The organism is Micromonospora solifontis (assembly GCF_003725545.1).
In the GTDB taxonomy this organism is placed as follows: Bacteria; Actinomycetota; Actinomycetes; order Mycobacteriales; family Micromonosporaceae; genus Micromonospora; species Micromonospora solifontis.
Window position 1 is genome coordinate 1 of the sequence record NZ_RJLN01000007.1, and the last position, 106628, is coordinate 106628.

The 106628-nt window shown below is 73.3% G+C and carries 102 protein-coding genes and 1 riboswitch; of the genes, 38 read left to right on the top strand and 64 right to left on the bottom strand.

Annotation, left to right across the window (positions count from 1 at the left end; all coding sequences use genetic code 11):
* Together EFE23_RS03985 and EFE23_RS03990 are read left to right on the top strand one after the other, a co-directional pair.
* A partial coding sequence (locus EFE23_RS03985) for an SbcC/MukB-like Walker B domain-containing protein (protein WP_123239510.1) occupies positions 1 to 2718 on the top strand: 2718 nt, incomplete at its 5' end.
* Positions 2719 to 2771: 53 nt separating this feature from the next.
* Positions 2772 to 4001 (top strand): TIGR02679 family protein, encoded by a 1230-nt coding sequence (locus EFE23_RS03990; RefSeq protein WP_233600851.1) that lies wholly within the window; start codon positions 2772 to 2774, stop codon positions 3999 to 4001.
* A 440-nt stretch (positions 4002 to 4441) separates the two neighbouring features.
* On the opposite strand, the gene EFE23_RS03995 is transcribed toward EFE23_RS03990, so the two are convergent.
* The 3 genes from EFE23_RS03995 to EFE23_RS04005 all read right to left on the bottom strand — a co-directional run bounded on the left by EFE23_RS03995 (position 4442) and on the right by EFE23_RS04005 (position 10298).
* On the bottom strand, positions 4442 to 6766 hold the full coding sequence (locus tag EFE23_RS03995; RefSeq protein ID WP_199736913.1) for a glycogen debranching protein: 2325 nt from the start codon (positions 6764 to 6766) through the stop codon (positions 4442 to 4444).
* An 11-nt stretch (positions 6767 to 6777) separates the two neighbouring features.
* Entirely contained in the window at positions 6778 to 8034 is a 1257-nt protein-coding gene (locus EFE23_RS04000) for a carbohydrate-binding module family 20 domain-containing protein (RefSeq protein WP_123239512.1), read from the bottom strand.
* A gap of 869 nt (positions 8035 to 8903) precedes the next feature.
* Positions 8904 to 10298, bottom strand: a complete 1395-nt coding sequence (locus tag EFE23_RS04005) for a glycoside hydrolase family 6 protein (RefSeq protein WP_233600852.1) — start codon at positions 10296 to 10298, stop codon at positions 8904 to 8906.
* A gap of 287 nt (positions 10299 to 10585) precedes the next feature.
* Between EFE23_RS04005 and EFE23_RS28415 the strand changes: the two genes are divergently transcribed.
* Positions 10586 to 11146: a hypothetical protein gene (locus EFE23_RS28415; RefSeq protein WP_199736914.1), complete on the top strand. Its 561-nt coding sequence runs from the start codon at positions 10586 to 10588 to the stop codon at positions 11144 to 11146.
* Between the two features lie 122 nt (positions 11147 to 11268).
* Here the strand turns inward: EFE23_RS28415 and iolD are convergent, their stop codons facing one another.
* The 3 genes from iolD to iolC all read right to left on the bottom strand — a co-directional run bounded on the left by iolD (position 11269) and on the right by iolC (position 15004).
* Positions 11269 to 13125 carry a 3D-(3,5/4)-trihydroxycyclohexane-1,2-dione acylhydrolase (decyclizing) gene (iolD, locus tag EFE23_RS04015; protein ID WP_123239513.1) on the bottom strand — a complete coding sequence of 619 codons (1857 nt, stop codon included), beginning with the start codon at positions 13123 to 13125 and terminating at the stop codon, positions 11269 to 11271.
* Positions 13122 to 13964 carry a 5-deoxy-glucuronate isomerase gene (gene iolB, locus EFE23_RS04020; RefSeq protein WP_123239514.1) on the bottom strand — a complete coding sequence of 281 codons (843 nt, stop codon included), beginning with the start codon at positions 13962 to 13964 and terminating at the stop codon, positions 13122 to 13124. Before iolB ends, iolD begins: the two co-directional genes overlap by 4 nt.
* Before the next feature lie 92 nt (positions 13965 to 14056).
* Positions 14057 to 15004 carry a 5-dehydro-2-deoxygluconokinase gene (gene iolC / locus EFE23_RS04025; RefSeq protein ID WP_123239515.1) on the bottom strand — a complete coding sequence of 316 codons (948 nt, stop codon included), beginning with the start codon at positions 15002 to 15004 and terminating at the stop codon, positions 14057 to 14059.
* Positions 15005 to 15267: 263 nt separating this feature from the next.
* Here iolC and EFE23_RS04030 point away from each other — a divergent pair, with 263 nt between their 5' ends.
* Positions 15268 to 16008, top strand: a complete 741-nt coding sequence (locus EFE23_RS04030) for a GntR family transcriptional regulator (RefSeq protein ID WP_233600853.1) — start codon at positions 15268 to 15270, stop codon at positions 16006 to 16008.
* Between the two features lie 36 nt (positions 16009 to 16044).
* Here the strand turns inward: EFE23_RS04030 and EFE23_RS04035 are convergent, their stop codons facing one another.
* The 8 genes from EFE23_RS04035 to EFE23_RS04070 form a co-directional block, all read right to left on the bottom strand.
* Complete coding sequence (locus EFE23_RS04035; protein ID WP_123239517.1) at positions 16045 to 16725, bottom strand: response regulator; 681 nt, start codon at positions 16723 to 16725, stop codon at positions 16045 to 16047.
* The gene (locus EFE23_RS04040) at positions 16722 to 19268 is read right to left on the bottom strand and encodes a sensor histidine kinase (RefSeq protein ID WP_123239518.1); all 2547 of its coding nucleotides are present in this window, start codon (positions 19266 to 19268) and stop codon (positions 16722 to 16724) included. The genes EFE23_RS04035 and EFE23_RS04040 overlap by 4 nt, the downstream gene beginning before the upstream one ends.
* A gap of 97 nt (positions 19269 to 19365) precedes the next feature.
* Positions 19366 to 20247: a potassium-transporting ATPase subunit C gene (locus EFE23_RS04045; protein WP_123239519.1), complete on the bottom strand. Its 882-nt coding sequence runs from the start codon at positions 20245 to 20247 to the stop codon at positions 19366 to 19368.
* Positions 20247 to 22433 (bottom strand): potassium-transporting ATPase subunit KdpB, encoded by a 2187-nt coding sequence (kdpB, locus tag EFE23_RS04050; RefSeq protein ID WP_123239595.1) that lies wholly within the window; start codon positions 22431 to 22433, stop codon positions 20247 to 20249. Before kdpB ends, EFE23_RS04045 begins: the two co-directional genes overlap by 1 nt.
* 20 nt (positions 22434 to 22453) lie before the next feature.
* Positions 22454 to 24109, bottom strand: a complete 1656-nt coding sequence (gene kdpA / locus EFE23_RS04055; RefSeq protein ID WP_123239520.1) for a potassium-transporting ATPase subunit KdpA — start codon at positions 24107 to 24109, stop codon at positions 22454 to 22456.
* Entirely contained in the window at positions 24109 to 24198 is a 90-nt protein-coding gene (kdpF, locus tag EFE23_RS04060) for a K(+)-transporting ATPase subunit F (protein ID WP_036343797.1), read from the bottom strand. The genes kdpA and kdpF overlap by 1 nt, the downstream gene beginning before the upstream one ends.
* Positions 24199 to 24464: 266 nt before the next feature.
* Complete coding sequence (locus EFE23_RS04065) at positions 24465 to 25583, bottom strand: FUSC family protein (RefSeq protein WP_123239521.1); 1119 nt, start codon at positions 25581 to 25583, stop codon at positions 24465 to 24467.
* 334 nt (positions 25584 to 25917) lie between these two features.
* Positions 25918 to 26952 carry an extracellular catalytic domain type 2 short-chain-length polyhydroxyalkanoate depolymerase gene (locus EFE23_RS04070; RefSeq protein ID WP_123239522.1) on the bottom strand — a complete coding sequence of 345 codons (1035 nt, stop codon included), beginning with the start codon at positions 26950 to 26952 and terminating at the stop codon, positions 25918 to 25920.
* A 295-nt stretch (positions 26953 to 27247) separates the two neighbouring features.
* Between EFE23_RS04070 and EFE23_RS04075 the strand changes: the two genes are divergently transcribed.
* Positions 27248 to 28003, top strand: coding sequence for an SAM-dependent methyltransferase (locus EFE23_RS04075; protein ID WP_199736916.1), 756 nt, complete (start codon positions 27248 to 27250; stop codon positions 28001 to 28003).
* Positions 28004 to 28105: 102 nt separating this feature from the next.
* The gene (locus tag EFE23_RS04080) at positions 28106 to 28546 is read left to right on the top strand and encodes an ATP-binding protein (protein WP_123239523.1); all 441 of its coding nucleotides are present in this window, start codon (positions 28106 to 28108) and stop codon (positions 28544 to 28546) included.
* A 4-nt stretch (positions 28547 to 28550) separates the two neighbouring features.
* On the opposite strand, the gene EFE23_RS04085 is transcribed toward EFE23_RS04080, so the two are convergent.
* From EFE23_RS04085 to EFE23_RS04105, 5 genes are all read right to left on the bottom strand, one after another.
* Positions 28551 to 29528: an aldo/keto reductase gene (locus EFE23_RS04085; RefSeq protein WP_123239597.1), complete on the bottom strand. Its 978-nt coding sequence runs from the start codon at positions 29526 to 29528 to the stop codon at positions 28551 to 28553.
* Positions 29529 to 29608: 80 nt separating this feature from the next.
* Positions 29609 to 30127 carry a DUF2231 domain-containing protein gene (locus tag EFE23_RS04090; RefSeq protein ID WP_199736917.1) on the bottom strand — a complete coding sequence of 173 codons (519 nt, stop codon included), beginning with the start codon at positions 30125 to 30127 and terminating at the stop codon, positions 29609 to 29611.
* A gap of 96 nt (positions 30128 to 30223) precedes the next feature.
* Positions 30224 to 31414, bottom strand: coding sequence for a sensor histidine kinase (locus tag EFE23_RS04095; RefSeq protein ID WP_123239525.1), 1191 nt, complete (start codon positions 31412 to 31414; stop codon positions 30224 to 30226).
* A 10-nt stretch (positions 31415 to 31424) separates the two neighbouring features.
* Positions 31425 to 32090 (bottom strand): response regulator, encoded by a 666-nt coding sequence (locus tag EFE23_RS04100; protein WP_123239526.1) that lies wholly within the window; start codon positions 32088 to 32090, stop codon positions 31425 to 31427.
* A gap of 11 nt (positions 32091 to 32101) precedes the next feature.
* Positions 32102 to 32950 (bottom strand): DUF3152 domain-containing protein, encoded by an 849-nt coding sequence (locus tag EFE23_RS04105; RefSeq protein ID WP_233600854.1) that lies wholly within the window; start codon positions 32948 to 32950, stop codon positions 32102 to 32104.
* Between the two features lie 217 nt (positions 32951 to 33167).
* Here EFE23_RS04105 and EFE23_RS04110 point away from each other — a divergent pair, with 217 nt between their 5' ends.
* The 4 genes from EFE23_RS04110 to EFE23_RS04125 all read left to right on the top strand — a co-directional run bounded on the left by EFE23_RS04110 (position 33168) and on the right by EFE23_RS04125 (position 36791).
* The gene (locus EFE23_RS04110) at positions 33168 to 34373 is read left to right on the top strand and encodes a DUF2786 domain-containing protein (RefSeq protein ID WP_123239527.1); all 1206 of its coding nucleotides are present in this window, start codon (positions 33168 to 33170) and stop codon (positions 34371 to 34373) included.
* Between the two features lie 101 nt (positions 34374 to 34474).
* Positions 34475 to 34837 (top strand): YciI family protein, encoded by a 363-nt coding sequence (locus tag EFE23_RS04115; protein WP_204334897.1) that lies wholly within the window; start codon positions 34475 to 34477, stop codon positions 34835 to 34837.
* Complete coding sequence (locus tag EFE23_RS04120; RefSeq protein ID WP_123239529.1) at positions 34834 to 36078, top strand: RNA polymerase sigma factor; 1245 nt, start codon at positions 34834 to 34836, stop codon at positions 36076 to 36078. Before EFE23_RS04115 ends, EFE23_RS04120 begins: the two co-directional genes overlap by 4 nt.
* A 29-nt stretch (positions 36079 to 36107) precedes the next feature.
* Entirely contained in the window at positions 36108 to 36791 is a 684-nt protein-coding gene (locus tag EFE23_RS04125; RefSeq protein WP_123239530.1) for a dihydrofolate reductase family protein, read from the top strand.
* Here EFE23_RS04125 and EFE23_RS04130 read toward each other — a convergent pair.
* From EFE23_RS04130 to EFE23_RS04150, 5 genes are all read right to left on the bottom strand, one after another.
* The gene (locus EFE23_RS04130; RefSeq protein WP_123239531.1) at positions 36736 to 37227 is read right to left on the bottom strand and encodes a hypothetical protein; all 492 of its coding nucleotides are present in this window, start codon (positions 37225 to 37227) and stop codon (positions 36736 to 36738) included. The two genes, EFE23_RS04125 and EFE23_RS04130, sit on opposite strands and share 56 nt — an antisense overlap.
* Before the next feature lie 205 nt (positions 37228 to 37432).
* A complete protein-coding gene (locus tag EFE23_RS04135) occupies positions 37433 to 37606 on the bottom strand; it encodes a CsbD family protein (RefSeq protein WP_123239599.1) in 174 nt (57 codons plus the stop codon).
* Between the two features lie 132 nt (positions 37607 to 37738).
* Positions 37739 to 39994, bottom strand: coding sequence for a heavy metal translocating P-type ATPase (locus EFE23_RS04140; protein WP_123239532.1), 2256 nt, complete (start codon positions 39992 to 39994; stop codon positions 37739 to 37741).
* Positions 39995 to 40008: 14 nt separating this feature from the next.
* Complete coding sequence (locus tag EFE23_RS04145; protein WP_123239533.1) at positions 40009 to 40983, bottom strand: DUF8832 domain-containing protein; 975 nt, start codon at positions 40981 to 40983, stop codon at positions 40009 to 40011.
* Positions 40984 to 41018: 35 nt separating this feature from the next.
* A complete protein-coding gene (locus EFE23_RS04150) occupies positions 41019 to 41228 on the bottom strand; it encodes a heavy-metal-associated domain-containing protein (protein WP_123239534.1) in 210 nt (69 codons plus the stop codon).
* A gap of 152 nt (positions 41229 to 41380) precedes the next feature.
* Here EFE23_RS04150 and EFE23_RS04155 point away from each other — a divergent pair, with 152 nt between their 5' ends.
* The gene (locus EFE23_RS04155; RefSeq protein ID WP_123239535.1) at positions 41381 to 41680 is read left to right on the top strand and encodes a metal-sensitive transcriptional regulator; all 300 of its coding nucleotides are present in this window, start codon (positions 41381 to 41383) and stop codon (positions 41678 to 41680) included.
* A gap of 20 nt (positions 41681 to 41700) precedes the next feature.
* Entirely contained in the window at positions 41701 to 42039 is a 339-nt protein-coding gene (locus tag EFE23_RS28740; protein ID WP_233600855.1) for an SHOCT domain-containing protein, read from the top strand.
* A 55-nt stretch (positions 42040 to 42094) separates the two neighbouring features.
* Here EFE23_RS28740 and EFE23_RS04165 read toward each other — a convergent pair whose 3' ends face one another.
* Positions 42095 to 42730, bottom strand: a complete 636-nt coding sequence (locus EFE23_RS04165) for a DUF305 domain-containing protein (protein ID WP_123239536.1) — start codon at positions 42728 to 42730, stop codon at positions 42095 to 42097.
* Positions 42731 to 42814: 84 nt separating this feature from the next.
* Positions 42815 to 43270, bottom strand: coding sequence for a DUF6153 family protein (locus EFE23_RS04170; RefSeq protein ID WP_123239537.1), 456 nt, complete (start codon positions 43268 to 43270; stop codon positions 42815 to 42817).
* 276 nt (positions 43271 to 43546) lie between these two features.
* Positions 43547 to 43677: riboswitch (cyclic di-AMP (ydaO/yuaA leader) on the top strand.
* A 4-nt stretch (positions 43678 to 43681) separates the two neighbouring features.
* Here EFE23_RS04170 and EFE23_RS04175 point away from each other — a divergent pair.
* Entirely contained in the window at positions 43682 to 44698 is a 1017-nt protein-coding gene (locus EFE23_RS04175) for a coiled-coil domain-containing protein (protein WP_123239538.1), read from the top strand.
* 68 nt (positions 44699 to 44766) lie between these two features.
* On the opposite strand, the gene EFE23_RS04180 is transcribed toward EFE23_RS04175, so the two are convergent.
* Complete coding sequence (locus tag EFE23_RS04180) at positions 44767 to 45444, bottom strand: carbonic anhydrase (RefSeq protein ID WP_123239539.1); 678 nt, start codon at positions 45442 to 45444, stop codon at positions 44767 to 44769.
* A 217-nt stretch (positions 45445 to 45661) separates the two neighbouring features.
* On the opposite strand from EFE23_RS04180, the gene EFE23_RS04185 reads away from it, so the two are divergent.
* Together EFE23_RS04185 and mycP are read left to right on the top strand one after the other, a co-directional pair.
* Positions 45662 to 45988: a helix-turn-helix transcriptional regulator gene (locus tag EFE23_RS04185; RefSeq protein ID WP_123239540.1), complete on the top strand. Its 327-nt coding sequence runs from the start codon at positions 45662 to 45664 to the stop codon at positions 45986 to 45988.
* A 57-nt stretch (positions 45989 to 46045) separates the two neighbouring features.
* Positions 46046 to 47281 carry a type VII secretion-associated serine protease mycosin gene (mycP, locus tag EFE23_RS04190; RefSeq protein WP_233600856.1) on the top strand — a complete coding sequence of 412 codons (1236 nt, stop codon included), beginning with the start codon at positions 46046 to 46048 and terminating at the stop codon, positions 47279 to 47281.
* 100 nt (positions 47282 to 47381) lie between these two features.
* On the opposite strand, the gene EFE23_RS04195 is transcribed toward mycP, so the two are convergent.
* From EFE23_RS04195 to eccCa, 7 genes are all read right to left on the bottom strand, one after another.
* Positions 47382 to 47663: a WXG100 family type VII secretion target gene (locus EFE23_RS04195; RefSeq protein WP_123239541.1), complete on the bottom strand. Its 282-nt coding sequence runs from the start codon at positions 47661 to 47663 to the stop codon at positions 47382 to 47384.
* A 29-nt stretch (positions 47664 to 47692) separates the two neighbouring features.
* The gene (locus EFE23_RS04200; protein WP_123239542.1) at positions 47693 to 48001 is read right to left on the bottom strand and encodes a WXG100 family type VII secretion target; all 309 of its coding nucleotides are present in this window, start codon (positions 47999 to 48001) and stop codon (positions 47693 to 47695) included.
* Positions 48002 to 48206: 205 nt separating this feature from the next.
* Complete coding sequence (locus EFE23_RS04205; protein WP_123239543.1) at positions 48207 to 48467, bottom strand: hypothetical protein; 261 nt, start codon at positions 48465 to 48467, stop codon at positions 48207 to 48209.
* 16 nt (positions 48468 to 48483) lie between these two features.
* Positions 48484 to 49209 (bottom strand): hypothetical protein, encoded by a 726-nt coding sequence (locus tag EFE23_RS04210; RefSeq protein WP_199736918.1) that lies wholly within the window; start codon positions 49207 to 49209, stop codon positions 48484 to 48486.
* Between the two features lie 28 nt (positions 49210 to 49237).
* Positions 49238 to 49531: a hypothetical protein gene (locus EFE23_RS04215; protein WP_123239545.1), complete on the bottom strand. Its 294-nt coding sequence runs from the start codon at positions 49529 to 49531 to the stop codon at positions 49238 to 49240.
* Between the two features lie 16 nt (positions 49532 to 49547).
* Complete coding sequence (locus EFE23_RS04220) at positions 49548 to 49967, bottom strand: YbaB/EbfC family nucleoid-associated protein (RefSeq protein WP_123239546.1); 420 nt, start codon at positions 49965 to 49967, stop codon at positions 49548 to 49550.
* A 69-nt stretch (positions 49968 to 50036) separates the two neighbouring features.
* A complete protein-coding gene (gene eccCa / locus EFE23_RS04225; RefSeq protein WP_123239547.1) occupies positions 50037 to 54002 on the bottom strand; it encodes a type VII secretion protein EccCa in 3966 nt (1321 codons plus the stop codon).
* A 169-nt stretch (positions 54003 to 54171) separates the two neighbouring features.
* On the opposite strand from eccCa, the gene eccD reads away from it, so the two are divergent.
* Positions 54172 to 55569: a type VII secretion integral membrane protein EccD gene (gene eccD / locus EFE23_RS04230; protein WP_123239548.1), complete on the top strand. Its 1398-nt coding sequence runs from the start codon at positions 54172 to 54174 to the stop codon at positions 55567 to 55569.
* Here eccD and EFE23_RS04235 read toward each other — a convergent pair.
* Entirely contained in the window at positions 55553 to 56725 is a 1173-nt protein-coding gene (locus EFE23_RS04235) for a type VII secretion protein EccE (protein ID WP_123239549.1), read from the bottom strand. The two genes, eccD and EFE23_RS04235, sit on opposite strands and share 17 nt — an antisense overlap.
* A 163-nt stretch (positions 56726 to 56888) precedes the next feature.
* Here EFE23_RS04235 and eccB point away from each other — a divergent pair, with 163 nt between their 5' ends.
* The 10 genes from eccB to EFE23_RS04285 all read left to right on the top strand — a co-directional run bounded on the left by eccB (position 56889) and on the right by EFE23_RS04285 (position 66136).
* Complete coding sequence (gene eccB / locus EFE23_RS04240; RefSeq protein WP_123239550.1) at positions 56889 to 58379, top strand: type VII secretion protein EccB; 1491 nt, start codon at positions 56889 to 56891, stop codon at positions 58377 to 58379.
* 115 nt (positions 58380 to 58494) lie between these two features.
* Positions 58495 to 58869, top strand: a complete 375-nt coding sequence (locus EFE23_RS04245) for a hypothetical protein (RefSeq protein WP_123239551.1) — start codon at positions 58495 to 58497, stop codon at positions 58867 to 58869.
* Positions 58862 to 60097 (top strand): WXG100 family type VII secretion target, encoded by a 1236-nt coding sequence (locus tag EFE23_RS04250; RefSeq protein WP_123239552.1) that lies wholly within the window; start codon positions 58862 to 58864, stop codon positions 60095 to 60097. Before EFE23_RS04245 ends, EFE23_RS04250 begins: the two co-directional genes overlap by 8 nt.
* Before the next feature lie 110 nt (positions 60098 to 60207).
* On the top strand, positions 60208 to 60732 hold the full coding sequence (locus tag EFE23_RS04255; protein WP_123239553.1) for a PadR family transcriptional regulator: 525 nt from the start codon (positions 60208 to 60210) through the stop codon (positions 60730 to 60732).
* A complete protein-coding gene (locus EFE23_RS04260) occupies positions 60729 to 61412 on the top strand; it encodes an ABC transporter ATP-binding protein (RefSeq protein ID WP_123239554.1) in 684 nt (227 codons plus the stop codon). The genes EFE23_RS04255 and EFE23_RS04260 overlap by 4 nt, the downstream gene beginning before the upstream one ends.
* Positions 61409 to 63736, top strand: a complete 2328-nt coding sequence (locus EFE23_RS04265) for an FtsX-like permease family protein (protein ID WP_199736919.1) — start codon at positions 61409 to 61411, stop codon at positions 63734 to 63736. The genes EFE23_RS04260 and EFE23_RS04265 overlap by 4 nt, the downstream gene beginning before the upstream one ends.
* A gap of 130 nt (positions 63737 to 63866) precedes the next feature.
* A complete protein-coding gene (locus EFE23_RS04270; protein ID WP_148058411.1) occupies positions 63867 to 64322 on the top strand; it encodes a hypothetical protein in 456 nt (151 codons plus the stop codon).
* Positions 64323 to 64463: 141 nt separating this feature from the next.
* The gene (locus EFE23_RS04275) at positions 64464 to 65285 is read left to right on the top strand and encodes a hypothetical protein (RefSeq protein WP_123239603.1); all 822 of its coding nucleotides are present in this window, start codon (positions 64464 to 64466) and stop codon (positions 65283 to 65285) included.
* A gap of 40 nt (positions 65286 to 65325) precedes the next feature.
* Positions 65326 to 65667 (top strand): YkvA family protein, encoded by a 342-nt coding sequence (locus EFE23_RS04280; RefSeq protein WP_123239556.1) that lies wholly within the window; start codon positions 65326 to 65328, stop codon positions 65665 to 65667.
* Between the two features lie 49 nt (positions 65668 to 65716).
* Entirely contained in the window at positions 65717 to 66136 is a 420-nt protein-coding gene (locus tag EFE23_RS04285; protein WP_123239557.1) for a pyridoxamine 5'-phosphate oxidase family protein, read from the top strand.
* 79 nt (positions 66137 to 66215) lie between these two features.
* Here EFE23_RS04285 and EFE23_RS04290 read toward each other — a convergent pair whose 3' ends face one another.
* Complete coding sequence (locus EFE23_RS04290; protein ID WP_123239558.1) at positions 66216 to 67046, bottom strand: alpha/beta fold hydrolase; 831 nt, start codon at positions 67044 to 67046, stop codon at positions 66216 to 66218.
* A gap of 50 nt (positions 67047 to 67096) precedes the next feature.
* Positions 67097 to 67522 (bottom strand): MarR family winged helix-turn-helix transcriptional regulator, encoded by a 426-nt coding sequence (locus tag EFE23_RS04295; RefSeq protein ID WP_123239559.1) that lies wholly within the window; start codon positions 67520 to 67522, stop codon positions 67097 to 67099.
* 56 nt (positions 67523 to 67578) lie between these two features.
* On the opposite strand from EFE23_RS04295, the gene EFE23_RS04300 reads away from it, so the two are divergent.
* Together EFE23_RS04300 and EFE23_RS04305 are read left to right on the top strand one after the other, a co-directional pair.
* Positions 67579 to 68106 (top strand): GNAT family N-acetyltransferase, encoded by a 528-nt coding sequence (locus EFE23_RS04300; protein ID WP_199736920.1) that lies wholly within the window; start codon positions 67579 to 67581, stop codon positions 68104 to 68106.
* Positions 68107 to 68313: 207 nt separating this feature from the next.
* Positions 68314 to 68961: a C39 family peptidase gene (locus tag EFE23_RS04305; protein WP_123239561.1), complete on the top strand. Its 648-nt coding sequence runs from the start codon at positions 68314 to 68316 to the stop codon at positions 68959 to 68961.
* Between the two features lie 54 nt (positions 68962 to 69015).
* On the opposite strand, the gene EFE23_RS04310 is transcribed toward EFE23_RS04305, so the two are convergent.
* From EFE23_RS04310 to EFE23_RS04335, 6 genes are all read right to left on the bottom strand, one after another.
* Entirely contained in the window at positions 69016 to 70185 is a 1170-nt protein-coding gene (locus EFE23_RS04310) for a M20/M25/M40 family metallo-hydrolase (RefSeq protein ID WP_123239562.1), read from the bottom strand.
* Positions 70185 to 70946 (bottom strand): amino acid ABC transporter ATP-binding protein, encoded by a 762-nt coding sequence (locus EFE23_RS04315; RefSeq protein WP_305034379.1) that lies wholly within the window; start codon positions 70944 to 70946, stop codon positions 70185 to 70187. Before EFE23_RS04315 ends, EFE23_RS04310 begins: the two co-directional genes overlap by 1 nt.
* Complete coding sequence (locus EFE23_RS04320; RefSeq protein WP_123239563.1) at positions 70943 to 71806, bottom strand: amino acid ABC transporter permease; 864 nt, start codon at positions 71804 to 71806, stop codon at positions 70943 to 70945. Before EFE23_RS04320 ends, EFE23_RS04315 begins: the two co-directional genes overlap by 4 nt.
* A 113-nt stretch (positions 71807 to 71919) precedes the next feature.
* A complete protein-coding gene (locus EFE23_RS04325) occupies positions 71920 to 72864 on the bottom strand; it encodes a transporter substrate-binding domain-containing protein (protein ID WP_123239564.1) in 945 nt (314 codons plus the stop codon).
* 96 nt (positions 72865 to 72960) lie between these two features.
* On the bottom strand, positions 72961 to 73842 hold the full coding sequence (locus EFE23_RS04330) for a MurR/RpiR family transcriptional regulator (RefSeq protein ID WP_199736921.1): 882 nt from the start codon (positions 73840 to 73842) through the stop codon (positions 72961 to 72963).
* A 100-nt stretch (positions 73843 to 73942) separates the two neighbouring features.
* On the bottom strand, positions 73943 to 75367 hold the full coding sequence (locus tag EFE23_RS04335) for a hypothetical protein (protein ID WP_123239565.1): 1425 nt from the start codon (positions 75365 to 75367) through the stop codon (positions 73943 to 73945).
* A 111-nt stretch (positions 75368 to 75478) separates the two neighbouring features.
* Here EFE23_RS04335 and EFE23_RS04340 point away from each other — a divergent pair, with 111 nt between their 5' ends.
* Positions 75479 to 76135: an HAD family hydrolase gene (locus EFE23_RS04340; protein ID WP_123239606.1), complete on the top strand. Its 657-nt coding sequence runs from the start codon at positions 75479 to 75481 to the stop codon at positions 76133 to 76135.
* 40 nt (positions 76136 to 76175) lie between these two features.
* Here the strand turns inward: EFE23_RS04340 and EFE23_RS04345 are convergent, their stop codons facing one another.
* Both EFE23_RS04345 and EFE23_RS04350 read right to left on the bottom strand, forming a co-directional pair.
* Positions 76176 to 77420, bottom strand: a complete 1245-nt coding sequence (locus EFE23_RS04345) for a cyanophycinase (protein ID WP_123239566.1) — start codon at positions 77418 to 77420, stop codon at positions 76176 to 76178.
* Between the two features lie 110 nt (positions 77421 to 77530).
* Positions 77531 to 78037, bottom strand: a complete 507-nt coding sequence (locus tag EFE23_RS04350; protein ID WP_123239567.1) for an Lrp/AsnC family transcriptional regulator — start codon at positions 78035 to 78037, stop codon at positions 77531 to 77533.
* Between the two features lie 45 nt (positions 78038 to 78082).
* On the opposite strand from EFE23_RS04350, the gene EFE23_RS04355 reads away from it, so the two are divergent.
* Positions 78083 to 78985, top strand: a complete 903-nt coding sequence (locus EFE23_RS04355) for an SMP-30/gluconolactonase/LRE family protein (protein ID WP_123239607.1) — start codon at positions 78083 to 78085, stop codon at positions 78983 to 78985.
* On the opposite strand, the gene EFE23_RS04360 is transcribed toward EFE23_RS04355, so the two are convergent.
* Together EFE23_RS04360 and EFE23_RS04365 are read right to left on the bottom strand one after the other, a co-directional pair.
* Positions 78986 to 79171: a ferredoxin gene (locus EFE23_RS04360; RefSeq protein ID WP_123239568.1), complete on the bottom strand. Its 186-nt coding sequence runs from the start codon at positions 79169 to 79171 to the stop codon at positions 78986 to 78988. It abuts the gene before it with no gap.
* 70 nt (positions 79172 to 79241) lie between these two features.
* Positions 79242 to 80444, bottom strand: coding sequence for a cytochrome P450 (locus tag EFE23_RS04365; RefSeq protein ID WP_123239569.1), 1203 nt, complete (start codon positions 80442 to 80444; stop codon positions 79242 to 79244).
* A gap of 236 nt (positions 80445 to 80680) precedes the next feature.
* On the opposite strand from EFE23_RS04365, the gene EFE23_RS04370 reads away from it, so the two are divergent.
* Positions 80681 to 81478 carry an AI-2E family transporter gene (locus EFE23_RS04370; protein WP_255421121.1) on the top strand — a complete coding sequence of 266 codons (798 nt, stop codon included), beginning with the start codon at positions 80681 to 80683 and terminating at the stop codon, positions 81476 to 81478.
* Between the two features lie 28 nt (positions 81479 to 81506).
* On the opposite strand, the gene EFE23_RS04375 is transcribed toward EFE23_RS04370, so the two are convergent.
* A complete protein-coding gene (locus tag EFE23_RS04375) occupies positions 81507 to 82166 on the bottom strand; it encodes a dienelactone hydrolase family protein (protein ID WP_123239570.1) in 660 nt (219 codons plus the stop codon).
* Positions 82167 to 82299: 133 nt separating this feature from the next.
* Between EFE23_RS04375 and EFE23_RS04380 the strand changes: the two genes are divergently transcribed.
* From EFE23_RS04380 to EFE23_RS04390, 3 genes are all read left to right on the top strand, one after another.
* Entirely contained in the window at positions 82300 to 82683 is a 384-nt protein-coding gene (locus EFE23_RS04380) for a MerR family transcriptional regulator (RefSeq protein ID WP_123239571.1), read from the top strand.
* Positions 82653 to 83000, top strand: coding sequence for a thioredoxin family protein (locus EFE23_RS04385; protein WP_123239572.1), 348 nt, complete (start codon positions 82653 to 82655; stop codon positions 82998 to 83000). Before EFE23_RS04380 ends, EFE23_RS04385 begins: the two co-directional genes overlap by 31 nt.
* Positions 83001 to 83061: 61 nt before the next feature.
* Positions 83062 to 83241: a hypothetical protein gene (locus EFE23_RS04390; RefSeq protein ID WP_123239573.1), complete on the top strand. Its 180-nt coding sequence runs from the start codon at positions 83062 to 83064 to the stop codon at positions 83239 to 83241.
* Between the two features lie 48 nt (positions 83242 to 83289).
* On the opposite strand, the gene EFE23_RS04395 is transcribed toward EFE23_RS04390, so the two are convergent.
* From EFE23_RS04395 to EFE23_RS04435, 9 genes are all read right to left on the bottom strand, one after another.
* On the bottom strand, positions 83290 to 85662 hold the full coding sequence (locus tag EFE23_RS04395) for a glycoside hydrolase family 65 protein (RefSeq protein WP_123239574.1): 2373 nt from the start codon (positions 85660 to 85662) through the stop codon (positions 83290 to 83292).
* The gene (locus tag EFE23_RS04400) at positions 85659 to 86408 is read right to left on the bottom strand and encodes an HAD family hydrolase (protein ID WP_123239575.1); all 750 of its coding nucleotides are present in this window, start codon (positions 86406 to 86408) and stop codon (positions 85659 to 85661) included. Before EFE23_RS04400 ends, EFE23_RS04395 begins: the two co-directional genes overlap by 4 nt.
* Before the next feature lie 47 nt (positions 86409 to 86455).
* Positions 86456 to 86923: a DUF4442 domain-containing protein gene (locus tag EFE23_RS04405; RefSeq protein ID WP_123239576.1), complete on the bottom strand. Its 468-nt coding sequence runs from the start codon at positions 86921 to 86923 to the stop codon at positions 86456 to 86458.
* Positions 86924 to 87096: 173 nt separating this feature from the next.
* Positions 87097 to 88455 (bottom strand): ABC transporter ATP-binding protein, encoded by a 1359-nt coding sequence (locus EFE23_RS04410; RefSeq protein ID WP_204334879.1) that lies wholly within the window; start codon positions 88453 to 88455, stop codon positions 87097 to 87099.
* A gap of 104 nt (positions 88456 to 88559) precedes the next feature.
* Positions 88560 to 90749, bottom strand: coding sequence for a bifunctional glycosyltransferase/CDP-glycerol:glycerophosphate glycerophosphotransferase (locus tag EFE23_RS04415; RefSeq protein ID WP_123239577.1), 2190 nt, complete (start codon positions 90747 to 90749; stop codon positions 88560 to 88562).
* A 16-nt stretch (positions 90750 to 90765) separates the two neighbouring features.
* A complete protein-coding gene (locus tag EFE23_RS04420; RefSeq protein WP_123239578.1) occupies positions 90766 to 92757 on the bottom strand; it encodes a DUF5941 domain-containing protein in 1992 nt (663 codons plus the stop codon).
* Positions 92754 to 93497, bottom strand: coding sequence for an ABC transporter ATP-binding protein (locus EFE23_RS04425; RefSeq protein ID WP_123239579.1), 744 nt, complete (start codon positions 93495 to 93497; stop codon positions 92754 to 92756). Before EFE23_RS04425 ends, EFE23_RS04420 begins: the two co-directional genes overlap by 4 nt.
* A 1-nt stretch (position 93498) precedes the next feature.
* Complete coding sequence (locus EFE23_RS04430) at positions 93499 to 94326, bottom strand: ABC transporter permease (RefSeq protein WP_123239580.1); 828 nt, start codon at positions 94324 to 94326, stop codon at positions 93499 to 93501.
* 64 nt (positions 94327 to 94390) lie between these two features.
* Positions 94391 to 95761, bottom strand: a complete 1371-nt coding sequence (locus tag EFE23_RS04435) for an L-serine ammonia-lyase (RefSeq protein ID WP_123239581.1) — start codon at positions 95759 to 95761, stop codon at positions 94391 to 94393.
* Positions 95762 to 96197: 436 nt separating this feature from the next.
* Here EFE23_RS04435 and EFE23_RS04440 point away from each other — a divergent pair, with 436 nt between their 5' ends.
* Positions 96198 to 96395: a PspC domain-containing protein gene (locus tag EFE23_RS04440; protein ID WP_123239582.1), complete on the top strand. Its 198-nt coding sequence runs from the start codon at positions 96198 to 96200 to the stop codon at positions 96393 to 96395.
* Positions 96396 to 96487: 92 nt separating this feature from the next.
* Here the strand turns inward: EFE23_RS04440 and EFE23_RS04445 are convergent, their stop codons facing one another.
* The 7 genes from EFE23_RS04445 to pdxH all read right to left on the bottom strand — a co-directional run bounded on the left by EFE23_RS04445 (position 96488) and on the right by pdxH (position 102493).
* Positions 96488 to 97252, bottom strand: coding sequence for a DUF4230 domain-containing protein (locus EFE23_RS04445; RefSeq protein ID WP_123239583.1), 765 nt, complete (start codon positions 97250 to 97252; stop codon positions 96488 to 96490).
* A gap of 100 nt (positions 97253 to 97352) precedes the next feature.
* Positions 97353 to 98513: an acyl-CoA dehydrogenase family protein gene (locus tag EFE23_RS04450; RefSeq protein WP_123239584.1), complete on the bottom strand. Its 1161-nt coding sequence runs from the start codon at positions 98511 to 98513 to the stop codon at positions 97353 to 97355.
* Positions 98514 to 98544: 31 nt separating this feature from the next.
* Entirely contained in the window at positions 98545 to 98850 is a 306-nt protein-coding gene (locus EFE23_RS04455) for a type II toxin-antitoxin system VapB family antitoxin (RefSeq protein ID WP_091113285.1), read from the bottom strand.
* Positions 98851 to 98980: 130 nt separating this feature from the next.
* Positions 98981 to 99583: a nitroreductase family protein gene (locus tag EFE23_RS04460; RefSeq protein ID WP_123239585.1), complete on the bottom strand. Its 603-nt coding sequence runs from the start codon at positions 99581 to 99583 to the stop codon at positions 98981 to 98983.
* Between the two features lie 2 nt (positions 99584 to 99585).
* Positions 99586 to 100515, bottom strand: coding sequence for an aldose 1-epimerase family protein (locus EFE23_RS04465; protein WP_123239586.1), 930 nt, complete (start codon positions 100513 to 100515; stop codon positions 99586 to 99588).
* A gap of 59 nt (positions 100516 to 100574) precedes the next feature.
* Positions 100575 to 101867 carry an MFS transporter gene (locus tag EFE23_RS04470; RefSeq protein WP_123239587.1) on the bottom strand — a complete coding sequence of 431 codons (1293 nt, stop codon included), beginning with the start codon at positions 101865 to 101867 and terminating at the stop codon, positions 100575 to 100577.
* Positions 101864 to 102493, bottom strand: coding sequence for a pyridoxamine 5'-phosphate oxidase (gene pdxH, locus EFE23_RS04475; RefSeq protein ID WP_123239588.1), 630 nt, complete (start codon positions 102491 to 102493; stop codon positions 101864 to 101866). The genes EFE23_RS04470 and pdxH overlap by 4 nt, the downstream gene beginning before the upstream one ends.
* A gap of 275 nt (positions 102494 to 102768) precedes the next feature.
* Here pdxH and EFE23_RS04480 point away from each other — a divergent pair, with 275 nt between their 5' ends.
* The 3 genes from EFE23_RS04480 to sepH all read left to right on the top strand — a co-directional run bounded on the left by EFE23_RS04480 (position 102769) and on the right by sepH (position 106593).
* Complete coding sequence (locus EFE23_RS04480; RefSeq protein ID WP_123239589.1) at positions 102769 to 103875, top strand: citrate synthase 2; 1107 nt, start codon at positions 102769 to 102771, stop codon at positions 103873 to 103875.
* 320 nt (positions 103876 to 104195) lie between these two features.
* A complete protein-coding gene (serC, locus tag EFE23_RS04485; protein WP_123239590.1) occupies positions 104196 to 105323 on the top strand; it encodes a phosphoserine transaminase in 1128 nt (375 codons plus the stop codon).
* A 190-nt stretch (positions 105324 to 105513) separates the two neighbouring features.
* A complete protein-coding gene (gene sepH / locus EFE23_RS04490; protein ID WP_123239591.1) occupies positions 105514 to 106593 on the top strand; it encodes a septation protein SepH in 1080 nt (359 codons plus the stop codon).
* The last annotated feature ends 35 nt before the right edge of the window (positions 106594 to 106628 follow it).

Below are 106628 nucleotides of genomic sequence, written 5' to 3' on the forward strand. Positions count from 1 at the left end.
ACGCAAGCCCGCGCCCGGCTGCGCGCCCAGCTCGAGCAGTGGGCGCAGGGCAACGCCGGGCTGCTGGCCGACATCGCGCGCCCGGACCTGGCTGCCGGGCTGATTGCCGCCGTGGACGCCACCGGCGAGCCGGGCGCGCGGACCCTGCGCGAGGTGTACGCCGAGGCCACGGCCACCGCGGTGGCCCAGTGGCGGGACCGGCTCGCGGCGCTGGCGGCGCAGCGCGCGGCGCTGGCCGACCGGCGGGCCGAGGTGGCCGCCGAACGGGACCGGATCGCCGCCGAGCACGACGACGCGCCACCCGTCCCGGTGACCCGGCCAGCGCCACGCGCCGGCCGACCCGGCGCACCGCTGTGGCGGCTGGTCCGTTTCGCCGACGGGGTGACCGGCGCGGACGCGGCGGCCGTCGAGGCGGCGCTGCACGCGGCCGGGCTGCTGGACGCCTGGCTGCACCCCGACCCCGGAACGGCGACGACCGCGCTGGCCGGCGACGACCTCGACGGCTACCTGCTGCCGCTGCCGCCGCACCGGCGGCCCACCGGGGCCACCCTCGCCGACGTGCTGGCCCCTGAGGAACAAAACGACGTGCCCGCCGCGCGGATCACCGAGGTGCTCACCTCGGTGGCGCTTGCCGACGTGACCACGCCCGACGCCGCGCCGGTCACCATCGGCGTGGACGGCCGGTACGCCCAGGGCATCGTCGCCGGCCGATTCGCCAAGACCTCCTGCGAGTACATCGGCGCGACCGCCCGGGCCACCCGCCGCGCCGCCCGGGTCACCGAGTGCGAGCGGCTGCTGGCCGTCATCGACGCCGACCTCGGCGCGGTGGACCGCGACCGTGCGTCCGTCGAAGCACTGCTGGCGGCGGTGGACGCGGCCGCCGCGCAACTGCCGGCACCCGCACCGGTCCACACGGCGCTGCGCGAGCTGGACCGGGCCGCCGCGACGCTGCGCGCCCGGCAGGAGGCCAGCACGGCCGCCGCCGCCCGCCTCGACCAGGCCCTGGCCGAGCGGGCCGCCGCCGCGGCCGCGCTGCGCCGGAGCGCGGCAGAGCGGTCGCTTCCGGTCGACCGGCTCGACGACACCGCCGAAGCGGTGAGCCGCTTCGAGAAGGGCGGGGTACGCCTGGAGGGCGCACGGACAGCCGCCGCGCGTGCCGCCGAGCAGGAGGATCAGGCCCGGCAGCGGCACGACGAGGCAGTCGACCGGCTCACCGCCGCGGCGGAGACCGCACGCACGGCCCGTGCACGGCACCAGGAGAAGGCGGAGGCGTACCGGACGTTGCGCGACAGCGTGGGCGCCGACGCGGAACGGGTGCTGGCTGACGTGGCCCGAACCGTCGACGCGATCACCGAGGCGGAGCAGGCCGTCGAGCAGGCTCGCACCTCACTCGGCGCCGCCCGGGAGCGGCGGGTCGCCGCGCTGACCCGGGTAGAGCTGGGTGAGCAGGCCCTGGTTGCCGCCGTCGCCGAGGCGCAGCACGACGCCCAGCGGCTGCGCCCGTACGCCCAGCCGGACCTGCTGGGCCTGCTGCGCTGTCCCACCGACCTGCGCTGGCCGGCGCAGACCCCGGACGACGAACTGCATCCGCAGGTGGCAGCCCTGCACGAGGCGATCCTCACCGCCACCCGGGAGCTGAGCCCCACCGAGACATCGCTGAAGCAGAGCGCCACGCGGCTCACCAGCGCACTGACCGACCTGCAGGCGCAACTTCCCGCCGCCGGCCTCGACCACCGGCCCGAGTGGGACACCGACGACGGGGTGATCGTGGTCCGGGTCGCCGACGAGCAGGGCCTCACCCCCGTCGCCCACTTCGCCGACCGGATCACCCGCGAGCGCCGCGACCAGGAGCAACTGCTGACCGACTCCGAGCAGCGGGTGCTGGAGGACGCCCTGCTCGGGCAACTCGCCCGGCAGATCCACCACCGGACCATCGAGGCCCGCGACCTGGTCACGGCAATGGACAGCCAGATGCGCGCCCGGCGCATGTCTTCGGGGCTCACCGTCGGCGTCGGCTGGCGGCTCGCCGACGACCTCGACGCCGAGCAACGCGACGTGTGCAAGCTCCTCGAACGCGACCCGGCCCGGCTCGGGCCGGCCCAGCTCACCACCATGCGCCGGCACTTCGCCGCCCGGATCAAGGCGGCGCGGGCCGCCGCGCCCGAACGGCCCTACCGGGAACTGCTCGGCGACGTCCTCGACTACCGGCAGTGGCGGACGTTCGCGTTCACCCTGCACCGGCCCGGCGGCGGCACGGAGGCGCTGACCCGGGCCCGACACAGCCAGCTCTCCGGCGGCGAACAGTCGGTCTCCCTGCACCTGCCGCTGTTCGCCGCCGCCAACGCGCTGTTCGGCTCGGCGCGGCCCGACGCACCCCGGCTGCTCGGCCTCGACGAGGCGTTCGCCGGCGTGGACGACACCGGCCGGGGTGAGCTGATGGCGCTGGCGAAACAGTTCGACCTGGACCTGTTCATGACCGGCTACGACCTCTGGGCCACCCACCCGGCGGTCAGCGGCGCCGCCCACTACGACCTGTCCCACTCCGCCGTGGAACACGCCGTGTCCACCGTGCTGCTGGTCTGGGACGGCTCGACCAACATCGCCGACTTCGACGGAACCCTGGCCCGTGCGCTCGGCTCCCCGGAGACCCGCCGCGCCCCCGGTGGTCGTGGCGAACCCGAGCGGGCCGGCGTCCTGCTCGACCTCACAGACGAATGACAGACGGGCGCGGCCAACGGCCGTCGGACCGGTCCGCTGCACATCCGTCGCTCGTGCCGACCGGGCGGGATCGGTCGGGCGGTCCGGCGGATCTCGTCGAGCAGACCGGCTGGCGGCGATTGCTGGCGGCCGCCCGGCGCAGCCTGGAACGCAGCGGTGGCCGGCTCGACACCACCGTGACGCTTTCCACCCCCACGGACGACGAACGTCTCGTGATCATCGGCATCACCGGCACCCACCGCTCCGCCGCAGCGGCACGCCTCAGCATCCGACTCAGCGCGGTGGACGAGCACCTACGCGCCGCGCACGGAGTCGGCCTGATCGAAGTGCTCACCACGACAGCCCCGCTGCGCAACCGACCGTCCGACCTCAAACGCGAGGCGGTGGCCCGCGACGCCGTCCTCGCCGCGGCCCACGAGGGCCGGCACGCCGGCACCGCCTGGTACGCCGAATGGCTCGACGGCCTGCGCCGCGACGGCACCCTGACCCGCGTCGTCCGCACCGGACTGCCGTTCGAGGATGTGGTCCGCGTCCTGGACGCGCTGCCAGCGGCCGACGAGCCGATTCCGGTCTTCGCCGACCGGGTGCTGGACGACACGAAGGCCCTCGCCGAGGGGCCGCTGCGCGCGCTCGTCCTCCGTGCCGTCGCCGCCTGGCAGCAGGCGGCGCTCCCGGTCGACGGCGAGCAGGAACGGGCGTTGTGGGAATCGGTCGGTCTGGTCCCGGACGACCTCGCCAGCCAGGTGCTGGTGCTCAACGTACCGGCCGCCGGCGGCCTGGTCGGACGGTGGCTCACCGACGCCGCGCAGGCCGGCGTGCCGATCCGGGTCACCCTGCACCAACTGCGCCTGGCACCGCTCACACTGAACTGCGGCGAGGTCTATGTCTGCGAGAACCCCGCCGTGCTGCGCGCGGCCACCACCGCGCTAGGGGCCCAGGCCCCACCGCTGATCTGCACCGAAGGGGTGCCGTCGGTCGCCGTTCACACGCTGCTGTGCGCCGCTCAGGGGGCGGTGATCCGGTGGCGCAACGACTTCGACTGGACCGGCGTACGACTGACGGCGGCCGCTCTCCAGCGGTACCCGGGCGCGGTCCCGTGGCGGATGACCGCGGCGGACTACCTGCCGGCGGCGGGCACCGGCACGGCACTGCTCGGTACGCCCACCCGGACGCCGTGGGACGAGTCGCTGAGCGAGTCGATGCGGCGTACCGGCCGAGCGGTGATGGAGGAACGGCTGCTCGACCGGCTCATCGCCGACCTACGCACGGCCGGAGCCGGGTAACGGCTGGCGGGCGTTGACCAACTCGCTGAATGCCGCGGGTCGAACGCCGCAGGCCCTCGTATCGAACACGGGTGTCGCTGCGGCGGTCGGACGGTCGGCGGCGTAGGCGGTCGCGGTGGTGGCGGCCTCGTGGGCACCCCACGTCACAACGATCCGCCGAGCAGGAGCCCGAGTCGCAGCGCGACCCGCGCCCACCGCCCGCCCCGCCGACTCATCCCCGCTCATGTGTTGCTCCTGTCGGTTCGCTCGCTCAGTTGGATGGAGCGGAAGGGCGCACCGATTGCTGACAGGCGCTGCGTGCGACACGGGGCACAGGTGGCAACGGTGGTGACTGATCGCCGACCAGCCCGTGTCCCGTCAGGAGGGGCCCGGATGGTGACAGGCCGGGGTCCTGACGGGACGCGGGGAGTTGGTTGGTGGAGCGTGACCGGCGGACCGGCCTACCTGGCGATGAGCAGTAGCAGGCTGCGCGCGCGGAGGATGTAGGTGGTGGAGGTGCCGCCGATGAGTGCCTCGCTGCCGGGGCTGGCGACCTGGTTGGGTCCTTCGGCCCAGGTGGAGGTGTCGGTCACGCGGTACCACTGTTTGCCTGCTGGAGGTGCGGGCAGGGTGAAGGTGACGTCGCCGGACCAGCCGTTGTAGGCGATGTAGATGCCTGACGCGGGGTCGCCGAACTCGCTGCCGTCGATGCGCCAGGCCAGCGCGTGGTTGTCCGCGCTGCCCCAGTACGCCCCGTCTGGCGCTGCGCCCGCCGGGGTGAACCATTCGACCTGGCCGAGGCCGTTGCCGTTGGTGTCGGCGGCGGTGTAGAAGTTCGCCGGCCGCAGGGCGGGGTGCGCTTTGCGGAAGGCGGCCAGCCGGTTGGTGAAGGTGTAGAAGTCGGTCTGGTTGGTGTCGGGGGCCCAGGCCAGCCAGTTGGCGCTGGAGTCGAGGTTGTACGGGTTGTTGTTGCAGTTGACGCCGCGCAGGTATTCGTCGCCGCCGGTCATCATCGGGGTGCCTGCGGACAGCATGAGGAACGCCTGACCGTTGCGGGCCGCCTTGCGCTGGTCGGCGGCGACACCGCCCTGGTTCCAGGAGATGTTGTCGTCGGAGCCGCCGTCGGACGGTCCGTACGGCCAGGGTTGGTTGTTGTTCTTGCTGTTGCAGGTGTAGAGGTCCTTCAGAGTGAACCCGTCGTGGGCGACCATGAAGTTGACCGAGTTCCATGGGCGCCTGCCGTCGTCGCCGTAGAGGTCGGACGAGCCGGCGAAACGGTTGGCGAGGTCGGCCGGGGTGACCGCGTCGACGCCCATCTTGTTCTGGTCGCGGCGCAGGGTGTCGCGGTAGATGCCGTTCCACTCCGACCAGCCGGCGGGGAAGTTGCCGACCTGATAGCTGTTGCCGCCGATGGCCCAGGGCTCGGCGATCCAATCGACACCGGCACCGCCGCCGGCCGCGCGGGCGGGCATCTCCGCGACGAGGCGGTTAAGCGCGGTGCTGGTGTTGATGCGGTTGTAGTTGAAGCATCCGTGCTGGCAGGTGTTGCCCAGCACGGACGCCAGGTCGAACCGGAACCCGTCAACGCCGAGCGTGTTCTTCCAGTAGGCGACGGAGTCGACGATGAGGTTCTGCCCGACGGGGTTGAAGGTGTTGTAGTTGCCGCCGACCCCGGTGTTGTCCCACGGGCTCTGCCGGTCGCTGGTCAACGAGTAGTAGGTGGGGTTGTCCAGGCCGCGCCAGGAGAAGATGTTGTAGGTGTTCTTGTCGCCCTGTGGCCCGTCCTCGCCGGTGTGGTTGTAGACGACGTCGACGAGCACCTTGATGCCGGCGTCGTGGAACGCCTTGACCATGGCCTTGAACTCGGCCGTCGGGCCGCCGGGAGACTTGTCGTAGGCGTAGCGCCGGTCGGGGGCGAAGTAGTTGAGCGTCAGGTAGCCCCAGTAGTTGTCGCCGGCGGTGCTGGTGGGGTTGACGTCGTTGGTGTCGTTCTGCGTCTCCTGCACGGGCAGGAACTCCACCGCCGTCACGCCGAGCGACGCCAGGTAGGCGGCCTTGAGCCCGGCACCCTTGTACGTGCCCCGGTACGCCGAGGAGACCGCGGTGTCGTTCTTCGTCAACCCGCGCACGTGCACCTCGTACACGATGTCGTCCTTGAACGCGCGGGTGGGCTTCGTGCCGAACCCGCCGGCCGCCGGGGTGAACACGATGCCCTTGGGCGCGAAGGTGCCCGTGTCGACGGCGCGGTTGGCTCCGGAGCGGTAGCCGCTCAGGTCGGTGTGGCTCGGCGTCTGCGGATCGTGGCTGATCTCGCGAGCGTACGGGTCGACGAGCAGCTTGTTGGGGTTGAACCTGTTGCCGGCGGAGTCGACGTCGGCGATGAAGCCGGCGGTGGACCCCTTCGTCCAGCCAGCGTTGTAGGGCCAGTTCGGCCCCCAGGCGCGGTATCCGTAGTAGACGGTGCCGGTGATGCCGTAGCTGCTCAGCTCGGTCACACTGACCGTCTTGGCGAAGATGTCGCTGGTCTCGGTCAGCACGTAGCTGACCTTCTCCTGGGCGCCGGTGGCGGCGCTGTAGAGGTACAACGCGATGCGGGTGGCTCCCGCGGAGTAGACCCGGAACGTGATGTTGGAGGCTGTCCCGTCGTATCGTGCGCCGAGACTCTGCGTATCGATGCCGGCCTGCGCTGGCGTTGCCGTCAACGGGTTCGCGGCGAGGACGCCGGCCAGGGTGACCAGCATGGTGATGGTGAGGGCGACGCGCGCCCAGAATCGGTATGTCTTCACGGCCGGGTTCCTCAGCTTCGCCAGACGTCGTTGAAGGTCACGGTGCAGGAGCCGGTGGTGGAGTGGACCCGATTCGCGCCGGTCTCCCAGATCACGTAGCCCGATTCGTTTTTCTTGATGTACTTGTATTCGAAGGTGACGTCGGGCGGGAGCTGCACGGTGCCCCGCCAGATCGGGTAGGTGGCGGCGGACAACGCCACACCGCTGCTGGTGTTCCAGTTGCCGAGTTCCGGCCGGTTGCCGACGACGAAGATGTTCTCGCCCCAGACGGTCTGCGCGTCGACCGCGAAGCTCACCGCGACCGTGCCGCAGCCGCTGCCACCGCCGGACATCTGCGCGCCGATGTGCAGCGCCAGCATGCCCCCCGCCGGCACGGTTGCGGTGAACTGGCCGGACGAGCTGACGATGTAGGCCGCGCCGGTGCAGGTCGTGCCGTTGACGTCGCCGTTGGCGATGTCGCAGTACGTCCCGGCGGGCAGGCTCGTCTGGAAGGTCCGGGTCAGCGGGCCGCCGTCGCGGTTGAAGACGACGTACCCCTTGGCGTCGCGGCCGAAGGCGATCTGGCTGGAGCCGTTGCTCCACCAGTTGCTCACGCCCGTGCCGGCGACGGCGTTACGGAACCCGACCAGGTTCGCGGTGGTCCGCCAGCGGTGCTCGCAGACCCAGCCGTTGCCGCAGCTGACCTGGGTGGCACCGTCCTTGTAGGTGAGCCGGGCGCGGCCGTTGCGCTGGGTGTCGTGGTTGTCGACGAATGCGACCGCCTGGGCGGAGCTCAGCAGCATCGAGTTGGCCAGGTTGTTGAGGTTGGCGAGGTTGCCGCGCACGGACGCCGACTCGGTCTTCAGGTCGGCCAGGTCCACCAGTTCGCAGTTCTGCACCTCCCACCGGTCGGTCCAGCTGCGGATGTCGTCGTAGCCGTAGGGCACGGTGGGGTAGCTGTAGTGGGTGTAGATCGAGCCGGCGCTGCCCGGGCCGGTGGACGCCCCGCCGGCCGTGTGGTTGACGACCGCGTCGACGTACACCTTCACGCCCGCGCCGTGCCAGGTTTGCACCATGGCGGCGAAGGCCGCCCGGTCGCCACGCCGCGACACCAGCTGGTAGCTGACGGGCTGATAGTCCTGCCACCACGGGTAGTTCTGGCCCGGCAGGACGACGTGTTCCTGCGGTGGGGAGACCTGGACTCCGCCGAAGCCCTTGGGGCCCAGGACGTTGGTGCACTCGCTGGCCACTGACGACCAGGGCAACGTGGAGCGGATCCGATGATGCATTGTGAGGACCTCCTCGCGAGGGACGGGGGAGTGGTGCGAGGGGCGCCGAGCAGGCGGGCCCTGCCCGCTCGGCCGTGTCGATCAATGCAAGTCCTTGCAATGTTTTCAATAAGCTAACACCTCGTTACATCGACGTGAAGACGTTGAACAAACCGCGAACCGATGCGCCGCAGCTGGCCCGCTCCGGCGGCAAATGCCGGGAAGGGCAACGCCAACCACCTGGCGTCGAGTGACAGTCATTGCCGCGGTAGCCGCCATCGGCTGGCGGCCTCGCATGCATGGCCGGCTTGGGTTGGCGGATCACTGCCAACCGCTTTCACATCTTGCACCGGGATTTCCCAAGGTCGAACTCGGCGTGGACGCCGAAGCCGATTCGCGGAGTGGCGCCGCGAACTGCTCGACGACGAGGAAGGATGACTCGGCTCCCGACTCGCGCCAGCGTTAAGCCTGCACCCGCAGGATCCCACAACGTTTCAGCTGATCTTCGGCAAGCGATCGCAGCGAGCCCACGAAGCGACCGGCGCGCAACGGGGAAGATTGAAGGCCGCAGGTCGTCAGCCTGTGGACACCGGCAGAGCGTCGTCTGAGGAAACCGTTGCTCTATCCTTGCGCTACGAGGGCGCGAGCGGCCAGTCTCGCGACCTGGGGTTCACCGGGGGTGGCAGGGAGTGACCTGCGTTCGCCCACGTCACCCGGACCACCGTTGGCCCAGCCCAGGACCACACCCGGAGTCTCCGGGTGACTCCGGCAGGTGGTGACATTCGCTCACCCGTCATTCCGGCGCCGACCGGTCCGGCCCGTACCGAACAACGGGGACGGGCCCGGCGCGGAGAGTGGTCCTCCGCGCCGGGCCGCGTCGTCGGATGGGGTCAGCCAGCCGTGCAGGTGGCCGTCGCGCCCGGGCCGGTGCCGGTGCCCTGGAAGCCGAAGTTGGTCGACTGCCCGGCGCCGACGTGCCCGTTGTAGCTCACGTTGGTGAACCGGACGGTTCCGCTGGTGCCGCTGGCCTGGGCGTTCCAGGTGCCGGTGACCGCGGCGCCGCTGGGCAGCGTGATGGTCACGGTCCAGCCGTTGATGTCCGCAGAGCCGGCGGTGACCGTCACGCTCGTGGTGAAGCCGCCGGACCACTGGTTGAGCGCCACCGACGCGGAGCAGCCGTTACCGGTCGGCGGCGGCGTGGTGGTGGGGGGAGCCGTGGTCGGCGGCGCGGTCGTCGGCGGGGCCGTGGTCGGCGGAGCGGTGGTCGGGGACCCGGTCGTCGGCGGCGCGGTGGTGGGCGGGTTGGGCGCGCCGTTGGCCAGGCTGTAGGCCAGGTCGGGCTGGAACGAACCGGCCGTGTAGCGGCAGCCGTCCGCCTCCCCCGGCGGCTTCACCCAGAGGTACGCGTCGATGTTGCTGTCGCCGGTGTTGGTCGTCGGGTACATCCCGATGCGCCGGTCGGTGTTGTCGTCGGCGCACCAGTCCCCGCTGGCACCCCCGTTGCGGCTGGTGTCGATGATCTGGCGCTTGCCGGGGATGCCCATGCCGGCGAGGGCGGAGATGACCGCCCGGCCGAAGTTCGCCTCACCCGAGGTGGAGTTGAAGTTCGACACGTTGGTGAAGAAGCCGTCGGCGTACTGCACGCCGGCCGCCCGGAGCCGGTTGGCCTGCTCGCTTGCGCTGTTCCAGGTGGAGTGGCCGCCGTCGAGGTACACCTTGGCGTTGGGGTTGGCCGACTTGATGGTCTGGGTGGCCGTCGTGAGCGCCTGGTTACGCGCGCTGATCTCGCTGCCGCTCAGGCACGTCTGCAGGGCGAGCGAGTCGGTTTCCAGGATGATGATGACGGTCTGGTTGCCCAGCCCCCGGGCGAAGTTGGACACCCAGGTCTGGTACTGGTTGAGGTCCGGCGCCCCACCCGCGCTGGCCCCGCCGCAATCCCGGTTGGTGATCTCGTACACCGAAAGCACCGGGATCTGCTGCGCCGCGTTGGCGGCGCCGACGAACCCGGAGACCTCGGACTGCACCGTCGACGGGTTGAAGTTGGCGAACCAGCGGGCCTGCGGCTGACTCGCGATCTTGTCGCGGATCACGGCGGCACGCGAGTCGCCGGGGTTGGCGGCGACCCAGCGGACGACGGCCGAATTCGGGTCGCGGTAGAGCGACCCGGACAGCGTGCCGGCGGAAGCGCTGCCGACGGCGAGGCAGACGCCGACGACGGTGGCGCCCGCGACGGCCGCCACGCTGGTGGCCGCCGATCTGCGGCGGAGCGAGGAGAGGGTAGCCACGACGTGTTGCCTCCTGATCACATAGATGTTTCTACATGGGAGCGTTCCCATGGACGGTAGCGGAGGTGCGCCCCGCTGCCAAGATGTGAAGATTTTGAGGGCTGGTCCGTCGTCGTTGTCGCGGCTCAGGTCCGCCGGGTCGAGGAAGACGACCCCGTCGCCGTACCGCTCGCCCCAGACGAGGTCGCTGCTGGATTCCACCTTCTTCCGCTCGGCCTGACCGCGGACCCGTCCGCGACCGGTCTGATTTCCCCGCCAACCGTCGCTGGCACGGCTTGAATAGCGGTGTGCAGGTCAGCAGGGACGGGCGGAGTTGGCGCATCGGCGCCGCCGCCGACGTGGAATGGATCGCCGGTCACACCACTGCCGGCGTCTCGATCGCCACCGCCATCCCGCCGGTCTTCGACGCCTACGCCACCACGTACCAGGCCGACGAGGTCACCGCCGCCGCCTACGAGCACGCCCTGGTCGAAGACCTCAGCACGCACACCCCCGACCAGCCCTGGTGGCTGGCTTACCTCGACACCGGCGCCCACGACGTCGTCTTCCCCCACGCCCCCCGGGTGTCGCTCTACTGGAACTGGCCGTACGTGCTGGTCGAGGCCGGCCCGGCGCAAGCCCTCACCTGGCGCACCGGTGGTCACCTGCGCCACGCCCACGGAGCGCTACCCGACCTGTTCTTCCCCGCCGACCGGTCATGGCTGGTCTCCGCACTCTGGGACGACACCTGGACCTGCGTCGGCGGTCCGGCAGCATTGATTGACGCCCTTGAACGCGACCCCCTGGCCAACGCCCGCCGGGTCCGGCCCGGTGAAGACGCGCTGCCACCCGGGTTGACCCGCGAGTGACGACGGCCGCCCGCCGGTGATTCCGAACCGCGCCGGAGACGACACCGATCTGCCCGGTCGACGGCCGCAAATCGAAACTGGACGGATCGCCGGCCGGTGAGGCCGAGCTCGCGCCACCGGACTCACCAGTGGCCGCGCTGCGTCGCCTTGCCGGCGGCGTACGCGCGCTGCGCGGCGGCCAGGCCCGGGGTGCTGCCCGCCTGCGCGACCGGCACGTCCCACCAGGCGTCGGAGGACGGGCCGGGATCGCCGGTCAGCGGGGTACGCACGTAGACCACCGTGGTGGCACTGGCGGCAGCGGCCTTCGCCAGCGCCGCCCGCAGCTCGGTCAGGGTCTCCGCGGTGAGCACCTGCGCGCCGAGACTGGCCGCGTTGGCGGCCAGGTCGACCGGTAGGTCGGGGCCGTCCAGCAGGCCACTCTCCGGATCCCGGGCCCGGTACGCGGTGCCGAACCGCCCCGCGCCGACGTGTTCGGACAGCGCGCCGATGGACGCGTACCCGCGGTTGTCCACCAGCACCACGGTCAGCTTCACCCCCTCGGCCACGGCGGTCGCCAGCTCCTGCGCCATCATCAGGTAGGACCCGTCGCCGACGAGCACGAACACCTCGGCGTCCGGCGCGGCCAGCCGCACGCCGAGGCCACCCGCGATCTCGTAGCCCATGCACGAGTAGCCGTACTCCACGTGGTACTGGCCGGGCCCCGCGGCCCGCCACTGCCGGTGCAGGTCGCCCGGCATCGAGCCGGCGGCGCACACCACCACGTCCGACGGCCGTGCGGCGTCGTTGACCGCGCCCAGCACCTGCGCCTGGGTCAGCGGCCCCCCGGTGGCCGCCCGCGCGGCGTCGACCGCCGCGTCCCAGGAGGCGACGAGGTCGGCGGTCCGCTGCCGCCGCGCCGACGGCAGCGTCCAGCCGTCGAGTTCCCGGGCCAGCTCGCGCAGCCCCTCCCGGGCGTCGCCGGTGAGCGCGACGCCGCCGAGCTTCGCGGCGTCGAAGGCGGCCACGTTGAGGTTGACGAAACGGACGTCCGGGTCGGCGAAGATGGTGCGCGACGCCGTGGTGAAGTCGCTGTAGCGGGTGCCGATGCCGACCACCACGTCAGCCTCCCGGGCGAGGGCGTTCGCCGCGGTGGAGCCGGTGGCGCCCAGCGGGCCCGCCGCGCACGGGTGCCCGTGCGGCAGCGACCCCTTGCCCGCCTGGGTCTCCGCGACGGGGATGCCGGTGGCCGCGGCGAAGTCGGCCAGCGCCTCGGCGGCGCCGCTGTAGCCGACCCCACCGCCGGCCACGATCAGCGGCCGACGGGCCGAGCGCAGCAAATCCGCGGCCCGTTCCAGCGCCGCCCGGTCCGGACGCGGCCGGGCGATGTGCCAGACCCGCGGCGCGAAGAGCTCGTCCGGGAAGTCGTACACCTCGGCCTGCACGTCCTGGGGCAGCGCCAGGGTCACCGCCCCGGTCTCGGCCGGGTCGGTGAGCACCCGCGCGGCCGCCAGCAGGGCGGCGGGCAACTGCTCGGGGCGGTAGATCCGGTCCCAGTACCGGCTGACCGGCCGCAGCGTGTCGTTCACCGAGACGTCGAGGGAGCGGGGGTCCTCCAACTCCTGCAGGACCGGGTTGGCCACCCGGGTGGCGAACACGTCCCCGGGCAGCAGCAGCACCGGCAGCCGGTTGACCGTCGCCAGGGCGGCGCCGGTGACCAGGTTCGTGGCGCCGGGGCCGATGGAGGTGGTGCAGGCGTAGGTGGAGGCGCGCAGCCGGGTGCGCGCGTAGCCGGCGGCGGTGTGCACCATCGCCTGCTCGTTGCGCGCCTGGAAGTACGGCATCCGGGCCCCCGCCTGCAGCAGCGCCTGGCCGAGTCCGGCCACGTTGCCGTGGCCGAAGATGCCGAAGCAGCCCGCGATCAGCCGCTGCCGTACGCCGTCCCGCTCGGTCTCCTGCTCGGCCAGGAACGCCACGACGGCCTGGGCCACCGTCATCCTCATCGGGTCCTCCCCCTGTGCGAGGTCATCGGTACGCGCTCGTCGGGCCGCTGCGCCTGCCAGGACGCGCGTACCCAGTGGTGGGCCGGGTCGTCGCGGCAGGCCATGGTCCGCTCGGGTGCCGGCCCGGCCAGCACGTTCAGGTAGTAGAGGTCGTAACCGGGGGCGGCGATGGACGGGCCGTGGTAGCCGTCGGGCACCAGCACCACGTCGCCCGCGCCGACCTCCGCGAGCACCTCGGTGCTGCCGTAGACGCGCTGGTACGCCAGCCCGTCGGTCTCGAAGTAGTAGATCTCCTCCAGCTCCGCCTCGCCGTCCCCGGCGATGTCGTGCTTGTGCGGCGGGTAGCTGGACCAGTTCCCGCCCGGCGTCAGCAGTTCCACGGCGACCAGCCGGTCACACTCGAACGCCTCCGGCGCGCAGAAGTTGTTGACCTGTCGGGTGGCCGGGCCGGCGCCGCGCACCTCCACCGGCACCCGCTCGGCGGGGCCGTACCGGGCGGGCAGCCGGCGGGTCGCCCGCGCCGCCGGCAGCGCGCAGCGCATCCCGGTGTCGGTGCTGATCGTGACGGTGTGGCCGATCGGCAGGTAGACGAAGTCGGTCACCCGGTCGAAGACGCTGGCCCGCCCGTCGAGGGTGAACGTCTGCCCACCGCAGCGCACCCGTCCGCCGCCGGCCAGCGGGAGCACCAGCTGCTCGAACCCGCCGGTCTCGAAGGTGATCTCACCGCCGGCGGGCAACTCGTGCACCCGCAGCCCGCAGTAGCGCCAGCCGGCCCGCTCCGGCGTGATCTCGACCGGGCAGCCGTCGCCGCCACCCGCTGTTCCCGCTGGGAGGTACATGGCTCACCCCAGCAGCGCGGCGGCCGCGTCCACGGCACCCGCCACGCCGTCGTCCGGCGGGTACCGCAGCGCCCGCGTCGCGTACTCGATGGTCACGGCACCTCTCCCGTCAATTGGTACACCTCGTCGGCGGTGGGCATCGCAGCCGAGCAGGCCAGCCGCGCGGCCACGTACGCGCCGGCGCCGTTGGCGAAGCGCAGGGTCCGCTCCAGCGGCCAGCCGGCGAGCAGTCCGTGGCAGAGCGCGCCGCCGAAGGCGTCGCCCGCGCCGAGCCCGTTCACCACCTCGACCGGCACCGGGGGCACGACCACCCGGTTGCCGGCGGAGTCTTTGGCCAGGACGCCGGCCGGGCCCTGCTTGACGACCGCCAGCCGTACGCCGAGGGCGAGCAGGGCGTCGGCGGCCGCTTCGGGCTCGGTCTCGCCGGTCGCGACCGCGCACTCCTCGCGGTTGCCCACCGCGACGCTCACCCGGCCGCTGGCGAGCGCCGCCCGCACCTCCGCCTCGGCCTGTCCCGGCTCGGCCCACAGCATCGGCCGGTAGTCCAGGTCGAGCACGGTTTCCCCGCCGCGCCGCAGGTCGAGCACGGCGTGGTGCGCGGCCCGGCTCGGCTGGGCGGACAGGCCCGTCCCGGTCAGCCATACCAGGCGGGCGGCCGCCAGCGCGTCCTGATCCAGCTCCTCGGGACGGATGTGCAGGTCCGGGGCCTTCGGGGCGCGGTAGAAGTAGATCGGGAAGTCGTCCGGCGGGAAGATCTCGCAGAACGTCACGGGGGTCGGCAGGCCGGGCACCGCGGTGACGTACACGTCGTCGACGTGGTAGTCGGACAGGGCCCGGTGCACGTAGTCACCGAACGGGTCGGCGCCGGTGCGGGTGACGACGGCGACCCGCCGCCCCAGCCGCGCCGCGGCGACCGCGACATTGGTCGCGCTACCACCGAGAAACCGGGCGAACGTGTCCACCTCGGACAGTGGCACGCCGGAGCGCAGCGGGTAGAGGTCGATGCCCACCCGCCCCATCGTGATCACGTCGTACCTCATCAGTCCCCCCGACCGGCCGGGATCGGCAGGTCGGCGCGCGGGTCGGCGGTGTGCGCCGCGCCGATCCTGCCGGCGTCGAGCCACGCTGTCCGCATCGAGGAACACCTCCGGGCGGTTGTGCCGAACCGCGGCGAGCACGGGAAAGGCGAAAGAGAGACGTGGCTAGATTGTTAGTCGGCAGCCATTCGCCCTGTCAAGCGTTTGTAATGACATTATTACTGCTGGTAAGGTGGCCGCACCGTGACCGAACTGCGAGGATCACCTTGACCAGGCCCCTGCCGATCACCCTCGATCGATCGAGCCCCATCCCCCTCTATTTCCAGGTCGCCCAGCAGATCGAGGCCCTCATCGATCGCGGCGAGCTGCCGCCCGGCTCGCGGCTGGACAACGAGATACTGCTCGCCGACCAGACCGGCCTGTCCCGGCCGACGATGCGCCAGGCCATCCAGCACCTGGTCGACAAGGGCCTGCTGGTGCGCAAGCGCGGCGTGGGCACGCAGGTCGTGCACGGCGTGGTCAAGCGACCGGTCGAGCTGAGCAGCCTGTACGACGACCTGAGCCGCAGCAATCAACGACCCGGCACGAAGGTGCTGGCGGTGGAGACCGGGCCCTGCGACGACACGATCGCCGCCGCGCTGCGCCTGGCCCCCGGCACCGAGGTGGTGCACCTGCGACGACTGCGCTTCGCGCAGGGGGAGCCGCTGGCCATCATGCAGAACTGGCTGCCCACTGACCTGACCGAGTTGACCGCCGAACGCCTGGAGGAACGCGGGCTGTACGAGCTGCTGCGCGGGGTCGGGGTGCACATGCGGGTGGCCAACCAGCTCATCGGCGCCCGCGCGGCCACCCTCGCCGAGGGTCGGCTGCTCAACGAGCGCCGGGGGGCGCCGCTGCTCACCATGACCCGCACCACGTACGACGACAACGGCCGGGCGGTGGAGCACGGTTCGCACGTCTACCGGCCGGCGCTCTACAGCTTCGAGATCGCCCTCGTGGAACGTTGACCAGCCGTCCGTGATCGCTCGTCGGAGCCGTGGGCGTCAGGGGCGGTAGCGGTAGCCCATCCCGGGCTCGGTGATCAGATGCCGGGGGCGGGCCGGATCGTCCTCCAGCTTGCGCCGGAGCTGGGCCATGTACTGCCGCAGGTAGTTGGTCTCGTGCTGGTACTCCGGTCCCCACACGTCGCGTAACAACTGCCGTTGGCTGACCAGCTTGCCCGGGTTGCGCAGCAGCTTCTCCAGCATCGCCCACTGGGTCGGGGTGAGCTTGACCTCGGTGCCGTCGTCCCGGGTGACCGTGCGGTCGGCCAGGTCGACGGTGTGTGCGCCGATCCGCAGCGCAGGGAAGGCCGGAGTGGCGCCGCCGAGCCGCCGGGTGACCGCCCGGATCCGGGCCAGCAGCTCGTCGACGCCGAACGGTTTGGTGACGTAGTCGTCGGCACCGGCGTCCAGGGCGGAGACCTTGTCCTCGCTGCCGGCCCGGCCGGAGAGCACGATGATCGGCACGCTGGTCCAGCCGCGCAGCCCCCGGATCACCTCGACACCGTCCAGGTCGGGCAGGCCGAGGTCGAGCACCACCAGGTCGGGCGGGTGAGCGGCGGCGGCCTTGAGCGCGGCGGTGCCCGTCTCGGCGACCTGAACGTCGTAGCCCCGAGCGCGCAGGTTGATCCGGAGCGCGCGGAGAATCTGCGGCTCGTCGTCGACCACCAGGATCCGGGTCATCCGCGAGCCCCTTCCGAACCCTCGGCGGCGGGCAGCCGCAGCACCATGGTCAGCCCACCACCCGGGGTGGTCTCGGGGGTGATGCTGCCACCCATCGCCTCGGCCAGCCCTCGGGACAGCGCCAGCCCCAGCCCGACGCCCGTCTGGTTGTCCCGGTCGCCGAGGCGCTGGAAGGGCAGGAAGACGTGCTCCCACTGGTCCGCCGGAATGCCCGGACCGCTGTCAATTACCCGGAGCTCCACCTGCCCGGCGTGCGCGCTGGCGGTGATCGTCGGGGGCTGACCGGGCGGGCTGTGGCGCAGGGCGTTGGCCACGATGTTGACCAGCACCCGCTCCAGCAGGCCGGGGTCGGCAAGCGCTGCCGGCAGGTTGGCGGGAATGTCGGTGGTGACGTCCAGGGCGGCCGCGCCGAGCTCGTCCAGGGCCAGGGGTACGGCGTCCTCCAACCCGATCGGGGTCGTGGCGACACCGAGCGCGCCGGCCTGGAGGCGGCTCATGTCGAGCAGGTTCGCCACCAGCCGGTGCAGCCGGTCGAGGGACTCGTCGGCGGTGGCCAGCAGTTCCTCCCGGTCATCGGCGTCGAATTCGATGTCGTGGCTGCGCAGGCTGGACACGGCCGCCTTGGCCGAGGCGAGCGGCGTACGCAGGTCGTGGCTGACCGCGGCGAGCAGCGCGGTGCGCATCCGGTCGGCCTCGGCGAGCGGCCGGGCCGCAGCGGCCTCCGCGGCGAGCCGTTCCTGCCGCAGCGCGACGGCGGCCTGCGCGGCGAACGCCTCGACCACCCGCCGGTCGGCGGCTTCGAGGCGCCGTCCGGCGAGCACCACGGTGAGCCGGTCGTCCACCGGGACGGCTGTCTCTCCCGCGCTGGGGCTGCACGGCGGTGCCTCGCCGACGCTGGCGACCACCCGCCAGGCGGCCTCCTCCTGTGCCCGGCCTGGGCGGCCCTGCGCCTCGGCGGTGAGTTCGAGGACGCTGACCGCACGCAGCGCGAAGGTCTCCCGCAGCCGATCCAGGAGCGCCGGCAGGGGTCGTTCGCCGCGCAGCACGCCGCCGGCGACAGTGGCCATGGTCTGTGCGTCGGCGGAGGCCCGGGCCGCCTCCCGGGTACGCCGGGCGGCCACGTCGACCACCCAGCTCACCGCGACCGCGACGCCGACGAATACGCCGAGCGCGAGCAGATTCTCCGCCTCGGCGATGGTGAGCGTGTAGAAGGGCGGGGTGAAGAACCAGTTCAGCAGCAGGGAGCCGCCGAGCGCGGCGACCAGCGCCGGCCACATGCCACCGACCAGCGCGACGCCGACCACGCCGGCGAGGAAGAGCAGGATGTCGCTGGTCAGGGTGAGGCCGGGCAGCACCTTCAGCAGCGCGGTCAGCGCTGGCATGCCGAGACAGGCGAGGGCGAACCCGAGCAGGCGCCGCCGCCGCGACAGCGCCGCGGGCACCGCGGTGCCGCGCCGGCCGCGCCCGGCCTCGGCGTGGGTGACCAGGTGTACGTCGATGGGCCCGGACAGGGCGGTGGTGGTGACGCCGACACCCGGGGAGAAGAGCTGCGCGAACCGGCCGCGGCGGCTCGCGCCGAGCACGAGTTGCGTGGCGTTGACTCCCCGCGCGAAGTCCAGCAGCGCCGCTGGGATGTCGGCACCGAGCACCTGGTGGTACGTGCCGCCGAGGCTCTCCACCAGCACCCGCTGCCGGGCCAGTTGGGCCGGGTCGGCGCCGGCCAGGCCGTCGCTGCGGGCCACGTGCACGGCGAGCAGGTCGGCGCCCTTGCTGCGGGCGGCGATTCGGGCCGCCCGCCGGACCAGGGTCTCACCCTCGGGCCCGCCGGTCAGGGCGACGACGACCCGTTCCCGGGCCTCCCAGGTGGCGGAGATGCCCTGCTGGGCCCGGTAGGTGTCGAGCTGCTCGTCGACCTTGTCGGCCAGCCAGAGCAGGGCTAGCTCACGCAGGGCGGTGAGGTTGCCGACCCGGAAGTAGTTGCCGAGTGCGGCGTCGATCTTGTCCGGGCGGTAGATGTTGCCGTGGGCCATCCGGCGACGCAGGGCCTCCGGGGTCATGTCGACCAGCTCGACCTGCTCGGCGGCGCGGACCACCTGGTCCGGCAGGGTCTCCCGTTGGGTGGTGCCGGTGATCTGGGCGACGACGTCGTTGAGCGATTCCAGGTGCTGGATGTTGACCGTGGTCAGCACGCTGATCCCGGCGTCGAGCAACTGCTGGACGTCCTGCCAGCGCTTGTCATTGCGGGAGCCGGGCACGTTGGTGTGCGCGAGTTCGTCGACCACGGCGACCTCGGGGCGGCGGGCCAGGACCGCGTCGAGGTCCATCTCGGTGAAGAGAGCGCCCCGGTAGGTGACGCTGCGTCGGGGCACCACTTCCAGGTCGTCGATCATTGCGGCGGTGTGCGGTCGGCCGTGGGTCTCGACCAGGCCGATCACCACGTCGGTGCCGCGCTCGGCGCGCCGCTGGGCCTCCTCCAGCATGGCGTACGTCTTGCCCACGCCGGGGGCGGCCCCGAGGTAGATGCGGAGCTCTCCCCTTGGCACGGAAACATCCTCCCTGATTCCCGGGGCCACCGGGCATCGACGGTCGGGCGACGCGGGCGGGTCCCACCAGGAGGGTGGTCCCGCCCGCGATCGTCGGTCAGCGCGGCGGGAACTTCTTGTCGAGGGCGAGGTTGAGTTCGAGCACGTTGACCGCGGGCTCACCCATGAAGCCGAGCGCCCGCCCGGTGGTGTGCTCCCTGAGCAGCCGCCGGATCTCCGCCGGGTCCGCGCCGCGCTCGCGCGCCACGCGGGCCACCTGGATTTCGGCGTACGCCGGGGAGATGTGCGGGTCGAGGCCGCTGCCGCTGGCGGTGACCGCGTCAGTTGGCACCGCCGGCTGGGCGGGTGCGTCACCCCGGATCGGGGTGATGACCCCACCCTCGGCGCGGTAGTCGTGGCCCGGTTGGGCCAGCTCCACCGGCACCCCCTCGTAGGTAGTGACGAACGCGGTGGCCGGGGCGACCTGGTTGACGCTCACCACCCGGGCGACCGGGCCGGTGAGGCCGTCGCGGCGGAACACGGCCAGGACCGCGCCGACACCGTCAGCCGTGCAGTAGGGCCGCCGCCCGTCCACGCCGTCGAGCGCGCCGATCGCTTTGCTGCGCGTGCAGACCTGGGTGAGCAGGCTCTGCGTCGAATCGTCGGGGTTGGTGGCGATGGTGTCGACGATGTCCTCCGGGCCGAGGTTGCTGGCCGAGGTGGCGGTGGGGTCGTAGCCGTCGCCGGCCGCCGACGGCCGGGACTGGAAGTAGCGCGGGACGGGGTTGCCGTCGGCGTCGGTGAAGGACTGGCCGATGAGCGAACTGCCGACGGTCTTGCCGTTCACACTCACCAGCGAGCCGTCAGCCTTGCCGGCGAGGCCGGGAATCTGGCCGATCGCGACCATGGCGAGCGGGTAGGCCAATCCGAGCAGCACGGTGAAGACGAGCAGCGCGCGCAGGGCGGCGAGGTGTTGGGCGAGCCAGGTGGGTAGGCGCATCACGAGATCCCTGGGATGAACTGGATGAGCAGGTCGATGAGTTTGATACCGATGAACGGCACGATGAGGCCGCCGAGGCCGTAGACCAGCAGGTTCCGACTGAGCAGCTTCGACGCGGCCGCCGGCCGGTAACGCACGCCGCGCAGCGCCAGAGGGATCAGCGCGATGATGATGATCGCGTTGAAGATGACCGCGGACAGGATCGCCGAATCCGGGCTGGCCAGCCGCATGATGTTCAGCCGGTCCAGGCTCGGGTAGATGCCGGCGAACATGGCCGGGATGATCGCGAAGTACTTGGCGATGTCGTTCGAGATGCTGAACGTGGTCAGCGCACCCCGGGTGATCAGCAACTGCTTGCCGATCTCCACGATCTCGATCAGCTTGGTCGGGTCGGAGTCGAGGTCGACCATGTTGCCGGCCTCCTTGGCCGCCGACGTGCCGGTGTTCATCGCGACACCGACGTCGGCCTGCGCCAGGGCGGGCGCGTCGTTGGTGCCGTCGCCGGTCATCGCGACCAGCCGGCCGCCCTCCTGCTCCTTGCGGATCAGCGCGAGCTTGTCCTCCGGGGTGGCCTCGGCGAGGAAGTCGTCGACTCCGGCCTCGTCGGCGATCGCCTTGGCGGTACGCGGGTTGTCGCCGGTGATCATCACGGTGCGGATGCCCATCCGGCGCATCTCGTCGAACCGCTCCCGCATCCCCGACTTGACGATGTCCTTCAAGTGGACGACGCCGAGCGCCCGGGCCGGTCCACCATCGACGTGTTCGGCCACCACCAGCGGCGTGCCGCCGATGCCGCTGATCTCGTCGACGATCTGCCCCACCAGCTCGGTGGGGTGGCCGCCGTTCTCGCGTACCCACTTCATGACCGCGGCGGCGGCGCCCTTGCGGATCCGGCGCGCCGGCCCGTCTTCCGGAGTGAGGTCGACGCCGCTCATCCGGGTCTGCGCGGTGAACGGCACGAAGGTCGCGTGCGGCATCAGGCCCGGCTCGCGCTCGCGCAGCCCGAACTCGTTCTTCGCGAGCACCACGATGGAGCGACCCTCGGGGGTCTCGTCGGCGAGGCTGGACAGCTGTGCCGCGTCGGCCACCGCGGCGACGTCCACTCCCTCGACCGGCACGAACTCGTCGGCCTGGCGGTTGCCGAGGGTGATGGTGCCGGTCTTGTCGAGCAGCAGGGTGTTCACGTCGCCGGCGGCCTCGACGGCCCGGCCGCTCATGGCCAGCACGTTGCGCTGCACGAGGCGGTCCATGCCGGCGATGCCGATTGCCGACAGCAGCGCCCCGATGGTGGTCGGGATGAGGCAGACCAGCAGCGAGACCAGCACGATGCCGGTGACGCCCGCGTCGGTGACCGCGCCGGAGTCCGGTGCGGCGGCCTGGAAGTTCTTGGAGAAGATCGCGAGGGGTTGGAGCGTGACGACCGCGAGCAGGAAGATGATCGTGAGCGCGGCGAGCAGGATGTTCAGCGCGATCTCGTTCGGGGTCTTCTGCCGGTTGGCTCCCTCGACCAGATTGATCATCCGGTCGATGAAGCTCTCCCCCGGCTTCTGGGTGATCATCACGACGATCCGGTCGGAGAGCACCTTCGTGCCGCCGGTGACCGCACTGCGGTCACCACCCGACTCCCGGATCACCGGGGCCGACTCGCCGGTGATGGCGGACTCGTCGACGCTGGCGATGCCCTCGACCACGTCCCCGTCGCCGGGGATGATCTCGCCGGCCTCCACCACGACGACGTCGCCCTGGCGCAACTGCGGGGCGGGCACCGACTCGGTGCGGTAGGTCCCCGCGGCGGCGCCCGGGGTCCAGCCCAGGGCACGGGTGGCGACGGTGTCCGTCTTCGCCTTCCGCAGGGCGGCGGCCTGGGCCTTGCCGCGCCCCTCGGCGACGGCCTCGGCGAGGTTCGCGAAGATCACCGTCAGCCACAGCCAGACCGTGATCGCCCAGGCGAACACTGACGGGTCCACGACGGCCAGGACGCTGGTGAACAGCGCGCCGATCTCGACGATCAGCATCACCGGGTTTCGCCACAGGGTGCGCGGGTCCAGCTTGCGCAGCGCGTCGGGCAGGGACCGGACGAGTTGCTCCGGGTCGAGCAGTCCGCCGGCCCGGTTGCCGTGGGCGGCGGGTGTGCCGGAGGCGGGGGCGTCCGCCGTACCGTGCGGTGCCGGCGTAGAGGTGGTCATGTCGTTCTCTCTCATGGTGGTCACAGCCCCTCGGCGAGGGGGCCGAGCGCGAGCGCGGGCAGGAAGGTCAGCGCGACGAGGATCACCGTGACGCCGACGACCATCCCGACGAACAGCGGCCGGTGGGTCGGCAGGGTGCCTTCGGAGGCGGGGGTAGGTTGCTGGCGAGCCAGGGAGCCGGCCAACGCCAGCACCAGGATGATCGGGAGGAATCGGCCGAGCAGCATGCAGATCCCCAGCGCGGTGTTCCACCACGGCGTGCTCACCGTGAGGCCGGCGAACGCGGAGCCGTTGTTGTTGCTCGCCGAGGTGAACGCGTAGAGCACCTCGGACAGGCCGTGCGGGCCGACGTTCAACGCCGTGGAGTTGTTGCCGGTGGCGAACGCCGCCGCCGTGCCGGCCAGCACCAGCGCCGGGGTGACCAGGAAGTACAGCGACGCCAGCTTGATCTCCCGGGAACTGATCTTCTTACCGATGTACTCCGGGGTGCGGCCGACCATCAGACCGGCGACGAACACGGTGATCACCGCGAGGATCAGCAGGCCGTACAGGCCGGCGCCGACACCGCCGGGCGCCACCTCGCCGAGCATCATGTTGAGGATCAACATCCCGCCGCCGAGCGCCGTGTACGAGTCGTGGAACGAGTCCACCGAGCCGGTGGAGGTCAGCGTGGTCGACGACGCGAACATGGCCGAGTTCGATACGCCGAACCGCGTCTCCTTGCCCTCGAGCGCGGCGCTGACCGCCTGCGGGACCGTGCCGTGTCCGGTCAACTCGAAGCCGTTGGTCACCGCGATGCTGCCCAACGCCAGGATCGCCATCACCGCGACGATCGCGTAGCCCTGCCGGTTCTGCCCCACCATCCGGCCGAACACCCGGGGCAGGCTGAACGGGATCACCAGCAGCAGGAAGATCTCGATCCAGTTCGTCCAGCTCGTCGGGTTCTCGAACGGGTGGGCGCTGTTGACGTTGTAGAAGCCACCACCGTTGGTGCCGAGGTCCTTGATGGCCTCCTGGCTGGCGACCGGGCCGCCGGTGAGGTGCTGGGCGGCACCGGTCAGCGTGGTCGCGTCCGTGCCGGCGGACAGGTTCTGCACCGCGCCGCCGATCATCAACGCGATCGTGGCGAGCACGCAGACGGGCAGCAGGATGCGCAGGGTGATCCGGGTCAGGTCGACCCAGAAGTTGCCCAGCTCACCGGTTCGGCTGCGGGCGAAGCCCCGGACCAGGGCGACCGCGACGGCGACACCCACCGCGGCGGAGACGAAGTTCTGCACCGCCAGGCCGGCCATCTGCACCAGATGGCCCATGGTCGACTCGCCCGAATACCACTGCCAGTTCGTGTTGGTCACGAACGACACCGCGGTGTTCCACGCGCCGTGCGTCACCACCGGTTCGAAGCCCAGCGACAGCCACAGGTGGTTCTGCAACCGCATGAACGCGTACAGGAACAGGATCGACACCGCGGAGAACGCGAGCACGCTGCGCGCGTACACACCCCAGGACTGCTCGGCCGCCGGGTTGACGCCCATCACGCGGTAGAGCCCCCGCTCCGGCCGAGAGTGCCGGGTGCCGGAGACCACCCGGTACAGGTAGTCGCCGAACGGCTTGTAGACGGCGACCAGCGCCGCCACCAGCGACAGAATGAAAATGATGCCCGCTGTCGTCGTGCTCATCAGAAGCGCTCCGGGAACAGCAGGGCGACGACCAGGAACACGCCCAGGCCGATCGCCAGCACCAGACCGACGGCGTTCACCGCACTCACAGCTTTTCCACACCCCTCACCACGAGGGCGAGCGCTGCGAACAGCCCCACCGTCAACAGCACGAACACCAGGTCAGACACGCCTGACTCCCCTTACCGGACCGGCTCGTCCGCGACCGTCTCCCGGTCGCGCCGGCCAATCAAAACGCCGCCCCCGTCGCCCGGACAGGGGCTGTAACGCGACCATGACGGCGGACGGCGTTTTCTTGACGCGCTTTTCACGGCGGCCGTCCGGTCACGTGACCGGGGCCACCGGAGCCGGCGCTGTCAGCCCTCGTCGCGGGGCGCGCGGTCCGGCCCGGACGGCGGGGTGAGCGCGCCGAAGGCCCGCCGGACCAGCTCGTTGGCGTCGTCCTGAGCCAGGTCGGTGGCCACCAGCAGGTCACTGACCGTCGTACGTACCTGGGCGACCACCACCGAGCCGGAGAAGCCCACGCCGGCGCGGTAGGCGTGCCCCGCCCGGGCCACCGCCCGCAGCGCCCGCTCCCGGGCCTGCTTGGGCTCCGACGCCCCGCGGACGAACTCTCGGCGCAGCGTCCGGACCGCCTCGGCGAGCGCCGACACCGCGCCGAGCAGGTCGTCCGGGATCGGTTCGCCGTCCTCGATCAGGGTCACCGCCCGGCGGATCAGCGTCCCGCTGTTGCGCATGGCCCGGTCGATCGGCTCCACGGCCTGCGCGTACCGGCCGAGCGGGCCTTCCCGGGCACTCCAGTACACCGGGGAGAGCATGGTGGCCTCCCGGGCGCCCTGCGCGGCCTCGCCGAAGGCCCCGAGTTCCTTCTTGTTGTTCCGCAGCCGGTCGCGGGCGGCCCGGGCCCGCGCGGCGTCCCGCTGCCGGAGCGCCGTGGCGGTGGCCTCGAGCTGGTCCACGAGCAGGTCGAGGGCGGGTCCGGCGGCCCGGTTGATCGTCCGGAGCGGGTTCAGCGGCAGCAGCACGGCGGTCACCGCCAAGGCCACCGCGCCGCCGATGAGCGCGTCGGCGAAGCGCGGGATCTCCAGGTTCGGCACCGACGGCGACAGCGTGCCGAGCAGCACCGCGGTCGCCCCGGCCTGCACCACCAGGGCGGGGCTGCGGCCGACGAACGCCGCCACCAGGACCGCCAGCACCACGATCAGGCCGAGCTGCCACGCTCCGGTGCCGAGCAGCGCGATCAGCAGGTCGCCGATCAGGATGCCGACGGCCACCCCGAGGACCAGTTCGACGGTACGGCGCAGCCGCTGCCCCACCGACGCGGCCAGCGTCACGACCGCCGAGATCGGGGCGAACACCGGCTTCGGGATGCCCAGCAGATCGCCGGCCACCCACCAGGCCAACCCCGCCGCCAGCCCCGCCTGGGCGGCCAGCCCGGCGCCGGCCCGGACCCGGTGCAGCCGCTCGCGCAGCATCGTGAGCGAGCGCCGGGGCAGCTCGGCAGCCGTCGCACGATCCTGCCCGGTCCCCGTCGACCCGTTGCGCCCTCTCGGCGGACCCGCACCGGCCACGGCCGCGCCTACCCACTACCGGCCCGACCATTCCTGGCCGTCGCCCGGGCCGCGCGGTCGGCCGGGCGGCGCGGGTCCACCGGGCCCTCGGGACGCCGGGCGGCGCGGGTTGCCGCAGACCGCCGCCTCCGGTGCTCGGGAGACCGCGACCTGCCGCAACCCGCCGGCCGACAACCCCGGCCGACAACCCGGGCCGACAACCCGGGCCGACAACCCGGCCGACGGCCGGGCGGGACGGTCAGCCGTCCAGGCGGCGGACCATGTTCATGATCGTCTCGACCTGGTAGCCGCCCTTGATCGGATAGTTGGTGGCGCCGAGGTAGCCCCACCAGTCCCAGCAGCCGTTCGGGTTGACTCCGGTCGCGATCGCCTGGGGATAGAGCACGATCAGCCGGTTGGTGTCGGCGTACTGGTTGAGGTTGGCCCGGTCGACGAAGGCGGTGCCGACCTTGGCGTACCCCTGGGCGCAGCCGTGCAGGGCGACCAGCAGGCGACAGGTGGTCCCGGCGGCGCAGGCGCTCGGGACGTAGGCGAAGCCGCTGGAGTCCATGCTCAGCCCGTTGGCCCAGCCGTTGGTGGCGAAGGTGTCCTGGCTGAACCGGATGAGCGTGCCGCCGAGCGGGCCGGTGTTCGGCGCGGCGACCGAACCGAGCAGCTTGCCGAGGAAGGCGCCCTCCGGGTCGGTGCCGCAGTCGTTGAGGAAGGGCGCCGCGGTCGCCGTGCAGCCGACCGTGCCGTACGGGGTGACCCAGGCGTGCCCGGCGGAGCTGCCGCTGTTGTACTGCACGCTGGCCCCGAAGTCCTGGTAGTAGCGGACCAGGTCGTCGGTGACGGACTTCTTCACGGTGCTGTCGCTGCCGCCGTGGTAGACGTACACCGGCTGGCCGGAGAGGTTGCCGGTGCCGTCGATCCAGCCGTACGACGCCCAGCTGCGGGTGTAGCTCTCCAGGCTGGAGACGTACGTCGGGTAGATGTTGTCGCCGCAGCCGTAGAGCGCCTGGGTGACGTTGTTCTGCGCGCAGTAGTACGGGCCGGCGGCGAAGATCGCCGCCCCCCGGATCCGTGCCGAGTACGCGACCTGGAGCTGGGTGGCCAGGTACCCGCCGGAGGAGACTCCGGCGACGTACACGGCGGAGACGTGGTAGGTGCCGAGCGAGCCGGAGACCGGAGTCTTGGTGTACGGCGTGCTCGCGGCCCGGGCGGCGACGCCGCCGGGCAGGACCAGGAGGAGGGCCGCGGCGAGGGTGGTGGCGGCTTTCCACGGTGTCTTCATGGCGTTCTCCCGTCGGAGCGCCGGCGGGACGGCCGGCGTGCGGGAACGCTAACGTGACATAGGCCACAACGGATATCCGCGCGGTCGACACCTGCGGAATGCCGCCGGTGTGGGCGGTCCACCGGTGGGCGCCGGCCCGGCCCGCCCGCCGCGTATTCCGGTTGGTCGCCGACGGGATGGCCGCTAATCTCACCGCAACCGTCACTCCGACTGCCTGAAGAGGGTGTTTTGGTGCCCGTGCCGACCTGCGCCGACCTGCGTCAGCCCGTTCCGACACCGCCAACACACCTCAGGAGTGACCATCTTGGATCTGCCACGTAAGTTCACCATCCGCGAGGGCGACCTGCGGATCATCAACCCGATCGACGACGCCAAGCTCGCCACCCTGGGCCGGGCGATCAAGCTGGCCCCCGGCACGTCGATCCTCGACCTGTGCAGCGGCAAGGGCGAACTGCTCTGCACCTGGGCCCGGGACCACGGCGTGACCGGCACCGGGGTGGACATCAGTACCGTCAACACCGCCGCCGCCCGGGCACGCGCCGCCGAACTGGGCGTCGCCGACCGGGTCCGGTTCGTGCACGGCGACGCCGCCACGTACGTCGCCGCGGAGCCGGTCGACCTGGCCGCCTGCGTCGGCGCCACCTGGATCGGCGACGGGGTGCCGGGCACCCTGGAGATCCTCGACCGCAGCCTGCGCCCCGGCGGGATGGTCCTGGTCGGGGAGCCGTACTGGCGGCGCGACCCGCCCGACGAGGAGACGGTGGCCGGCTCGCACGCCCGGTCCCGGGACGAGTTCCGGGACCTGCCCGGGCTGGTCCGGCTCTTCGGCGAGTGCGGCTGGGACCTGGTGGAGATGGTCCTCGCCGACCAGGACAGCTGGGACCGGTACGCGGCCGCGCACTGGCTGAACCTGCGCCGCTGGCTGGACGCCAACCCGGACGACGAGCTGGCCGGGGAGCTGCGGCAGGAGCTGACCGACGACCCGCTACGGTACGTCCGCTACCGGCGGGAGTTCCTGGGCTGGGGCGTCTTCGCGCTGCTCCGGCGCTGAGGTCCGGGGGCCGGCCCCCGCCCGACCCGGGCGGGGGCCGGCCCGCCGGTTTCCGACCGCCGGGACCGCTTAGCGGGTGGCTACGCAGGGTAAAGCGGGATCATGGATCAGTTGCGCACGTCGCCACCACCGCCGACGGCCACCGAGCTGGAGCGGTGGGTCCTCGACACGCCTGCCGAGCTGCGCGACCTGCGCGCCTCGCTGCGAGCGGCGCTGACCCGGCACGGCCTGGTCCAGGGCGAGGAACTCGACGAGGTGCCGCACCTGGTCGTGCTCGTCGCCACGGAACTGGCGAGCAACGCGCTGCGGCACGGCCGCCCGCCGACGATCGTCACGCTGCTCCGCACCGACGACTGCTTCCTCCTCGACGTGGCCGACCACGACGTGAGCAGCGTTCCCGAGCTGACCGACATCCACCCGCTCGACTCCGGTGGTCGCGGGCTGTTCCTGGCCCAGTCGGTCTCGCTGGCCGTCGGCTGGTACGGCACCGGGGACACCAAGAACATCTGGGCCTCGTTCCCCCGCACCGCCGCCGCGGCGTGACGCCCTAGAAGCCCGCGACCGGGTGCGGGACGTAGGGCGCCTCCAGCGCGGCCACCTCGTCGTCGGTCAGCTCCAGCTCCAGCGCCGCCACCGCGTCGGTCAGGTGGTGCGGCTTCGTCGCGCCGACGATCGGCGCGGTCACCGCCGGGTTGCGGGCCACCCAGGCCAGCGCCACCTGCGCCCGGGGTACGCCCCGCTTCTCCGCGATCCGGGCCACCGCGTCGACCACCGCCCGGTCCGGCTCCTCGGTCCGCGCGTACAGGCCCTTGCCGAACTCGTCGGTCTCCGTCCGGGCGGTGCGCTCGCCCCAGTCCCGGGTCAGCCGGCCCCGCGCCAGCGGGCTCCACGGGATCACCGCGATGCCCTGGTCCGTGCAGAGCGGCAGCATCTCCCGCTCCTCCTCCCGGTAGAGCAGGTTGTAGTGGTTCTGCATGGAGACGAAGCGCGTCCAGCCGTGCCGCTCGGCGGCCCAGAGGGCCTTGGCGAACTGCCACGCGTACATCGAGGAGGCGCCGAGGTAGCGGACCTTGCCGGCCCGGACCAGGTCGTGCAGCGCCTCCAGGGTCTCCTCGATCGGGGTGGTCGGGTCGAGCCGGTGGATCTGGTAGAGGTCCACGTAGTCGGTGCCCAGCCGGCGCAGGCTGGCGTCGATCTCGCTCAGGATGTGCTTGCGGGACAGCCCGCCCCGGTTCGGCCCGCCACCCATCCGGCCGTGCACCTTGGTCGCGATGACCACGTCGTCCCGGCGGGCGAAGTCCTTCAACGCCCGGCCGACGATCTCCTCGCTGGTGCCGTCCGAGTAGACGTTGGCGGTGTCGAAGAAGTTGACGCCCAGCTCCAGCGCCTGCCGGATGAACGGCCGGCTCTCCTGCTCCGGCAGGGACCAGGGATGCGGGCCACGGCCCGGCTCGCCGTAGCTCATGCAGCCCAGGCAGAGCCGGGACACCTCCAGGCCGGTCGACCCGAACTTCACGTACTCCATGCGGTCGTCCTCCTCCGCCCCGGGCGCCCCGCGCCCGCCGTCCATCTCACCACCGGCGGGCGCGCGGCGCAGGGTACGGGTCAGTCCTCGTCGCCGTCGCCGTGCGCGGCGCTGGCCGCCGGGGTGTCCTTCCAGACCGCCTTCGCCCCGGAATCGCCGATCCGGTAGATCTGCACGACGTTCGCCGCCGCCACGACCACCGCCAGCACCGCGACCACCACGCCGAGCGCGCCCCGCTTGGCCGGCCGCGCGGCCGCGCTGGTCCCCTCGGTGGTCCGGGCGGCGGACCGGCGGTGCAGCCAGTACAACGCGACGGCGGCGACCAGCAGCGGCAGCGCGAACCAGATGAGCTGGTCCCCCAGCTCGGCGTGCTGGCCCGGGTCGCCCACCCGGCGCTCCAGGCTCTCGCCGCTCTCGGTGGCGAGCGGGACGGCGGCCGTGGCCAGCGCGGCGATCAGCACCACGAGCACGCCGAAGCGGCCCCGCCAGGAGGGTCGGACGGCCAGCGCGACCACGCCGAGCGCGGCCAGCGGCAGGAGGACCACCACGGCGTGCACCACCAGCGGGTGCACCGGCAGTCCGTTGACGTTGTCGGGCACGATCTCTCCTCAAGATCGGGGACTTCACTCTGCGGCCCCACAGTGCCCAGCGATTCTTGGGAAGTTCTTGCCCACCGGCCGCCGAGCGCGGCGCGTTCAGGCCGGGGGCAGCAGCAGGGTGAAGGTGGCGCCGCCACCCGGTGTGCCGGTCACGTCGACCGAACCCCGGTGCGCCCGGGCCACGTGCTGCACCAGCGCCAGGCCCAGCCCGAACCGCCGCCCCGCGCCCGACGTGCCGTGCGCGAACCGGTCGAACAGGCGGTCCGCCTCAACCGGATCCAGCCCCACCCCGTCGTCGGCGACCTCGGCCGCCACCCGGCCGTCCCGCCGGTCGACCGTCACCGTGACGTGCCCACCGGCGGACACGTGCCCGACGGCGTTGTCCACCAGCGCGGTCAGCGCCCGGCGCAGGGCGGTGGGCGCACCCCGGACCGGGACCGGCCCGGCCGCCGCGATCCGCAGGTCGACCGCCCGGCCCTCGGCGTACGCGGACATGCTCGCCACCACCTCGCGGGCCACCGCGGCCAGGTCGACCTCGGTCTCCGGCAGCGGCTGGTGCTCGGCCGCGGCGGACACCAGCAGGTCCTCGACCACCTCACCGAGTGCCCGGGTGTCCGCGACGAGCTGGTCGAGCTGCCCGGCGAGGCGCTCGGGCGGCTGGGTACGGGCCCGCCGGGCCAGCAACTGGGCCCGGGTGTGCAGCACGGTGAGCGGGGTGCGCAGCTCGTGCGAGGCGTCGGCGACGAACCGGCGTTGCAGGGTGAGCGCGGTGGCCAGCGGCGCGACCGCCCGCCGGGCCAGCAACGCGGCGGCCACCAGCGCACCGGCCAGCCCGGCCAGCTCGGCCACGAGCAGCGCCAGCCCCAGCTGCTCCTGCTGGCGGTGCAGCGGCGCCAGATCGGCGGCGACCGCCCAACGGCTGCCGTCGGCCCGGCGCGCGACCAGCACCCGGATCGGCTGGTCGTCGCCGAGGCTGCGCTCGTACCGGCCGGGCGGCCGGCCGATCGCGTCGTGCAGCACCCGGGTCAGGGCGGGGGACGTGTTCGGGGTGACCTCGACCGGGCTCGTTCCGGCCCGCTGCCGGGCGAGGAACTGGCCGGGCGGCGGGTCGTCGACGTCCTCGGCCATCGCCAGCACCTTGGTCAGGCCCGCGTCGAGCGCCCGGGACTCCTGCCCGATGGTGAGCACGTACATCAACGCCCCGACCAGCAGCAGGACCAGCCCGATCGCCCCGGCGGTCTGGGCCACGCTGCGCCGCCGGGCAAGGGTCAGCCGGGCCTCGTCCACTCCGCCCGCCTCAGCCCGGGCCGAGCCGGTAGCCCAGCCCGTGCACCGTACGGACGGCGTCCCGGCCCAGCTTGCGGCGCAGGTGGTGGACGCAGGCGTCGACGGTGCCCGGGGCGTCGGCGTGGTCGAACGCGGCGCTGAGCAGCTCGGCCCGGGTGAAGGTCTTGGTCGGCCGGCCGGCCAGGGCGTGCAGCACGGCGAACTCCCGGGCGGAGAGCGGGATCTCCTCGCCGTCGTCGAGCACCCGGCGGTTGTCCACGTCCAGCCGGCGGCGCCCGAGCGGCAGCCAGCCGGCCCCCTCCGGGTGCCGGCGGCGCAGCGCCCGGAGCCGGGCCAGCAGCTCGGCCACCTCGAACGGCTTGACCAGGTAGTCCTCCGCGCCGGCGTCCAGCCCTTCCACCCGGTCGTCGACCGAGCCGCGGGCGGTGAGCAGCAGCACCGGGCAGGTCACGCCCCGGGCCCGCAGCCGGGTGACCAGGTCGAGGCCGTCCAGCGCCGGCAGCCCCCGGTCGACCACCATGAGCTGGTAGTCGCGGGTGAGCGCGTGGTGCAGCCCGGTGTGCCCGTCGGCGGCCACGTCGACCGCGTAGCCCTCCTCGGTGAGCAGGTCCGCGAGCAGGTCGGTGAGGGCCCGGTCGTCCTCGACCAGCAGCAGGCGGGGGCGGATGCTCTCCACCCGCCCAGTATTCACCCGTCCCCGGCGGGTGGGTCCTCGGCGGGGATCGGGTCGTCGTACTGGCCGGACGGGCCGCTGAGCAGTGCGCCGTCCACCTCCGGCCACGCGTTCGGCGTGCAGCCGTGCAGGTTGAGGGTCTGCTGGAGCATCACCGGGGCCGGGCCGCCGGCCCGGGGGCAGAGTTCGTGCCCCCGGCCCAGCCGGTGACCGACCTCGTGGTTGAGCAGGTACCGCCGGTAGTCGGCCAGATCCGGGAAGTGCGGCACGCCGTGCACCCAGCGGGCCACGTTGATCACCACCTGGTCGCCGTTGCGACAGGAGGTGTAGTGGTCGGCGGGGTCGGCGCAGAGCCGGCCCCGGGTCACCGGCGTGGTCAGCAGCACACTGAAATCGGCCCGATCGTCCCTGCCGACCCGTTGCAGCCGCCACTCGCCGCCCCCGGTCCAGCCGCGCGGATCGGCCAGGATCACCGCCACCTCCCGGGCGAAGCGCTCGACGTCGACGTTGCCGATGCCCTGCTCGACGGCCACCCGGTAGCGGAGCAGCCGGCCGCCGCGCCCGGCCACGGCACCGAGCGCGGTGGCGGTGCGGAAGGTGCCCGTACCCCCGGCCGGGTAGGTGATCGCGCCGGCGGCCCGGCCGTTCGTCGGGACGACCGGCCGGTCCGTGGGCGGTGCCGGGCGCGCGGTGGCCGCCCGGGCGCCCGGTGCCGCCGGCCGGTCGGGGGCGGCCCGCCGGGCGGCGTACGCGCCACCGACCGCCACGCCGACCGCCACCACGAGCGCCAGCAACGTCGCCGTGCCGGCGCGGGACGCCCGACGCCGGTGCAGCCCCCCGTCCCGTCTCCCACGCCCGCCCACCACGTTCTCCGTCCGTCGCCCCGCCCCGATTCCACCGAGGAGTACGGACCCCGTCCCCGCCCGGTTGAACCGTGACCCCACTCACCGGCCGCCGACCGGCCGCCGCCGGTACCGTCGGTGCGGGTTGCGGCATCTCGCGGTGTCCCGGCACCGAATCAGCCCGCCCCGCCGCAAGCCGCGCCGGGCCTGGGGGACGACGAATTCGAGGAGGGCGGCCGTGTCGGAGGCTGAGCGGCTGCTCGCCGATGCCCTCGCGGCGGCGCGCGGCGCCGACGTACGGGCGGCCGAACGGGCGCTGGACCGGCTGGTGGTCGGCGACCCGGCGGCGGTGGACGCGGCGCTGCTGACCCGACTGGTCCGCGCCCTGGGGCGGCTCTGGCCGCGCGGCTGGCAGCCGGTCGACCTGGACCGGATCGCCACCCGGCGGTTGGCGCCCCGGGGCGCCCGGCTGCTCCGGGACGTGCTGGCCGCCCAACGCCGGGCGCAGCCCGGTCCGGTCCCCCCGTGGTTCGACGACCAGCTCACCGAGCTGGCGGCCGGGTGGGACGCCGACCTCGGCTGGCTGGACCGCCGGTCTGGGGGCGACCGGATCACCGCCCTGCGGGACGCGGTGGACGCGCTCGGGCTGGTCGAGGGGCTGCCGCCGATCGCCCTGCTCCGCCCGCCGCCCGGCGCCACCACGACCACCCCGCGCGCCGCCGCCTCGGCCACCGGCTCGCGGATGCTCGACCGGGTACGCGCGCTGCTGGCCAAGGCCGAGTCGACCACCTTCCCGGCCGAGGCCGAGGCGCTGACCGGGAAGGCCCAGGAGCTGATGGCCCGGCACAGCATCGACGCGGCGCTGCTCGACGCCGCCGCCGAGCGGCCCGACCGGCCCAGCGGGGTGCGGCTGGGCACCGACGCACCGTACGCGGCGGCCAAGGCGCTGCTCGTCCAGGAGGTGGCGGCGGCGAACCGCTGCGAGTCGGTCTGGTCCGACGACCTGGGCTTCGCCACCGTGCTCGGCTTCCCCGCCGACCTGGCCGCGGTGGAACTGCTGCACACCTCGCTGCTGGTCCAGGCGACCGCCGCGATGCTGCGCGGGCGGGGCGAGCGCCGGGCCGGCAGCGGCCGGCGGACCAAGGGCTACGACGAGTCCTTCCTCAACGCGTTCGCGCTGCGGATCGGGGAGCGGCTGCGGGCGGCCACCGCGGCGGAGGAACGGGTGGCGGCCGAGGAGCGGGGCGACGACCGGCTGCTCCCGGTGCTCGCCGCCCGCTCGGACGCCGTGCGGGAGCGGGTCGACCAGCTCTTCCCGGGCGTGACCCGGCACCGCCTCCAGGTGCGGGACGCCGAGGGCTGGACCTCGGGCACCTCGGCCGCCGACCGGGCCTCGCTCGACGTCGGCGCGCCGGCACGCCGCGCGGTACGCCGCGGTCGCTGATTTTTTCGGGGAAGATGTCGGTTCGGGCGGCCCGGCTCCGACCCGTCTGCGAGAGGCGCCACCGCCGGTGGCCCGGACCCGAGGAGTGGACCGTGAAGTACATGCTGCTGATCTGGAACCGGCCCGGCTTCGTGGAGGAGCTGTCCGAGGAGGAGCGAAACGCGATCTTCGGCGACGTCGACCGGATCATGAAGGAGCTGACCGAGTCCGGGGAGCTGGTGGGCGGCGACGCCCTGGCCCACCCGTCGCAGACCCGTACCGTCCGGCCGGGTGCCGGCGGCCGGGCGGAGATCACCGACGGGCCGTTCGTGGAGAGCAAGGAGCAGTTCGCCGGCTACCTGATGATCGACTGCGAGACCCCGGAGCGGGCCGCCGAGATCGGCGCGAGCTGGCCGGACGTGGCGCGCGGAGTGGGCGTGCTGGAGGTGCGGCCGGTGATGGAGCAGGCCGGGACGGAGATGTGACGTCGCCGGTCGTCGAGGACCTGCTGCGCACGCTCGCGCCGCAGGTCCTCGGCGTGCTGGTGCGCCGGCACGGCCAGTTCTACGCCTGCGAGGACGCCGTCCAGGAGGCGCTGCTCGCCGCCGCGACCCAGTGGCCGGCGCAGGGCGTCCCCGACCACCCCCGCTCGTGGCTGGTCACCGTGGCGACCCGCCGGCTCACCGACGAGTGGCGCAGCGAGCGGGCCCGCCGGGACCGCGAGGTCGCGGTGGCGGTCCGCGAGCCGGCGTACGCGGCGGTCGCGCCGCCCGCCGACGAGGAGCCACCGGCGGCGGACGACACGCTGAAGCTGCTCTTCCTCTGCTGCCACCCGGCGCTCGGGGTATCCGCCCAGGTGGCCCTGACGCTGCGCGCGGTGGGTGGCCTGAGCACGGCGGAGATCGCCCGCGCGTACCTGGTGCCGGAGGCGACGATGAGCCAGCGGATCCGCCGGGCCAAGCAGCGGATCGAGGCGGCCGGGGCCCGGTTCGTCCTGCCCTCGGCGGCCGACCGGGACGAGCGGCTCGGTGCCGTGCTGCACGTGCTCTACCTGGTCTTCAACGAAGGGTACGCCGCCTCCAGCGGCGGCGAGCTGCACCGGGCCGAGCTGACCGGGGAGGCGATCCGGCTGGCCCGGGAGCTGCACCGGCTGCTCCCGGACGACGGCGAGGTGGCCGGGCTGCTCGCGCTGACGCTGCTCACCGACGCCCACCGGGCCGCCCGCACCGGCCCGGGCGGGGAGCTGATCCCGCTGTCCGAGCAGGACCGTGGCCGCTGGGACCGGGCGGAGATCGAGGAGGGCGTGGCCCTGGTGGCCGCGGCGCTGACCTGGTCGCCGCCCGGCCCGTACCAGGTGCAGGCGGCGATCGCCGCGGTGCACGCGGAGGCGCCGTCGGCGGCCGAGACGGACTGGCCGCAGATCGTCGCGCTCTACCGGGTGCTGGCCCGGCTCGCGCCGAACCCGATGGTCACCCTCAACCAGGCCGCCGCGGTGGCCATGGTGGACGGCCCCCGGGCCGGGCTGGCCCTGCTGGCGCCGCTGGACGCCGACGAGCGCGTCGCCGGGCACCACCGGCTCGCCGCCGTCCGGGCGCACCTGCTGGAGCTGGCCGGCGACCGGGACGCCGCGCGGGCCGCGTACCTGGCCGCCGCCCGGGCCACCACCAGCCTGCCCGAGCAGCGTTATCTGGAGGTACGCGCCGCCCGGCTGGCCGCCGAGCGGTGAGTTTTCCCGACCCCGGGAGTCCACCGGACATGACACAGGTGACCGGTCAGATCTCGGTGTCGCTGGACGGGTACGTCGCCGCGCCGGGACAGAGCAAGCAGGATCCGCTGGGCCGAGGCGGCCTGCGGTTGCACGAGTGGCTCTTCGCCGCCGACAGACGGCGGGAGCAGCACGGGCTCGACGGTGCGCAGCGCGACGTCGACGCCGCGATCGTCGACGAGCTGACCGCCGGCGTCGGCGCGTACGTGATGGGCCGCCGGATGTTCGGCGGCGGCGAGGGTGCCTGGGACCTGGGTTGGACCGGCTGGTGGGGGGACGATCCGCCCTGGCACGTCCCGGTGTTCGTGCTGACCCACCACCCGCGCGAGTCAGTGGTGATGCGGGGCGGCACCGAGTACCACTTCGTCACCGACGGCATCGAGGCGGCGCTGAAACTGGCGCGGGCCGCCGCGGGCGACCGGGACGTCGCGGTGGCGGGCGGGGGAAGCGCGACCCGGCAGTACCTCGCCGCCGGGCTGCTCGACACGCTCTGGCTGCACGTGGTGCCGATCGTCCTGGGCGGCGGCACCCCCCTCTTCGACGGGCCGCTCGACGGGATCACCCTGGAGCCGGCGCGGGTGGTGCCCGCACCGGCCGTCACCCATGTGCAATACCGGATCAGGCCCGGCACTCCCGGGTCAGGCGCTGCGGGATCGCCACGAACGTCGAGCTGAGCCACTTCACCGGGCTGGCCGACTTCGCGCCGGCGTCGATCTTCTGCGCGGTCTCGGTGACCAGTGCCTTGATCTCCGGGTCCGCGGCCTTGGCGGCCTGCCCGCGTACGTCGTCGGCCAGGTCGGCCAGGTCGGCCTTGACCTGCGCGTTGATCTGCTCCGGGGTGAGCTGCTTCCGGGCCGCCGCCGCCGAGTCGGCGGCGATCTCCCGGCTCTTGGCGATGATCAGCTTGTCCACCTCGGCGCAGACCGCGGCGGTGTTCGCCGCGGTCGGCGGCTCGGCGGTGGTCGGGCCGGGCTCGGCGGAGGTGACGCTCGGCGCGGCCGTCGGGCTGCCCACCGGGGCCGCGCTGTCCTCCCCGGTGGACTGGCAGGCCCCGGCGAGGGCGGTCAGGGTCACCAGGGTGGCGGCGCGGAGCGCGCTGGTGGTGGACATCCTTCTCCCCGTACGGGTCGTCGGCCGTCGGTCACGGCCGGTGGTCGGCCGGGGCTTCCTCGCGGTGCCGCCACCCGCGCCCCGACGGATCGGGTGGCGTCGGACCGAGTGTGCCAAGCGCGCGGCGCGGCCGCCGCACCGGCGGTCCGCGCGCAGCGCGCCGGGCCGGCGAGGTGCCGGCCCGGCGACGCGGTATGGCCGTACGTCAGCTCTTGAAGGCGTCCTTGACCTTCTCGCCGGCCTGCTTGAGGTTGGCCTCGGTCTGGTCGGTACGGCCCTCGGCCTCGAGGCGCTCGTTGTCGGTCGCCCGGCCGACGCCCTCCTTCACCTTGCCGGCGGTGTTCTCGGTCGCGTTGCCGATCTTGTCGTCGTAACCCATCGGAACCTCCACTCAGCAGTACATCCTGACGATGTGGAGGTACCCCGCCGGCCGGCGACTCAACCCACCGCCGCTCACCGAGGGTGAACGCACGCCCCGGACGGACCGGGACGGCGGCCGGGGGCGGCGGCTTCAGCCGACCGGCCGGAAGCCCCGCAGCCGGAGGCTGTTCGCCACCACGAAGACCGAGGAGAACGCCATCGCGGCTCCGGCGATCATCGGGTTGAGCAGGCCGGCGGCGGCCAGCGGCAGGGCGGCCACGTTGTAGGCGAAGGCCCAGAACAGGTTGCCCTTGATGATGCCCAGCGTGCGCCGGGAGAGCCGGATGGCGTCCACCGCCGCCATCAGGTCGCCGCGCACCAGGGTCAGGTCGGATGCCTCGATCGCCACGTCGGTGCCGGTGCCCATGGCCAGTCCGAGGTCGGCCTGGGCCAGCGCGGCGGCGTCGTTGACCCCGTCGCCGACCATGGCCACCGTCCGCCCCTCGCCCTGGAGGCGCTTCACCGCGTCCACCTTGTCGGCGGGGAGCACCTCGGCGATCACCTGGTCGATGCCGACCTCGGCGCCCACCGCCCGCGCGACGGTGGCGTTGTCGCCGGTGAGCAGCACCGGGGTCAGCCCGAGTTCGCGCAGCCGGGCGACCGCCGCCCGGCTGGTCGGCTTCACCACGTCGGCCACCGCGAGCACCCCGCGGGCCCGGCCGTCCCAGCCGGCCAGGACCGCCGTCCGCCCGGCGGCCTCCGCGTCGGTCGCCGCCCGCGCGATCTCCTCGGGTACGTCGAGACCCCGCTCCCGCAGCAGCCGGAGCCGCCCGACGACCAGGTCCCGGCCGTCGACCGACCCGGTGACGCCGAGCCCTTCCGCGTTGGCGAAGCCGTCGACGGCCGGCAGCGGGCCCCGCTCGGCGGCACCGTCGGTGATCGCCCGGGCGATCGGGTGCTCGGAGGCCGCCTCCAGCGCCCCGGCCAGCCGGAGCAGCTCGTCGGCGTCCTGGCCAACCGCCGGGAGCACGTCGACCAGGGTCATCCGGCCGGTGGTGACGGTGCCGGTCTTGTCCAGCACCACGGTGTCGACCTGGCGGGTCGACTCCAGCATCTCCGGCCCCTTGATCAGGATGCCGAGCTGGGCGCCCCGACCGGTGCCGACCAGCAGTGCGGTCGGCGTGGCCAGGCCGAGGGCGCACGGGCAGGCGATGATCAGCACGGCCACCGCGGCGGTGAACGCGGCGGTCGTCCCCGCCCCGGTGCCGAGCCACCAGCCCAGCGTGCCGGCGGCCAGGGCGATCACGATCGGCACGAAGACCCCGGAGATCCGGTCGGCGAGCCGCTGCACCGCCGCCTTCCCGGTCTGCGCCTGCTCCACCAGCTTCGCCATCTGGGCGAGCTGGGTGTCCCCGCCGATCCGGGTGGCCCGGACGACCAGCCGTCCGCCGGCGTTGACGGTCGCGCCGACCACGGTGTCGCCCGGGCCGACCTCGACCGGTACCGACTCGCCGGTGAGCATGCTGGCGTCGACCGCCGAGGTGCCGTCCTCGACCACGCCGTCGGTGGCGACCTTCTCGCCGGGGCGGACCACGAACCGGTCCCCGGCCACGAGCTGGTCCACCGGGATCCGGGTCTCCCGGTCGCCGCGCAGCACCGCGACGTCCTTGGCGCCCAGTTCGAGCAGGGCCCGCAGGGCGGCGCCGGCGGTCCGCTTGGCGCGGGCCTCGAAGTAGCGGCCGGCGAGGATGAAGACCGTCACCCCGGCCGCCGCCTCCAGGTAGATGTTGCCGGCGCCGTCGGTGCGGGTGATGTCGAAGCGGAACGGGTGGGTCATCCCGGGCATCCCGGCGTCGCCGAGGAAGAGCGCCCAGAGCGACCAGCCGAACGCGGCGAGGGTGCCGAGCGACACCAGGGTGTCCATGGTGGCCGCGCCGTGCCGCAGGTTGATCCAGGCGGCCCGGTGGAACGGCAGCCCGCCGTAGACCACCACCGGGGCGGCCAGGGTCAGCGACAACCACTGCCAGTAGTCGAACTGCCAGGCCGGAACCATGGCCAGCAGGATCACCGGCACCGCCAGGGCCACCGACACCCACAGCCGGGTGCGCAGGCCGCGCAGTTCGTCCACCGGTCCGGCGGTCGCCTCGGCCGCCGCCTGCGCGGGCGGCGGCGGCACCACCGCCGTGTAGCCGGTCTTCTCCACGGTGGCGATCAGGTCCGCCGGGGTGACGTCCTCGGCGTACCGGACGGTGGCCTTCTCGGTGGCGTAGTTGACCGTCGCCTCGACGCCGTCCATCCGGTTGAGCTTCTTCTCGATCCGGGCGGCGCAGGAGGCGCAGGTCATGCCGCCGATCGCGAGTTCGATCCGATTCGGCGCGACCGGCAACGACTTCGCGGTCGAGGTCATCGCGGCACCTCCTGTCAGCTGTGTCCGTGACCCGGCGTGCCGTGGTCGGCGTCCGGGGTCGGTGCGGTGGTGGGGGCCGGCGCGGCCGGCGGCGGGACGTCGCCCGCCAGCACGGTGAACTCCGCGGTGTGCACCGCGTCGCCGTGCCGGAAGTCGAGGTAGAGCCGGTACGCCCCGGCGGAGGGCACCTCGGCTGCGAAGCTGACCGCCGGTCCGGCCGGGGTCCGCCCGTCACCGGGCGCGCCCTCCGGGTGCACGTGCAGGTACGCCAGGTCGCCCTGGCGCAGCGCCACCAGGTGCCCGTACGCCCCGAGGTAGGGCTGCAGGTCGGTGACCGGCCGCCCGTCCCGGCTGACGGTCAGGGTGAGCCGGCTGGACCGGCCGGGCTGCGGGGCGCCGGTCAGCGTGACGGTGTAGCCGTCGACGGTGGTGCTGGTGGCGGGCGCCGGCAGCGGCCGCTCGGCGAGCGCGCCGGGGACGGTGACGTCGACCCCGAGGGTCAGCGGCTCCGCGCCGGTCGGCGTGAAGTCGGCGAACGCCCGCCAGACGCCCGGACCGGCGAGCGGCGAGGCGACCCGCCAGGTGCCGTCGGCGGTCAGCTCGGGATGGACGTGCCGGAAGCCGGACAGGTCGCGGCGGGCGACGATCAGGTGCATGCGCTTGTCGTGCGCCACGTCGAAGCGGGTGACCGGCCGGCCGTCCGGGCCGCTGATCCGGAAGGCGAACTCGCCGGCCGGGGCGGTCACCGGTTGCAGGGTGTAGCCGCGGTCGGAGACGAGCAGCCCGCCGGGCAGGTGGGCGGCGGCGTCGCCGCTCGCGTGGCCGTCGCCGTGACCGGCGTCGGCGAGGTCGTGGCCGGGTGCGGTGGCGTCGTGGCGGGTCTCGGCGGCGGGGGCGACGGGGCCGGCCAGATGACCGACCCCGTACGCCGCGCCGAACACCGCCGTGAGGCCGAGGGCGAAGCCGCTCAGCTTCGTCGCCGTGTTCATCGTGATACCTCGGTTCCTTCGGGTCCTCGGACCCGTCACGCCCCGACGAGGTCGTAACCGGCCTCGTCCACGGCGGCGCGGACGGCGTCCGTGTCCAACGGGCTCTCGCTGGTGACGGTGACCTGGCCGGAGGCCAGGTCGACCTGCACGTCGGTGACGCCCGCGAGGGCGCCCACCTCGGTGCTGACCGAGTTGACGCAGTGCCCGCAGGTCATGCCCTGCACCTGGTAGGTGGTGGTGACCATCGCTACTCCCTTCCTGCCGCCCCCATCCTATACCCCCCAGGGGTAAGAAGAGGAGAGACGGCTGCCACTCTCGGCGCCGCCAATACCGGGTGGGGGTATCGGCGACAGAGCGACCGTACCATACCCCCAAGGGGTACGCTATCCTGGATTTCATGACCGCGCCGACGACCCCGACCCGGGGCTACACCGCCAGCAAGGACCAGCTGCTCGCGCGGCTCCGCCGTATCGAGGGCCAGGTCCGCGGCATCGAGAAGATGGTCGAGGACGACCGCTACTGCATCGACGTGCTGACCCAGATCTCCGCCATCCAGGCCGCCCTGGACAAGGTCGGCCTCGGCCTGCTCGACGGGCATGCCCGGCACTGCATGCGCGAGGGGGCCGCCGAGGGCCGCGCCGACGAGATGGCGACCGAGATGATGGCCGCCGTCGGCCGGCTGATGAAGCGGGGCTGACCGGGACCTCCGGCCCCCGGATGGGGCCCACCGACCCGGCCCGGACCGGCCGCCGACGGCGTACGTTCGAGGTGGCGACCGGGGCCGGCGCCACCCTCGCGCCGGACCGGCCGACCCTCGGGTACGGACGGGAGGGCGGCCAGATGATGTGGAACGGCCCGATGATGGGCTGGATGTGGATCTGGTCCCTGCTGGGGCTGGTGGTGCTCGTCGGGCTGGTGTGGCTGGTGTTCCGGCTCACCGAACGGGACCGCGCCGGCAACGCCCCCTCCTCGGCCCGGCGCATCCTCGACGAGCGGTACGCCCGCGGCGAGATCGACGAGGAGGAGTACCGCCGCCGCCGCGCCGGCCTGGCGTGACGCCCCACGCCGGGTACCCGGGGCGCGCACGCCCCGGGCCCCGGCGCACCCTGGCTCAGAGCCGGTCGAGCATCTTCCGCATGGTGTCGATCTCACCCTGCTGAGCGGCGACGATCCGCTGGGCCAGCGCCTTGGCGTCCGGGTTGGCGCCCTGGGCCAACTCGTCCTTCGCCATGGTGATCGCGCCCTCGTGGTGGGCGATCATCATGGTCAGGAACTGCCGGTCGAAGTCCGTGCCGGACGCTGCGGCGAGCTTCGTCATGTCGGCGTCGGACATCATCCCGGGCATGCCGTGATCCATCTCCGGCATGCCGTGCCCGGCGCTCGCCGACGGGACCGGCCGGCCCCAGGCGGTGAGCCAGCCCGACATGGTGGTGATCTCCGGCGCCTGAGCACCCTTGATCTGCGCGGCGAGCCTCTTCAGCTCGGGATCGGCGGCCCGGCTCTCGGCCAGCTCCGCCATCTGCACGGCCTGCTGGTGGTGCGGGATCATCATCTGGGCGAACATCACGTCCGCGTCCCCGAACGAGGCCGAGGCCCCGGGCGCGGGCGTGCCGGTGCCGCCCATTCCCGGCACGTCCCGGCCGGAGCCGGACGTCGAGTGGTCGCCGCCACAGGCGGCGAGGACGAGGGCGGCGGTGACGGTCGCGCCGGCCAGGGCGGCCCGGCGCGCGAGGGTACGAGTGAACACGTGGAGAACCTTTCGGTGTCGGAACGTACGCAGCGGGCGGGGAAGTGGGCCACCAGCGCTCCGGTGAACCCACGTCGGCCGCTCCTATCTGCGCAGCACCGACGCCGTGGCGAGGCGCAGGCCGTACGGCCGGATCGGCGGCGCCCGCGGCCCGACGGTGAGCCGGAGCCGACCCGACACGGTCGCGCCGACGGTCCGCGACCCGGCCCCGAGCAGCACGGCGACCAGCAGCGCGACGGCGAACGCGCCGAGCACCGCCAGGCAGACGTCCCACCCGGACGGATGGCCACCCACGTCGCCGAGCGGCAGGGCGCGCACGTGGCAGGCGTCACCTGGACAGGCCGAAGCCATCGGGGCGAGGGCCGAGAGTGCCGCCGGCTCGACGGCGGCCGAATGATGGCCGGTCCCGTGCCGCGTCCCGTGGTCGGCCGGGGGGTGCGCGCCGTGGCCCAGGGTGTGCATCGCGGTCAGCCCGGCCAGGGTGCAGAGCAGCAACAGGAACTGGACCCACCGTCCGGTCACCGCCGCCAACGCCGCCACGGCAACCACCGTAGCGGGCAACGACGGGCGACCCGGGAGGAACCGCTGGGCTCGTCCCGCGTCGGCCGCGCCGGCTCCGGGTACGGCACGGAGCGGAGGCGAACACGGAGCCCGCATCGCGACACTCCGCAGCGTGACGACGAATTCCAAACGCGACGCTGGTCACGCAGGGCGACGACGAAATAGGGCTTCTGGTCGGCTTCCGGACGTAGATCCCTGGACGGAGTCTCAGGTAACCTCGCTGCCGGTTACCGCCAAAGGCGCGCAGCGGCGCCAGCGGTGCCACCGCCCAATCGCCCACGGGCGAGCCGGGGAACCAGGTACCTGGGGTGAATCCGCGCCAGCGGTAGGGGCCACTTCCGTCCCGAACCCGGCAGCTAACCCGGTCGGCGGTCGACGGAAGGGAAGACTGTGACGGCACCCCTGCGCCGCTGGTTGACACCCGTGGTGGCCGCACTGGCCGCGTGCGCCATCGTCGCCGGCCCCACCCCGGCGCTGGCCGCGCCGAGCAACCCCGCACCCGCGGAACACGAGGAGGACGGCGACCTCCTCATCACCGACGCCATCGCCCAGGCGAACAAGAACTACCTCCAGGCCAAGACCAAGCTGGAGAAGTCGAAGAAGCGCCAGCTCCAGCTGGCCCTGGAGGTCCGCGCGGCGCAGCAGGAACTCGACGCGCTGAGCCCGCAGGTCACCGCCATCGCGGCCCAGTCCTACCGGACCGGCCGGTTGGGTGCGCTGACCATGCTGCTGGAGAGCAACACTCCCGACTCGTTCGTCCGCCGGGCCGCCGCCCTGGACGAGCTGAACATGGTGAACGCGCAGAAGCTCGCCGAGGTCAACGCGGCGAAGAACCGCGCCGAGCAGGCCAAGCTCGCGCTCGACGCCGAGGTGCGCGAGCAGACGAAGTACACCAACGTGATGGCCCGCGAGAAGGCCGAGACGGAGAAGGCGCTGAAGCTGGTCGGCGGCCTGGGCTTCACCGGCGGCCTGGTCGCGGCCACCTCCCCGGTCGCCCGGATCGGCCCCGGCCGGACGGCCGACGGCGACTGGAGGCCGGAGTCGTGCAGCGAGAACGACCCGACCACCTCCGGCTGCATCACCCCGCGCACCTTGCACGCGTACAAGGAGGTCAAGCGGGCCGGCTTCAACCGCTTCGTGGGCTGTTACCGACCCGGCGGGCCGTGGGAGCACCCGAAGGGCCGGGCCTGCGACTGGTCGCTGCAGAAGAGCGGCTTCTCCCCCTGGCACAACAACGACATGCGGATGTACGGCAACAACGTCGCCGCGTTCCTCATCCGCAACGCCGACCGGCTGGGCATCTACTACGTGATCTGGAACCGGCAGATCTGGTTCCCGGCGACCGGCTGGAAGTCGTACAGCGGGCCCTCCAACCACACCGACCACGTGCACATGTCGCTTCTCTAGCGACCCCGTGACGCCGGCAGGGGCCGTCCCGCAGTCGCGGGACGGCCCCTGTCGCGTCGCGGGTCCGGTCAGCCGGCCACGGCGGTGGGCGCCTGGTCGGCGGCCGGGGCCGGGCCGGGCAGCGTGGCCGCCGTCGCACCTGCCGGCACCTCGGCCACCGTCCGCACCTCACCCGCGCTGAGCCGGTACGACATGCCGACCACCCCGCACCGCCCGGCCGACACCAGTTCGGCGAGTACGGCGGAGCGGGCCAGCATGGCCTCCACGGTCTGCGCGATGTGGATGTCGACGATGCCGTTGACGTCCTCGACGCCCTCCCGGCCGGCCCGCAGCAGGCTCGGGGCGACGGCGTCCACCAGCGCGCCCAGGTGCCCGGCCGGGGCGGTGCGGGTACGCACCGATTCGCGGGCGGCCTGGACCGCGCCGCAGGAGTCGTGGCCGAGCACCACGATCAGCGGGGTGCCGAGGACGGTGACCGCGTACTCGACGCTGCCGAGCACCTCGGGTCCGACGGTGTGGCCGGCGGTGCGGACCACGAAGAGGTCGCCGAGGCCGCGGTCGAAGATGATCTCGGCGGCGAGCCGGGAGTCGGAGCAGCCGACGATCACCGCGAACGGGTGCTGGCCGTCGGCGACGACGGCCCGGTGGTCGGCGTCCTGATTGGGATGGCGCGGCACGCCGGTGACGAACCGGCGGTTACCGGCGTACAGCTCCGCGAGCGCCTGTTCCGGAGTGATGGGCGTCAATTCAGTGCCCTCCAAATCACCTGGTCGACCCGGCCGGCGGCGGAGGCGGCCTCGCCGACCACGGTCACACGCAGCGGAAGGCGCGTCAAGGTTTACGCGAAGCGCGTTTCGTGCGTTGAACCACACTTGACGGCGGCCCGCCGGCGGGGTCGGTCCACGCCCCCGGCACGGCTCCGGGACCGGGCCAGGGCGGGCGCGGGCCGCGCCGGGCCATACCATGACCACCATGGCGACGACAGCGGGCGGGAACGGGAGCCCCCGGAACTGGACCTTCCTCACCAACCACGGGCACGTGCTGCTGGCGATCGCGCGCAACCCCACCGCCCGGCTGCGGGACGTGGCCGACGAGGTGGGGGTGACCGAGCGGGCCGCCCAGGCGATCGTCGCGGACCTGGAGGCCGGCGGGTACCTGCGGCGCACCCGGGTGGGCCGGCGCAACCAGTACACGATCAACCCGAGCGGCCACTTCCGCCACCCGGCCGAGGCCGACCAGCAGGTCGGCGCCCTGCTGGCGCTCTTCACCAGCGGGCCCGCGGAGGGCTGACGCCGCTCACCGCGCCCGTCACCGCACGCGGAGCCCGACGGCGGTAGTCTCAGCCGCGTGCGCGACAGCTTGCGGTCGGACGGGACGTCGGTGAACGCCGGTACCGGGCACCGGTTCCGGTCCATCCTCAGTGGAGCGGTCGCGGCGCTGCTCGGCACCGTGCTGGTGGTGCCCGCCCCGGCCGCGGCGGCGCCGAAGTGCGGGCCGGCCGGCAACCCCGCCCCGACCCAGCCGACCTGGGCGCTGGACCGGCTCGCCCCCGAGACGGCCTGGCGCGTCAGCCGGGGCGGCGGGGTCACCGTCGCGGTGATCGACTCGGGCGTCTCGCCCAGCCACCCGCTGCTGCGCGGGAAGGTGCTGCCGGGCACCGACGTCAACCACCTGGCCCAGCTCGAGGGGCAGTGCGACCTCGTCGGCCACGGCACCCTGGTCGCGGGCATCATCGCCGGCCGGGCGGGCACCGGCGTGCCGTACAGCGGGATCGCGCCCGAGGCGAGGATCCTGCCGATCCGGGTGCTGGCCGACAACCAGCGCACCTTCGACGAGTCGATCCCCGCCGAGATCGGCAAGGCGATCCGGTGGGCGGTCGACCACCACGCCAACGTGATCAACCTGTCCCTGGTCACGCTGGACAAAAAGGAGCTCAGGGACGCCGTCGACTACGCGCTCAGCAGCAACGTGGTCCTGGTGGCCGCCGCCGGCAACCGGCAGGAGAACCAGCAGGACCAGCCGGCGTACCCGGCCGCGTACGACGGGGTGATCGCCGTCGCCGGCATCGACGAGCAGGGCGCGCACGTCGGCAGCTCGGTCACCGGCGACTACGTGGACGTCGCCGCACCCGGCCTGAACATCGCCGGCCCGGCCCCCGGCGGCTCGGGCTACCTCTACGAGCCGCAGGGCGGCACCAGCTTCGCCGCCGCGTACGTCTCCGGCGTCGTCGCCCTGATCCGGTCCGCCCATCCGGAACTCAACCCCGAACAGGTGCGGTACCGGCTCACCCGGACCGCCGACAACCCGCCCGACGGGCACAACGCCGAGGTGGGGTACGGGATGGTCGACCCGTACCGGGCGGTGACCAGCCTGCTGGGCACCCGGGCCAACCCGCCGCTCGGCGCGATGCCGAAGCCCGAGCCGCCGGCCGACCCGCTGGCCTGGCAGCGGACCGTGGCCATCTGGGTGGCCGTGGTCGGCGCGGTGCTCGCCGGTGTCCTGCTCACCCTCCGGCCGATCCTGGCCCGCGGCCGCCGCCGCGGCTGGCGCCCCGGGCGCCGCCCCCCGGCGGTGGACGCCTGACCGGCCGGCAACCCGTCCCGCGGGCCACTCCGGGCCGCCCGGAAAGCACTGCGGCTCCGATCCGGCAGAGCCGGACCGGAGCCGCAGGAGACCGGTCGGGTCAGTTGCCCCAGACCTTGGAGTTGCTCATCTCGGTCGTCATGTAGTTCTCGCGCGCGATGCCGACCGCGTGGCCGATGTCGTTCAGGACCTTGTTGATGTCCCGGACGGCGGCGTCCCACTGAGCCTGGTGCTGCTCGTAGGCGACGCGGTCCTGGCCCTCCCACTCGAGCTTGGTCAGCATCGACCGCAGCGTGTCCAGCTTCTCGTCGATCGTCCGCGAGATGGCCTGCATCTGCTGGTTGCTGCTCTCGAGGACGGCGTAGTCAACCTTGATGCTCATCTAGTTCCTCCTCTGCCTGTCTTCGCGGATCACGGGTTGAGCGCAGAGTGGAACTTGTCCAGCATCTGCTGCTGCTCTTCGTCGTTGACCTGGTGCGTCGTGCCCGACTTGTCGAGCAGGTCGGCGATGTTGTCCATCGCCGTCAGCAGCTTGACCGTGTCCTCGTTCCAACGCGTCATGAGCGACTGGAAACCGGTCGACGCCTGGCCCTTCCAGGCCATCGCCAGGTCGTCGACCACGTTCCACAGCTTCTTGAGCTCACCGTCGACGTCGCTGCGCGTGGACCGCACGTCACTCGCGGCGGTGTGCAGAGTCGCTGCACTGACCTCGAACGCCATGCTTCACACCCTTCCGTCATCTTCGTGGCGGCGGATCCGCCGCGCCCCTCCCCCGCGGCAAGGCGTACACACCCCACCGACGGACACTTCAACCGAACCGTAGCGGACGACGTCCAACCCGCGCAGCCCTGCATCCCCATGGCGCACAACGGCGTCCGGTGATCACGACCGTACGACGTGGACGGTCACGGACGCCAGCGGCGGCTCAGGACGGCCGCCGGTACGACCGCACGTGCATCGCCGCGCCGAAGACCAGCACGACCACCAGCAGCGCCACGAACAGCCAGAGCACCGGTCTGTCGAGCGCCCGGTCGAGCACCACCGGGATCAGCGCGGCGACCCCGGTGAGCAACACCACCTCGCTGGCCCGCTTCGCCCACGCGGCGCGGGACAACTGGGCGACCAGCGCCAGCCCGATGAAGGCCGGGACGGTCACCAGGAAGTACACGAAGAGCACCAGCAGCACCCCGGGCCCCTTCCCGTCACTGGTAGAACTTGGAGTCCCGGACCCAGTCGATCTTGATGTCCTTGATGTCCGGGTCCTGGCCGGTGGCCGCCCAGCCGGGCCGGGAGTCCGACACGAAGGCGAACCGGTCGTTGCCCTGGAAGCCGGCCATGACGGCGGAGAACACCGCGCTGATGTCGCCGAAGACCAGTGCCAGGATCGCCGCGCTCGCCGCCATCCCGGCCACGCCGATCGCCTCGGCGATGGGCGCGGTCGCCGGGAACGCCTGGAGGACCACCGACGCGATCACCGCGATGAGGATCGGGATGAGCGCGTCGACCAGCCCGTTCACCGCGTCGTTGAAGGCGTCCCGGGCGGAGGTCAGGGTGTCCTTGTTGGCGCTGAACGCCTCGGCCAGCGAGTTGATCTCGGCCCCGAGCTTGCGGAGGAAGAGGTCGAACGCGTCCCGATCGTCGAAGTCCCACTCGGTGTCCGACGGCGGGACCTGCTCCAGCGCCGCGCCGAACTGGTCGCCGCCGAGCAGCCGCGCCGCGTCGCCCCACTCCTTGATGGACTTGTTGACCTCGTCGTTGTCGAACGTCTCCAGGTAGGCGATGGCGGCGCCCAGCGCACCGGCGAACACCAGCCACATCCAGTTGGCCCGGGCCGCCGGCAGCAGGCCGCGCACCGGCGCGGTGGCGGCGGCGACCGTGTGCGTGCCGGTCACCGTGCCGGCCGCGTTGGCGATCAGGATCTCCGACATCAGCTGCCCTCCCCGTCCACCCGGCCGGTCACTTGACCACCCAGGGCTGGTCTGACTTCTCCCAGTTCTTGGCGGTCTGCTCCAGCTGTTCGGCCGCCTTGTGCAGGTGCTCGATGCCCGTCTTGACGTTCTTCAGGTGACCGTCCACCGAGGCGTTGTGCGCCTGCACGGTCGCGCCCCCGAAGAGGGTCAGCGCGCCGTCCGGCAGCTTCACGCTCTCCAGCAACGACTGCACGTTGCGCAGGTACTGGATCGGGCCGTCCGGAGCGTCGAGCTTCCGGCTCGCCTTGCGGATCGCGTCGACGTCGACCTTGTTCGCCACCGCGTCTCCTCCCTGGTCAGCGGCGCAGGCCGCGGGTCGGGTCGGACAGGTCCACCCCGAACTGGCGGAACCAGTCCTCCGGGGTGAGGGTGCCGGCCTGCGCCTGACGGACCAGGTCCGAGCCGCCGAGCATCTCGGTCATCAGCTCCTGCTGCCGTTCGGCGAAGGAGGCGTACGCCGCGTCGATGGCGGCCTGGAGCGACTCGGCCAGGGTGTAGCTGTCCTGTCGCATGGCCCGGGCGTTGATGTCGATGCCGCCGACCTTCATGTCACCGTCGACGGTCACCCGGACCAGGCCGTCCGGGCTCTCCCCGGTCACGCGCAGTTCGGCGCGCTGCTGCTGGAACTCCGCCAGCCGGCGCTGCTGCTCCTGCGCCTGCCGCAGCAGGTTCTCCACGGCGCCGCCGGCGCCGCCGTAACCCCACGAGGTGCTCACGACTGTCCTCTCCTCACCACTGGCGGTCGGGCCGACGCTACCGGACCCGTTCGTGCGATTTCCGCCCCGTCAGGCGGGCTCCGTCCACGCGGTCTGGATCAGCTGCTGCCCGTCCCGGCGGCGGACCAGGGTGCCCCGGCCCGGCGGCTGCGGGCTGGGCCGCAGGTTGCCGAAGACCGCGCCCTCCTCCCGGCTGCCGGACATCAGCAGACCCGGCGAGTCCAGCTCGCGCAGGCGTTGCAGCACCGGCTCGTAAAGGGCCCGGGCCAGACCGCCGACCCGCCGCGTGATGATCAGGTGGAGGCCGATGTCCCGGGCCTGCGGCAGCAGCTCGTGCAGCGCGCTGAGCGGGTTGTTCCCGCCCGAGGCGACCAGGTCGTAGTCGTCGACCAGGATGTAGAGGTCCGGCCCCTTCCACCAGCTCCGGTCACGCAGCTGGGCGGTGGTCACGTCCGGGCCGGGCAGCCGGTTCTGCAGCGCGCTGCGGATCGAACCGAGCCCCTGGCTGAACACCTGATTGGACGGCGCGTAGTCGAGCAGGTGGTCACCCTCCACCGCACCGAGCAGGCCGCGCCGGTAGTCGGCGATGACCAGCCGGGCCTGGGCCGGGGTGTACCGCTCGGCGATGCCCCGGGCGATCAGTCGGAGCAGGTTCGTCTTGCCGCACTCCGCGTCGCCGAACACGGTCAGGTGCGGCTCGCTCGCCAGGTCCAGGTAGACCGGGGCGAGCGCCGACTCGTTGACGCCGATCGGGATGCCCGGGACCGAACGGTCGACGACCTTCGCCAGCTCGGCGACCGGCAGCTTGCGCGGCAGCAGCCGGACCTTCGGGGCGGGCCGCCCCGGCCAGTTCGCCGCCACGTGACCGGCCAGCGCGACCGACGCCTCGGTCAGGTCCTCGATGTCGCGCTTGCCGTCGATCCGCGAGACCGCGGTGAGGAAGTGCAGCTTGTCGCGGGTCAGACCGCGACCGGGCGAGCCGACCGGCACGTTCTGCGCCGCCCGGCGGTCGATCTCCGACTCGGCCGGGTCACCGAGCCGCAGCTCCAGCTTCGTGCCGAGCAGGTCGCGCATGTTGATCCGGATCTCCGCCCACCGAACGGCGGTGACCACCACGTGTACGCCGAAACCGAGGCCACGGTTGGCCAGGTTGGTGATGGTCTGCTCCAGCTCCTCGTACTCCTGGCGCAGGGTGTTCCAGCCGTCGACCACGAGGAAGATGTCGCCGAACGGGTCGTCGGCGAACTCCCCGGCCGCGCGGCGCCGCCGGTAGCTGGCCACCGAGTCGATGCCGTGCTGGGTGAAGCGCAGCTCCCGCTCGTCGATGATCGCGACCACCTCGGCGATGGTCCGTCGGACCGCCTCGGTGTCCCGCCGCCCGGCGACGCCGGAGGTGTGCGGCAGGCCCTCCAGGCTGCGCAGCGCGCCACCGCCGAAGTCGAGGCAGAAGAACTGCACCTCGCGCGGGGTGTGGGTGAGCGCCAGCGAGGCGAGCATCGAGCGCAGCATGGTGCTCTTGCCGCTCAGCGAGGCGCCGACGATGACCACGTTGCCGCCCGCGCCGGACAGGTCGACCATCATCGGGTCGCGCCGCTGCTCGTACGGGCGGTCGACGATGCCGACCGGCACGGTGAGCCGGCCGCGGCCCGGCCAGTCGGCGGTGGTCAGCCCGTACTGCGGGTGCACCTTCAGCGGCGGCAGCAGCTCGGCCAGGCCCGGCGGATCGGCCAGCGGCGGCAGCCAGACCTGGTGCGCCGCGCGACCCTGGCCCTTGAGCCGGTCGATCAGCACGTCCAGCATCGCCACGGCCTTGCCGTCGCCGGTCTGCTCCGGCTCGGGCGCGGTCTCCACCGGGGCCGGCGCGGCCGGCACCGGCACGTAGTCGATGCCGTACGGGACGATCCGTCGCTGCACCTGCGCCCGGGTGGACCGCTGCACCTGCCCCGGCGCCCGGTACGGGCCGGAGACGTACGCCGCGCGGAACCGGAGCATGGTGCTGGTGTCGGTCTTGAGGTAGCCGTGGCCGGGCGCGTTCGGCAGCTCGTACGCGTCGGGCACGCCGAGCACGATCCGGCTCTCCACCGCCGAGAAGGTCCGCAGACCGATCCGGTACGACAGGTGGGTGTCGAGCCCGCGCAGCTTCCCCTCCTCCAGGCGCTGGGAGGCCAGCAACAGGTGCACGCCGAGCGACCGACCGAGCCGGCCGATCATCACGAAGAGGTCGATGAAGTCCGGCTTGGCGGCGAGCAGCTCGCTGAACTCGTCGCAGATGATGAGCAGGCTGGGCATCGGCTCCAGCGGCTCACCGGCCGCGCGGGCCTTCTCGTAGTCGTAGCGGGAGACGTAGTTGCCGGCCGCCCGCAGCACCTCCTGGCGGCGGTTCATCTCGCCGGCCAGCGCGTCGCGCATCCGGTCGACCAGCGGCAGCTCGTCGGAGAGGTTGGTGATCACCGCGCTGGTGTGCGGCAGCGCGTCCAGCGAGGCGAAGGTGGCGCCGCCCTTGAAGTCGACCAGGACGAAGTTCAGCTCCTCGGACGAGTGGGTCACGGCCAGCGCGCCCACCACGGTCCGCAGCAGCTCGCTCTTGCCGGACCCGGTGGCGCCGATGACCAGGCCGTGCGGGCCCATGCCCTCGTGCGCGGACTCCTTGAAGTCGAGTTCGACCACGTTGCCGTCCGGCCCGACGCCGAGCGGAATGCGCAGCCGGTCGCGGTGGCTGCGTGGCCGCCAGGTCTGCCGGACGTCCACTGCGGCCGCGTCGCCGACGCCGAGCAGGTCCGGCAGCTCCATGCTGCGGGCCAGCGGCTCCTCGTTGCTGGCGCCCTGCTGCTGGGAGAGCCGGTACGGGGCGATCTGCCGGGCCAGGCCCTCGGCCGCGGGCAGGCTGAGCCGGTCCGGCCGGCCCAACCGCGACGGGGTGTTGCCCCGGACCAGGTCCAGCCCGGTGCCGTCCCCGGCGTCCAGGCAGAGCAGCCAGCGGCCCGCGTCGCGCGGGACCGTACCGGAGAGGTCGATGACCGTGGCGCCGAGCAGGCCCGGCCCCATCAGCGCGCAGGTCGGCGAGACCTCACCGCCGTCCAGCACCACCACCAGGTGCGGGGCCGTGGTGAGCGGCTTCGCCTCCGGCGCGAACCGCGGCCGGCCGCCCAGTTCGTTGGCGAGCGCCGCCTCGGCCTCGGCGAGGCTGGCGAAGACCATCCGGCGGGCGCCGGCCGCGTCCGTACGCCCCGGGTGCTGGGCGTGCGGCAGCCACTTCACCCAGTCCCACACCGGCTGCCGGTCGTGGGCGGCCACCACCGCGACGATCAGGTCGTCCGGGGCGTGGAAGGTGACCAGTTGACCGACCGCGGCCCGGGCCAGGTCGAGCACCGCCTCCCGCTCGCCGCGCAGCGCGATCCGGCTGAACGCGCGCAGCGACAGCGCGGTGGGCAGGTCCGGCACGCTGGAGTGGGCCCGGACGAACCGGCGCAGCGCGATCGCGCTCATCGGCTCCAGGTCCTCCACCGGCTTGGTCTCCGGCGGCACGATCTCCACGGCCAGCCGCTGCGGGCCGAGCGCGATCCGGACCTCGCCGAAGTCGTCCTCGGTGATCCGCCGCTCCCAGAGCCGCCGGGAGGCCGCGACCGACCAGAGCGCGTCCGGCTCCGGGTGCCGCCAGGTCATCGCCGCGCGCTGCTGCTCGGCGGCCCGCCGGGTGCGCTTGCGCATCTGCGCCAGGTAACGCATGTAGTCGCGCCGCTGGGCGTTCAGCTCGGCCTTGTCGTTGCCGCCGTTGCCGAGCGTGCCGACCGCCATGCCGAGCATCGACACGCCGAACAGGCCGCCGGCGACGTACGTCATCATGCCGCCGCCACGCCCGGCGTAGAGGAAGGCCATCGCGCCGACGCCGCAGAGCATCGGCAGGATCATCAACACCTGGCCCATTCCGCGGGGCTGCTGCTCGGGCAGCTCCGGCGGGGACTCCAGCAGCACCTCGCCGCGCGGCAGCGCGGGCCCCGGTTGACGCGGAAGCCGGCGGAACACCACCGTACTCACGGCTCTCCTCCCCAGAAGCGGCCCTGATCGTGGTCTGCCAACGGCCCGAGACGTCGGGTGGGCAACCTGTGCGACCGCCATCGTAGGTAATCTCCCGAGGGCGTCGTGGACCCGTGGGGGGCGACGCCACCGGCCGAGGTGAATCGTAGGCGAGCACGAGGAGGCCACTGTGGCGACGAAGACGGCGACCGGCGGGCTCAGCCGGATCACCATCGTGGCGCCCCGGACCAGGATGGATCTGGCGCTGCCGTCGGACGTCCCCCTGGCCGATCTGCTGCCCACGCTGTTGCGGTACGCGGGCGAGGACCTGGCCGACGAGGGCGTGCGGCACGGTGGATGGAGCCTGTCCCGGCTCGGCGGGCCGCCGCTGGACGGCGGGCGTACCGCCGCGCAGCTCGGCGTCCGGGACGGCGAGGTGCTCTACTTCAACCCGCGGGCCTCGGCCGCGCCCGAGATCGTCTTCGACGACGTGGTGGACGCGGTCGCCACCGCCACCAACCAGCGGCCCGGCACCTGGCAGGTCGGCACCACCCGCTCGTTCGCCGTGCTGTTCGCCGGGGCGGCGCTGGCGGCCGGCGCGGTGGCGGCGCTCTTCGCCGGCCCGCCGCAGCTGCCCGGGGCGCTGGCCGCGCTGGTCGTCTCCCTCGCCCTGCTGGTGACCGCGGCGGTGCTGTCCCGGGCGGCCGGCGACAGCCGTACCGGCGCGGTGCTGGCCATGGCCGGCCTCGGCTACGCGGCGATCGGCGGCCTGCTGGTGCTCGCCGGCGACCGGAAGCTGGACGACCTGGCCAGCCCGCACGTGCTGATGGCCGCGACCGCGGTGGTGCTCTTCGGCGCGGTGTCCGCGCTCGCCGTCGGCGACCGGCTGCCGCTCTTCCTCGGCGCGGTCGCGGTGGCGGTGGCCGTCGGCATCGGCGCCGTGCTCTGCCTGGCCTTCGACATCGGCGCGGCGGCCGCCGCGGCGGTGGTCGCGACGATCGCCTTCGCCGCTCTGCCGGCGCTGCCGATGGTCTCCTACCGGCTGGCCCGGCTGCCGGTGCCGTCGATCCCGACCGGTCCGGACGACCTGAAGACCGACACCGAGTCGGTGGACGGCCCGCAGGTGCTGCGCAACAGCGAGCGCGCCGACGCGTTCCTGACCGGCCTGCTGTGGACGGTGTCGGTGCTGGTCCTCGGCGGTCAGCTCGTGCTGGCCGACAACGGCCGGCTGCCGTCGGTGCTGCTCTGCCTGGTGCTGGCCCTGCTCTCGCTGCTGCGCGCCCGCCCGTTCATCGGCCGGGCCCAGCGCATCCCGGTGCTGCTGGCCGGCACCGTCGGCCTCGGGCTGGCCGCCGCGGCGACCTTCGGCGCCGGCTCGCTGCCGGTGCGACTCGGGCTGATCCTCGGTGGCCTGCTGCTGGCCGCCCTGATCAGCCTGATCTACGGGCTGACGGTGGCGGGCAAGCGGATCTCGCCGGTCTGGGGGCGCACCCTGGACATCGTCGAGATCCTGCTGATCGTCGCCCTGGTGCCGCTGGCCGTCTGGGTCTGCGGCCTCTACGGCTGGATCGTCAACCTTCGACCGTGACCGTGCCCATCGCGGTGGCCACCGGCGCGGTGGCGTAGACCCCCGGGCCGTGCTGCCCGTCCAGCGGGCGGGCCGGCACACCGGCCCGCTTGGCCACGTCCCGGACGGCCTTCACCAGCGCGGCGGCGTGCCCGTCCATCGCCGCCACCCGCAGCAGCGGGGGCAGCCGGCGGCCGCCGGGAAGCACCACCGCCGCGACCGTGTGCGACGGGGCGGAGGTGGCGGTCACCGCGTCCACCAGCGCGCCCAGCGAGCCGTTGGGGCGGACCCGCAGGGCCAGGCAGCGCTGCGTCCAGCCGCCACCGCTCAGGCTGGTCCAGCTCTCCACCGGGGCCTGCGGCGCGAGGTCGAGCCCGGCGCCGGAGACCACCGCCGCGTACAGCTCGTCCCGGCTGAGGACCCGGTGGTGCAGGCCGGCGGCGTTCAGCGCGTTGCCGAGCCGGCCCATGCCGGCGGCGACGGTACGGTGCACCCCGCGCAGGCCGCCGCCCCGGCTCACCGTCTCGGCGCGGGCGTCGGCGACGGAGAGCCGCAGCGCCACCCAGACGGTCCGGTGCGCCGCCGGCGGGGTGCCCGGCGCCGGGTACCAGACCAGGGTGTGCGACACGACCTGGGTCTGGGTGACCGGCCCGGCGAAGTCGGCGAGCACCGCGAGGGCCCGGTCCACCACGGCCGCCTCGACCGAGCCGGCGGGGGTGCCCGGCCGGCCCGTCAGGGCCACCGCCGCGAACCAGCCCCGCTCGTCCTGCCCGACGCCGATCCGGGTGCCCCGCTCGGTCAGCTCGACCACGGTCAGCTCCGGGGCGAGGGCGACCAGTCGCGGGTCGCCGGAGGGCACCGCGCCCCGGGCCCGGTCGCGCCGCCGGCGCAGCCGGCGGCGGAGCATCAGGTCCTCGTACCACCAGCGGCCGCCGCGCCGGGCGAAGGCGGCCACCACCGCCACCAGCGCCACCACACCGACGGCCGGGAGCAGCCAGGACGGGCCGCCGGTGGCGAACCAGACGGCGAGCGCGGCGCACTCCAGCACCACCAGCTGACCGACGACGACCGGGCCGAGCCGGCCGCGCCGACGCTGGTCGGCCGGGGTGACGGGACGGTCGTCCGGGGTGGCGGGGGCGGTCGCCGTACGGCCGGGTGGCGCCTGGACCTGCGTCATCGGTGAGCGTCCCTTCTGGACATCCTGGGCATCCGCCGGATCGGTGCGGGGTCGGGGGACGGGCGGGGTCCCGATGGACCCCCGACGGCCCCTTATCGTAGGGAAGCCCGCGACGGAGTTCGGACCTGATCGTCGCGGGACCCACCCCTGCCGGAGGTTAGTCATGCGGACCCGCCGCGATCAGGTGCAGGCGTACCGCTTCGTCACCCGCCGCATCGTCGCCGCGCTGCTCTCCGGCGACCCGGAGACCAACGACCTGCCGATGCGGCGGCTCGGCATGGCGGTGTTCGGCAGCGTCATCGCCGCCGCCGTCGTGCTCGGCGGCGCGGGCGCGTACGGGCAGTTCACCGGCAACGCCGCGCCGCTGGAGCCGAACACGCTGGTGATCGAGCGGGAGACCGGCGCCACCTACGTCTTCACCGACGACGGGTTGCTGCACCCCACGCTCAACTACGCCTCCGCCCGGCTGATCCTCAACGAGGCCGACCCGCCGGTGCGTACCATGTCGCAGGCCGCCATCAAGGACCGCCCGCGGGGCCGGACGGCCGGCATCGTGGGGGCACCCGACGCCGTGCCGGACCGGAAGTCCCTGGTGGGGCTCCCCTGGTCGGTCTGTGACGTGCCCGACCCGATCGACCCGCAGCGCTCCACGACCCGGCTGGTGATCGACCGGCAGCTGCCGGGTGGCACCCCGCTCACCGACCAGGCGGTGCTGGTCCGGGTGGACGGCGTCCGCTACCTGCTCACCGGGGGCGCGCAGCTGCGCGTCGCCGGCGACGAGCAGGCCCTGGTCGCGCTGAAGATGGCCGGCGCGCCGACCCTGACGGTCGGGCAGCAACTGCTCAACGCGGTGCCGGTCGGGCCGCCGCTGCGCAAGCCGAGCATCGACGGGTACGGCGGCTCCAGCAGCGTGTCGGTGGCCGGCCGGCCGGCCCGGATCGGCCAGGTGTTCCGGGCGGCCGACCAGTATTACGTGCTCACCCGGACCGGGCTGGTGTCGGTCACGGAGATGACCGCGCTGCTGCTGCTCGGCGACGGCGGTCAGATCACCGACATCACCCCCGCCCAGGCCGGCGAACTCCTCACCGACCGGCGACTGGACGCCGAGGGCCTGCCGCAGAAGCTGCCCGCGCTGCACGAGGTCCGGGCCGGCCGCACGGTGCTCTGCGCCAGCTACCGCTCGGGTGGCGCCGGCCAGCCGCCGACCACCACGCTGGAGGTCTTCGACCAACCGCCGGCGGAGCTGATCGCGTCGGACGGGGTCGCCGCGCGGCAGGGCGCCCGGGACGCGGTGCGGACCGCCGAGAACGTGCTGCTGCCCGGTGGCAAGGGCGTGCTGGTGCAGGCCGCGGCCGGGGACACCGGGAAGGCGGCGGCCGGGTCGACGGTCTACCTGATCACCGCCCAGGGGGTCCGTTACCCGCTGGGCACCGCCTCCGGGGACGCCCGCACCGCCCTCGGGTACGGCGGGGTGACCCCGCTGGCGGTGCCGGCCTCGCTGCTGGCCCTGGTGCCGACCGGGCCGGCGCTGGAGCGGCGGGATGCGATGAGCTACTACGACCCGGGGGCCCGACCGGGCGACACCGCCCGGGACAAGTCGGACGAGTCAAGCATTCCGGCGCCGTCCGGATCATCGCCCGCGCAGGGCGGTTGACGGCGCTCGGCGGTCCGATGTGGAGGGCCGGTCGGTACGGGTCGCCCTCGCTGGCCCGGGTCGACTAACCTGAGCATGGCCAACGGTTCTCGACGATGACTACGGGGATGCAGCCATGACCGGGCGCACGACAGTAGACGTACTGTCCTTGGAGGACTTCCACCAGCGGCTCGAGCGGCGGCTGAGCGAGGCCGAGTCGGTGTTGAAGAAGCTCGACACCGAGATGCAGTGCCGCCCGCCGGCGCTGGGCACCTTCACCGACGCGACCGACAACGCCCGTCGCTACTCCGAGACGTACGCGAGCTTCGCCAGCCACGCCGAACGGCTGCGCCGGGCGATCGTGGCCGCCCAGCGGGCGACCAAGACGATCATGACGAACTACCGGACCGCCGAGGCGCGCAACGCGGCCGCCGCGGCCGACATCATCGCCGCCCTCTCCGGGGTCAGCGAGGCGATGAAGCCGGCGAAGGGAGAGGATCCGCGTGTCTGAGTACACCCAGCGCTACCAGCACGTCAGCCACAAGGAGCTCTACCAGGGCGTCAACGCGGGCGACCCGAAGCAGATCGACGGGCTCAGCGCCCAGTGGAGCTCGATGAAGGACACCCTGGAGGGCCTCGGCCGGGACCTGACCAAGGATCTGGACGCGCTCGCCAAGACCTGGTCCGGCGACGCCGCCCGGGCGTTCCACCAGCGGCTGAACCTGATCGTCGACTACTCCGGCAACCTGGCCGAGGGCATGGCCGGGATCAAGCAGGCGCTCGGCATGATGGCCACCGAGCTGCGCACCGCGCAGGCCAAGTCGGAGAGCCCGGAGGAGACCGACGACAACGACAAGCTGGTCGAGGGCGCGGTCAAGGGCTTCCTGATGGGCGGCGGGGCCGGCGCGGTGATCGGCGGGTTCGTCGGGCACAAGCAGGACGAGGCCGAGCAGGAGAAGGCGCACCAGCGGATGGTCCAGGTCGTCGCCAACCTCGCCGAGGGCTACGACTTCTCCGCGTACGGGCGGATCGTCGTGCCGGAGGAGCCTCCCACCCAGCTGCCGGGCCACACCGACCCGACCGGCCCGACGCTGGGCAGCGGCCCCTCGGTGGGCACGCCGTCCAGCGGGCCGTCCGTCGGCACGTTCGGCCCCTCCTCCAGCGCCACCGCGACCACCTCGGGCGTCCACCACACCGCCCCGACCACCGGCACCGCCGGCGTCGACCCGGGCGGCACGACCGGTGCGGGCAACCCGGGCACCATCGGTTCGGTCGGCGTCACCGACCCGGCCGGCACCTCGCTCGCCGGCGCCGCGCCGCCGCTCACCGGCACCGGCCCGACGGCCGGCCTCAGCGGCGCCACCTTCACCGGCACCACCCCCACCGCACCGACCGCCGGCGGCAACTCGTTCTTCGGGGTGCCCGGCGTGGGCACCGGCGCGCTGGCCGGCTCGACCGGCGGGGTGTCCGGTCGCCCGGGCGGGCTGGAGAGCAGGTCGGCGGCCGGCACCGGTCGGCTCGCCGGCGGCCGGGGCGCCGTGGTCGACGCCGAGGGCCGGTCCACCGGCGGCAAGGGCACCGGCGCGCGTTCCGCGATGCCGGGGCGCAACGGGGTGCTGGGCAAGCAGGGCCAGCACGGCGACGACGAGACGGACGAGCACCTCACCTGGCTGACCGAGGACGAGATGGTCTGGGGCGACGGCCGGTCCGCCCCGCCCTCGGTGCTCGGCACCGACTGATCGCACGCCGACCGACGGCGCGGCCCCCTCCGACGAGGGGTGCCGCGCCGTTCGTCGTTTCGACCGCCCGGGTATACCTACGCTGTATACCTGGTGTGTATAGTCGCGCCATGTCGATCGGTCACACCTTCCTCGGGCTGCTGGAATCCAGCCCCCGACACGGATACGACCTCAAGCGGGCGTACGACGAGCGGTTCGGGCACACCCGGCCGCTCCATTTCGGCCAGGTCTACTCCACCCTGTCCCGGCTGCTGCGCAACGGCCTGGTGGCGGTGGACTCCGTCGAGCCCGGCGAAGGCCCCGAGCGCAAGCGGTACGCGATCACCGAGGCGGGGGTGACCGACGTCCAGCGGTGGCTGTCCCAGCCGGAGAAGCCGGAGCCGTACCTGCAGAGCGTGCTCTACACCAAGGTGGTGCTCGCGCTGCTCACCGACCGGCCCGCCGCCGACCTGCTGGACACCCAGCGCGCCGAGCACCTGCGGCTGATGCGGGAGCTGACCCGCCGCAAGACCCACGGCGACCTCGCCGAGCAGCTGATCTGCGACCACGCGCTGTTCCACCTCGAGGCGGACCTGCGCTGGCTGGAGCTCACCGCCGCCCGCCTGGACGAGCTGGCGAAGGAGGTGCGGGCATGACCGGCGAGCCGCTGCTGGTCGGCGACGACCTGCACCGTTCCTTCGGCCCCACCCCGGCCCTCGCCGGCGCGTCGATCTCCGTACGGGCCGGTGAGGTGGTGGCGGTGATGGGCCCGTCCGGGTCGGGCAAGTCCACCCTGCTGCACTGCCTGGCCGGCATCGTCCGCCCGGACCGGGGCTCGGTCCGGTACCGGGGCACCGAGCTGGCCACCCTCTCCGATGCGGGCCGCAGCGCGCTGCGCCGCCGCGAGTTCGGCTTCGTCTTCCAGTTCGGTCAGCTCGTACCGGAGCTGACCTGCCTGGAGAACGTCGCGCTGCCGCTGCGCCTGGAGCGGGTCCCCCGCCGGGAGGCGGAACGGCGTGCCGGCGAGTGGTTGGCGCGGCTGGAGGTGGCCGACGTCGCCGGCAAGCGTCCCGGGGAGGTCTCCGGCGGCCAGGGGCAGCGGGTGGCGGTGGCCCGGGCACTGGTCACCGGCCCCCGGGTGGTGTTCGCCGACGAACCCACCGGCGCCCTGGACTCGCTCAACGGCGAGCGGGTGATGCGCCTGCTGGCCGGGGCGGCCCGGGAGACCGGGGCGGCGGTACTGCTGGTCACCCACGAGCCGCGGGTGGCCGCGTACTCCGACCGGGAGGTCGTCGTCCGGGACGGTCGGGCCCGGAGCCTGGAGCAGGTGGCATGACCGGGGCCGATCCCCGGCGGCGCGGCGGTCGGCTGCGAGCCGGCTGGGGCGACCTGGTGATGGGTGCGGGGATGGCGGTCACCGGCGGGCGGTCCGGCTGGACCCGGACGGTGCTGACCGCACTGGGGGTGGGCATCGGCGTGGCCATGCTGCTGCTCGCGGCGGCGGTGCCCGGTGCCATCGATGCGCGTGCGGCACGGGGCGCGGCGCGCAGCGACCAGGGGCTGCCCGGGCCGGAGCTGTCGGCGGCCGCGAACACGCTGCTGGTAGCCCAGGTCGACACCGTCTTCCGGAACCGCCCGGTGCGGGGCCGGATCCTGCACCCGGAGGGACCCGACGCGCCGCTGCCGCCGGGGCTGACCGCGTTCCCCCGCGACGGCGAGGTGGTGGTCTCCCCGGCGTTGCGGGAGCTGCTCGGGTCGCCGGACGGGGCGCTGCTCGCACCCCGGCTGGGCGGTGCCCGGGTCGCCGGCACGATCGGCCCGGAGGGCCTGGCCGGCCCGCACGAGCTGACCTTCTATCTGGGCCGGGACAATCTGACCGCGGACCACGCGATGCGGCTCGACCACTTCGGCGGGGGTGGCCCGGCGGACGAGTTCGGGCCGGTGCTCTGGCTGCTCGTGGTGGTGGTCGTCGTGGTGCTGCTGCTGCCGATCGTGGTGTTCCTCGGGGCGGCGGTGCGGTTCGGCGGGGAGCAGCGCGACCGCCGGCTGGCCGCCCTCCGCCTGCTCGGCGCCGACGCCGGCATGGTCCGTCGGATCGCCGCCGCCGAGGCCGGCACCGCCGCGCTGGTCGGGCTCGCCGTGGGTACGGGGTTCTTCCTCGCCGGCCGGCAGCTGGCGCCCCTGGTGTCGCTGTACGACATCAGCGTGTTCCCGGCCGACCTGCGTCCGGTGCCGTGGCTGGTGGCGGTGGTGGCGCTGGCCGTACCGCTGCTCGCCGCCGGGATGGCGCTGCTGGCCCTGCGCCGGGTCGTCGTCACGCCGCTGGGCGTCAGCCGCCAGGCCACCCCGGCCCGGCGCCGTCTCTGGTGGCGGCTGCTGCTGCCGCTCGCCGGGCTCGCGCTGCTCCAGCCGCTCACCGACGTGCGGGCCGGCCGTACCGCCGCGACCGACGGCCAGGTGGCGGCGGGCGCGGTGCTCCTGCTCGTCGGCACGGTCACCCTCCTGCCCTGGCTGGTGGACCTGCTGGTACGCCCGCTGCGTGGCGGACCGCCGCCGTGGCAGCTCGCGATCCGGCGGCTCCAGCTCGACAGCTCCGCCTCGGCCCGGCTGGTCAGCGGGGTGGCGGTGGCCGTGGCGGGCACGATCGGACTTCAGATGCTGGTGGCCGGGGTGCAGGACGAGTTCCGCCGGCCCAGCGGCCAGGACCCGGCCCGCGCCCAGGCCGTGGTCTCGCTGTACGGTCCGCCGGAGTCCCGGCGGGTACTCGCCCGGATCGCGGCCGTACCGGGCGTGACCCGGAGCCTCGGCACCGTGTCGTTCGTGGCGTTCCCGGCATCCGTCGGCGCGGCCGACCCGGACGCCTCGCCCGTCGAGGTGCGGATCGGCGACTGCACGGCCCTCGCCGAGTACGCCGACCTGGGCGGCTGTGCCGATGGCGACGTCTTCCTGGCCTGGCGGGACCGCCCCGTCCCGGGCCTCGGCCCCGGAACCCGGATCGGCTTCGGCGGCGGCGCGCCGGCCTGGCGGGTGCCGGCGGACGCCCGGACGGTGCCGGTGCGGGACGACCCGGTGGGTGGGCGTGGCGACGGGCTGCTGGTGACGCCTGGCGCGCTGGCGTACCGGCCGCCGGACGAGGCCCTGGCCACCGCGCTGGTCGGCCTCGATCCGACGGACTCGGACGCCGTGGAGCGGCTGCGCAGCGAGGTGGCCGCGGTCGACCTGACCGCCTCGGTCCTCACCTTGGACGCGACCCGGGAGAGCCGTCAGTTCACCAACGTCCGACGCGGGCTGCTCATCGGCGCGGTGGTCACCCTGCTGCTCATCGGGATGAGCATGCTGGTCGGCGTCCTGGAGCAGCTCCGGGAGCGGCGTCGGCTGCTCGCCACGCTGGTCGCGGTCGGGACGCCCCGGAGCGCCCTCGGCTGGTCGGTGCTCGGGCAGACCGGGGTGCCGGTGCTGGCCGGGCTGGTCCTCGCCGCGGCCATCGGGCTGGCCATGGGTGCGGCGCTGCTCCGGATGGTCGGCGCGCCGGTGCTGGTGAGCTGGCCGGTGGTCGGCCTGGGCGTCGGGCTCGGTGCCGCGGTGGTGCTGCTGGTCACCGGGGCGAGCCTGCCGGTGCTCTGGCGGCTGACCCGACCGGACGGGCTGCGCGCCGAGTGAACCGGCCGCCCACCCGGTGCCACCGGGCGCCGGGTGGGCGGATCCGTCCACACCGCATCGTGGGCCGGGTCACGCGAGCAGGGTGGCTCATCGGGGTGCACGAGACGGACCTGACCGATAGGTTGAACCGGTGCAGCCGGTAGCGTTCGCCCCACCCATGTGGGGGGCCACGCTGCGCAGCCTGCGCCGGCTCACCCGGATGGCGGCGACCGCGCTGGTGCTCGTCGTCGGACTCAACGGCCTGACCGCCCCCGTCCCCGCCGATCCGTTCCGTCCGGTCTCGACGGTCCGGCCGCTGGCCGACCTCCGGGTCGCGCCCGGGCCGGCCGACGCCCCGGCGGGCCCGCTCCTGCCCGGTTCCTCCGCCGCCACGGGCTGGACCACGACCATCACCCCGGCCGACGGAGCGGGCACTGCCGACTCCCGCACCCGGCACCCGCGGGTCGGGTCGACCGCGCCGGCCGCCGGCGTACCGGCCCGGCACATCGACTCCGGCGGCGCGGCGGCCCGGACGACCGCCGCCGTGGCCGCGCCCGCCGATCCCGGCCCGGGTTCGGTCACCCGCCGCGGCCCGCCGCGCGCCTGAACGCGCCGGCCGCCCGCGCGGCGCTGGCATCTCTCGCCGCCCTGATGGGTACGGACCTACCCGCACCGGCGGCGCTCCTCCGCCCGTCGCCCCGGGCCCCCAGACCGTTGATTCCGAACGTCCCACCACGAGGTGCTGGTGATGCAGACCGTGTTCTCCGCCGTCCTGTACGACGTCCCGCAGGCCGCCGTGATCTGGCTGGCCCTGATCGCCGTGGCGGCCATCGTGATCGCCGCGCTGATCGTCCGCCCGGATTGGTTCCGTTCGGTGTTCGGCGAGCGGATCAGTGAGGCCGCCCGGCCGAGCAGCCTGGAGCTGGCCGCGGAGACCCGCGAGCGCTCCCGTGAGCGGGCCCGGTTCGCGCAGGAGGTGGAGGTGGCCGCGGCCCGGGCGGCCGCCACCGCCGAACGGCGGCGGGCCGAGTGGCTGGCCGCCCAGGACGAGGTCGAGACGGCGTGGCAGGCGTACGAGGCGGCGGAGGAGGACGTCCGCCGGCTGGCGGCCGCCGCCGCGCTGCCGCTGCCCAGGACGGCCCGGACGCCCGCCGAGTACGCGGACCGGGAGCGCTGGCTGCACCGGGCGGCGACGGCGGCGCAGGAGCGCGGGGAGATCACGGTCGAACAGCTCAGCGACATCCTGCAGCACCGCGGCTGGGATCCGCGCCGGCACCCGGTGGAGCAGGAGCTGCTGCTGCGCCGGCTGATCCGGGACAACGTCCGCGCCCGGCACGAGGCCGCCCAGGAGCGGGAGCGGGCCGCCTGGCGCGCCGCCGAACTGGCCGCCGCCGCGGCGCGGAGCCTGCGCCAGGAGGCGTACGCGGCGACCCGGCCCGACCTGGAGCGGCAGAACGCGCTCTCCATCGTGGACCTGACCGGGCCGGAGACGACCAGGGAGCTGCCGACCCCGGCCCGGGCCGAGTCCGGCTCGACAGCCCGGGGCCGGGCGGCCGTGCCGGCGTTCTGACCGCCGGGCGGAGCTGGCCCGGTTCGGTTAGCGTGACCTCGTGTCCCGCGAAACCTGGATCCTGCTGGTGCTCGCCGGCGTCGTCGCGCTGGCGACGCTGGTCGGCGCGGTGCTGCTCGCCGTCCGGGTGTTCCGCACCTACCGGCTGGTCAGCGCGTTGGGCGCCGGCGGCAAGCTCGCCTTCTACGGCGCGCTGATCTACACGATCCTGCCGGTCGACCTGCTGCCCGACCCGATCTACCTGGACGACATGGGCGTGCTGGCCGGCACCCTGTTCTACCTGGGCCGGCTGGTCGCCAAGCACCGGGCGGCGCAGCAGGGGCTGCCCGGTCGGTCGGAGTCCGCGGCGGCTCCGGGCCGTCCGCACCGTCCCGTGTCATGATCGGGCGCGGGCCGATGGTCGGCCGTGAGCGCGGCACCGAGGACGGCACATGGCGGGCAACCACCGGCTGGACCCCCACGACCCGCGGGTCATCCGGTTCTTCCGGGACCGGCGTCTCGCCACCCTGACCACGCTGCGCGCCGACGGCACCCCGCACGTCGTGCCGGTGGGCGTCACCTTTGACGTGGACGCCGGCCTGGCCCGCGTGATCACCTCCGGCGGCTCGGCCAAGGCGCGACACGTCGGGGCGGCCGGACCGGAGGGCGCTCCGGTGGCGGTCTGCCAGGTGGACGGCCGCTGGTGGCTGACCGTCGAGGGCCGCGCGGTGCTGCGCCACGACCGGGCGTCGGTCGAGGAGGCCGAGCGCCGGTACGCGGAGCGCTACCGTCCGCCCCGCCCCAATCCGGAGCGGGTGGTGATCGAGATCGCCGTCACCCGCCTCCTCGGCAGCCTCCCGCCCGCCGGCTGACCGTCCGCCCCGGCCGCCAGCCGGTGCTGTGGCCGTCGCCCACTGGCCCGACGGGACCGGGCCGTGGCCGCCGCACCGGTCAGCTGCGCAGGAACGCGATCAGCGCCTCGGCGACCTCGGCCTCGCCCTTGTGGTGCGGTCCGAAGTGGTCCAGTTTCGGGAAGGTGAGCAGCCGCGACGAGGGCAGCACCTCGGTGAGCCGGGCCATGGACGGGGCCACGTGGGCCAGGTCGCTCCTGCCGCCGCTCATCAGCAGCACCTCGGCGGACACCTCCCGGTAGGCGGGATAGCTGTCGTTCAGACGGCCGATTTCCGCGTGCTCGTGCAGGGCCGTTTCGAGCAGCGCGAAGACCTTCGCGCGTTTCTCGCCGCGGAAGGCCAGGCGCAGGATGGCGGCCATGAGCCATCTGGGGTTGCGGCGTGCCGCGCTCGGCCCGGTGGCGATGGAGAACGTGGCGAACGCGTCCAGCGGACGGCCCTGGGCGAGGAACCGGCGGGCGCGCGGGATCCAGTCGGTCGGGATGAGGCCGCCGACGTTGACGCCGGGCTCGTAGACGGCCAGCTTGGTGATGCCCTGGTCACGGCGGGCGGCCTCGAGCGCGACCAGCCCACCGAAGCTGTGGCCGAAGACGTATCGGGCGCCGGTTGCCGCCCGGACCGCGGCGAGGTCGGCGCATTCGGCCTCGATGGCGTACCCGGGTCCTTGCGGGCCGCTGCCGCGGCGTCCGCGCCGCTGAACGGTGTGCACGGTGAAGGTGGCGGCGAGCGCGTCGGTCAGCCCGGCGAAATCGGCGGCGTCGCTCAGCGAACCGGGGACGAGCAGCAGATCCGGGCCGGTTCCGGTGGTGTGGTAGGCGATGGTGGTGCCGTCGACGGAACGGACGGTCCCTCCGGCGGGGGCGGTGGCCATGGGGAACTCCTCACGGTGATCCGGTGGGTGTCGCGGTGCGCGCCGGTGTGTCAGCTGCCTTGCAGGGCGGCGTTCAACCGTCGGGTGTGGGCGAGGTAGGTCTCGAACGGCACCCCGCTGGACTCGACCAGCTGGGTGAGCCGTTGGATCAGCTCCGTGCCGGCCCGGTTGACCAACGTGCGGCCGGAGTCGGTCAGCGCGATCCGTCGGCGGTTGCCGCCGGCCGGGTCGGGTGCCACGGTGAGCAGTCCGGTGCCGGCCAGGGCGGCGATCATCCGGCTGACCGAGGGTTCCGTCACGGCGAGGCTGTCGGCCAGCTCCCGCTGGGTGGATGCGCCCAGCTCGCCGACCATGACCAGGACCATGAACCGCCGGTAGGACAGGCCATGGTTGGCGCGCAGGATGCGGTCACCGGCGCGGTCCAGGCGGGAGACCAGCGTGTGCAGCTCCAGCCCAAGGTTGTTCGGGTGGTTCATGGGAGCTATCTTAACGTTCTAAGTTAGAAATGCAAGTTACTGTCACGGAGGGTCGAGTGTTGGAGAACCGCCCTGATCTCGTACTGCGCGCCGCGCACCTGGCGGACGCCGAGGCGATCGCCGCGCTGTGGCACCGCGGCTGGCTCGACGGGCACGCCGGGCACGTCCCGGAGGCGCTGCACCAACACCGGCGATTGGCCGATTTCCGCCGGCGGGTACCGCCCCGCCTGACCGCCACCACGGTCGCCACCCTGGGCGAGCGCGTCGTTGGGTTCGTCACCGTCCGAGAGGACGAGGTGGAGCAGATGTACGTGGCCGGGCCGGCCCGTGGGACCGGCGTGGCCGACGCGCTGCTCAAGGCCGGCGAGCGGATCGTCGCCGAACGGTTCGACACGGCGTGGCTGGCGGTCGCGGTCGGCAACAACCGGGCCCGCCGGTTCTACGCCCGCTGCGGCTGGCGCGACGCGGCGGCCATCGACTACCCGGCCGAGGCCGGAACCGATGACACGGGCCGCCGCCCGGCAGCACCTGGCGGCGCGGTCGTCGTCGTTCCCTGCCGACGCTACGAGAAGCGCGTTCGATGACCCGGAGTGGGCCCGTCAACGCCCGGCCGTGCCGGATGTCCGGTTCCGGGGGTGTCGGCGGTCACCTCGGAAGTGGAATCACCGGGAGTCACCAGCCGTTGCACCTCCGTGAGCGAGCGGGATCCCCCGCACGCGCCCCGAGCGCCACTCCCGGTGCTGCTGCGTCCCGAGACGGGGACGGCAACAACCCCCGAATGGAGCTTCGACATGAACTCGGTCGTCCGGAAGAGCATGCTGTCCGTCGCCGGTCTCGTCATGTCCGGTGGCGTCGTCGCCGGCCCCGCCGTGGCCGCGTACGCCGCCCCCGCGCAGGCGAAGCCGGTGACCGCGAACAAGAGCGACAAGGGTGCCAAGGGCGAGCGGAGCGCCCGCTTCGACTATCAGGCCCAGCCGAACTTCTACTACTGCGGCCCGGCGTCCACCCGGATCGCCCTGTCCGCCGAGGGCAAGACGGTGAGCCAGGACGAGCTGGCCGCCAAGCTGGGCACGACCGAGAACGGCACCGACTCGGCGATCGACATCACCCGGGTGCTCAACGAGTACACCGGTGGCAAGTACAAGACCACCGAGATCCGGGACGACGTGGCCACCAAGGAGCAGGTCGAACGACTGCGGGCCGACGTGAAGACCGCGGTGGACGCCGGCCGCCCGGTCGTCGCCAACATCCTCGGCGGCGCGCTGGACATCGACGGTGTCGAGCACAGCTACCCCGGCCACTACCTGACCGTGGTGGAGTACAAGAACGACGGCAACACGGTGCTGATCGCCGACCCGGCCAGCCCGAACGAGCCGACGTACTGGATGGACGTGACCGAGCTGGCCAACTGGATCGCGGGCCGCGGTTACAGCTCCTGACCGAGCGGCACCAAGGGCCGGTCTCCCGCGAAGGGAGGCCGGCCCTTCCGCGTCTCAGGCCAGCTCGGCGTGGGCCACCTCGTCGATCAGGGCGGCGAGCAGCGCGACCCGGGGCACCACCGAGTCGAGGTCCAGCCATTCGCCCGGGCTGTGGTCGGCGCCGCCCACCGGACCGAGACCGTCCAGCACCGCCGTGCCCGCCTCGGCGAGCAGGTTCGCGTCGGCGCAGCCACCCGTGGCGGTGTGCGCCACCGGTACGCCGATGCCGGCACCCACCTTCGCCGCCAGCTCGGCGAGCCGTCGCCCGCCCGCGCCGGGTTCCCAGGGCGGGGTGGGCGCGTGCACGGCCAGGTCGGCGCGGACCCCGGAGACGGCCGGCTGGGCGACCAGCCGGCGAATCTCGGCGAGCGCGGCCTCGTACTCGCTGACCCGCCAGGCGCGCAGATCGACCAGCATCCGGGCCCGGTCGGCCACCACGTTGGGCCGGCCGCCGGCCTCCAGCACGCCGACGTTGATGGTCACCCCCGGCCAGCGGCCGTTGAGCTGGTCCAGCGCGACGGTCAGCCGGGCGGCGGCGAGCAGCGCGTTCGCCCCGCGTTCCGGCTCGATGCCGGCGTGCGCGGCCCGGCCGCGCAGGGTCACCTCCAGGTCGGCCACACCCTTGCGCGCCGACACCAGATCGCCGTTGTCGCGGGCGCATTCCAGGCAGAGCGCCACGTCGGCCTCCGCCCCGAGGGTACGCAGCAGCGGGCGGCTGCCGGGTGAGCCGATCTCCTCGTCCGGCGTGCAGACCAGCACCAGTTCGCCGTACCTGTGCCGGTCGAGCGCGGCGAGCACCTCGACGGCGGCGAGACCGGCGAGCACGCCGCCCTTGTCGTCGCTGACCCCCGGCCCGTACGCCCGGCCGTCCTGCACGCGGAACGGCCGGGCGGCGGCCGTGCCGGGCGGGAACACCGTGTCGAGGTGCCCGGCGAGCAGGATCCGGCGGGTGCCGGTGCCCCGTCGCCGGGCGACCAGCACGTCGCCGAGCGGGCGGGCGGCCGGGTCGGTGACGGGTTCCCGCTCGACCGCCATCCCGGCCGCCAGGCACCAGGCCTGCACCAGGTCGCCGGCGGCCCGCAGCCCGTCGACGTGCCCGGAGCCGGAGTCCACGGCGACGAGCGCGGCGAGCCGCTCGTGGTACGCGGCCAGCCGATCGCCGGCCGCCGCGAGCAACGGCCCCATCAGAGGACCTTGTCCAGGAAGGCGCGGGTCCGGTCGTGCCGGGGACGGCCGAGCACCTCGGCGGGCGGGCCGGCCTCGACGACCACTCCACCGTCGAGGAAGGCGACCTGGTCGGCGACCTCGCGGGCGAACCCCATCTCGTGGGTCACCACCACCATGGTCATCCCGTCGGCGGCGAGCCCTTTCATCACGTCGAGCACCTCGCCTACCAGCTCCGGGTCGAGCGCTGAGGTGGGCTCGTCGAAGAGCATCAGCTTGGGACGCATGGCCAGCGCGCGGGCGATGGCGACCCGCTGCTGCTGCCCGCCGGAGAGCTGGCTCGGGTAGTGGCCGGCCTTCTCCGCCAGGCCGACCCGGTCCAGCAGCCGCAGTGCCTGCTCACGGGCCTGGTCGCGCGGGGTGCCGAGGACCCGGACGGGGGCCTCGACGATGTTGCCGAGCGCGGTGAGGTGCGGAAAGAGGTTGAACCGCTGAAACACCATGCCGATGTCCCGGCGGCGCACCGCGACCTCGCGCGCCTTCAGTTCGTACAGTTTGTCGCCGTGCCGGCGGTAGCCGACCAGTTCGCCATCCACCCAGAGCTGGCCGCCGTCGATCCGCTCGAGGTGGTTGACGCAGCGCAGGAAGGTGGACTTGCCGGAACCGGAGGGGCCGAGCAGGCAGGCCACCTCGCCGGGCGCGACGCTGAGGTCGATGCCCTTGAGCACCTCGACCGGGCCGAACCGCTTGGTCACGCCCTCGGCGCGCACCATCGGGGTCATCGCACGCCTCCCCGGGCGAAACCGCGCCCGAACCGGCGCTCGATCAGCCACTGGCCCGCCGAGAGGAGGCTGACCAGTGCGAGGTACCAGATCGCCGCCACCAGCAGCAACGGGATCACCTTGTAGTTGTTCTGGTAGACGGTCTGCACCGCCGTCATCAGGTCCCGCCCGGCGATGATCGACACCAGTGCGGTGGACTTCAGCATGGTGATCGTCTCGTTCCCCATCGGCGGGATGATCACCCGCATCGCCTGGGGCAGCACCACCCGGCGCAGGGTCAGCGTCGGGCCCATGCCGAGCGCCGCGGCGGCCTCGGTCTGCCCGCCGTCCACCGCGAGGATGCCGCCCCGGATCACCTCGGCGGCGTACGCCATCTCGTTGAGCGACAGGGCGAGTACGGCGGCCACGGTGCCGGTGACCACCACGCTGGTCGGCTTGTCGAGAAGGATCGTGCCGGTGAACGGCACGGTCAGGGTGAGCCGGGGGAAGAGCGCCCCGAGGAAGCCGAAGAAGATGATCTGGACCAGCAGCGGGGTTCCCCGGAAGATCCAGATGAAGGTCCAGGAGACGCCGCGCAGCACCGGGTTCTCCGACAGCCGCATCACGGCGAGCAGGATGCCGCCGGCCGTGCCGAGCAGCATCGCCAGCAGGGTGAGCCAGAGCGTGGTGACCACGCCGTCGAGGACGTAGTCCTTGAACAGGTAGTGGGCGATCGTGGCGGGTTCAAGGTTGGGGCTGGCCAGCAGAGCCCGGAGGAACAGGGCGGCCAGCCCGACCACGACCAGCGCGGTCAGCCAGCGCCCGTAATGGCGTACCGGGACGACCCGGACGGCCGGGGTGTCGGGGGTGGTGGTGCTCATGTGGCGATGCCTCCTGCGGAGGTCGGAGATCGGCGGTCGCCGGGCGCCACTCCGGGCCCGCCCTCACGGATGTGGAGGGCGCCCGGCGACCGCGGTCCAGGGGTGGTCCGGGCTCAGTCGACGGCCTGGTCGATGGTGGCCTGCTTGACCGCGATCGGGGTCTGCTTCCACTGGCCGAGGATCTTGGCGTAGGTGCCGTCGTCGATCAGGGACTGCACGGCGCTCCGGTACGCCTCGGCCAGTTCCTTGTTGGCCTTGAGGAAGCCGAAGCCGTTCGGGCTGGCCAGCCAGCCGTTCGGGGCGGACGGGTCGTCGACCAGTTCGGCCTTGCCGGTGAGCGAGGCGGCGGTGTCGACCAGGTTGACCTTGGTGGCGGCGACCACGTCGACGTTGCCGGCGATCAGCGCCTGCACGGCCTGCGGGTTCTCCGGGTACTCCTTGACCTCGATCGGCTTGCCGGCGCAGCTGTCCTTGGCGTAGGTCGCCAGGTTCTTGGCCTGGTTGCTGGCCTTCTGCACGGCGACCTTGCGGCCACAGAGGTCGGCGACGGTCCGCACGCCGAGCGGGTTGCCGGTCCTGACCAGGAAGCCGGTGCCGGAGGCGGAGTAGTCGACGAAGGTGGCGACCTGCTGGCGCTCCTTCTTGTCGGTGATGCCGCCGGCGATGGCGTCGTACTTGCCGGCCTGGAGCCCGGGGACGAGGCCGTCGAACGGCTGCTGGGAGAAGGTGGCCTTGAGCCCGAGCCGGGCCGAGGCGGCCTGGAACAGGTCGTGGTCGAGGCCCTTGAACTCGTCGTTCTTGCCCTCGACCTTGAAGTCGATGAAGGGCTGGTAGGGGGCGTTGGTGGCGACGGTGAGGGTGCCCCGGCCACGGACGTCGGCGGGGACCTTCTTCGCCAGGTCGGTGTCGGTGGTGACCGCGCCGACCCCGTCGATGGTGACGGAGACGGGCTTGATCTCGTCACCGCCGGCGGCGGGGGCGGTGGAGCCGCCGCAGGCGGCGGTGGCGGCGAGCAGCGCCGTGGCCGCGCCGAGCAGGGCGAACTGACGGATGCGCATGGGGAGTCCTTCCGGGGGCCAGAACGAACCAGCCCCCGGACTGTAACTCACGTTACGATTTCGATGGGGTTACAGTTTTCTGTAACGCCGGGGTCGTCACCCGCCGAACGCCTGCTGGGCCGCCTCCATCGCCTTCAGCCGGGTGCCCGCCACCGGGCCGAGCCGGTCGATCAGTGCCGCCACCACCGTCTCGACCAGCGCCAACGCCGGCACGAAGCTGTCGTACGGCGACGGCGAGTCGACCCGTCCGGGGAGCACCACCTCGGCCAGACCGGCCACCGGAGAGAGCCACCGGTCGGTGAAGAGCACCACCTTGGCGCCCCGCGAGGTCACCTCCCGGGCCAGCGCCAGCGTCGGCTCCTCGTACCGCCGGAAGTCGAAGAGCGCGACCAGGTCCCGCTTGCCGACGTCGACCAGCATGTCGGTGCGCTCCACGGGGCTGGCCGGCAGCAGCCGGCTGTTGCCACGTACCTGCATCAGGTGCAGCACCAGGTAGTGGGCGAGCAGCCCGGAGAATCGGCCGCCGGCCGCGGTGACCCGTAGCTGCTGGTCGGCGAAGAGGCGTACGGCGGCATCCAGCTCGCCCTGCGGCAACTCGGCGAGGGTGCCGGCGACCGCCTCGGGCAACGTGTGCGCGGCCCGGGGCAGGGCACCCTCGGGCGGCGCGCCGCTGCGCTCGGTCGCCCGGTACGCGGTCAGCGGCGAGGTCTCCCGCTCGGCCAACTCCTCGCGCAGCGCCCGCTGGAACTCGGGGTAGCCACCGAAGCCGAGCCGGGACAGGAAGCGGAGCACCGTCGGGGCGCTCACCTCGGCCCGCTCGGCGAGGGCGGCGACGGTGCCCAGGCCGGCGGCCGGGTACGAGGCGAGCAGCGCCCGGGCCACCCGGCGCTCCGCCGGGCTGCACTCGCCGAGCCGCTGGCGGATCAGTGCCGCGACGCCCACGGCGGGCGGCTCGTCGACGAGATCGGGGTTCGACACCGGGCGAGCGTATCGGTCCGAGCCCGCGAGCCCGGGGACGGCGAGCCCGTGGGAGGGACGGTGGGGCCGTCCCTCCCACGGGCCCTGGGGGGTGCCGGATTCAGGACTTGGTGACCGTGCAGGTGTAGTCGGCGGCGCCGGAGCCGGCGTACGCCTCCAGGTCGAGGTAGTAGGTGGCTGACCCGGACGCGGTCAGGGTGACCGACTCGTCGGCGCCGGCACCGTCGTTCACCGAACGGGTGAGCGTGCTCCCGGTCGAGCTGAGTAGGTAGAGGTCGGCGTCGTACGCCGTCGGGATGGCGCAGTCGGCGGTGAGCGTCTCGCCGCTGTCCAGGGTGAGCGCGAAGTAGTCCCGGTCGGTGGTGCTCTTCATGTCCCCGGTCACCGTGGCCGGATAGGTCAGCCCGGCGATGTCGTTCGCCGCGCTGCGGGAGTCGTTCGGCTCGACCTCGACGTAGCCCGACCCCCCGGAGGGCGGCGGCGGGGTGGACGAGCAGTCGGTGATCGGGGTGCCGCTGTAGAGGCTGCCGTCCGGGACGCCGGCCCGGACACTGCGCAGGTAGTAGCCGCAGGTCGGCCGGTTGGCGAAGTCGTACGTCTGGCCGTTGGCGAGCTTCCAGATCTTGAAGTTGGTGTACGTCAGCGGCTGGCCGGAGACGGCCAGCTCGGGCTGGTGATCGCCGAGCACCACGTACGCGCTGGGCCCGCTCAGCGTGGCCAGCCCGGACCGGTCGAGGTAGAGCGAGGCGCCCTCCTCGACGCCGACGCCCCACGCCTTGCCGCCGGAGGCCAGCCCGTCCTTGACCGCCCGGGCCACGAAGGCCATGGTCCGCCCCATCCGATCCCGGGTGACGAAGTGCGAGTCGTTGATCGTGTTGGCGTAGTTGGGCCAGCGGAACATCCCGGTGGTGAAGGTCAGCGACCGGTCGTACGGGTCAGCCAGCGCTGTCCCGGAGGTGGCGCTGGCGGTGCAGGCGTCGTACACGATGTCGCTGTTGACGTGGTGCCCGGCGCTGCCGCCGCCCACGCCGCCACCCTTGGCCACCACGGACTCCACCGACGCCTCCAGCGCGGTGCCCTTCCAGGCCACGTAGTTGCACTGGTCGCCGCCGGCGAAGTAGACGAACTCGGCGTTGCGGATGTCGGTGTTGACCTGGCTGTCGTTGCCGTCCCGGGCGGCGGTCAGGGTGAGCGTGGTGCAGGAGTTGACCCCGGTCAGCGGGGTGATCACGTCGCACTCGGGGGTGCCGGTGCCGGATCCGGCGATCACCACCACGTCGATCGAGCCGGTGCCGCCGCGGATCGCGTCGATCGCCCGGGTCATGGTCGCGGTGACGATCCCCCCGGAGCCGTTCATCGTGTACGCCGGGCCGGACCAGCCGGCCCGGCTCACATCGGCCGAGTTGCCCTGGCGTACCCGGGTGACCTTGGCGTGTGCGGCGGTCACCCCGATCGGGGCGAGGGTGAGCAGGGTTACGACACCGGCCACCAGGGACAGTCGGCGGGGGTAGCGGGCAGGGGACATGGGCACCTCCGAGGGGCCACGAAGCGATGAAACAGAAGTTACATCCATTAAGTTCACTGCTCAATACGTAACTTCTGTTACAGCTTCATGTCGACCTCTACCATGTGGACCGTGCCACGCCCGCTGATCTTCGACCTCTTCCACACCCTCGTTCCCGGCAGCGACGCCGAGCGGGACCGGGTGGTCGGCGAGATGGCCCTGATGGTCGGGGTGGAGCCGTCGGCGCTTGTCGCCGCGTACCACGCCACCTGGCGGGACCGGATGACCGGCTGGGACGTCGCGGAGACGGTGCGGATCCTGGCCGGGCGGCTCGGCGGAACGCCCACCGAGGATCAGGTGGCCCGGGCGGCGGCCCACCGCCGCGAGCTGGCCGTCCGGTTGCTCGACCGGGTCCCGGAGACCACCCTCGCCGCCCTCGACGCGCTGCGCGCGCAGGGGCACCCGATCGGGCTGATCAGCAACGCCACCGCCGAGACCGCCGAGGCGTGGCCCGTCACCCGACTCGCCCGCCGGATCGACGTCGCGGTCTTCTCCTGCGACGTGCGGCTGGCGAAACCGGATCCGGCCATCTACCGACTCACCGCCGGACGGCTCGGCGTCGACCCGACCGACTGCGTCTTCGTCGGTGACGGCGCGGACGGCGAACTGGCCGGCGCGGCGGCGGTCGGCATGAGAGTGTTCCGCACCGCCGAACACAACGACAGCGACCCGGCCTGGACCGGCCGGCCGCTCGCCACCCTCGGCGAACTCGCCGCGCTGCTGCGGTGACGATCCGGGGCCCGGCCTCGACCGGACCCCGGGTCGCGCGTCACGCCTTGCGGATCCCGATCAGCACGCCCGTGAAGGACGACGCGTACGCGGCGAAGCCCCGCCCCCGGGTCAGCTCGGCCGCCCACTGCGGATCCTTCTCGTACGAGGTGCCGCCGACGGACGCGCAGCCCGCCTGAGCGGCCAGCCCTTCGGCGAGCCCCACCAGCGCGTAGTTGTAGAGCACGTCGTCGGACGGCGACACCGTGCACGGGCCGGCCGACGGCACCACCGGCGCCTTGCCGGCGGCGACGACCACCCGCCACCCGTCGGCCCGGTAGCTGTCCCCGGCGGTCAGCCGGCTCCACCGAACCCCCTCGATCCCCCACGGCTGCGCCCCGGTGACCCGGGCGGTACGCAGGTCGAGCACGTTCACCCCGCGCTGCCCGAGCACCCGCAGCCGCTGGTGCCGGCCGCCGACCCCGGTGACTTCCAGCGCGGTGTTCTCGTCCAGCCCGAAGACCCGCTGGTGGTGGGTGTCGGCGGCGAGACGGATCGAGCGGGCCTCCCGGCCCCGGCGGGAGAAGTGGGTGTCGAGCAGGCCAGCGGTGAAGAACCCGAAGCCGCCCCGCGGCAGGTAGCCGAGCACGTCCGGGTCGTCGAAGTAGCCGGGCTTCGCCCCGTCCCGCAGGCCGGGGTCGACCGAGCCGCCGGTGATCATGTCGCGGCCGGCCATGATCTGCGCGCCCGCGCTGGTGCCGGCGACCACGGCCCCCGCACGTAGCTTGCGCCGGAGGGCGGCGAGCGCCGCCGAGTCCCGCTGCGCGGCGCCCCGGGTCATCGCGGTGACGTACCGGTACTGATCGCCGCCGCCGAGGAAGAAGCCGGTCATCGACTCGATCTGCCGGACCACGGCCGGGTCGTCGGCGGCGATCGGGTGGTCCAGGTCGATCGGGATCCACTGGGCATCCGCCACGCCGTACCTCTTGAACAGGTCGGCGTAGTACGCGCCGTTGCAGACGCTGTTGTTGCAGTCCGGGGTGCCGGCGTCGGGGTCCTCGGCGGGCACCGGGGCGGCGGCGGTGAAGATGCCGATCCGAGCCTTTCCGGGGCCACCGGCGAGCCGGACGATGTCGCCGTAGATCTCGCGGTTGTCGTCGGCGAGCGCACCACCGACCAGCACCAGGCTGCCGCCGGTGCGGTGGGTGGCGGGTGTGGCCGAGGCCGATGCGGCGGCGACGGGCACGCTGAGCGCGACCGCCGTGCAGGCACCGACCCCGAGGGTCAGCAGGCGGTTCAAGGGCATGACTGCTCCTCACGGGACCGTGAGGGCGGGCCGAGCCGAAGCGTACGACACCGGCGTGGCCCGGACAACGGGAGCACGACCGTCCAGGCGGCGACGTGGCCGCCACGGGGTCAGGGGCTCGGGGGGTACGGGTCGAGCGGGCGCTCGAAGAAGCTCTCCAGCACCACCACGGTCTGCGTGCCGGTGACGCCCTCCACCTGGAACAGCCGGCGCAGGCTGGCCTGGAGTTGCTCCGGGGTGCCGACCCGGATCTTCACCAGCAGCGACGCCGGGCCGGCGATGACGTGCGCCTCCTCCACCTCGGGGAGCGCGGCCAGCGCCGCCTGGGTGGGCTCGTCGCCCATCCAGGCGTTCGCCTCGACCAGCACGAACGCCAGCACTCCCCGGCCCACCGCGGCCGGGTCGACGTCCACCGTGGTCCGCCGGATCACCCCCTGCTCGCGGAGCTTGCGGACCCGTTCGTGCACGGCCCCGGTGGAGAGCCCGACCGCCCCGGCCAGCGCGGCGTACGACTGGGTCGCGTCGCGCTGCAGCGCGGCCAGCACCTTCCGGTCCACCTCGTCCACCGGCGACCTCCGTTCGGGAAATATCCCCTGTACCGATTCTGGTTCGGTCATGTTAACTTGACGCCGAACATGAGTCACGGGGTGGAGGCGATACCGGTGGACCGGTTCAGAACTCATTTCGAGGTGCTCGACGAGCGTTTCCGCCGGGTCAACGGCGACGAGTGGACGGAGTGTCTCTGGACCGGCGGCCGCTGGCTGGAGGGACCGGCCTGGTTCCCCGCCGGTCGCCACCTCGTCTTCAGCGACATCCCCAACGACCGGCTGCTGCGCTGGGACGAGACCACCGGCGCGGTCGGGGTGTTCCGCCAGCCGGCCGGCTACGCCAACGGGCACACCGTCGACCGACGGGGGCGGCTGGTGAGCTGCGAGCAGGGCCGGCGGCGGGTCACCCGGACCGAGGCGGACGGCACCGACACGGTGCTGGCCGAGCGCTGGCGGGGCCGCCGGCTGAACAGCCCGAACGACGTGGTCGAACACTCCGACGGGTCGATCTGGTTCACCGACCCCAGCTACGGCATCGACAGCGACTACGAGGGGCACCGGGCGGAGAGCGAGATCGGCGGCAACCACGTCTACCGGGTCGACCCGCACGACGGCGTGGTGCACCGGGTCGCTGACGACTTCGGGCAGCCCAACGGGCTGGCCTTCAGCCCGGATGAGTCCCTGCTCTACGTGGTCGACACCCGGGCGAAGCACCTGCGCCGGTTCCAGGTGACCGAGGGCGGCACGCTGCGCGGCGGCGAGGTCTTCGCGACCTGCGACGCCGGCTCGTTCGACGGCGTACGCCTCGACGACGCGGGACGGGTCTGGGCGGCGGCGCACGACGGGCTGCACTGCTTCGACCCGGACGGCACCCTGCTGGGCAAGCTGCACCTGCCCGAGATCGTCGCGAACTTCACCTTCGGCGGGCCGCAGCGCAACCACCTCTACATCTGCGCCTCCAGCTCGCTCTACAGCCTCCGGGTGAACGTCAGCGGGGTCCGCTACCCCGGCTGGTGATCACTCCTCGGGAGCGACCCGCCGGCGCGTGTCCACGTCGGACACGATGACCGCCTCCATCGGGCAGGAGTCGGCCGCGTCGAGCACCGCCTCCGCCGCGGGGATCCGCTCCGTCAACGGCCGGGACAGTCCGTCGACCAGCACGAAATGGTCGGGTGCCACGCCCGCGCAGATGCCCGACCCGATGCACCGCGTCGACGTGCAGCCGCCACACCGCCTCCGTCTCGCTCACCCTCGCTCCTCCCTCCCCGGCCGGTCACCAGGCCACCGGCATCGCCACCAGACCCCGGACCAACAGGCCACGCTTCCAGGTCAGCTCCTCCTCGGGCACGTCCAGCCGGAGCCCCGGCGTCCGGTCGAGCAGGGTCTCCAACACCACCCGCAGCTCCATCCGGGCCAGTTGCGCGCCGACGCAGTGGTGCACGCCGTGCCCGAAGCCCAGGTGCGGGTTGGCCTCGCGGGTCAGGTCGAGCCGGTCGGCGTCGGGGAACACGCTCTCGTCCCGGTTGGCCGCCGGGATGGAGACCACCACCGGCTCCCCCGCCCGGACCAGCACCCCGCCGAGTTCGACGTCCTCGGTGGCGTACCGGGCGAAGGCCGAGGTCGCGCCCAGCGGGATGAACCGCATCAGCTCCTCGACCGCCGTCGGCACCAGCTCCGGCCGGTCCCGCAGCGTCGCCCACCCGCCCGGGGCGGTCAGCAGGACGTACAGCATGTTGGGGATCTGGGTCACGGTGGTCTCGTGGCCGGCGGCGAGCAGCCCGGCGGCGAGGGTGACCATCTCCTCCTCGGTGAGCCGGTCGGCGTGCTCGTCCCGGGCGCGGACCATGGCGCTGAGCAGGTCGTCGGCGGGCTCGACCCGCCGCCGCGCGACCAGCGCCGCCATGTACGCCAGCAGGTTGTCGAGGTAGTGCTGGATGACGCCCGGCTCCAGCGAGGTGGTCGAGACGATCGCCTCGGACCAGGTGTGGAACCTGTCCTGGTCGGACACCGGCACGCCGAGCAGGTCGCAGATCACCCGGATCGGCAGCGGCGTGGCGAGGTGCGCGACCAGGTCGGCGGGCGGCCCGGCGGCGACCATGGCGGCGACCAGCTCGTCCGCCACCGTCCGGGTACGTGGTCGCAGCTCCTCGACCCGGCGCGCGGTGAACGCCTTCGCCACCAGCCGCCGGACCCGGGTGTGCTCCGGCGGATCCATCGACAGGATGCCGGTCTGCTGCTGGCGGGGTGTGTTCCGCGGCTCATCCCGGCCGATCGCGGCGGCCCGGCTGAACCGCGGATCGCCGAGCACGGTACGCACGTCGGCGTGCCGGGTGGCCAGCCAGGCCGGTTCGCCGTACGGCAGTTGGACCCGGACCAGCGGCTGGTCCCGCAGGGCGGCGTAGCGCGGATCCAGGTCGAGGCGCTCGGGCGTGCTGAAGGGATAACGCGGGATGGTCGCCTGCGAGGTGTCGGTCACCGGTGGCTCACTCTCGTCCACCGCACCGCCGGGCGGTGCGTCGGCTCCGCACGACTCGACGCTGAGTCATGCCCCGACTGCGGATGGTAGCGAGAATGGTCGATGTCGGCCAGCGGTAGGGCCACCCGGACGCACCGCCCTCGGGCCATCCACAGTGGTACGGCCCGGGAGCGTCAAGCGGGTCAGCGGTTGCCGGTGTCGCCCTGCCCGGTCCGCTGCTGCGCCATGTCGACGCCCTGGTCGGCGTCGGCGTGCTGGTGTGGAACCTGACCGCCAGCCAGTTCGGCGAGCTGAGCCAGCAGCTCGACCAGGGACTGGACCGCGCCCGGGACTTCGTCACCGCCAACCTGCCGATCACCGACGCCCAGCTCGACAAGCTGGTCAAGCAGACCCGGGACGGGCTGAGCGGCAGCGCCCCCGACCCGGTCGGCGGTGCCCGTACCGCGGCCGAGGTGTTCGGCTCGATCCTGCTCGCCCTGGTCCTGCTCTTCTTCCTGCTCAAGGACGGCCGGTCGATGTGGCGCTGGGTGCTGCGCCGGATGACCGGCCCGAACCGGGAACTCACCGCGGCGGCGGGCCGGGCCGGCTGGCGGACGCTCGGCGCGTACAGCCGGGGCACGATGGTCGTCGCGGCGATCGACGCGATCGGCATCGGGCTCGCCCTGGTGCTGCTCCGCGTGCCGCTGGCCCTGCCGCTCGCGCTGATCACCTTCCTCGGCGGGTTCGTGCCGATCATCGGCGCGACGGTCGCCGGCACGATCGCCGTGCTGGTCGCGCTCGCCGCCAACGGTCCCACCACCGCCCTGCTCGTGCTGGCCGCGGTGATCGCCGTGCAGCAGATCGAGGGCAACCTGCTGGAGCCGCTGGTGATGAAGCGGCAGGTACAGCTGCACCCGGCGGTGATCCTGGTGGTGGTCACGGCCGGCACGCTGGTCGCCGGCATCGCGGGCGCGTTCGTCTCGGTCCCGATCGCGGCGGTCGCCTGGCGGATCCTGGACACCGTCCAACGGCACCGCGCGGCCGACTCGGCCTGAGGCGCCAGCCGGGGGCCCGGCCGGCGGGTCAGGCCGGATGCGGGGTACGCAGCCGGCTGGTGAACCAGCTTCCCGCCTGGTCGGCCACCTGCTCCAGGGTGCCGGGCTCCTCGAACAGGTGGGTGGCGCCGGGGACGATCCGCAGCTCGGCGACCTCGCCCAGCTCGGCCTGGGCCTGCTCGTTGAGCACGATGACCTGCTCGTCCAGACCGCCGACGAGCAGCAGCGTCGGGGCGCGTACCGCCGACAGGGAGCTGCCGGCCAGGTCCGGGCGGCCGCCGCGGGAGACCACCGCGCGGACCTGCTCCGGCCGGGCGGCGGCGGCGACCAGCGCGGCGGCCGCGCCCGTGCTGGCCCCGAAGAGCCCGATCGGCAGCCGTCCCAGGGTCGGGTCGGCGGCCATCCAGTCGACGATGGCGGCCAGCCGCTCGGCGAGCATGCCGATGTCGAAGCGCAGCTCGGCGGTGATCTCGTCCCGGGCGTCCTCGTCCGGGGTGAGCAGGTCGATCAGCACGGTGGCCAGCCCCCGGTCGTTGAACTGGTGCGCGACGGCCACGTTGCGCGGGCTGTGCCGCGAGCTGCCGCTGCCGTGCGCGAAGAGCACCACCCCGGTCGCCCCGGACGGCACGATCACGTCCGCGGCCAGTCCACCCTCCACCACCGGAACGGTCACCTCACGCGCGTCCATCCCACCCACCTCCCCGCCCCGCATACCCCCCTTCCACCCCACCTCACCTCCCTTCTGCTCCGTCGATCATGAAGTTGACTGCACAGAGAGCGCTCCCCCACACCGCTAACTTCATGATCGACCCGGGAGGGGCGTGGAGCTGGCGGAGCGGGCCGGTACGAGCACCCGGACGCTGCGGTACTACGAGACCCAGGGGCTGGTGCGGCCACGCCGGTCCGCGAACGGCTACCGGATCTACGACGAGGCCGAGTTGCGCGTCGTGCACGAGATCCGTGCCCTGCTGGCGGTGGGCTTCGGCCTGGACGACATCCGGCCGTTCGTGGCCTGCCTGCGGGCCGGGAGCAGCTCCGGCGACGTCTGCCCGGATTCCGTGGCGGTGCTGCGACGCAAGCTCGCCGAGGTGGACGACTACCTCGACCGGCTCGGCGGGGTCCGTCGACAGCTGCACGACCAGCTCGCCCGCGCGATCGCCCACCGGGAGGAAACATGCCTCAGGACACGCAAGAGAGCCGACTGACCGCGGTCACCGACGCAACCCTCGCGGCCACCGTGCTGGCCGCCGACCGGCCGGTGGTGGTGGACTTCTGGGCGGAGTGGTGCCCGCCCTGCCGGGTGGTTTCGAAGCACCTGGCCGGGTTGGCCGAGGAGTTCGGCGACCGGCTGAGCTTCGTCACCCTCAACACCGACGAGAACCCGGCGACCACCCGGGCGTACCAGGTGATGTCCGCGCCCACCATGCTGGTGTTCCGGGACGGGCAGGTGGTCGGCTCGATCGTGGGCTCCCGGCCCAGGGACCAGCTCCGGCTGAGCTTCGCCCGGCACCTGGACGGTTGAGCCGGCGCCGAGCGGGAACGCGCCGGGTGACCACGGACCCCGACGGATCGCGAGGATCGTCATGGCCAAGCAGGACCGGTCCCGTGAGCGGGAGCTCACCGACCAGAAACGCCGCGAGCAGGAGCTGAAGGGCTCGCCGGACTGGGCGGACCGCGCGTCCCTGGCGCGTACCGCCGACGACCCGCAGGCCACCGCGCCCCGGGACGCCGGCGGCCGGCCGTCCAACGGCCGCCAGTTCTGAGGTACGCGAGGGCCGGCGCCCGCCCGCGACGAGCGGGACGGGGCCGGCTCAGCTCGCGTTCTCCGGCAGGTGCAGCAGGGGCGCCCGGCCCGGTGGCTGCTCCGGCGGCGGCCCGGCCGGGTGCGCCGGCGGCACCGGCAGGGTGACCGGCTGGGCGCAGGTGACCCGGACCGGCTCGCCGTGGTGCCGCAGCTCCAGCACCGTGTCCGGGCCCCCCTTGCGCAGCGAGTACGTCGTCTGGTGCGGCCGGACGTCCACCCGCAGCCGCATCGACCGCCACTGCAGGGAGAACTCGAGCCGGCTGAGCCGGCTCGACAACCGGGGCGAGAAGGAGAGCGTCCCGTCGTGGTCGCGCAACCCGCCGAAGCCCGCCACCAGGGCGATCCAGGCCCCGGCGAGCGACGCCATGTGCACCCCGTCGCGGGTGTTCTCGTTCAGGTCGTGCAGGTCCATCAGGGCCGCCTCGCGCAGGTAGCGGTGGGCGAGCTCGGTGTAGCCGACCTCGGCCGCCAGCACCGCCTGGGTGCAGGCGCTCAGCGACGAGTCCCGCACGGTACGTCGCTCGTAGTAGAGGAAGTTGCGCAGCTTCTCCAGGCCGCTGAACGCGTCCCCGCGCCAGTGCATCGCCAGGATCAGGTCGGCCTGCTTGACGACCTGCTTCCGGTAGAGGTCGAAGTACGGGTAGTGCAGCAGCAGCGGGTACTTCTCCGGTGGGGTGTGCTCGAAGTCCCACTCCTGCAACCGGGTGAAACCCTCCACCTGCTCGTGCACCTCGAGGTCGGGGTCGTACGGGACGTGCATGGCGTGCGCGGCGTCCCGCCAGGCGGCCGCCTCCTCCTCGGTGACGCCCAGATCGAGCGCCTGGTCCCGGTGGCGCATGGCGCAGTCGGCGGCGGTCAGCAGGTTCCGCTGTGCCATCAGGTTGGTGTAGACGTTGTCGTCCTTGACCGCGGTGTACTCGTCCGGCCCGGTCACCCCGTCGATGTGGAACTGGCCGGTGCGGTCGTGGTGGCCGAGCGACCGCCAGAGCCGGGCGGTCTCGACCAGCAGCTCCAGCCCGATCTCCCGTTCCAGCGCCTCGTCCCCGGTGACCAGCACGTACCGGCGTAGCGCGTCGGCGACGTCGGCGGCGATGTGGAACGCGGCCGTGCCGGCCGGCCAGTACGCCGAGGACTCCGGCCCCTCGATGGTCCGCCACGGGAAGGCGGCGCCGGCGAGGTTGAGCGTCCGGGCCCGCTCCTGGGCCTTCTCGAGGGTGGAGTGCCGCCAGTGCAGCGCGTCCCGGACCGCCGAGGGTTGGGTGTACGTCAGCACCGGCAGCACGAACATCTCGGTGTCCCAGAACGCGTGCCCGTCGTATCCGGGGCCGGTCAGCCCCTTGGCGGAGATCGGCCGGCGTTCCGCGCGGGCGCCGGCCTGGAGCACGTGGAACAGGCCGAACCGGACGGCCTGCTGGACCTCCGGGTCGCCCTCCACCCGTACGTCGGCGGCGTCCCAGAACTCGTCCAGGTACTCCCGCTGCGCCCGGCGCAACCCGTCCCAGCCGTCCAGCCGGGCCGCGGCCAGCGCCGCCCCGACCTGGTCGCGCAGCGCCGGCAGCGAACGCCGGCTGGACCAGCCGTACGTCAGGTACTTGACCACCCGCAGCTTCTGGCCCGGCTTGAGCACGCAGCCGATGGTGGTGCGGACCCAGTCCTCGTACCCCTCGGACTCGATGGTGGCGCGCTCCGGGCTGTGCACGTCGTGCCCCATCGCGGCGGCCAGCCGCAGCCCGCTGACCTTGGTCCGGTGGATGAGCAGCCCGCCGTCGTCGCTGGTCAGCTCCTCCTCGGCGAGCAGCGGGGACTCCAGCACGGCCGCCACCCGCGGGTCGCGGCTCTGCGGCGGCAGGGTCTCGTTGGCCACCAGCTCGGACTGGAGGATCAGCCGCAGCGGCCCGTCGATGGCCTCGACCTCGTAGTTGATCGCGGCGACCGACCGCTGGGTGAACGACACCAGCCGGGTGCTGCGGACCTTCACGTCCTGCCCGGCCGGTGAGCGCCAGTGCACCTCCCGGTGCAGGGTGCCGGCTCGCAGGTCCAGGACCCGCTCGTGGGAGAGGAGTTCGCCGTACCGCACGTCGAGCGGCTCGTCGTCGACCAGCAGCCGGATCAGCTTGCCGTTGGTGACGTTGACGATGGTCTGGCCGGACTCGGGGAAGCCGAAGCCGGCCTCCGCGTACGGCAGCGGGCGCAGCTCGTAGAAGGAGTTCAGGTAGGTGCCGGGGAGGCCGTGCGGCTCCCCCTCGTCGAGGTTGCCGCGCAGCCCGACGTGCCCGTTGGAGAGGGCGAAGACCGACTCGGACTGGGCCAGCACGTCCATGTCGAGCCGGGTCTCCCGGATGTGCCACGGCTCGACCGGGTACGCCCGTTCCCGGATCACGCGGCGGCTCCGGTCAGCAGCTCGGCGAGGTCGGTGACGACCACGTCGGCGCCGTGCGCCCGCAGGTCGTCGGCCTGGCCGACCCGGTCCACCCCGACCACGTACCCGAAGCCGCCGGCCCGGCCGGCCTCGACGCCGGCGAGGGCGTCCTCGAAGACCGCGGCCTGCTCGGGCTTGACGCCGAGCAGCTCCGCGCCGGCCAGGAACGTGTCCGGGTGCGGCTTGCCGCGCAGGCCGCGCTCGCGGGCCAGCAGCCCGTCCACGCGCGCCTCCAGGAACCGCTCCAGCCCGGCGGCCCGCACCACCGCCGCGCAGTTGGCGCTGGCCGAGACGACCGCGCGGCGCACTCCGGCCCGGACCGCCGCCTCCAGGTAGCGCACCGAGCCGGGGTAGACCTCGACGCCGTCGGTGTGTATCCGTTTGAGCAGGATGACGTTCTTGCGGTTGCCCACCCCGTTGACCGTGTCCGCCTCCGGCGGGTCGTCGGGCGAGCCCTCGGGCAGCGTGATGCCGCGCGAGGCGAGGAAGGAGCGCACCCCGTCGGCCCGCGGTTTTCCGTCCACGTACCGGTTGTAGTCCGGCCCGGGGTCGAACGGGCGGAACGGCTCGCCGGTGGCCGCCGCGCGGTCGGTGAGGAACGCGTTGAAGGTCTCGGTCCAGGCGGCGTTGTGCACCTTGGCGGTCTGCGTCAGCACACCGTCCAGATCGAAGAGACACGCGGTCACGTGAGCGGGTAGGCCCAGCATTGTTTGAATCTATCCACCGGGCCGCGCGGGCAAACGCGATTCGGACGTCAGCGGTTGGGGCGGAGCGTCCACACCACGGTCAGCACGGAGGTGACGGTGCCGTCCTCGGTGCCGATCTCCACCTCGACCGGGAACTCCGGCCGCTGCCCCGCGTCCAGCTCGGCGATCACCTCGGCCGGGGTCCGCCCCAACCGCGCGGTGGCCCGCACCGGCCCCAGGGCGACCTTCTGGTAGCGGATGCTGGCGGTCACGGCCAGCGGCACCGCCCGGTCGAGCACCGGACCGAACGCGGCGAGCACCACCGCGCCGGACGCGGTCTCCCCGAGGGTGAACATGGCCCCGGCGTGCGGGCCGCCAACGTGGTTGTGCTGCTCCGGGACGTCGGGGAGCCGGACGACCGCGCGCACCCCGCCCTCGGCCTCGGGCGCGACCTCGACGAATTCGATACCGAGCGTGCGAGCGAACGGCACGGCTTCGAGGAGACCGGCCGCCACCTGGCGAGAGTCGATGGACATGACCGCACGCTACTCGTCGGTAACTTTCCGGGCAAGAGGCTGGGCCCGCCCGCGCGGGGCCCGTCACCCTCAGCCCGCACCACCGGCTCGATCTGCGGCGGGTCGGCCCGTCTCACGACGAGAAGGGGCCGACCTGCCGCGAACCGAGTTGATCACGGTGGCTGGCGGGCGGCTCAGCGCCAGCCGACGTCGATACGGTCGCCGCGCTCGTCGAAGAAATGCAGCGCGTCCATGCGTACCTGGACGGCGAGCGGGTGGCCCGCCGAGACCGCCGGGTACGGGGCGAGCCGTACGGCCAGCTCCGCCGGGCGGGTGTGGTGCCGGCCGGGGTCGGGCAGCACGCTGGTCCGGTTCCCGCCGCCGGTCGGCGGGGAGACCGGCGCATCCACCGTCCGTCCGGTGAGGCGCTGCATGACGTGGCCGAACCGACGCAGGCCACGCTGGCCGGGCACCGCGTTCTCCACCGGGGCGCCCATCTCGTCCACCACGATCGCGGTGGCGCCGATGTCGAGGAAGGCCAGCGACTCGTGGCCGTGGTGTTCCAGGAAGCGGATCCGCCCCTGGAGCACGTGCCCCTGGGTGTCCGGGGCGACCGGGGTGAGCGCTTCGGCCCGCATGCCGACCACGATCCGCTCACCGTGGTAGTGCGCCACGGCCCGGGTGCGGATGTCGTCCCAGGGCAGGTAGAGCGACTGCTCGCCGAGGTTCAGCGCCACGTACCGGTCGAGGTGGACGTAGACCGACGCCTCCAGCAGGTTCATCCGAGGGCTGCCGAGGAACGCGGCGACGTACAGGGTCGCCGGCCGCCCGTACACCTGGGTGGGGGTGCCCACGTCCTGGAGCACGCCCTTGCGCATGATGGCGACCCGGTCGGCCATGGTCAGCGCCTCGGCCTGGTCGTGCGTGACGTAGATGGTGGTGACGCCGAGTTCGCGGGTCAGCCCGGAGATCTCGGCGCGCAGCTCGGCGCGGAGGCCGCTGTCCAGGTTGGATAAGGGCTCGTCCATCAGGAACAGGCCGGGCCGGCGCACTATCGCCCGCCCCATGGCGACCCGCTGCCGTTGGCCGCCGGAGAGCTGGCTGGGCTTGCGGGCCAGCACGTCCCCGATGCCGAGCGCGCTGGCGACGTCCTGGATCCGCTCCCCGCGCGGCCCCGGCTCGACCCCGGACAGCCGCAGCGGGAAACCGATGTTGTCGCCGACGGTCATGTGCGGATACAGCGCGAAGTCCTGGAAGACCATGGCGATCTTCCGGTCCCGGGGCGGCAGGTCGTTGGCCACCTCACCGTCGAGCATGACGGCGCCCGCGGTCGGGTCCTCCAGCCCGGCCACCATGCGGAGCACGGTGGACTTGCCGCAGCCCGAAGGGCCGAGCAGCACCATGAACTCGCCGTCGTTGACGTCCAGATTGATGGTGTCGACCGCGACTGTTCCGTCCTGGAACACCTTGGTGACATCCTTGAGCGCGACGGTGGTCACCGTCTCCTCCCCCAGCTCTCGGCCGAACCCGGGAATGACTGTGACCAGGATCATCCAATCCGCACATCGGGTAAACGTGCCATGTTCGTCTCGTGACAGACCCATTACACCGGATCGGTCGGCGACGATCAGTAAGGTGACCGGCGAGTAACCCTTCGTCAGGCTGGTTCGTCGAGGAAGACCCGGCGGACCACCCGCTCGGCGGCGTACCCGTCCTCCAGCGCGCAGAACCGCGCCCGGAACCGGCGTCGGTGGTTCTCGGCCTCCGGCGCGCGCAGCGCGCCCGAGGCGAACACCTCCAGCAGGGCCGGGAAGTCCGACGCGACCGCGCCGGGCGGCTCGGCGAGCAGGTCGAAGTAGACACCCCGGGCCACCCGGTACGCGTCCCAGTCCGGGGCGTACACGACGATCGGCCGGTCCAGCACGGCGTAGTCGAACATCGCCGACGAATAGTCGGTGACCAGCACGTCCGCCACGAGATAGAGGTCCTCCACCCGGTCGTGGCCGCTGACGTCCAGCACCCCGCCGGCGTCCGGCCCCTTCGGCCGCCGGTCCCGGTCGTGGAAGTAGTGGCTGCGCATCAGCAGCCGTCCCGACGGGCCGAGCACGTCGCGCATCCGGTCCGGGTCGAACGGCGGCCGCCAGCCGGGCAGGTGCTCCCGGTGGGTGGGCGCGTAGAGCACCACGAACTCGTCGAGGCCGATGCCCAGCTCCTTGCGGACCTGCCGGCACTCGTCCGGGGTGGCCAGCGCCAGCCGGTCGTTGCGCGGGTAGCCCACCTCCAGGGTGGTGTACGCGGCCGGGTACGCCCGCTCCCACATCTGGGTGGAGAAGCTGTTCGAGGAGACGCTGAAATCCCACCGGTCCACCCGGCGCAGCAGCTTGGCGAAGTCCATCCCCGTCGCCCCCATCGGGTACCGCTGCTGGTCCAGCCCCATCACCTTGACCGGCGTGCCGTGGTGGGTCTGCAGGTGCACCGAGCCGGGTCGCTTGCGGACGAAATCGGGGAAGTTGACGTTGTTGACCAGCCAGCGGGCCCGGGCCAGCGCGCGGTAGTAGTCCCGGGTGCCGGCGACCACGTATTCCACGCCGGGCGGGAGGGTGTGCACCCGGTCCCGCCGGACCACCCACAACCCGCGTACCTGCGGGGCGAGGCGGCGGGCGGCGGCATAGATCGCGGCCGGGTTGCAGGCGTACCCCCGGTACCAGTACGCGGCGAAGACGGCGAGCGTCGGATCCAGCGGCCGGTGCAGCTCGCCCCGGTAGTACTCGCGCAGCGCCGCGTCCCGGGCCCGCCGCGCGGTACGCCGGGCCACCGGCAGCACCCGTCGCCGGACCTTCCGGGCGTTCCGCCGGGCCGTCTCGGCCGCCTGGTTGGCGTCGCGCAGCGCGCTGAACGTCCGCCAGCGCCCGGTCGCCACCAGGCGGTGCTTCAGCCCCTCCACCCCGGGCGGGACCGGGTAGCCGCCGGGCGGCAGGAAGCGGGTGTAGTCGGCGTGGATCTGGGCGAAGAACGCCGGCCGCAGCTCCGGGGCGATCCGCTCGCCGTTGCCGAGCACCGTCAGGTAGTGCCAGATCATCCGCTCGAAGACGGCCGGGCGCAGCCCGCCGACCTCGCCGTCCCACCGGTCCAGCAGCCGGAACACCCGGTGCCACTGGGCGAACACCTCGAAGTGCCGGTCGCCCCGGGTCCGGGTGATCGCCCCGGTCCGCCGCTGCCGGTAGTTGAGGCAGACCCGGTCCAGCACGCCGATCCGGGACGCGGCCATCAGCACCGGATAGCTGAACGAGACGTCCTCGTACCAGCCGGGCGCGAAGCGCAGGCCCCGGTCGACCAGGAACTCCCGCCGGACGAGCCGGTTCCACGCGGTGTGCAGCAGCCGCATGGCCTCCGGCCGGTCCGGCAGCCGGAAGGTCGCCTCGCCCGGCGGCTCCGGGAACACCTCCCGCATCGCGCTGCGGGTGCCGACGTTGTTCCAGTGGGCCCGGACGTGGTCGACGATCAGCACGTCCGGACGGGTGGCGACGAGCCGCGCGGCCACGTGCGGCAGGCAGCCCGGGACCAGCCAGTCGTCGCCGTCGACAAACCAGACGTACTCGCCGGTGGCCCGGTCCAGCCCCAGGTTGCGGGCGGGACCGAGCCCGACGTTCTCGGCGAGGCGGACCGGGCGTACCCGGGGATCGCGCTCCGCGTACTCCAGCAGGATCTCGCCGCTGTCGTCCGGGGAGGCGTCGTCGATCCCGATCACCTCGAGGTCGTCGTACGGCTGGTCGAGGATCGAGTCGAGACACTCCCGCAGGTAGCCCTGCACGCGGTAGGCCGGTACGACGAAGCTGAGCAGAGTCATCCCGGCCGGCCCTCCGTCAGCCCGGCGAGCGGACACCTCCGCCCGTCGGGGCCGGCGTCCGTCGGGCGCGAGCCGGCAGGACCACCCAGGCGAGGACCACGCTCGCGACAAAAACCACGAGAAGGTACGCACCGAGTGTAGCCAGAGCGATACTCGCAATTCCGGCGATTGCCGCTAGTCCCAGTAGCACCGAGCGTCCCTCCCAACCCAGCGAGGCGGCGTGCAGCGGCGGGGCGACCTGCCGCTTCTCCAGCCGGGCGGTCAGGTCGTAGTGGTGCAGGGTCAGCACGAAGACGTACCCGAAGATCAGCCAGGGCGGCACCTCGCCGGCCACCCCGACGGCGATGGCGAAGAGGTACTCGCCGGCCCGCAGCGCGGCCGGAACCAGCCAGTCCAGCGGCCCGTCCGGCGTGGCCCGGACCCCCAGCGCCGCGAGCAGCCAGACCAGCAGCGCCACCCCCACCACCCAGCGCGGCGTGTCGGCACCCCACCGCCAGGCCAGCAGGAGCAGCACCACCGGCGCCAGCGCCGGCAGCACGGCCAGCCACAGCACGCCCACCCCGGGGCGGGCGGCCCGCTGGAGGAGGCGTTCCAGGCCCGACGGGCGGGCCGCCGCGAACCGCTGGACCACCGGACCGTCGTCGCGGTGCAGGGTCACGTCGACCGTGGTCATCACCGGCACCTTCATCCACCAGGCGCGCAGCGTCCGCAACGCCCCGGTGTACGCGAACGCCAGCGTGCCCCAGACCAGCACCGCGCAGAGCGCCACCAGCGGACCGAAGAGCGCGGCGGCCAGCGCGATCAGCGCCCACCGCTCGCCGATCGGGAAGACCACCGTCCGCTTCAGCCAGTACGACACCGAGCCGGTGTCCGCCTGCACCTTCGTCGAGGCCGCGTTCAGCTTCCCGCCGATGCCCTCGGCCTCGTCGGCGGCGGCCCGGGGCCGGCGCGCCGCCTCGTCGTGCAGCACGCCGTACCAGGCGTCGGTCATGTGCCGCACGGTCTGCAGGGTCATCGCGGCGATCGCCAGCGCCCAGCCGTAGCGGAAGCCGGCGTGCGTGGCGCCGTAGCCGAGACCCGCGTAGACGATGTACTCCTTGGCCCGGTCGGCCATGGTGTCCAGCCAGCCGCCCCAGGCGCTGAAGTGCCGCGTGTAGCGGGCCAACTGCCCGTCCACGCAGTCCAGCACGAAGCCCAGGTAGAGCAGGACCCCGCCGGCGACCAGCGCGGCCCGGCCGCCGATCCCGAAGAGCACGGCCGCGGCCACCGCGAAGGCCACCGAGATCATGGTCACCCCGGTCGGGCTCAGGCCGAGCCGGGCGGCCGCCTTCGTCACGTACGGCGACCAGGTGCTGACGAAGAAGGTGGTGAAGAAGTCGTCCCGCTCCTTCACCGACAGCCGCAGCTCCGCCCGGTCCTCGTCGACCGCGGCCACCGCCGCGTCGGCCGCGCGCAGCTCCGCCTCCGTGCCCACCCGGTGCGCCACGAGCAGGCGTACCCGGTGGGCGAAGATCAGCGACCCGCGGGCCGCGAGGCCGGCGAAGAGCTGGTCCAGCGCGGCGGCCCGGTCCGCCCCGGCCGCGGCCGCCCGCTCGGCGGCGGCGGCCAGGAACGGCAGGTCGGCCGGCCCGACCCGCAGCGCGCCACCGAAGACGCCGGTCGCGCCGGCCGGGTCGTTCACCGCGACCACCTGGCCGCGGTCCTCGCGGACCGTCGCCCGGCCGGGTGCCGGCGGGTCGGTCAGCACCAGGGCCACCGTCGGCCCCACCGGGCTCGTCGCCAGGTGCCTCAGCACCGCGGTGTGCGCCACCAGGTCGGCCGCGCCGAGCAGCACCGGGCCGGTCGCGGCGGCCAGCAGTGCGGCCAGTTCGCCCAGGTCGCCGGCCACCCGCACGTCGGTCGCGCCGGCCCGGCGCCACTGCCCGGCGAGCCGGTCGGCCAGGCGTTCCCCGGATCCGGTGGTCAGGCCCGCCGCCGGCCCGGCGGCGAGCACGATCGCGAGCGTCACCGCGGGGAAGCGCCGGCGTACGCCCGCAGCGCCTCGTCGATGGTCCCGTCGACGGTCAGCCGTCCCGCGTCGAGGTAGAGCCCCCGACGGCAGAACCGGGTGAGGTCCTTTTCGTTGTGTGACACCAGCACCAGCGTGCGCCCTTCCGCGAGAAGTCGCTCGATGGTCGCATAGCACTTCGCGCGGAACTCCGCGTCCCCGACCGCGGTCACCTCGTCCATCAACAGGATCGGGTGCGGCAGGTGCGCGATGATCGCGAAACCGAGCCGCACCTTCATGCCGGAGGAGTAGTGCCGGACCGAGGTGTCCACCGAGCGTTCCACCTGCTCCCCGGCGAACGAGACGATCTCGTCGAAGTGTTTCCGCAGGTACGCCGTGGACAGCCCGTGCAGCCCGCCGACCAGGTAGAGGTTCTCCCGCCCGGTCAGGTCGTTGGAGAAGCCGGCGGAAAGCTCCAGGAGCGGGGCCACCGCACCGCGTACCCTGATCCGGCCCTCGTCGGGGATCAGCACCCCGGCGATCAACCGCAGCAGGGTGCTCTTGCCGGTGCCGTTGCGCCCGACCACCCCCACGGTCTCACCCGGCTCGACCCGGAACGACACGTCCCGCAGCGGCCAGAACCGGCCGGCGTCGGCGTTCCGCCGGCCCCGGTGGATCAGCAGCTCACGCAGCCGCAGTTGGCGGCGCCGGTTGCGGACGAACCGGATGCCCAGCCCTTCGGCCTCGATGATCGCCGCCATCTCAGAGTTCCTTGAGCACGGCCGGTTCGAGCCGACGGAACGACCACCAGCCGGCCGCCAGCACCAGCAGGCTGCCCAGCACGGTCACCGCGAGCAGCCGGGCGTCGGGGAACTCGTCCGGGTACCAGATCGCGTGGTGCAACTGGAAGATGCCGACCAGCGGGTTCAGCTCGTACGCGACCTTGACCCAGGTGGGCATGCCGGAGTCCCGCACCAGGGTGAGCGGGTAGATGATCGGGGTGGCGTAGAAGAGCACCCGGATGATCAGCCGCATGAAGCGCTCGATGTCCCGCATCAGCACGTTCCACGCCGACAGCAGCAGCGCGAGCCCGACCAGCAGGACGAACTGCACGGCCACCGCGAGTGGCAGGGAGAGCAGTGACCAGCCCAGCCGGATCCTGCCGTGCGCCACGTAGATCGCCGCGATGCCGGCCAGGATGGGCAGCCCGGCGAGGTATTCGGCGAACCGGCCGGCGACCCGGCCGATCGGGAAGACCTGGCGGGGCACGTTCATCGTGGTGATCAGCCGGGCCTGCCCGGTCAGCGCGTTGGTCGCCTCGGTCAACGCCGAGCTGGCCCACATCCAGGCGAAGATGCCGGTGATCAGGAAGAGCGGGTACGACCCGGCCGCCTCGCCGAGGTGCCGCCGGGTGGCGCCGGAATAGAGCACGCCGAAGACGAACCAGTAGATCAGCCCCATGCCGAGCGGTTCGATGAGCGACCAGAAGTAGCCCAGCACCGACTGCTGGTACTTCACCGCGAGGTCCCGCTTGACCAGGATGCGCAGCGAGTTGCGGGCCGACCAGAGCGCGGCGACTCCTGCCGTCACCGTCCCATCCTCGCCTCCGCCGTTCTCGCTCGACCCGGCTACCCCCGCGGTCACCCCTTCGGGTTCAGCACTCGATGACGTTCACCGCCAGGCCGCCCCGCGCCGTCTCCTTGTACTTCACCTTCATGTCCGCGCCGGTCTCCCGCATGGTCTTGATGACCTTGTCCAGCGAGACGGCGTGCACGCCGTCGCCGCGCAGCGCCAGCCGGGCGGCGGTGATCGCCTTGATGCTGGCCACCGCGTTCCGCTCGATGCACGGGATCTGCACCAGGCCACCGACCGGGTCGCAGGTGAGCCCGAGGTTGTGCTCCATGCCGATCTCGGCCGCGTTCTCCACCTGCTCGGGCGTGCCGCCCAGCGCCTCGGCCAGCCCCGCCGCCGCCATCGAGCAGGCCGAGCCGACCTCACCCTGGCAGCCGACCTCGGCCCCGGAGATCGAGGCGTTCTCCTTGAAGAGCACGCCGATCGCGCCGGCCGCGAGCAGGAAGCGGACCACGCCCTCCTCCGAGGCGCCGGGCACGAACCGGGTGTAGTAGTGCAGGACGGCCGGGATGATCCCGGCGGCGCCGTTGGTCGGGGCGGTGACCACCCGGCCGCCGGCCGCGTTCTCCTCGTTCACCGCGAGGGCGAAGAGGGTGACCCAGTCCATCGCGCGCAGCGGGTCGGTGGCGTCGGCCTCCGCCTCCAGGCTCCGGCGCAGCTCGGCGGCGCGGCGGCGGACCTTCAGCCCGCCGGGCAGCACGCCGTCCCGGGCGCAGCCGTTGTCGACGCACTCCCGCATCACCCGCCAGATCTCCAGCAGCCCGGCCCGGACGTCCGCCTCGCTGCGCCAGGACAGCTCGTTGGCGAGCATCACCTCGCTGATCGACAGCCCGGCCTCCCTGGTCACCGCGAGCAGCTCCGCGCCGGTGAGGAACGGGTACCGCACCCGGGTGCTGTCCGGCTTGATCCGGTCCGCCCCGGCCGCCGCCTCGTCGACCACGAACCCACCGCCGACGGAGTAGTAGGTACGGGCCCGTACCTGCTGCCCGGCCGCATCGAAGGCGGCGAAGGTCATCCCGTTCGGGTGGTACGGCAGCGAGCGCCGCCGGTGCAGCACCAGATCGCTGTCCGGGTCGAAGTCGATCTCCTGGGTGCCGAGCAGGGCGAGCCGCCCCTCGGCCCGGATCCGGGCCACCCGGGGCCCGACCGAGTCCGTGTCCACCGTCTCCGGGGCCTCGCCCTCCAGCCCCAGCAGCACCGCCCGGTCGCTGCCGTGGCCGTGCCCGGTGGCGCCCAGTGAGCCGAACAGCTCCGCCTGCACCCGTACCACGTCGGTGAGCAGCCCGTCCGCCTTCAGGCCGGCCACGAAGGTCCGCGCGGCCCGCATCGGCCCGACGGTGTGTGAACTCGACGGCCCGATGCCGACGCTGAAGAGGTAGAAGACACTGATCATGGCTGCACTTTCCTCGCCGTCGTACCCGTTGTGCGGATCCGGACCGGTGCGTGCCGTCCCCGGTCCGGGGCGGCGGGTGGACCCCGGGGTACGGGGTCCGACCGGCGAGCCTACCCGCCCAGGTCAGTACCCGTCCCCACCCCGGCACACTCCCGCACGCCCAGCCTCCGCGCCGCCCGTCTCCCCGCCGTCACACCGCCAAGATCGCGCTCAAACGAGGGAGTAGTGGCATCGGAGCCGCGCGGACACCACTCGATCCAGGATCGAGCGCGCTCTCCGCGGCGCGGGGGCGGGGGGTGCGTCGGCCGGGACCCGGCGGGGTAAGCACCTACGGGTGCCCGGGTCGCCGATCCTCCTCGGGGCCGAGGGCGCGGCGCGCACCCGTTCCTAGCGTGGAATCAGCGCGGCGGATCGCCGCAGAAGTGGGAGTACGACGATGAGTCGCAAACTGGTCCGGCCCCGCCAGGGGCGCATGTTCGCCGGTGTCTGCGCCGGCCTGGCCCAGCGGTTCGGCATGTCCGCCGGCATGGTCCGGCTGCTGTTCCTGCTGTCGCTGCTGCTGCCCGGCACCCAGGTGATCATCTGTCTGATCCTCTGGATCCTGATGCCCGACGAGGACCGCGTCCGCTACTGACCGCACCTGCCCAACTGCCGCCTCCGCTGATCGAAGCGAGCAGCGCGACGCCCCGCCCGGCGCAACCGGGCGGGGCGTCGCGGCGACGGGCGTCAGGGAGCCGTGTAGGTGACGGTGACCTTCTGGTAGCCGAGGGAGCGGAGCAGGCCCTCCAGCATCTTGCGGGTGTTCTCCTCGGCCCGGGCGGTGAGCCCGCTGTCCCGGGCGGCGGTGGTGATCCGGTCCTCGGCCAGCTTGTAGACCGCCTGCTGCCGGTTGGGATCGCCGGCCACCAGGTCGTTGATCCGGTTGATCAGGCCGCGCTCCTCGGCGAAGACGTAGCTCTTCTCCAGGTCGAGGTTGGTCTCGCCGAGCTGCGGCGCGGGCAGCTTGATCTCCACCGACTTCTTGTCGGCGGACTCGACCACCGCCCCATCGGCGATCTTGGAGAAGTCGACGTACGCCTCGACCCGGCCCGCCCCGACGAAGAGGATCCGCTGGTTGAGCAGGAAGTCCGGCACGTTCTTCCGGTCCTTCTGCACGTCGACCACCACCTGGAAGTCGCCCTCGGCCGCCACGTACCGGCTGAGGTCGCGGATCGACTTCAGCAGCGGCGGCTGGCTGCGGTCGGTCTGCTGCTGGGCGAACGGGTTGCGGAAGTCCGGCAGGATGCCGGTCGCCTGCACCCCGAGCAGCGCGACCACGACCAGCGCGGCCGCGCCGAGCACCCACAGCAGGCCCCGGACCGGGCCGCCGGACGACGCCGGGGCGCCGGGTGCGGGGTCGCCGGTGCCGTCCGCCCGGGCCCGGAGAGCGTCACCGGTCGGGTACTCCGGGAACTCCCTGGTGGGCTCGTTGATGTCAGCGTCGCGGGCCATCCGCCCTCACCGTCCTCGTCAGAGACATCGACTGATGATGACGGTACGGCTCCGGTGCGACACTCGCGCGCCGAGCGCCCCGAACGGGTGAACCGGCAGCTCAGGCGAAGGCGGAGAGCCCGGTGAGCTGCTGCCCGATGACCAGCTGGTGGATCTCCGAGGTGCCCTCGTAGGTCAGCACGCTCTCCAGGTTGTTGGCGTGTCGCATCACCGGGTACTCCCCGGAGACGCCGTTGGCGCCCAGGATGGTCCGGCACTGCCGGGCGATCTCCAGGGCCTCCCGGACGTTGTTCAGCTTGCCCACGCTCACCTGGTGGGGCCGCAGCCTGCCGGCGTCGGCGAGCCGGCCCAGGTGCAGCGCCAGCAGCAGGCCCTTGTTCCACTCGACGGCCATGTCGGCGAGCTTGGCCTGGGTGAGCTGGAAGCCCGCCAGGGGCCGGCCGAACTGGGTCCGGGTGGTCGCGTACGACAGGACGGTCTCCAGGCAGTCGCGGGCCGCGCCGAGCGCGCCCCAGACGATGCCGTGCCGGGCCTCGGTCAGGCAGCTCAGCGGCGCCTTCAGGCCGGTCGCCTCGGGCAGCCGGGCGTCCGCCGGGAGCCGGACGTCGTCGAGGGCGATCTCCCCGGTCAGCGACGCCCGCAGCGACATCTTGTGCCGGATCTCGCGCGCCGTCACCCTCGGGGTGTCCATGGGTACGGCGAAGCCGCGCACCCCCTCGTCGGTGCGCGCCCAGATCACCCCGACGTCGGCGATCGGCGCGTTGGTGATCCACATCTTGCTGCCGGTGAGGATCCAGTCGTCGCCGTCCCGGCGGGCCCGGGTGGCCATCGACGCCGGGTCGGAGCCGTGGTCCGGCTCGGTCAGCCCGAAGCAGCCGATCGCCTCGCCGGCCGCCATGGCGGGCAGCCAGCGCTGCTTCTGCTCCTCGCTGCCGTAGCGCCAGATGGCGTACATGGCCAGCGAGCCCTGCACCGAGACCAGCGAGCGGACGCCGGAGTCGCCGGCCTCCAGCTCCAGGCAGGCCAGCCCGTACGCGACGGCGGACGCGCCGGCACAGCCGTACCCGGTCAGGTGCATGCCGAGCAGGCCCAGCTTGCCGAACTCGCGGGCCAGCTCGCGGGCCGGGACCCGGCCGTCCTCGTACCAGCCGGCGACGTGCGGGCGGACCCGTTCGTCGACCAGTTGCCGCACGACGGCGCGGATCTGCCGCTCCTCCTCGTCCAGCGACGCGTCGATGTCCAGCAGGTCGAGAGGAGTCATGCCGTCACCTTAACGAAGACTCAGGGGGCGGTCACTCGCCCTGCGGGCTGAGCACCAGCACCCGGGCGTGGATCTGGTTGCGCTGCTGCAGCGCCGCGCGCAACGCCCGGTGCAGGCCGTCCTCCAGATAGAGGCCGCCGTTCCACTGCACCACGTGCGGGAAGAGGTCGCCGTAGAAGGTGGAGTCCTCGGCGAGGAGCTTGTCCAGCGCCAGCTCGCGCTTGGTGGTGATGAGCTGGTCCAGCCGCAGCGGGCGCGGCGGGATCTCGGCCCACTGCTTGAGCGTGAGGTTGTGCTCCGGGTAGGGACGCCCGTCCCGGACCGCTCTGAAGATCAAGGCGCGCTCCCCTCCCCCTGGCCCGGCTGGTGATGTCGGTGCCAGCCTAACCGCACCCGCCACACCGCGTTTTACGCCCTCATGTCGGGTTCGCCACCACCTCTACCCCGCCGGGTGGGCCGAATCACGCTCAACTCCAGCGGCCCCGCCGGACCACCTCGTCCACCGGCCGCCGCCCCCGACGCAGCGACGGCGACCGGTGGTCCGGGGCGCGGTAACCGACAGTGACCGCACCGATCGGCTGGTACTCCCCGGGCACCCCGAACGCCTCCCGGTACGCGTCGAGCCGCTGCGGCGGGATGCCGAAGAAGCACGCGCCCAGCCCCTCGTCGACGGCGGTGAGCAGCATCAGCAGCGCCGCGAAGCCGGCGTCCACGTACCAGTAGGGCACCGGCCAGCGTTCGGTCGACCGGTCCGCCCAGCCCTTGTCCGGCTCGGCGTACCGGTCGAGGTAGACGGAACGGTTGGCGTGCGGCACCACGATCAGCGGGGCCCGGCGCATGCCGGCCAGCCAGCGTTCCCGGCCGCCCCCGCCCGGGCTGGCCGCCGCCCAGAACCGCTCCCGGTCGGCCGGCTCCTCCAGCACCAGGAAGCCCCAGCCCTGGGCGAAGCCCGCCGACGGCGCCCGGGTGGCGTGCGCCAGCAGCCGGTCCACCACCTCCGGCGGGACCGGCCGATCCGGGTCGTAGTTGCGGACCATCCGGCGCCGGCGGACGACCTCGGCGAACTCCACGCTCAGGCCCCGGGCCGGATGCCCCAGGCACCCCGCCAGGTCGCGCCGGGGGCCAGCGTGATCAGGTCCTTGCCGGAGCGGAACGCGTCCGCCGGGCAGGTCATCGGCTCGACGGCGACCGAGCGGCGGTAGCGCTCGCCGAGCAGGGTGTCCCCGGTGAACACCTGCCACCAGCCGAACTCGCGGTCCGCCCAGACGTGCACCGCGGCCGAGCCGTCCGGGGCGGCGAGGGTGACCGACGAGCCGCCGTCGGCGTCCCGCTCGACGTCGCCGAAGGCCATGTCGAGCACGGCGTCGCCGATCGCCCGCGGCTCGGTGAAGTCGTACTCGGTGCCGGCGACCTCGGTGGCGGCGAGCGGCAGCAGCCGGGTGTCCAGCTGCAGCCGGCTCCGCCCCGGCACCAGCAGCGACAGCTTGTCCACGGGCACCCCGGGCAGCCGCAGGTAGGGGTGCATCGAGAAGCCGAACGGCGCCGGCCCGCCCGCCAGGTTGGTCACCTCGTGCTCGGCGCGCAGCCCGTCCGCCCCGACGGTCCACCGGGTGCGCAGCCGCAGCGACCAGGGATAGCCCGGGCTCGGCGGCAGGTCGTACCCGATCGTCACGCTCTCCGGCGACCGCTCGACCAGGTGCCAGGAGACCCAGTTGACCAGGCCGTGGATCGCGTTGTGCCGGGCCGGCTCGCTCAGGTCGAGCTGAAACGACCGCTCGCCGAAGGTGTACGCGCCGTCGCGGATCCGGTTCGGCCAGGGGGCGAGCACCTGGCCCGCCGAGCCGGGGCAGAGCTCGTCCGCCTCGTACCCGTCGAGGTAGTCGACCCCGGCGTGCCGGTAGGCCCGCAGGCCCCCGCCGACCTCGACCACGACGGCCTCGTGGCCGTCGGCGGCGATCGTCCACTGTGCCCCGGAGGGTGCCGGGTGCGTGCCGTTCTCCATGCCGCCGACCTTACAAGGAAGGACCCCCGGTCAACGCCCGCGGTGGAGCAGGGTCCCGCTCAACGGTCGGCGGTGGTGGCCGACCGGTAGCGGAGCAGCGCCGGGAAGGCCACCACCAGCAGCACGGCCAGGACGGCCGACGCGAGGCCGCCGCCCACCATGGCGACGCCGGTGCCGAACGCCGCCGCCGTCGCGCCGGCGCGCAGGTCGCCCAGGCGCGGGCCGCCCGCGACCACCACGGTGTTCACCCCCTGCAGCCGGCCGCGCATCCGGTCCGGCGCGTAGACCAGCAGCATCGACTGCCGCAGGGTCGCGCTGACCAGGTCGGCGGCCCCGGCGAGGCCGAGCAGCAGCACCACCAGCCAGAGCTGGCGGGCCAGCCCGGCGGCGGCGATCGCCACGCCCCAGCCCACCACGGCCACCACCAGCGCCAGGCCCTGCCGGCGCACCCGGCCGATCCAGCCGGAGGTGAGCCCGCCCAGCATCGCCCCGATGGCGATGGCGCTGTAGAGCCAGCCGACCGCGGCGCCGCCGCCGAACCGGTGCTGGGCCAGCTCGGGGAAGAGCGCCCGGGGCATGGCCAGGATCATCGCGATCAGGTCGATGGCGAAGGAGAGCAGCAGCACCGGGGTGGTGGCCAGGTAGCGGAACCCGTCGACGATGCTGGCCAGCCCCGCCCGGCGTGGCGTGCCGTCGCCGTCCGGGTCCGGCTCCGGCGGCATCGCCGGCAGCCGCAGGGTGGCCCAGAGCGACACGGTGAACAGCAGCGCGTCCACCGCGTACGCGATCGGCAGCCCGGTCTCGGTGCGCCAGGCGGCGAAGATCAGGCCGGCGGCCAGCGGCCCGAAGACCGAGGTCGCGGTGAAGGTGGTGAAGTTGAGCGTGCTGGCCGCCGGGACCAGCTCGGCCGGCACCAGGCGGGGCAGGATCGCGCTGCGGGCCGGCGAGGTGATCGCGAACGCGACCGCCTGCAGGCCGACGAGGGCGAGCAGCAGCACCGGGCTGCCCACCCGCAGCAGCGACTGGAGCAGCAGCGCCAGGGTCGAGGCCCAGAGCAGGCCGCCCCCGGCCAGCAGCACCCGGCGCCGGTCCCGGGCGTCGGCGACCGCCCCGCCCCAGAGCCCGAACACCAGCAGCGGCAGGAAGCCGGCGATCCCGAGCAGGCCGACCCAGAGCGAGCCGCCGGTCAGGTCGAACATCTCCACCGGCACGGCGACGGCGGTGAACTGGAAGCCGAACATGGCCACGCCGTTGCCGAGCCAGACCCGCCGGTACGCGGGCACGCCCAGCGGACGCAGGTCGATCGCCCAGCGGCGCGCCCCGCGCGGCCGGGCCTCCTTGACCCCGGTCACGGGGCCAGCCGCTCGACGACCCAGGCGCCCTCGTCGGTGCGCCGGTAGCGCAGCCGGTCGTGCAGCCGGCCGGCCCGGCCCTGCCAGAACTCCACCGTCTCGGGGCGGACCCGGAACCCGCCCCAGTGCGGCGGCGCGGGGATCCGGTCCATCCCGGCGAAGCGCTCGGCCACCGCCCGGTACGCCGCGTCCAGCGCCGCCCGGTCCGGCACGACCGTGGACTGGGCGCTGGCCCAGGCGCCGAGCTGGGAGCCGCGCGGCCGGCTGGCGAAGTACGCCTCGGTCTCGGCCCGGTCGACCCGCTCCACCCGGCCGGCCACGACCACCTGGCGCTGCATCGGGAACCAGGGGAAGACCAGGCTGGCCCACGGATTGGCGGTCGCCTCGGCGCCCTTGCGCGACCCGTAGTTGGTGTAGAAGACGAAGCCCTCCGGGTCGTACCCCTTGAGCAGGACGGTCCGGCCGCTGGGGCGGCCCTCGGCGTCGGCGGTGCCGACCACCATGGCGTTCGGTTCGGGGAGCGGGTACGCGACCGCGTCGGCGAACCAACGGGCGAACTGGGTCGGCCAGTCCGGTGCCAGGTCCGGTTCGGTCAGGCCCAGGTCGGCCGCGTACTCGTTACGCATGCCGGCCGGGGCCGGTGTGTCGCCCGTCACAGTCCTCTTCCCCCTCGTCCGGGCGGCCGCGTCCCCCGACGCTGGCCAGGCCCCAACGCCAAGTCTGGCCGAGGTCGTGAGCTTGTCCACCGGCGGGGATGTCGCGTGGCGCACAGTGGCCGTGGGTCGCGCGCTGGGTTACCCAGCAGGCAAGATGTTCCGAACCACATCCCTGAGAGGGTCGCCCGTGGCGCGGGGCCGATGAGCCCGCCCGGGCGCACCGCCGCCGGAAGCCAGGAGACGAAATGTCCGACTTCAAACCGGGCCTGGAGGGCGTCGTAGCCTTCGAGACCGAGATCGCCGAACCGGACCGCGCGGGCGGATCGCTGCGCTATCGCGGCGTGGACATCGAGGATCTGATCGGCCAGGTCTCCTTCGGCAACGTCTGGGCGCTGCTGGTGGACGGGCGTTTCGGCCCGGGCCTGCCGCCGGCCGAGCCGTTCCCGGTGCCGGTGCACTCCGGTGACATCCGCGTCGACGTGCAATCCGCGGTCGCGATGCTCGCCCCGTACTGGGGGCTCAACCAGCTCCTCGACATCTCCGACGAGCAGGCCCGCGAGGACCTGGCCCGGGTGTCGGTCACCGCGCTCTCCTTCGTCGCCCAGTCCGCCCGCGGTCTCGGCCTGCCGGCGGTGCCGCAGAAGGAGATCGACAAGGCGGAGACCATCGTCGAGCGGTTCATGAAGCGCTGGCGGGGCGAGCCCGACCCGCGGCACGTCAAGGCCGTCGACGCCTACTTCATCTCGGCTGCCGAGCACGGCCTGAACGCCTCCACCTTCACCGCCCGGATCGTCGCCTCCACCGGCGCCGACGCCGCCGCCTGCATCTCCTCCGGCATCGGCGCGCTCTCCGGCCCGCTGCACGGCGGGGCCCCCTCCCGGGTGCTCACCATGCTGGAGGCCGTCGAGCGCAGCGGCGACGCCGAGGGGTACGTCAAGGGCGTGCTCGACCGGGGCGAGCGGCTGATGGGCTTCGGCCACCGGGTCTACCGGGCCGAGGACCCGCGCGCCCGGGTGCTCCGGCGCACCGCGAAGGAGCTGGGCGCGCCGCGGTTCGAGGTCGCCGAGGCGCTGGAGAAGGCGGCCCTGACCGAGCTGCAGGCCCGCCGCCCGGACCGGGTGCTCGCCACCAACGTCGAGTTCTGGTCGGCCGTGGTGCTGGACTTCGCGGAGGTCCCGGCGCACATGTTCACCTCGATGTTCACCTGTGCCCGGATGGGCGGTTGGTCCGCGCACATCCTGGAGCAGAAGAAGCTCCAGCGGCTGGTCCGCCCGTCGGCCCGGTACATCGGCCACGGCCCGCGCAAGCCGCAGGAGGTCGAGGGCTGGGACGCTATCCCGCACGGCGTCTGACGTGTAAGGAAGGGCCCCTTCTTAACGCCTCCGGTAGAGGAAGGGCCCCCTTTTAACTCCGAGCGTCGCCCCGGCCCCGAGCCGGGGCGACGCCGAGCAAGGCCCCGGCACCGGCCGGGCCCTCGCCGTGTGTGGCGCATCCCTCAGCGCCAGGGGTGGGACCAGCCGCCGGACCGGCCGGCCAGGGTGCGAGGATGAAGGCCGGCAGTGCCGCCGGACCGGGCTCGGATCCCGGCTTCCCGCGCGCCCGCGCGCGGCCGCCGTCGGTCCGTGCCCGCATCAGGGCCCGTCCCCGCCCATGCGGAAGGATCGAGACAACCGTGGCTGACGCACCGACCATCCGGATTCCCGACGACATCAAGCCCGCCGACGGGCGCTTCGGCTGCGGGCCGTCCAAGGTCCGTCCGGCGGCGGTCTCCGCACTCGCCGACGTCGCCACCAGCTACCTGGGCACCTCGCACCGGCAGAAGACGGTCCGCGACGAGGTCGCCCGGCTGCGCCGGGGCATCGCCGAGTTCTTCTCCCTGCCCGAGGGCTACGAGGTGGTCATCGGCAACGGCGGCACCACCGCCTTCTGGGAGGTCGCCACCTTCGGCCTGGTCCGCGACCGGGCCCAGTTCGCCAGCTTCGGCGAGTTCGGCGCGAAGTTCGCCAAGTCGGTCAAGGACGCCCCGTTCCTGGGCGAGCCGACCGTGCGCAAGTCCGAGCCGGGCACCGCGCCGACCCTGGTGGCCGAGGCGGGCGTGGACGTCTACGCCACCCCGCACAACGAGACCTCGACCGGCGTGGCCGTGCCGATCAGCCGGGTGGCCGGCGCCGACGAGGGCTCACTGCTGCTGGTCGACGCCACCTCCGGCGCCGGCGGCCTGGAGGTCAACGTCGGCGAGACCGACGTCTACTACTTCGCCCCGCAGAAGTGCTTCGGCTCCGACGGCGGGCTCTGGCTGGCCCTGATGTCGCCGGCCGCGCTCGCCCGGGCCACCGAGATCAAGGAGTCGGGCCGCTACATCCCGGCCTTCCTCGACCTGGTCACCGCGATCGACAACTCGCGGCTGGAGCAGACGTACAACACCCCGGCGCTGGCCACCATCTTCCTGGCCGCCGAGCAGACCGACTGGATGAACGCGCAGGGCGGGCTGGCCTGGGCGGCCAAGCGCACCGCCGAGAGCGCCGGCATCGTGTACGGCTGGGCCGAGCGCTCGTCGTTCGCCACCCCGTTCGTGGCCGACCCGGCGCTGCGCTCCAACGTGGTCGCCACCATCGACTTCGCCGACGGGGTGGACGCCGCGGCGATCGCCAAGGCGCTGCGTGCCAACGGCATCGTCGACACCGAGCCGTACCGGAAGCTGGGCCGCAACCAGCTGCGCGTCGCGCTCTTCCCGGCGGTCGAGCCGGCCGACGTCGAGGCGCTCACCGCGTCCATCGACTACGTGGTCGAGCGACTCTGATCAGCTCGTGACGGTGGGTGGTCGTCGGGGCTCCGACGGCCACCCACCGTGATCATCGCCGCAGCTCAGTCGCGACATGCCGGGTGTCGCATCCCCCACCTTCGGGTAGATGAGCGTACGGTGGTGCGAGACGCCCGGGTGGCCGGCTCGTGGCGTGACACGGCCAGCGAAGCGGGACGGAGGCAAGCCCATGCGCCCAGTACGCTTCGTCGCCCTCTCCGAGGACGGCCAGGCTCTGGTGCTCGCCGACGAGGTCGGGCGCCTGCTCGCCCTCCCCATCGACGAGCGCGTCGCCTCGGTGCTGCACGCCGAGCCCGGCGCGGCACCCCTCACCGTGGTGCCGACCGCCGTCGATCCGACCCCGTCGCTCTCCCCACGGGACATCCAGGCCCGGATCCGCTCCGGCGAGTCCGCCGAGGACGTCGCCCGGATCGCCGGCGTCCCGGTCGACCGCGTCCTGCGTTACGCGGGTCCGGTGCTCCAGGAGCGGGCCATGCTCGCCCAGCACGCCCGGCGCACCCGGCTCAAGGGCGCGGAGAAGCCCACCCCGCTGGCCGAGGTGGTCAACGGTCGGCTGGCCCAGCACGGGATCGACACCGAGAAGATCTCCTGGGACGCGTACCGGCGCGACGACGGCACCTGGCGGATCATCGCCACCTGGCCGTCGGGCAAGGCCACCGCGCAGGCGGTCTGGGATCTCGACAAGACCCGGCAGCAGGTCACCCCGCACGACGACATGGCGCAGTACCTGTGCGCCGAGCGCCCCACGCCGATCCTCGGCCAGGAGCCGGCGCCGGAGCGGGGCGGCCACGCGCTGCCCGGCCCGTCGCGTGGCGAGCCGAGCCGGGGTGGGCACGGCCTGCCGGGCCCGGCCGAGCACGCCCGCCCGGGGCGGGACCCGATCCGCGCCGGCCGGGACGCCCTGCTCGCCTCGCTGGACCGGCCGCTGGGCTCGTCCGGGCGGGGCCTGGAGACCCGGTCGCCGGCCGCCATGGTCGGTCCCGACGCGCCCCGGCAGCGGGCCGTGGCCGGCGGGGCGGCGGCGCTGCTCGGTGGCGGCCAGGGCTCGGCGTTCGACGACGACTCGGACGCGCCGAAGGAGGTCCCCGCCGTACCCTCGCTGGCCGTGCTGCGGCCGCGCCGGACGGGCGCCGCGGCGGCGGCCGGCGGCAACGAGGCGGCGGAGGCCGGCGGCAAGCCGCGCAAGCGGCTGCCGAGCTGGGACGACGTCCTCTTCGGCAGCGGCCCGGCGGCCCGCGAGTCCTCCTGACCGACGGTCCACCCTGGTAACCGCGAGGCACTCTA

What these genes read in the sequence shown, in the direction of transcription:
- EFE23_RS04000 (WP_123239512.1), bottom strand. Translation starts at nt 8,034, where the DNA reads ATGCATCATCGGATCCGCTCCACGTTGCCCTGGTCGTCAGTGGCCAGC.
- iolD (WP_123239513.1), bottom strand. Translation starts at nt 13,125, where the DNA reads ATGAGGATGACGGTGGCCCAGGCCGTCGTGGCGTTCCTGGCCGAGCAG.
- iolB (WP_123239514.1), bottom strand. Translation starts at nt 13,964, where the DNA reads ATGTACCTCCCAGCGGGAACAGCGGGTGGCGGCGACGGCTGCCCGGTC.
- iolC (WP_123239515.1), bottom strand. Translation starts at nt 15,004, where the DNA reads ATGAGGTACGACGTGATCACGATGGGGCGGGTGGGCATCGACCTCTAC.
- EFE23_RS04035 (WP_123239517.1), bottom strand. Translation starts at nt 16,725, where the DNA reads ATGACCCGGATCCTGGTGGTCGACGACGAGCCGCAGATTCTCCGCGCG.
- EFE23_RS04045 (WP_123239519.1), bottom strand. Translation starts at nt 20,247, where the DNA reads ATGCGCCTACCCACCTGGCTCGCCCAACACCTCGCCGCCCTGCGCGCG.
- kdpB (WP_123239595.1), bottom strand. Translation starts at nt 22,433, where the DNA reads ATGACCACCTCTACGCCGGCACCGCACGGTACGGCGGACGCCCCCGCC.
- kdpA (WP_123239520.1), bottom strand. Translation starts at nt 24,109, where the DNA reads ATGAGCACGACGACAGCGGGCATCATTTTCATTCTGTCGCTGGTGGCG.
- EFE23_RS04065 (WP_123239521.1), bottom strand. Translation starts at nt 25,583, where the DNA reads ATGCTGCGCGAGCGGCTGCACCGGGTCCGGGCCGGCGCCGGGCTGGCC.
- EFE23_RS04070 (WP_123239522.1), bottom strand. Translation starts at nt 26,952, where the DNA reads ATGAAGACACCGTGGAAAGCCGCCACCACCCTCGCCGCGGCCCTCCTC.
- EFE23_RS04080 (WP_123239523.1), top strand. Translation starts at nt 28,106, where the DNA reads ATGGATCAGTTGCGCACGTCGCCACCACCGCCGACGGCCACCGAGCTG.
- EFE23_RS04085 (WP_123239597.1), bottom strand. Translation starts at nt 29,528, where the DNA reads ATGGAGTACGTGAAGTTCGGGTCGACCGGCCTGGAGGTGTCCCGGCTC.
- EFE23_RS04115 (WP_204334897.1), top strand. Translation starts at nt 34,475, where the DNA reads ATGCTGCTGATCTGGAACCGGCCCGGCTTCGTGGAGGAGCTGTCCGAG.
- EFE23_RS04125 (WP_123239530.1), top strand. Translation starts at nt 36,108, where the DNA reads ATGACACAGGTGACCGGTCAGATCTCGGTGTCGCTGGACGGGTACGTC.
- EFE23_RS04130 (WP_123239531.1), bottom strand. Translation starts at nt 37,227, where the DNA reads ATGTCCACCACCAGCGCGCTCCGCGCCGCCACCCTGGTGACCCTGACC.
- EFE23_RS04135 (WP_123239599.1), bottom strand. Translation starts at nt 37,606, where the DNA reads ATGGGTTACGACGACAAGATCGGCAACGCGACCGAGAACACCGCCGGC.
- EFE23_RS04140 (WP_123239532.1), bottom strand. Translation starts at nt 39,994, where the DNA reads ATGACCTCGACCGCGAAGTCGTTGCCGGTCGCGCCGAATCGGATCGAA.
- EFE23_RS04145 (WP_123239533.1), bottom strand. Translation starts at nt 40,983, where the DNA reads ATGAACACGGCGACGAAGCTGAGCGGCTTCGCCCTCGGCCTCACGGCG.
- EFE23_RS04150 (WP_123239534.1), bottom strand. Translation starts at nt 41,228, where the DNA reads ATGGTCACCACCACCTACCAGGTGCAGGGCATGACCTGCGGGCACTGC.
- EFE23_RS04155 (WP_123239535.1), top strand. Translation starts at nt 41,381, where the DNA reads ATGACCGCGCCGACGACCCCGACCCGGGGCTACACCGCCAGCAAGGAC.
- EFE23_RS28740 (WP_233600855.1), top strand. Translation starts at nt 41,701, where the DNA reads ATGGGGCCCACCGACCCGGCCCGGACCGGCCGCCGACGGCGTACGTTC.
- EFE23_RS04185 (WP_123239540.1), top strand. Translation starts at nt 45,662, where the DNA reads ATGACCACCATGGCGACGACAGCGGGCGGGAACGGGAGCCCCCGGAAC.
- EFE23_RS04195 (WP_123239541.1), bottom strand. Translation starts at nt 47,663, where the DNA reads ATGAGCATCAAGGTTGACTACGCCGTCCTCGAGAGCAGCAACCAGCAG.
- EFE23_RS04200 (WP_123239542.1), bottom strand. Translation starts at nt 48,001, where the DNA reads ATGGCGTTCGAGGTCAGTGCAGCGACTCTGCACACCGCCGCGAGTGAC.
- EFE23_RS04210 (WP_199736918.1), bottom strand. Translation starts at nt 49,209, where the DNA reads ATGTCGGAGATCCTGATCGCCAACGCGGCCGGCACGGTGACCGGCACG.
- EFE23_RS04235 (WP_123239549.1), bottom strand. Translation starts at nt 56,725, where the DNA reads ATGACGCAGGTCCAGGCGCCACCCGGCCGTACGGCGACCGCCCCCGCC.
- eccB (WP_123239550.1), top strand. Translation starts at nt 56,889, where the DNA reads ATGCGGACCCGCCGCGATCAGGTGCAGGCGTACCGCTTCGTCACCCGC.
- EFE23_RS04245 (WP_123239551.1), top strand. Translation starts at nt 58,495, where the DNA reads ATGACCGGGCGCACGACAGTAGACGTACTGTCCTTGGAGGACTTCCAC.
- EFE23_RS04255 (WP_123239553.1), top strand. Translation starts at nt 60,208, where the DNA reads ATGTCGATCGGTCACACCTTCCTCGGGCTGCTGGAATCCAGCCCCCGA.
- EFE23_RS04260 (WP_123239554.1), top strand. Translation starts at nt 60,729, where the DNA reads ATGACCGGCGAGCCGCTGCTGGTCGGCGACGACCTGCACCGTTCCTTC.
- EFE23_RS04265 (WP_199736919.1), top strand. Translation starts at nt 61,409, where the DNA reads ATGACCGGGGCCGATCCCCGGCGGCGCGGCGGTCGGCTGCGAGCCGGC.
- EFE23_RS04275 (WP_123239603.1), top strand. Translation starts at nt 64,464, where the DNA reads ATGCAGACCGTGTTCTCCGCCGTCCTGTACGACGTCCCGCAGGCCGCC.
- EFE23_RS04285 (WP_123239557.1), top strand. Translation starts at nt 65,717, where the DNA reads ATGGCGGGCAACCACCGGCTGGACCCCCACGACCCGCGGGTCATCCGG.
- EFE23_RS04290 (WP_123239558.1), bottom strand. Translation starts at nt 67,046, where the DNA reads ATGGCCACCGCCCCCGCCGGAGGGACCGTCCGTTCCGTCGACGGCACC.
- EFE23_RS04295 (WP_123239559.1), bottom strand. Translation starts at nt 67,522, where the DNA reads ATGAACCACCCGAACAACCTTGGGCTGGAGCTGCACACGCTGGTCTCC.
- EFE23_RS04305 (WP_123239561.1), top strand. Translation starts at nt 68,314, where the DNA reads ATGAACTCGGTCGTCCGGAAGAGCATGCTGTCCGTCGCCGGTCTCGTC.
- EFE23_RS04310 (WP_123239562.1), bottom strand. Translation starts at nt 70,185, where the DNA reads ATGGGGCCGTTGCTCGCGGCGGCCGGCGATCGGCTGGCCGCGTACCAC.
- EFE23_RS04315 (WP_305034379.1), bottom strand. Translation starts at nt 70,946, where the DNA reads ATGACCCCGATGGTGCGCGCCGAGGGCGTGACCAAGCGGTTCGGCCCG.
- EFE23_RS04320 (WP_123239563.1), bottom strand. Translation starts at nt 71,806, where the DNA reads ATGAGCACCACCACCCCCGACACCCCGGCCGTCCGGGTCGTCCCGGTA.
- EFE23_RS04325 (WP_123239564.1), bottom strand. Translation starts at nt 72,864, where the DNA reads ATGCGCATCCGTCAGTTCGCCCTGCTCGGCGCGGCCACGGCGCTGCTC.
- EFE23_RS04335 (WP_123239565.1), bottom strand. Translation starts at nt 75,367, where the DNA reads ATGTCCCCTGCCCGCTACCCCCGCCGACTGTCCCTGGTGGCCGGTGTC.
- EFE23_RS04345 (WP_123239566.1), bottom strand. Translation starts at nt 77,420, where the DNA reads ATGCCCTTGAACCGCCTGCTGACCCTCGGGGTCGGTGCCTGCACGGCG.
- EFE23_RS04350 (WP_123239567.1), bottom strand. Translation starts at nt 78,037, where the DNA reads ATGACCGAACCAGAATCGGTACAGGGGATATTTCCCGAACGGAGGTCG.
- EFE23_RS04375 (WP_123239570.1), bottom strand. Translation starts at nt 82,166, where the DNA reads ATGGACGCGCGTGAGGTGACCGTTCCGGTGGTGGAGGGTGGACTGGCC.
- EFE23_RS04385 (WP_123239572.1), top strand. Translation starts at nt 82,653, where the DNA reads ATGCCTCAGGACACGCAAGAGAGCCGACTGACCGCGGTCACCGACGCA.
- EFE23_RS04390 (WP_123239573.1), top strand. Translation starts at nt 83,062, where the DNA reads ATGGCCAAGCAGGACCGGTCCCGTGAGCGGGAGCTCACCGACCAGAAA.
- EFE23_RS04400 (WP_123239575.1), bottom strand. Translation starts at nt 86,408, where the DNA reads ATGCTGGGCCTACCCGCTCACGTGACCGCGTGTCTCTTCGATCTGGAC.
- EFE23_RS04405 (WP_123239576.1), bottom strand. Translation starts at nt 86,923, where the DNA reads ATGTCCATCGACTCTCGCCAGGTGGCGGCCGGTCTCCTCGAAGCCGTG.
- EFE23_RS04410 (WP_204334879.1), bottom strand. Translation starts at nt 88,455, where the DNA reads ATGATCCTGGTCACAGTCATTCCCGGGTTCGGCCGAGAGCTGGGGGAG.
- EFE23_RS04415 (WP_123239577.1), bottom strand. Translation starts at nt 90,749, where the DNA reads ATGACTCTGCTCAGCTTCGTCGTACCGGCCTACCGCGTGCAGGGCTAC.
- EFE23_RS04425 (WP_123239579.1), bottom strand. Translation starts at nt 93,497, where the DNA reads ATGGCGGCGATCATCGAGGCCGAAGGGCTGGGCATCCGGTTCGTCCGC.
- EFE23_RS04435 (WP_123239581.1), bottom strand. Translation starts at nt 95,761, where the DNA reads ATGATCAGTGTCTTCTACCTCTTCAGCGTCGGCATCGGGCCGTCGAGT.
- EFE23_RS04440 (WP_123239582.1), top strand. Translation starts at nt 96,198, where the DNA reads ATGAGTCGCAAACTGGTCCGGCCCCGCCAGGGGCGCATGTTCGCCGGT.
- EFE23_RS04445 (WP_123239583.1), bottom strand. Translation starts at nt 97,252, where the DNA reads ATGGCCCGCGACGCTGACATCAACGAGCCCACCAGGGAGTTCCCGGAG.
- EFE23_RS04450 (WP_123239584.1), bottom strand. Translation starts at nt 98,513, where the DNA reads ATGACTCCTCTCGACCTGCTGGACATCGACGCGTCGCTGGACGAGGAG.
- EFE23_RS04465 (WP_123239586.1), bottom strand. Translation starts at nt 100,515, where the DNA reads ATGGAGAACGGCACGCACCCGGCACCCTCCGGGGCACAGTGGACGATC.
- pdxH (WP_123239588.1), bottom strand. Translation starts at nt 102,493, where the DNA reads ATGCGTAACGAGTACGCGGCCGACCTGGGCCTGACCGAACCGGACCTG.
- EFE23_RS04480 (WP_123239589.1), top strand. Translation starts at nt 102,769, where the DNA reads ATGTCCGACTTCAAACCGGGCCTGGAGGGCGTCGTAGCCTTCGAGACC.
- sepH (WP_123239591.1), top strand. Translation starts at nt 105,514, where the DNA reads ATGCGCCCAGTACGCTTCGTCGCCCTCTCCGAGGACGGCCAGGCTCTG.